The 111,213-nt window shown below is 64.5% G+C and carries 111 protein-coding genes and 3 tRNA genes (1 of these 114 only partly in view); 50 read left to right on the forward strand and 64 right to left on the reverse strand.

Annotation, left to right across the window (positions count from 1 at the left end; genetic code table 11):
* Positions 1-217: transposase (locus IQ35_RS12660; RefSeq protein ID WP_199739955.1), on the reverse strand; the 217-nt coding region annotated here is incomplete at its 3' end.
* A gap of 187 nt (positions 218-404) precedes the next feature.
* Between IQ35_RS12660 and IQ35_RS12665 the strand changes: the two genes are divergently transcribed.
* On the forward strand, positions 405-1,376 hold the full coding sequence (locus IQ35_RS12665) for a hypothetical protein (RefSeq protein ID WP_145073969.1): 972 nt from the start codon (positions 405-407) through the stop codon (positions 1,374-1,376).
* A gap of 144 nt (positions 1,377-1,520) precedes the next feature.
* On the opposite strand, the gene IQ35_RS12670 is transcribed toward IQ35_RS12665, so the two are convergent.
* Positions 1,521-1,594 (reverse strand) — tRNA-Gly (locus tag IQ35_RS12670).
* A gap of 112 nt (positions 1,595-1,706) precedes the next feature.
* Between IQ35_RS12670 and IQ35_RS12675 the strand changes: the two genes are divergently transcribed.
* Positions 1,707-2,624: a LysR family transcriptional regulator gene (locus tag IQ35_RS12675; protein ID WP_145073972.1), complete on the forward strand. Its 918-nt coding sequence runs from the start codon at positions 1,707-1,709 to the stop codon at positions 2,622-2,624.
* Positions 2,625-2,828: 204 nt separating this feature from the next.
* Here IQ35_RS12675 and IQ35_RS12680 read toward each other — a convergent pair whose 3' ends face one another.
* On the reverse strand, positions 2,829-3,884 hold the full coding sequence (locus IQ35_RS12680; RefSeq protein WP_021244521.1) for a ribonucleotide-diphosphate reductase subunit beta: 1,056 nt from the start codon (positions 3,882-3,884) through the stop codon (positions 2,829-2,831).
* Between the two features lie 110 nt (positions 3,885-3,994).
* Here IQ35_RS12680 and IQ35_RS12685 point away from each other — a divergent pair, with 110 nt between their 5' ends.
* On the forward strand, positions 3,995-4,246 hold the full coding sequence (locus IQ35_RS12685; protein WP_021244520.1) for a DUF2171 domain-containing protein: 252 nt from the start codon (positions 3,995-3,997) through the stop codon (positions 4,244-4,246).
* A 79-nt stretch (positions 4,247-4,325) separates the two neighbouring features.
* Here the strand turns inward: IQ35_RS12685 and IQ35_RS12690 are convergent, their stop codons facing one another.
* Positions 4,326-6,263, reverse strand: coding sequence for a ribonucleoside-diphosphate reductase subunit alpha (locus IQ35_RS12690; protein WP_021244519.1), 1,938 nt, complete (start codon positions 6,261-6,263; stop codon positions 4,326-4,328).
* Positions 6,264-6,752: 489 nt separating this feature from the next.
* Between IQ35_RS12690 and IQ35_RS21915 the strand changes: the two genes are divergently transcribed.
* The 4 genes from IQ35_RS21915 to IQ35_RS12705 all read left to right on the forward strand — a co-directional run bounded on the left by IQ35_RS21915 (position 6,753) and on the right by IQ35_RS12705 (position 10,223).
* Positions 6,753-6,848 (forward strand): glutathione S-transferase N-terminal domain-containing protein, encoded by a 96-nt coding sequence (locus tag IQ35_RS21915; protein ID WP_021244518.1) that lies wholly within the window; start codon positions 6,753-6,755, stop codon positions 6,846-6,848.
* Positions 6,849-6,922: 74 nt separating this feature from the next.
* On the forward strand, positions 6,923-7,087 hold the full coding sequence (locus tag IQ35_RS21520) for a glutathione S-transferase family protein (RefSeq protein WP_242003348.1): 165 nt from the start codon (positions 6,923-6,925) through the stop codon (positions 7,085-7,087).
* A gap of 121 nt (positions 7,088-7,208) precedes the next feature.
* On the forward strand, positions 7,209-8,729 hold the full coding sequence (locus IQ35_RS12700; RefSeq protein WP_021244517.1) for a fumarate hydratase: 1,521 nt from the start codon (positions 7,209-7,211) through the stop codon (positions 8,727-8,729).
* A gap of 840 nt (positions 8,730-9,569) precedes the next feature.
* Positions 9,570-10,223, forward strand: coding sequence for a sulfotransferase family protein (locus tag IQ35_RS12705; RefSeq protein WP_260401535.1), 654 nt, complete (start codon positions 9,570-9,572; stop codon positions 10,221-10,223).
* Between the two features lie 22 nt (positions 10,224-10,245).
* Here the strand turns inward: IQ35_RS12705 and IQ35_RS12710 are convergent, their stop codons facing one another.
* Positions 10,246-10,779: a hypothetical protein gene (locus IQ35_RS12710; RefSeq protein ID WP_145073978.1), complete on the reverse strand. Its 534-nt coding sequence runs from the start codon at positions 10,777-10,779 to the stop codon at positions 10,246-10,248.
* Between the two features lie 163 nt (positions 10,780-10,942).
* Here IQ35_RS12710 and IQ35_RS12715 point away from each other — a divergent pair, with 163 nt between their 5' ends.
* The 5 genes from IQ35_RS12715 to IQ35_RS12735 all read left to right on the forward strand — a co-directional run bounded on the left by IQ35_RS12715 (position 10,943) and on the right by IQ35_RS12735 (position 14,530).
* Positions 10,943-12,286 carry a S41 family peptidase gene (locus IQ35_RS12715; protein WP_021244513.1) on the forward strand — a complete coding sequence of 448 codons (1,344 nt, stop codon included), beginning with the start codon at positions 10,943-10,945 and terminating at the stop codon, positions 12,284-12,286.
* A gap of 93 nt (positions 12,287-12,379) precedes the next feature.
* Complete coding sequence (locus tag IQ35_RS12720) at positions 12,380-12,865, forward strand: disulfide bond formation protein B (protein WP_021244512.1); 486 nt, start codon at positions 12,380-12,382, stop codon at positions 12,863-12,865.
* On the forward strand, positions 12,862-13,416 hold the full coding sequence (locus tag IQ35_RS12725) for a demethoxyubiquinone hydroxylase family protein (protein ID WP_145073981.1): 555 nt from the start codon (positions 12,862-12,864) through the stop codon (positions 13,414-13,416). The genes IQ35_RS12720 and IQ35_RS12725 overlap by 4 nt, the downstream gene beginning before the upstream one ends.
* A gap of 12 nt (positions 13,417-13,428) precedes the next feature.
* Entirely contained in the window at positions 13,429-14,007 is a 579-nt protein-coding gene (locus IQ35_RS12730; protein ID WP_145073984.1) for a hypothetical protein, read from the forward strand.
* Between the two features lie 118 nt (positions 14,008-14,125).
* Positions 14,126-14,530: a hypothetical protein gene (locus IQ35_RS12735; protein WP_021244509.1), complete on the forward strand. Its 405-nt coding sequence runs from the start codon at positions 14,126-14,128 to the stop codon at positions 14,528-14,530.
* 231 nt (positions 14,531-14,761) lie between these two features.
* On the opposite strand, the gene IQ35_RS12740 is transcribed toward IQ35_RS12735, so the two are convergent.
* On the reverse strand, positions 14,762-15,274 hold the full coding sequence (locus tag IQ35_RS12740; protein ID WP_145073987.1) for a hypothetical protein: 513 nt from the start codon (positions 15,272-15,274) through the stop codon (positions 14,762-14,764).
* Positions 15,275-15,474: 200 nt separating this feature from the next.
* On the opposite strand from IQ35_RS12740, the gene IQ35_RS12745 reads away from it, so the two are divergent.
* From IQ35_RS12745 to gltB, 7 genes are all read left to right on the forward strand, one after another.
* Entirely contained in the window at positions 15,475-16,008 is a 534-nt protein-coding gene (locus IQ35_RS12745; protein ID WP_145073990.1) for an Mpo1 family 2-hydroxy fatty acid dioxygenase, read from the forward strand.
* Between the two features lie 289 nt (positions 16,009-16,297).
* Positions 16,298-16,873: a TMEM165/GDT1 family protein gene (locus IQ35_RS12750; RefSeq protein WP_145073993.1), complete on the forward strand. Its 576-nt coding sequence runs from the start codon at positions 16,298-16,300 to the stop codon at positions 16,871-16,873.
* A gap of 78 nt (positions 16,874-16,951) precedes the next feature.
* The gene (locus tag IQ35_RS12755) at positions 16,952-17,887 is read left to right on the forward strand and encodes a complex I NDUFA9 subunit family protein (RefSeq protein WP_242003344.1); all 936 of its coding nucleotides are present in this window, start codon (positions 16,952-16,954) and stop codon (positions 17,885-17,887) included.
* 143 nt (positions 17,888-18,030) lie between these two features.
* Positions 18,031-18,840, forward strand: a complete 810-nt coding sequence (locus tag IQ35_RS12760; RefSeq protein WP_145073999.1) for an undecaprenyl-diphosphate phosphatase — start codon at positions 18,031-18,033, stop codon at positions 18,838-18,840.
* Between the two features lie 166 nt (positions 18,841-19,006).
* Positions 19,007-20,458 (forward strand): NAD(P)-dependent oxidoreductase, encoded by a 1,452-nt coding sequence (locus IQ35_RS12765; RefSeq protein WP_145074002.1) that lies wholly within the window; start codon positions 19,007-19,009, stop codon positions 20,456-20,458.
* On the forward strand, positions 20,455-21,195 hold the full coding sequence (locus IQ35_RS12770; RefSeq protein WP_021244503.1) for a DUF2059 domain-containing protein: 741 nt from the start codon (positions 20,455-20,457) through the stop codon (positions 21,193-21,195). The genes IQ35_RS12765 and IQ35_RS12770 overlap by 4 nt, the downstream gene beginning before the upstream one ends.
* A complete protein-coding gene (gene gltB / locus IQ35_RS12775) occupies positions 21,195-25,736 on the forward strand; it encodes a glutamate synthase large subunit (protein WP_021244502.1) in 4,542 nt (1,513 codons plus the stop codon). The genes IQ35_RS12770 and gltB overlap by 1 nt, the downstream gene beginning before the upstream one ends.
* A gap of 13 nt (positions 25,737-25,749) precedes the next feature.
* Here gltB and IQ35_RS12780 read toward each other — a convergent pair whose 3' ends face one another.
* On the reverse strand, positions 25,750-26,196 hold the full coding sequence (locus tag IQ35_RS12780) for a hypothetical protein (RefSeq protein ID WP_021244501.1): 447 nt from the start codon (positions 26,194-26,196) through the stop codon (positions 25,750-25,752).
* Between the two features lie 133 nt (positions 26,197-26,329).
* Between IQ35_RS12780 and IQ35_RS12785 the strand changes: the two genes are divergently transcribed.
* Positions 26,330-26,416: transfer RNA gene (locus IQ35_RS12785), tRNA-Leu, on the forward strand.
* A 587-nt stretch (positions 26,417-27,003) separates the two neighbouring features.
* Here the strand turns inward: IQ35_RS12785 and IQ35_RS21235 are convergent.
* From IQ35_RS21235 to mnmA, 21 genes are all read right to left on the reverse strand, one after another.
* Entirely contained in the window at positions 27,004-27,219 is a 216-nt protein-coding gene (locus IQ35_RS21235) for an Arm DNA-binding domain-containing protein (RefSeq protein ID WP_184204936.1), read from the reverse strand.
* 483 nt (positions 27,220-27,702) lie between these two features.
* Entirely contained in the window at positions 27,703-28,062 is a 360-nt protein-coding gene (locus tag IQ35_RS21805) for a tyrosine-type recombinase/integrase (RefSeq protein WP_311768315.1), read from the reverse strand.
* 27 nt (positions 28,063-28,089) lie between these two features.
* A complete protein-coding gene (locus tag IQ35_RS12800; protein WP_311768316.1) occupies positions 28,090-28,953 on the reverse strand; it encodes a tyrosine-type recombinase/integrase in 864 nt (287 codons plus the stop codon).
* A 194-nt stretch (positions 28,954-29,147) separates the two neighbouring features.
* Positions 29,148-29,223: transfer RNA gene (locus IQ35_RS12805), tRNA-Phe, on the reverse strand.
* Between the two features lie 52 nt (positions 29,224-29,275).
* Complete coding sequence (locus IQ35_RS12810; protein ID WP_021244498.1) at positions 29,276-29,470, reverse strand: DNA gyrase inhibitor YacG; 195 nt, start codon at positions 29,468-29,470, stop codon at positions 29,276-29,278.
* A complete protein-coding gene (locus IQ35_RS12815; protein ID WP_145074005.1) occupies positions 29,460-30,449 on the reverse strand; it encodes a ribonuclease in 990 nt (329 codons plus the stop codon). The genes IQ35_RS12810 and IQ35_RS12815 overlap by 11 nt, the downstream gene beginning before the upstream one ends.
* A gap of 8 nt (positions 30,450-30,457) precedes the next feature.
* Positions 30,458-31,030 (reverse strand): Maf family protein, encoded by a 573-nt coding sequence (locus IQ35_RS12820; RefSeq protein WP_145074008.1) that lies wholly within the window; start codon positions 31,028-31,030, stop codon positions 30,458-30,460.
* A 6-nt stretch (positions 31,031-31,036) separates the two neighbouring features.
* On the reverse strand, positions 31,037-31,255 hold the full coding sequence (gene infA / locus IQ35_RS12825; protein ID WP_003049127.1) for a translation initiation factor IF-1: 219 nt from the start codon (positions 31,253-31,255) through the stop codon (positions 31,037-31,039).
* 57 nt (positions 31,256-31,312) lie between these two features.
* Positions 31,313-32,608, reverse strand: coding sequence for an adenosylmethionine--8-amino-7-oxononanoate transaminase (locus IQ35_RS12830; protein ID WP_145074011.1), 1,296 nt, complete (start codon positions 32,606-32,608; stop codon positions 31,313-31,315).
* Positions 32,609-32,640: 32 nt separating this feature from the next.
* Positions 32,641-33,249 carry an OmpA family protein gene (locus IQ35_RS12835; protein WP_221442081.1) on the reverse strand — a complete coding sequence of 203 codons (609 nt, stop codon included), beginning with the start codon at positions 33,247-33,249 and terminating at the stop codon, positions 32,641-32,643.
* The gene (locus tag IQ35_RS12840) at positions 33,246-35,066 is read right to left on the reverse strand and encodes a cation:proton antiporter (protein WP_236614736.1); all 1,821 of its coding nucleotides are present in this window, start codon (positions 35,064-35,066) and stop codon (positions 33,246-33,248) included. The genes IQ35_RS12835 and IQ35_RS12840 overlap by 4 nt, the downstream gene beginning before the upstream one ends.
* Positions 35,067-35,262: 196 nt before the next feature.
* Complete coding sequence (locus IQ35_RS12845) at positions 35,263-35,679, reverse strand: DUF4168 domain-containing protein (RefSeq protein ID WP_031290875.1); 417 nt, start codon at positions 35,677-35,679, stop codon at positions 35,263-35,265.
* Positions 35,680-35,881: 202 nt separating this feature from the next.
* Positions 35,882-37,906, reverse strand: coding sequence for a M13 family metallopeptidase (locus tag IQ35_RS12850; RefSeq protein ID WP_145074014.1), 2,025 nt, complete (start codon positions 37,904-37,906; stop codon positions 35,882-35,884).
* Positions 37,907-38,025: 119 nt separating this feature from the next.
* Complete coding sequence (gene bioD / locus IQ35_RS12855) at positions 38,026-38,646, reverse strand: dethiobiotin synthase (protein ID WP_021244490.1); 621 nt, start codon at positions 38,644-38,646, stop codon at positions 38,026-38,028.
* A complete protein-coding gene (locus IQ35_RS12860) occupies positions 38,643-39,767 on the reverse strand; it encodes an 8-amino-7-oxononanoate synthase (protein ID WP_021244489.1) in 1,125 nt (374 codons plus the stop codon). The genes bioD and IQ35_RS12860 overlap by 4 nt, the downstream gene beginning before the upstream one ends.
* Before the next feature lie 117 nt (positions 39,768-39,884).
* A complete protein-coding gene (locus tag IQ35_RS12865) occupies positions 39,885-42,008 on the reverse strand; it encodes a sodium-translocating pyrophosphatase (protein ID WP_021244488.1) in 2,124 nt (707 codons plus the stop codon).
* A gap of 238 nt (positions 42,009-42,246) precedes the next feature.
* Positions 42,247-43,161, reverse strand: a complete 915-nt coding sequence (gene thiL, locus IQ35_RS12870; protein WP_059140366.1) for a thiamine-phosphate kinase — start codon at positions 43,159-43,161, stop codon at positions 42,247-42,249.
* Between the two features lie 47 nt (positions 43,162-43,208).
* Positions 43,209-43,655, reverse strand: a complete 447-nt coding sequence (gene nusB, locus IQ35_RS12875; protein ID WP_021244486.1) for a transcription antitermination factor NusB — start codon at positions 43,653-43,655, stop codon at positions 43,209-43,211.
* A gap of 33 nt (positions 43,656-43,688) precedes the next feature.
* A complete protein-coding gene (hisD, locus tag IQ35_RS12880) occupies positions 43,689-44,978 on the reverse strand; it encodes a histidinol dehydrogenase (protein WP_021244485.1) in 1,290 nt (429 codons plus the stop codon).
* Positions 44,968-45,630: an ATP phosphoribosyltransferase gene (hisG, locus tag IQ35_RS12885; RefSeq protein WP_021244484.1), complete on the reverse strand. Its 663-nt coding sequence runs from the start codon at positions 45,628-45,630 to the stop codon at positions 44,968-44,970. Before hisG ends, hisD begins: the two co-directional genes overlap by 11 nt.
* Before the next feature lie 41 nt (positions 45,631-45,671).
* Positions 45,672-46,778, reverse strand: a complete 1,107-nt coding sequence (gene mnmA / locus IQ35_RS12890) for a tRNA 2-thiouridine(34) synthase MnmA (protein ID WP_021244483.1) — start codon at positions 46,776-46,778, stop codon at positions 45,672-45,674.
* Positions 46,779-46,889: 111 nt separating this feature from the next.
* Between mnmA and IQ35_RS12895 the strand changes: the two genes are divergently transcribed.
* The 3 genes from IQ35_RS12895 (at position 46,890) to IQ35_RS12905 (ending at position 48,031) form a co-directional block, all read left to right on the forward strand.
* Positions 46,890-47,225, forward strand: a complete 336-nt coding sequence (locus IQ35_RS12895; protein ID WP_236614735.1) for a hypothetical protein — start codon at positions 46,890-46,892, stop codon at positions 47,223-47,225.
* A 62-nt stretch (positions 47,226-47,287) separates the two neighbouring features.
* Positions 47,288-47,587 carry a CtrA inhibitor SciP gene (gene sciP, locus IQ35_RS12900; protein WP_021244481.1) on the forward strand — a complete coding sequence of 100 codons (300 nt, stop codon included), beginning with the start codon at positions 47,288-47,290 and terminating at the stop codon, positions 47,585-47,587.
* 189 nt (positions 47,588-47,776) lie between these two features.
* Positions 47,777-48,031, forward strand: a complete 255-nt coding sequence (locus IQ35_RS12905; protein WP_021244480.1) for a GlsB/YeaQ/YmgE family stress response membrane protein — start codon at positions 47,777-47,779, stop codon at positions 48,029-48,031.
* 91 nt (positions 48,032-48,122) lie between these two features.
* On the opposite strand, the gene IQ35_RS12910 is transcribed toward IQ35_RS12905, so the two are convergent.
* Entirely contained in the window at positions 48,123-48,371 is a 249-nt protein-coding gene (locus tag IQ35_RS12910) for a GlsB/YeaQ/YmgE family stress response membrane protein (protein ID WP_145074017.1), read from the reverse strand.
* 204 nt (positions 48,372-48,575) lie between these two features.
* Here IQ35_RS12910 and IQ35_RS12915 point away from each other — a divergent pair, with 204 nt between their 5' ends.
* The 8 genes from IQ35_RS12915 to ribH all read left to right on the forward strand — a co-directional run bounded on the left by IQ35_RS12915 (position 48,576) and on the right by ribH (position 58,274).
* The gene (locus IQ35_RS12915; protein WP_145074020.1) at positions 48,576-49,748 is read left to right on the forward strand and encodes an efflux RND transporter periplasmic adaptor subunit; all 1,173 of its coding nucleotides are present in this window, start codon (positions 48,576-48,578) and stop codon (positions 49,746-49,748) included.
* A 64-nt stretch (positions 49,749-49,812) separates the two neighbouring features.
* A complete protein-coding gene (locus tag IQ35_RS12920; protein ID WP_021244477.1) occupies positions 49,813-52,977 on the forward strand; it encodes an efflux RND transporter permease subunit in 3,165 nt (1,054 codons plus the stop codon).
* Positions 52,978-53,034: 57 nt separating this feature from the next.
* Positions 53,035-54,300: a DUF445 domain-containing protein gene (locus IQ35_RS12925; RefSeq protein WP_145074022.1), complete on the forward strand. Its 1,266-nt coding sequence runs from the start codon at positions 53,035-53,037 to the stop codon at positions 54,298-54,300.
* Between the two features lie 58 nt (positions 54,301-54,358).
* A complete protein-coding gene (locus IQ35_RS12930; RefSeq protein ID WP_376699483.1) occupies positions 54,359-54,814 on the forward strand; it encodes a hypothetical protein in 456 nt (151 codons plus the stop codon).
* Positions 54,815-54,822: 8 nt separating this feature from the next.
* Positions 54,823-55,824: a bifunctional diaminohydroxyphosphoribosylaminopyrimidine deaminase/5-amino-6-(5-phosphoribosylamino)uracil reductase RibD gene (ribD, locus tag IQ35_RS12935; protein ID WP_260401536.1), complete on the forward strand. Its 1,002-nt coding sequence runs from the start codon at positions 54,823-54,825 to the stop codon at positions 55,822-55,824.
* A 39-nt stretch (positions 55,825-55,863) separates the two neighbouring features.
* Positions 55,864-56,478 carry a riboflavin synthase gene (locus IQ35_RS12940; RefSeq protein WP_145074028.1) on the forward strand — a complete coding sequence of 205 codons (615 nt, stop codon included), beginning with the start codon at positions 55,864-55,866 and terminating at the stop codon, positions 56,476-56,478.
* A gap of 72 nt (positions 56,479-56,550) precedes the next feature.
* Positions 56,551-57,837, forward strand: a complete 1,287-nt coding sequence (gene ribB, locus IQ35_RS12945; protein ID WP_145074031.1) for a 3,4-dihydroxy-2-butanone-4-phosphate synthase — start codon at positions 56,551-56,553, stop codon at positions 57,835-57,837.
* Between the two features lie 14 nt (positions 57,838-57,851).
* The gene (gene ribH / locus IQ35_RS12950) at positions 57,852-58,274 is read left to right on the forward strand and encodes a 6,7-dimethyl-8-ribityllumazine synthase (RefSeq protein ID WP_021244471.1); all 423 of its coding nucleotides are present in this window, start codon (positions 57,852-57,854) and stop codon (positions 58,272-58,274) included.
* A 34-nt stretch (positions 58,275-58,308) separates the two neighbouring features.
* Here ribH and IQ35_RS12955 read toward each other — a convergent pair whose 3' ends face one another.
* Positions 58,309-59,397, reverse strand: a complete 1,089-nt coding sequence (locus IQ35_RS12955) for a branched-chain amino acid aminotransferase (protein WP_021244470.1) — start codon at positions 59,395-59,397, stop codon at positions 58,309-58,311.
* Between the two features lie 139 nt (positions 59,398-59,536).
* Between IQ35_RS12955 and IQ35_RS12960 the strand changes: the two genes are divergently transcribed.
* Together IQ35_RS12960 and IQ35_RS12965 are read left to right on the forward strand one after the other, a co-directional pair.
* Positions 59,537-60,550 (forward strand): threonine aldolase family protein, encoded by a 1,014-nt coding sequence (locus tag IQ35_RS12960; RefSeq protein WP_021244469.1) that lies wholly within the window; start codon positions 59,537-59,539, stop codon positions 60,548-60,550.
* A complete protein-coding gene (locus IQ35_RS12965; protein ID WP_145074034.1) occupies positions 60,550-61,446 on the forward strand; it encodes a DMT family transporter in 897 nt (298 codons plus the stop codon). The genes IQ35_RS12960 and IQ35_RS12965 overlap by 1 nt, the downstream gene beginning before the upstream one ends.
* Here the strand turns inward: IQ35_RS12965 and IQ35_RS21240 are convergent.
* The 11 genes from IQ35_RS21240 to IQ35_RS13015 all read right to left on the reverse strand — a co-directional run bounded on the left by IQ35_RS21240 (position 61,443) and on the right by IQ35_RS13015 (position 69,523).
* On the reverse strand, positions 61,443-61,598 hold the full coding sequence (locus IQ35_RS21240) for a hypothetical protein (protein ID WP_021244467.1): 156 nt from the start codon (positions 61,596-61,598) through the stop codon (positions 61,443-61,445). The genes IQ35_RS12965 and IQ35_RS21240 overlap by 4 nt on opposite strands.
* Positions 61,599-61,687: 89 nt before the next feature.
* Positions 61,688-62,494 (reverse strand): Rossmann-fold NAD(P)-binding domain-containing protein, encoded by an 807-nt coding sequence (locus IQ35_RS12970; RefSeq protein ID WP_145074037.1) that lies wholly within the window; start codon positions 62,492-62,494, stop codon positions 61,688-61,690.
* A gap of 19 nt (positions 62,495-62,513) precedes the next feature.
* Positions 62,514-62,873: a HesB/IscA family protein gene (locus IQ35_RS12975; RefSeq protein WP_021244465.1), complete on the reverse strand. Its 360-nt coding sequence runs from the start codon at positions 62,871-62,873 to the stop codon at positions 62,514-62,516.
* A complete protein-coding gene (locus IQ35_RS12980) occupies positions 62,873-63,334 on the reverse strand; it encodes an SUF system Fe-S cluster assembly protein (RefSeq protein WP_021244464.1) in 462 nt (153 codons plus the stop codon). The genes IQ35_RS12975 and IQ35_RS12980 overlap by 1 nt, the downstream gene beginning before the upstream one ends.
* Positions 63,331-64,554 (reverse strand): cysteine desulfurase, encoded by a 1,224-nt coding sequence (locus IQ35_RS12985; RefSeq protein WP_145074040.1) that lies wholly within the window; start codon positions 64,552-64,554, stop codon positions 63,331-63,333. The genes IQ35_RS12980 and IQ35_RS12985 overlap by 4 nt, the downstream gene beginning before the upstream one ends.
* Complete coding sequence (locus IQ35_RS12990) at positions 64,551-65,303, reverse strand: SufD family Fe-S cluster assembly protein (RefSeq protein WP_145074043.1); 753 nt, start codon at positions 65,301-65,303, stop codon at positions 64,551-64,553. Before IQ35_RS12990 ends, IQ35_RS12985 begins: the two co-directional genes overlap by 4 nt.
* 37 nt (positions 65,304-65,340) lie before the next feature.
* Positions 65,341-66,084, reverse strand: a complete 744-nt coding sequence (sufC, locus tag IQ35_RS12995) for a Fe-S cluster assembly ATPase SufC (RefSeq protein ID WP_021244461.1) — start codon at positions 66,082-66,084, stop codon at positions 65,341-65,343.
* A gap of 3 nt (positions 66,085-66,087) precedes the next feature.
* On the reverse strand, positions 66,088-66,543 hold the full coding sequence (locus IQ35_RS13000) for a hypothetical protein (protein ID WP_145074046.1): 456 nt from the start codon (positions 66,541-66,543) through the stop codon (positions 66,088-66,090).
* A 42-nt stretch (positions 66,544-66,585) separates the two neighbouring features.
* A complete protein-coding gene (sufB, locus tag IQ35_RS13005; RefSeq protein WP_021244459.1) occupies positions 66,586-68,070 on the reverse strand; it encodes a Fe-S cluster assembly protein SufB in 1,485 nt (494 codons plus the stop codon).
* Positions 68,067-68,477, reverse strand: coding sequence for an RrF2 family transcriptional regulator (locus IQ35_RS13010; RefSeq protein ID WP_021244458.1), 411 nt, complete (start codon positions 68,475-68,477; stop codon positions 68,067-68,069). The genes sufB and IQ35_RS13010 overlap by 4 nt, the downstream gene beginning before the upstream one ends.
* Before the next feature lie 104 nt (positions 68,478-68,581).
* Positions 68,582-69,523, reverse strand: coding sequence for a helix-turn-helix domain-containing protein (locus tag IQ35_RS13015; protein ID WP_145074049.1), 942 nt, complete (start codon positions 69,521-69,523; stop codon positions 68,582-68,584).
* A 352-nt stretch (positions 69,524-69,875) separates the two neighbouring features.
* On the opposite strand from IQ35_RS13015, the gene IQ35_RS13020 reads away from it, so the two are divergent.
* Both IQ35_RS13020 and ggt read left to right on the forward strand, forming a co-directional pair.
* A complete protein-coding gene (locus tag IQ35_RS13020) occupies positions 69,876-70,913 on the forward strand; it encodes a quinone-dependent dihydroorotate dehydrogenase (protein WP_145074052.1) in 1,038 nt (345 codons plus the stop codon).
* A gap of 50 nt (positions 70,914-70,963) precedes the next feature.
* The gene (gene ggt, locus IQ35_RS13025; RefSeq protein ID WP_145074055.1) at positions 70,964-72,664 is read left to right on the forward strand and encodes a gamma-glutamyltransferase; all 1,701 of its coding nucleotides are present in this window, start codon (positions 70,964-70,966) and stop codon (positions 72,662-72,664) included.
* A 3-nt stretch (positions 72,665-72,667) separates the two neighbouring features.
* Here ggt and IQ35_RS13030 read toward each other — a convergent pair whose 3' ends face one another.
* The 8 genes from IQ35_RS13030 to IQ35_RS21245 form a co-directional block, all read right to left on the reverse strand.
* Positions 72,668-73,162, reverse strand: coding sequence for a hypothetical protein (locus IQ35_RS13030; RefSeq protein WP_021244454.1), 495 nt, complete (start codon positions 73,160-73,162; stop codon positions 72,668-72,670).
* A gap of 68 nt (positions 73,163-73,230) precedes the next feature.
* A complete protein-coding gene (locus IQ35_RS13035; protein ID WP_031290866.1) occupies positions 73,231-73,662 on the reverse strand; it encodes a SufE family protein in 432 nt (143 codons plus the stop codon).
* Positions 73,663-73,716: 54 nt separating this feature from the next.
* On the reverse strand, positions 73,717-73,950 hold the full coding sequence (locus tag IQ35_RS13040) for a hypothetical protein (protein WP_145074058.1): 234 nt from the start codon (positions 73,948-73,950) through the stop codon (positions 73,717-73,719).
* Between the two features lie 32 nt (positions 73,951-73,982).
* Positions 73,983-74,234, reverse strand: coding sequence for a hypothetical protein (locus IQ35_RS13045; protein ID WP_021244451.1), 252 nt, complete (start codon positions 74,232-74,234; stop codon positions 73,983-73,985).
* A 107-nt stretch (positions 74,235-74,341) separates the two neighbouring features.
* The gene (pspC, locus tag IQ35_RS13050) at positions 74,342-74,716 is read right to left on the reverse strand and encodes an envelope stress response membrane protein PspC (RefSeq protein ID WP_021244450.1); all 375 of its coding nucleotides are present in this window, start codon (positions 74,714-74,716) and stop codon (positions 74,342-74,344) included.
* Position 74,717: 1 nt separating this feature from the next.
* Positions 74,718-74,987: an envelope stress response membrane protein PspB gene (gene pspB, locus IQ35_RS13055; protein ID WP_021244449.1), complete on the reverse strand. Its 270-nt coding sequence runs from the start codon at positions 74,985-74,987 to the stop codon at positions 74,718-74,720.
* A 4-nt stretch (positions 74,988-74,991) separates the two neighbouring features.
* Positions 74,992-75,669, reverse strand: a complete 678-nt coding sequence (gene pspA, locus IQ35_RS13060) for a phage shock protein PspA (protein ID WP_021244448.1) — start codon at positions 75,667-75,669, stop codon at positions 74,992-74,994.
* 76 nt (positions 75,670-75,745) lie between these two features.
* Complete coding sequence (locus IQ35_RS21245; RefSeq protein ID WP_021244447.1) at positions 75,746-75,919, reverse strand: hypothetical protein; 174 nt, start codon at positions 75,917-75,919, stop codon at positions 75,746-75,748.
* Between the two features lie 174 nt (positions 75,920-76,093).
* Here IQ35_RS21245 and pspF point away from each other — a divergent pair, with 174 nt between their 5' ends.
* Positions 76,094-77,113, forward strand: a complete 1,020-nt coding sequence (gene pspF / locus IQ35_RS13065) for a phage shock protein operon transcriptional activator (RefSeq protein ID WP_145074061.1) — start codon at positions 76,094-76,096, stop codon at positions 77,111-77,113.
* A gap of 6 nt (positions 77,114-77,119) precedes the next feature.
* Here pspF and IQ35_RS13070 read toward each other — a convergent pair whose 3' ends face one another.
* Positions 77,120-77,590 carry an Lrp/AsnC family transcriptional regulator gene (locus tag IQ35_RS13070; protein ID WP_145074063.1) on the reverse strand — a complete coding sequence of 157 codons (471 nt, stop codon included), beginning with the start codon at positions 77,588-77,590 and terminating at the stop codon, positions 77,120-77,122.
* Positions 77,591-77,684: 94 nt separating this feature from the next.
* On the opposite strand from IQ35_RS13070, the gene phhA reads away from it, so the two are divergent.
* Entirely contained in the window at positions 77,685-78,563 is an 879-nt protein-coding gene (phhA, locus tag IQ35_RS13075; RefSeq protein ID WP_145074066.1) for a phenylalanine 4-monooxygenase, read from the forward strand.
* Positions 78,560-79,603: a 4-hydroxyphenylpyruvate dioxygenase gene (gene hppD / locus IQ35_RS13080; protein WP_021244443.1), complete on the forward strand. Its 1,044-nt coding sequence runs from the start codon at positions 78,560-78,562 to the stop codon at positions 79,601-79,603. Before phhA ends, hppD begins: the two co-directional genes overlap by 4 nt.
* A 228-nt stretch (positions 79,604-79,831) precedes the next feature.
* Here hppD and IQ35_RS13085 read toward each other — a convergent pair whose 3' ends face one another.
* Positions 79,832-80,710 (reverse strand): 3-hydroxybutyryl-CoA dehydrogenase, encoded by an 879-nt coding sequence (locus IQ35_RS13085; protein ID WP_145074069.1) that lies wholly within the window; start codon positions 80,708-80,710, stop codon positions 79,832-79,834.
* A 150-nt stretch (positions 80,711-80,860) separates the two neighbouring features.
* Between IQ35_RS13085 and IQ35_RS13090 the strand changes: the two genes are divergently transcribed.
* From IQ35_RS13090 to pal, 6 genes are all read left to right on the forward strand, one after another.
* Positions 80,861-81,346 carry a YbgC/FadM family acyl-CoA thioesterase gene (locus tag IQ35_RS13090; RefSeq protein WP_145074072.1) on the forward strand — a complete coding sequence of 162 codons (486 nt, stop codon included), beginning with the start codon at positions 80,861-80,863 and terminating at the stop codon, positions 81,344-81,346.
* A complete protein-coding gene (gene tolQ / locus IQ35_RS13095) occupies positions 81,343-82,059 on the forward strand; it encodes a protein TolQ (protein WP_021244440.1) in 717 nt (238 codons plus the stop codon). Before IQ35_RS13090 ends, tolQ begins: the two co-directional genes overlap by 4 nt.
* A 40-nt stretch (positions 82,060-82,099) precedes the next feature.
* On the forward strand, positions 82,100-82,576 hold the full coding sequence (tolR, locus tag IQ35_RS13100; protein WP_021244439.1) for a protein TolR: 477 nt from the start codon (positions 82,100-82,102) through the stop codon (positions 82,574-82,576).
* Between the two features lie 18 nt (positions 82,577-82,594).
* Complete coding sequence (locus IQ35_RS13105) at positions 82,595-83,518, forward strand: TonB C-terminal domain-containing protein (RefSeq protein WP_145074075.1); 924 nt, start codon at positions 82,595-82,597, stop codon at positions 83,516-83,518.
* The gene (tolB, locus tag IQ35_RS13110) at positions 83,515-84,849 is read left to right on the forward strand and encodes a Tol-Pal system beta propeller repeat protein TolB (RefSeq protein ID WP_021244437.1); all 1,335 of its coding nucleotides are present in this window, start codon (positions 83,515-83,517) and stop codon (positions 84,847-84,849) included. The genes IQ35_RS13105 and tolB overlap by 4 nt, the downstream gene beginning before the upstream one ends.
* A gap of 106 nt (positions 84,850-84,955) precedes the next feature.
* Positions 84,956-85,465: a peptidoglycan-associated lipoprotein Pal gene (pal, locus tag IQ35_RS13115; protein ID WP_031290856.1), complete on the forward strand. Its 510-nt coding sequence runs from the start codon at positions 84,956-84,958 to the stop codon at positions 85,463-85,465.
* Between the two features lie 182 nt (positions 85,466-85,647).
* Here pal and IQ35_RS13120 read toward each other — a convergent pair whose 3' ends face one another.
* The 7 genes from IQ35_RS13120 to IQ35_RS13150 all read right to left on the reverse strand — a co-directional run bounded on the left by IQ35_RS13120 (position 85,648) and on the right by IQ35_RS13150 (position 93,971).
* Positions 85,648-87,048, reverse strand: coding sequence for an efflux transporter outer membrane subunit (locus IQ35_RS13120; protein WP_021244435.1), 1,401 nt, complete (start codon positions 87,046-87,048; stop codon positions 85,648-85,650).
* Positions 87,041-87,943 carry an efflux RND transporter periplasmic adaptor subunit gene (locus IQ35_RS13125; RefSeq protein WP_021244434.1) on the reverse strand — a complete coding sequence of 301 codons (903 nt, stop codon included), beginning with the start codon at positions 87,941-87,943 and terminating at the stop codon, positions 87,041-87,043. The genes IQ35_RS13120 and IQ35_RS13125 overlap by 8 nt, the downstream gene beginning before the upstream one ends.
* Positions 87,940-88,155 (reverse strand): DUF1656 domain-containing protein, encoded by a 216-nt coding sequence (locus IQ35_RS13130; protein WP_021244433.1) that lies wholly within the window; start codon positions 88,153-88,155, stop codon positions 87,940-87,942. Before IQ35_RS13130 ends, IQ35_RS13125 begins: the two co-directional genes overlap by 4 nt.
* Complete coding sequence (locus IQ35_RS13135) at positions 88,152-90,200, reverse strand: FUSC family protein (protein WP_145074078.1); 2,049 nt, start codon at positions 90,198-90,200, stop codon at positions 88,152-88,154. The genes IQ35_RS13130 and IQ35_RS13135 overlap by 4 nt, the downstream gene beginning before the upstream one ends.
* On the reverse strand, positions 90,197-90,646 hold the full coding sequence (locus tag IQ35_RS13140) for a MarR family transcriptional regulator (RefSeq protein ID WP_021244431.1): 450 nt from the start codon (positions 90,644-90,646) through the stop codon (positions 90,197-90,199). The genes IQ35_RS13135 and IQ35_RS13140 overlap by 4 nt, the downstream gene beginning before the upstream one ends.
* A 130-nt stretch (positions 90,647-90,776) precedes the next feature.
* Positions 90,777-91,079, reverse strand: coding sequence for a hypothetical protein (locus IQ35_RS13145; RefSeq protein ID WP_021244430.1), 303 nt, complete (start codon positions 91,077-91,079; stop codon positions 90,777-90,779).
* A 24-nt stretch (positions 91,080-91,103) separates the two neighbouring features.
* Positions 91,104-93,971: a M16 family metallopeptidase gene (locus tag IQ35_RS13150; RefSeq protein ID WP_145074081.1), complete on the reverse strand. Its 2,868-nt coding sequence runs from the start codon at positions 93,969-93,971 to the stop codon at positions 91,104-91,106.
* A gap of 154 nt (positions 93,972-94,125) precedes the next feature.
* On the opposite strand from IQ35_RS13150, the gene IQ35_RS13155 reads away from it, so the two are divergent.
* Both IQ35_RS13155 and clpB read left to right on the forward strand, forming a co-directional pair.
* Complete coding sequence (locus IQ35_RS13155) at positions 94,126-95,763, forward strand: M28 family metallopeptidase (protein ID WP_145074084.1); 1,638 nt, start codon at positions 94,126-94,128, stop codon at positions 95,761-95,763.
* A 105-nt stretch (positions 95,764-95,868) separates the two neighbouring features.
* Complete coding sequence (clpB, locus tag IQ35_RS13160) at positions 95,869-98,448, forward strand: ATP-dependent chaperone ClpB (protein ID WP_145074086.1); 2,580 nt, start codon at positions 95,869-95,871, stop codon at positions 98,446-98,448.
* Between the two features lie 65 nt (positions 98,449-98,513).
* Here the strand turns inward: clpB and IQ35_RS13165 are convergent, their stop codons facing one another.
* A complete protein-coding gene (locus tag IQ35_RS13165) occupies positions 98,514-101,438 on the reverse strand; it encodes a TonB-dependent receptor plug domain-containing protein (protein ID WP_145074089.1) in 2,925 nt (974 codons plus the stop codon).
* Between the two features lie 443 nt (positions 101,439-101,881).
* Between IQ35_RS13165 and IQ35_RS13170 the strand changes: the two genes are divergently transcribed.
* Positions 101,882-102,601: a 2OG-Fe(II) oxygenase gene (locus tag IQ35_RS13170; protein WP_242003345.1), complete on the forward strand. Its 720-nt coding sequence runs from the start codon at positions 101,882-101,884 to the stop codon at positions 102,599-102,601.
* A 55-nt stretch (positions 102,602-102,656) separates the two neighbouring features.
* Here the strand turns inward: IQ35_RS13170 and IQ35_RS13175 are convergent, their stop codons facing one another.
* A complete protein-coding gene (locus tag IQ35_RS13175) occupies positions 102,657-105,677 on the reverse strand; it encodes a TonB-dependent receptor domain-containing protein (protein ID WP_145074093.1) in 3,021 nt (1,006 codons plus the stop codon).
* 344 nt (positions 105,678-106,021) lie between these two features.
* Between IQ35_RS13175 and IQ35_RS13180 the strand changes: the two genes are divergently transcribed.
* Positions 106,022-106,561 (forward strand): hypothetical protein, encoded by a 540-nt coding sequence (locus tag IQ35_RS13180; RefSeq protein ID WP_021244422.1) that lies wholly within the window; start codon positions 106,022-106,024, stop codon positions 106,559-106,561.
* Positions 106,562-106,567: 6 nt separating this feature from the next.
* Here the strand turns inward: IQ35_RS13180 and IQ35_RS13185 are convergent, their stop codons facing one another.
* The 3 genes from IQ35_RS13185 to xseA are packed head-to-tail and all read right to left on the reverse strand — an operon-like array spanning position 106,568 to position 109,150.
* A complete protein-coding gene (locus IQ35_RS13185) occupies positions 106,568-107,416 on the reverse strand; it encodes a M23 family metallopeptidase (RefSeq protein WP_145074096.1) in 849 nt (282 codons plus the stop codon).
* Positions 107,413-107,625: a DUF2093 domain-containing protein gene (locus IQ35_RS13190; RefSeq protein WP_021244420.1), complete on the reverse strand. Its 213-nt coding sequence runs from the start codon at positions 107,623-107,625 to the stop codon at positions 107,413-107,415. The genes IQ35_RS13185 and IQ35_RS13190 overlap by 4 nt, the downstream gene beginning before the upstream one ends.
* A 31-nt stretch (positions 107,626-107,656) precedes the next feature.
* Positions 107,657-109,150 (reverse strand): exodeoxyribonuclease VII large subunit, encoded by a 1,494-nt coding sequence (xseA, locus tag IQ35_RS13195; protein WP_145074159.1) that lies wholly within the window; start codon positions 109,148-109,150, stop codon positions 107,657-107,659.
* Between the two features lie 7 nt (positions 109,151-109,157).
* On the opposite strand from xseA, the gene purD reads away from it, so the two are divergent.
* Complete coding sequence (gene purD / locus IQ35_RS13200) at positions 109,158-110,441, forward strand: phosphoribosylamine--glycine ligase (protein WP_145074099.1); 1,284 nt, start codon at positions 109,158-109,160, stop codon at positions 110,439-110,441.
* 66 nt (positions 110,442-110,507) lie between these two features.
* Positions 110,508-111,065 (forward strand): hypothetical protein, encoded by a 558-nt coding sequence (locus tag IQ35_RS13205; RefSeq protein WP_021244417.1) that lies wholly within the window; start codon positions 110,508-110,510, stop codon positions 111,063-111,065.
* A 13-nt stretch (positions 111,066-111,078) separates the two neighbouring features.
* Here the strand turns inward: IQ35_RS13205 and IQ35_RS13210 are convergent, their stop codons facing one another.
* Positions 111,079-111,213, reverse strand: partial view of a 3'(2'),5'-bisphosphate nucleotidase CysQ gene (locus IQ35_RS13210; protein ID WP_021244416.1) — the 3' end only. Its footprint extends 666 nt past the window's final position; 135 of the gene's 801 nt are visible here — the last part of the coding sequence; its start codon lies off the right edge, out of view; its stop codon occupies positions 111,079-111,081.

Consider the following 111,213-nt stretch of genomic DNA (forward strand, 5'->3'; position numbering starts at 1 on the left):
GATGGATCACCCGCGCTGGATCGCGCGGATCGGCAATACAAGCCGCCAGGCGCTGGCAAATCCCCATCGCGCGCTCGGCCTGTGCAAGCAGTAGAACACCGCCATCCGAGGTAAGCCGGCCACCGTCGAACGCAGCTGTGATTTTCTTGCGGCCGACTGCTGGGAATCCAAATGAGCTTGCGATATCATCGTTCATGGCGGGTGTGGCCCGTGGCATTTTCTGCCCTGCGGCAGGTTCGGCTTAGACACCCAGTTCCTAATTCAGATCAGAGGCTTACGCCACTCCCGCCAACCCTTCAGGACACTTTTGGTGAATAAGGCGGGCTAAGGGAGAGGCGGAATGGGGGGAGAAATTCTATCTGCTCGCGAGCAGGATTTTTTCCATAAAGAAAAAATATCCTCTGTTGGAAGCAGTCGATCTCATTCGCGCGCGCAACTCCAGGCTACAATTCGCCGATGAGATGGCTGGTTTCAGGGAATGGCGCCGATCCCATCACCCGATCGTCTGGCTTGGCGTCTGCGACCTCAAGCCAAGATGGACATCATCGATAGAGGCCATAAAATTAACTATATCCAAGCTGAAAAACGCCTTTCCTCGCATTGGGTTCGTCTTCGACGGCATGACCGCGCCAGCGGCAGCGAACAATCATAAATTCCGTCAGAAGCATTGCGCCGGAGAATATGAGAAGCTGAACGATATAGTCGATGAAATGAGCCTGGAAACCAGCCATTTTAGCGTGATGGGGTCCCCTGCTTCCACGAAAATTCATATTGCCGCTTATTGTGATTACTTTGTCAGCAACGCAGGGACGGATGCTGTATGGCCTGCGCTTTTTCATAGGAAGCCGGGACTAACGCATTGCGCCAATAAAGGCAGATCCACCGTAAATCGGAGCTATATCCACCCGAAATCCATCCTGATCCCTGAAGACAGGGTACAGGATATCGAACAGGGGAAGGTTTGGCATTGGGCGGACTATCGAATAGATCCGATTTACTTTTCCGACATAGTCCTGTCGGGACTTCGCAACGCCGTGGAGACAGGAGAAAATACGAAGCTCATTTCTCTGGGAGAATGCGGCCGGGATCTTGCAAGATATGCCATCTTGAATGGGCAGGAGGTTTTGGAGAGAGAACTTGAAGCCGGAAAATATATATCAAGACTGGATATATATTCGAAGTCGGATTTATCCTGTGATTTTTCCGCTCATATAAAGGGTGAAGATCACGAAATCCCCTGTACGCGGGATAAGAATGGTGAATTTCTCTTTGAAGTGAAGCGCGATTCTCGTGTCCATTTCGATATAAGGGTTAGATCCGGATTCGATTTCGAATTCCATGGGCTCTCTTTGTGTAAGATCGAGGATGGCGCATAATTACAGCGCTCCCTAAATTTCCGCATTGTCAGGATCGAAGACGGATGCTTCGACACGTCAGCGGCTCGCCGCCGGATGGCCTTCGATCCTCATCGAACGGTTGTGCCGTATCCACAGAACAGGGATCATGCGAGAGATTGACGGTGGAGCGGGTAGCGGGGATCGAACCCGCATCACAAGCTTGGAAGGCTAGTGCTCTACCATTGAGCTATACCCGCCCGTCAGGCAAAGCGCCCTGCCATCATTGAGGGGGCTTCGTCAATATCGCATCGACGCCGCGCTCCAAGTTCCCGCTTAACCCGACGCCTGCTTTGCTCTATCACCCGCTTCATGGCCAAGCCTTCCCTGCGCCAACTGGACATATTCGCGCAGATGGCGGCGGCGGGCAGCATCGCGCGCTGCGCCGGCGATCTGGGCATCGGCGTGGAGGAGGTCGCACGCGACATCACCGCGCTGGAAATGCGGCTCGGCTATAAGCTGTTCGATGATTTGCACGGCACGGCGCGGCTGACGCAAGCGGGCAGGAAAACGGCGCAGGCCATGACATTGCTGGAACAGGACAGTTCCGAGCAGGCGCCGGCCGCGAAGGAATCGCCGCCCGAAAATCTGCGTCCTCCGCTCGCCGGAACGGCGCGCCGATCCGTCACATTGGGCGCGCCGCCACCGGTCTTCGGCCATTTCCAGGAGGCGCTGGCCGCGTTCGAGGAAGCCAATGAGGATGTGGCGATCACGCTGGACCTGCACATATTACTGGCCGCGCAGGCGCGCGAGGCGCTGGGCGAGGGCAAGATCGACATCGCCTATTTCTATGCACTGGGCGACCCCCCCGATCTGCCGTCGCGCTATGGCTGGTCGGAACCGCTGAGCCTCTATGCGGGCAGTACGCATCCGCTGGCCCAGCAGGATATGGTGTCGTTCCGCGAGATCGAGGCCGCGCCGATGCTGGCGATGGAGCCGCGCAACGGGCTGCGCCAGATCAGCGAGGACGCCCTGCAACGCGGCGGCATCACGCCGGGGATGCCCGCGCTGGAATCGGACAATCTGTTCGAGATCATGACGGCGTTGCGGCAGGGGCAGGGCTGGTTCGCAGCTTTCGGTCCCATGGCGCGGGATATGGGTCGGGTCGAAGGGATCAAAAGGCTGGCGCTGGAAGCACCTCTGCCCGCCATCGAAATCCGGCAAGCGGTCGGCCCGCGCGCGGCGGAAACTCCGGCGGTCGAGGCGCTGGCCGACTATCTGTTCCTGTAAGAGGCATAAGCAGTGGCGATCGGCCGCCTCTCATGCCGCTTATCCTGTCCGACGAGGATGGGAACGGCGGTGCAGAGGGTGAGAAGGAACCGGTGGAGGTTAGTCCGCTCCTGGCCGATTACAGCCATTGTTTAGAAAGAGACCCGCGAAGGAAACCCGGAGGACCGCTCCCGCACCGGAGCGGCCCTCGCAGCCTCGCCCTTCCTACTCCGCCGCGATGCCCGCTGCCTTGAACATGTCGGGATCGGCGGCCTCGTCGCTATTGGCCGCGTCGCTGCCCTTGAGCTTCTTGCGGCGGTCGAAGGCGTCCCACACCTCGGTCCACTGGCCGCGGGTCGCGCCCTTCGAATATTCGGTCGCGCGGGTTTCGAAGAAATTCGCGTGCTCCACCCCATTGAGCAGCGGGGCCAGCCAGGGCAACGGATGCTCGTCGATCATGTAGATGGGCTTGAGACCCAACTGCCCCAGCCGCCAATCGGCGATGTAGCGGACATAACGCTTGATGTCCTTGGGCGTCATGCCCGGCACCGGACCCATTTCGAAGACGAGATCGATGAACGCATCCTCGATCCGCACCGTCTTCTGGCACATGTCCAGAATGTCTTCCTTGACCGAGAGGGTCAGGCAGTCGCGTTCCTTCACGAAGGTGTGGAACAGCTTGATAATGCCTTCGCAGTGCAGCGTCTCGTCGCGGACGGACCAGGTGACGATCTGCCCCATGCCCTTCATCTTGTTGAAGCGCGGGAAGTTCATCAGCATCGCGAAGCTGGCGAAAAGCTGTAACCCTTCGGTGAAACCGCCGAACATCGCCAGCGTCTTGGCGATGTCCTCATCCGTGTCGACGCCGAACTGGGACAGATAGTCATGCTTGTCCTTCATCTCCTTATATTGGAGGAAGGCCGAATATTCGGTTTCGGGCATCCCGATCGTGTCGAGCAGGTGCGAATAGGCCGCGATATGGACTGTTTCCATGTTGCTGAACGCGGTCAGCATCATCTTGATTTCGGTCGGCTTGAACACGCGGCCATATTTTTCGTGGTAGCAATCCTGCACCTCCACGTCCGCCTGGGTGAAGAAGCGGAAGATCTGCGTCAGCAGGTTGCGCTCATGGTCGGAGAGCTTCTGCGCCCAGTCGCGGCAATCCTCGCCCAGCGGCACTTCCTCCGGCAGCCAGTGGAGCTGCTGCTGGCGCTTCCAGAATTCATAGGCCCAGGGATATTCGAAGGGCTTGTAGACCTTGCTGGCTTGAAGAAGGGGCATGGCGGTTATCCTTGGGCCTGAAAGAGCGAAGTGTGGGACGGGCGGCGGGCAGGGCCTGCGACCGGATGGCGTTTCATGCGTTGAGACTGGATCAACCCAGGAGAATGACTATGGCTGACCTGTCCCAAGTGAAGGAACATATGAATGTCGTCGGCGCGGACGGCGTGCATCTGGGCACCGTCGATCATGTCGACGGAAGCCGGATCAAGCTGACCAAGGCCGACAGCCCGCAGGGGCCGGACGGCGAAGGGGCGAAGCATCATTATTTCGACGGCGGGCTGATTGCCGAAGTCGAAGGCGATACCGTGCGCCTGTCCGCGACGGCGGCCAATGCGGCGGATCTGTTCGAAACGGCGGAATAGACGCTTTCCACGAGAAGAGGGGCGCAACGCCCCTTCTTCCAACCCTCTCCCCCAAGGGGAGAGGGCTTTGGCGCGCGCCTTATTGGCAGGCAAGGCACTCGTCATAATCGGTGCTCCCGCCGGCCAGTTCGAATTTCGGCGCGTCGATGGTGTTGTCCGCTTCCACCCCGCCCGCGAAACCGGCGCGCTGCACGGATTTGGAACGGAGATAGTAAAGCGACTTGATGCCCAGTTCCCACGCGCGGAAATGGAGCATCAGCAGATCCCACTTTTCCACATCGGCCGGGATGAACAGGTTCAGCGACTGCGCCTGATCGATATAGGGTGTGCGGTCGGCGGCCAGTTCAAGCAGCCAGCGCTGGTCGATCTCGAAGCTGGTCTTGAACGTGTCCTTCTCCTCCTGGGAGAGGAAGTCGAGATGCTGGACCGATCCGCCGCGTTCGAGGATCGTGTTCCAGACGTTTGTGCTGTCCTTCGACTTTTCCCGCAGGATCTTTTCCAGATAGGGGTTCTTGACCACGAAGCTGCCGGACAGCGTCTTGTGGGTGTAGATGTTGGCCGGGATCGGCTCGATGCAGGCCGACGTGCCGCCGCAGATGATGCTGATCGACGCGGTGGGCGCGATCGCCATCTTGCAGGAGAAGCGCTCCATCACGCCCATGTCGGCGGCGTCCGGGCACGGACCGCGCTCGACCGCGAGCTGCATCGAGGCTTCGTTCACCTTCTCGTTGATATGCTTGAAGATGCGCAGGTTCCAGGACTTCGCCATCGCCCCCTCGAAGGGCAGATTGCGCGCCTGCAGGAAGCTGTGGAAACCCATGACGCCCAGCCCCACCGAACGTTCGCGCGACGCGCTATATTTGGCTCGCGCCATCTCGTCCGGCGCACGGTCGATATAGTCCTGCAACACATTGTCGAGGAAGCGCATGACATCCTCGATAAACTGTCTGTCTTCCTTCCACTCATCCCATGTTTCGAGATTGAGGGAAGAAAGACAGCAGACCGCGGTGCGGTCATTGCCGAGATGGTCGCGACCCGTCGGCAAGGTGATTTCCGAACACAGGTTGGAGGTGGAGACTTTGAGGCCCAGATCGCGATGATGCTTGGGCATCGTGCCGTTTACCGTGTCGGAGAAGACGATATAGGGTTCGCCGGTCGCAAGGCGGGTTTCGACCAGCTTCTGGAACAGGGCGCGGGCGTCCACCTTGCCCCGGACCGAGCCGTCCTTGGGCGATTTGAGATTGAATTCCGCGCCGTCGCGCACCGCTTCCATGAACTCGTCGGTCAGCAGCACGCCATGATGGAGGTTGAGCGCCTTGCGGTTGAAATCGCCCGAGGGCTTGCGGATTTCGAGGAACTCCTCGATCTCAGGATGGGAAACGTCGAGATAGCAGGCTGCGGACCCACGGCGCAGCGATCCCTGCGAAATGGCGAGCGTCAGGCTGTCCATCACGCGGACGAAGGGGATGATGCCGCTGGTCTTGCCGTTGAGGCCGACCGGCTCGCCGATGCCGCGCACGCTGCCCCAATAGGTGCCGATGCCGCCGCCGCGCGAGGCGAGCCAGACATTCTCGTTCCAGGTGTTGACGATGCCTTCCAGGCTGTCGTCCACCGAATTGAGGTAGCAACTGATGGGCAGGCCGCGCCCGGTGCCGCCGTTCGACAGCACGGGCGTCGCGGGCATGAACCACAGGCGCGAGATATAGTCATAGACGCGCTGGGCATGGTCCTGATCGTCGGCATAGGCCGCTGCGACGCGGGCGAAGAGGTCCTGATAGCTCTCGCCCGGCAGCAGATAGCGGTCCTTGAGCGTATCCTTGCCGAACTCCGTCAGCAGCGCGTCGCGCGACGGATCGGTCACGATATCGAAGCGGCGGTCCAATATCTTGGACGACGAAATCGCCTCCTTCGCCGGAGCGGGTCCGGACGCCTGCTGCGCCGCCGCCTGCGTTTCCACCAAATCTTCCATCACGGTTGCCACGTCGCCAATACCTTGTGCGCTATCTCGAAAATCCATGCGAGCCCCCGAATGTTCCTGTTCCGTTCGATTCGGTCAAGCCAAGGCCCGGCAAAGCGGGGAGCATAGCATGATCCAAACCGTGGCGGGACGGAAATGGGTCCAGCCGACCGGATCGCAAGGGCAAAAATCGCCCCGACGCTGGAAACCGTCCAGCGAAGCAATCACAATCTGTTGGGTGACCCCCGTTATCCCGATACAAGGGATAGTGCCACAGCCATCGCCACGCGCAAGAGGGTAAATGATGGGTTGAAGACTCGGCTCACCGCCGCCCTGACTCGGTTCGCCGCAGGCCTGGGGCGCTCTATCGGCGCGACGCACGGACTTCCCTTGGCTCCCGAAAAGGCAAGAGGGTTCATGCGGGCATGAAAATAAATTTGGCTTGCCACGAAAATGCGCGCGTCGGGAAAATTGCTTCTCTCAATGGCTTGGACCGGTCGGGCGGCATAATGTGGTAAGGAAGCCGCTGCTGTTCAAAGAGGCCGGATCATGATTCTCTATTACCATCCCCTTTCCTCCTATTGCTGGAAGGTGCTGATCCCCCTTTACGAAAACGACACGCCCTTCGAGCGCCAGGGCTTATGACCTAATCGAGAACAGGATCGCGGGCCGGACCTGGGCGGCGGGGCGAGGATTTCAGCCTGGCCGACTGCGCCGCCCTGCCCTCGCTCTATTTTACCGATTACGTCGTCCCGTTCCGCGAAAGCCACCCGAACCTCGCCGCCTATATCGCGCGGCTGGAGGCGCGGCCCAGCGTCGCCCGCGTGCTGGAGGAGATGCGGCCCTGGTTCCACAACTTCCCCTTCGCCGACGGGAAAGGCTGACAAAATCGGCCTGAGTGCAGGTTCGCGCGGAGACGCGGGGAAGGCCGCGTCCTACTGGACTCGTCCTTTCATTGGCCTATAGGCCAAGGCAAAGGACAAAATTGCCAAGGGACCAGGGTAGATGACCGTCATCAAGACCGCCGATCTGATCGAGAGCGTCGCGGACGCGCTTCAGTTCATCAGCTATTATCATCCGATGGATTATATCCGCGCGCTGGGAAAAGCCTATGACGCCGAAGCCAATCCGGCGGCCAAGGACGCCATCGCCCAGATTCTGACCAACAGCCGCATGTGCGCCGAAGGGCACCGCCCGATCTGTCAGGACACCGGCATCGTCAACATCTTCATCAAATGGGGCATGGACTGCCGCCTCGACGACAACAGCCGCTCCATGCAGGAAGTCGTCGACGAAGGCGTGCGCCGCGCTTACCTGAACCCCGAGAATCGTCTGCGCGCCTCGATCCTGCGCGACCCGGCGTTCAGCCGCCAGAATACGAAGGACAACACGCCCTGCGTGCTGAACGTCGAGATGGTGCCGGGCGGCAAGGTGACGGTGGACGTCGCGGCCAAGGGCGGCGGCAGCGAGAACAAGACCAAGTTCAAGATGATGAACCCCAGCGACAATATCGTCGACTGGGTGCTGGAGATGATCCCGCAGATGGGCGCGGGCTGGTGCCCGCCCGGAATGCTGGGCATCGGCATCGGCGGCACGGCGGAAAAGGCCGTGGCGCTCGCCAAGGAAAGCCTGATGGAACCCATCGACATGGGCGAACTCAAGGCGCGCGGCCCCCGGACCGACATCGAGCGGATGCGGATCGAGATTTTCGACAAGGTGAACGCGCTCGGCATCGGCGCGCAGGGGCTGGGCGGGCTTTCCACCATCCTCGACGTCAAGATCTATGACTATCCCTGCCATGCGGCCGGCAAGCCCGTGGCGATGATCCCCAATTGCGCCGCCACCCGTCACGCCCATTTCACGCTGGACGGCTCCGGCCCGGTCTATCTGGAGGCGCCGAAGATTTCCGAATGGCCGCAGGTCGACTGGAAACCCAGCAAGGAAGCGATCCGCGTCGATCTCGACACGCTGACGCCGGAAGTCGTGCAAAGCTGGAAGCATGGCGACCGCCTGCTGTTGAACGGCAAGATGCTGACCGGTCGCGACGCCGCGCACAAGCGGATCAAGGACATGCTGGCGAAGGGCGAACAACTGCCCGTCGATTTCAAGGGCCGCGTCATCTATTATGTCGGCCCGGTCGATCCGGTGCGCGACGAAGTGGTCGGCCCCGCCGGTCCCACCACCGCGACCCGCATGGACAGCTTCATGGACATGATGCTGGAGCAGGGCCTCGCCGCCTGCGTCGGCAAGGCGGAGCGCGGCCCGGCGGCGACCGACAGCATCGCGAAGCACAAGAGCGCCTATCTGATGGCGGTCGGCGGCGCGGCCTATCTGGTCGCCCGCGCGATCAAGGGTGCGAAGGTCGTGGGCTTTGAAGACCTCGGCATGGAAGCGATCTACGAATTCGACGTGCAGGACATGCCCGTCACCGTCGCGGTCGATAGCGAAGGGCAGAATGTCCACCGCCTCGCGCCCTTGGTGTGGCAGGAAAAGATCAAGAGGGAACATCTGCTCGAAGGAGCATGATTCCAGCGGACGGATCCATCCTCCCGATCGAAACCAACGCGGCGGCTGCGGGCGGAAACCGTTGGCCGCCGCAACGTGGTCAAAAGCTGAGCCGCGGACATGAGAGGGGCCGCCGGGTCGAAACCCGACGGCCCGTCATTGACATGGTCAGCGGCCGGAAGTGCCGCCCAAAGGGTGACGTTGTTCGCGCTTGTCGTCCGGGCGGAGACGGCCTGTGTATCGGCGCTCCAAAGTCCCTGCGGCCCGGAAAGGTCGACGCCGGGGGCGTCTCTCAGCGGCGCGTTCCCCGAATGGACTTGACCGACCCCATTGCTGAACCATGAGACATCGGATCACCTCCTTTCGCTTTGTTGAAGCCCGCGTAGCCGTTTCGGCGCCTGTCCGAAATGGCCACGAGACGATTTGTGAATCAGACGGAGCGAAGGATCAAGGCTTGTAATAATCTTTTTTCGAATCATACTTGTTCGTCCGCGCCGAAAAGTGCGGCCGCTGCGCGAAGGGCGCGAAACCACCGGAAATCAGCGAAAAATCGGCACCGGCCGTTCGAAGGCGATCGGACGGCGCGGATCGCATGCGACGCGGCGCGCCGGACCCCTTCCCAATTTCCCGGCCATGATCCGTTTTCGCCCTTCCACGGGAAATCGGCATTGCACCGAAGGGATTCTTGGCGGGGAAGGCATGTCCATTCTAGCTTTTCCGTGGAGGAAAAGACATGACAGCTTTCGCGTTCGTACCCCACAAGGGATCGAAAGGAAGGAGTAGCCCACTTCATTCCCTATCGCATCCCGTTCCCGAAACCTCCGCCCGCCGCGTGGCGCTACCACGGGAGGCCGGCTTCTCATGAAACAGATCCGCAAGAAAGCAGGGACAGGCCGTTCACTGGTAGGGAGCCGCGGAAAACCGAAGATATTCGGGATCGGATTGAACAAGACGGGAACCACGACGCTGGGGTCCTGCTTCCAAAGGCTGGGCTACAAGCATCTGGGTTATCGCCGGGATCTGCTCCATGCCTATCGCAGCCGGCAGGTCGCGCGGGTCTTCAAGGAGATCGACCGCTTCGAAAGTTTCGAGGACTGGCCCTATCCCCTGATGTATCGCGAGCTGGCCGATCGCTATCCCGACGCGAAATTCGTGCTCACCGTGCGGAAAAGCGCGGAAACCTGGCTCAACAGCCTGTCGCGGCACGCGCGCCAGTCGCGCCCCCTGCGCCACGCCCGCAAGCTCGCCTATGGCTATCATTATCCGGAAAACGCCCCGGACGAGCACATCGCCTTTTATCATGCGCATAATCAGGAAGCGCAGGCATTCCTGGGCGATCGCGTGCGCGTGTTGTGCTGGGAGAAGGGCGATCAGTGGGAACAGCTATGCGATTTCATTGGAGCAGAGGTTCCGGACGCGCCTTTCCCCCATGTCAATGCCGGCAAGACGCCGCCCCTGTCACGCCGCCTCGCCAATTCCGCACTGCGAATGGCGGAGCGATGGAGGGTACTCTAAAGCCGCGAAAACCGGAGAGCGGTTAACGGCAATCCTCGATCACGCGGGATATTTCGGCCCAGTTGGGGAGGATGAGCGAAGGGAGGCCCGCCACCTCCACCGCGAACTTGCCGCGGCTGTAGGCGATCTGGTCGAGCGCCGGATCGCTGGCGGCGCGAGTGGCGGCGGTCTGCGGCGCGGCGCCCGCCGACGCGGTCGCGGGCCAGGCCATCGCGCCATAGCTGGTGCGGATCGTCATCGCGCCCTGCGCCGCGCCGGGCCGCGTGAAGCTGACCCGCTTCGTCGCGATGTCGCAGCGGACGGTGAGCAGCGGGGCGGCCCCGGCGACGCCGTAAAGCGCGACCGTTCCGCCGCCATCAGGGCGATAGCTCCAGTTGCCCGCCGCAACGGGCCGGTCGTGCCATTCCATCGATGCGGGCGGCGGCGCGGGTTCGGGGGCAGGGGCCGGCTGGGGCGGCGGAGGCGAAGGAGCAGGTTGCTGCTGCGGCGGCGCGACGCAGGAGGCCAGCAGGACGAGCGTGGACGCCGCGGCGGCCAGGGAAGGGGTGAGACGCATCGCTGCTTCATGCCCGACGCCACCGGAACGCTCAACCCCCAAGGGCGCATGGGCGGCATTAACCCGACGCTCATCGACTGTGGGCAATATTGGTCGAGCGGAGCTTTGCGTCCCGCCGCGAATCCCTTATGATAGGCCCAAGATGCCAAATCCAAGGACACCCATGAAATCGGCTTTCCTGCAGGGCGCGGTCGCGCTCGGCGCGCTTGCGCTTATTCCCGCCACCACCGCCGCGCTCGCGGACGCCGACGCCAGCAGCTACAAGGCGCTCGACGAATTCATGGACGTGTTCCAGAAAGTCCGCACCGACTATGTCGAGAAGGTCGACGACGAAAAGCTCATCAAGGGCGCGATCGACGGGATGCTCGCCAGCCTCGATCCGCACAGCAGTTTCCTGGACGCGCGGGATTTCGAGAATCTGCGGACGCAGACGGAGGGCAGCTATGGCGGCCTGGGCCTCTCCGTCACGCAGGAGGACGGCGCGGTCAAGGTGATCGCGCCGACACAGGACACCCCCGCCTGGCGCGCGGGGATCAAGGCAGGCGACTATATCACCCATATCGACGGGCAGCTCATCTACGGCGGCACGCTGGACGAGGCGGTGGACAAGATGCGCGGCGCGCCGGGCACGCAGATCAAGCTCTCCATCGTGCGCCCCGGCCGCGACAAGCCCATCGACCTGACGCTGACGCGCGAGATCATTCAGTTGAAGCCGGTCAAATGGGAAGTGAAGAACGGCGTCGGCATCATCAACATCATCAGCTTTTCCGCCAATACCGGCGCGGACGTGCGGCAGGCGATCCGCAGCATCGACACGGCGCTGGGGCGCAAGCCGACAGGCTATATCCTCGATCTGCGCTCCAATCCCGGCGGCTTGCTGGATGAAGCGGTGGCGGTGAGCGACAGCTTCCTGGAGCGCGGAGAGATCGTGTCGCAGCGCGGCCGGGCGAAAAGCGACATCGAACGCTATTACGCCAAGCCCGGCGACGACGCGAAGGGACTGCCGGTGATCGTGCTGGTGGACGCAGGGTCGGCTTCAGCATCGGAGATCGTGGCGGGCGCCTTGCAGGACCAGCATCGCGCGCTGGTCATGGGCGAAAGGAGCTTCGGCAAGGGCAGCGTGCAAACCATGCTGCCGCTGTCGAACACGACCGCGCTCAAGCTGACGACGGCGCGTTACTATACGCCTTCGGGCCGGTCGGTGCAGGAAGGCGGGATCGAGCCGGACATCAAGGTGCCGCAGCTTTCCGACCCCGATTACAAGAACCGGCCCAAATTCCGCGAAAGCGACCTGCGCCGCCACCTCATAAACGAGATCAAGACGGATAACGCCGCGCTGGAAGAGGACAGCAAGGACGATCCCCGCTTCGCCGCGACGGCGGAGGAGCTGAAGAAGAAGGGGATCGACGACTTCCAGCTCGATTATGCGCTCAAGACGATCTCGCGGCTGGCGTCGACGCCGCACGCCGTGATCGCGCAAGCAGGGGAGAGGCCGGCGCGCAAGTAGGCCCACGGAAACCCTTTCCCCACGCGGAAGGGTTTGTTTTTGCCAACGCAAGTTCAGCATGACGAAAGGCGCGGACGGGTTTAAGCGGGCGTTATGAAGACCCTGCCGCTTGCCCGCGCATTGGCGCTGATCGTTCCTCTGGCTCTGCTGGGGGGCGCCTATGTCTCACAATATGGGGGGGGCTTGCCTCCCTGCGAAATGTGCTGGTGGCAGCGTTATCCGCATATGGCGGCGATCGCGCTGGCGCTGGCCGCCTTTGCGGCGAAGGGGCGGCCCTGCCTCAGCGCGGCATTCACGGCGCTGGCGGCGCTGGCCGTCGGGATCAGCGGGGGGATCGGGATTTTCCATGCGGGCGTCGAATATGGCTGGTGGCAGGGGCTGACCGCCTGCTCGACCAGTCCGGGGGGCGGCAGTTCGGCCGATATCCTCGACCGGATCATGGCGACGCCGATCACCCGCTGCGACGTCGCGCCGTGGAGCCTCTTCGGCATTTCGCTCGCCGGCTATAACGGCCTCTTGTCGCTGGGAGCGGCGCTCGCCATCTTGGGGCTGTTGAGCCGCAAGGGAGCGACGGCATGAGCGCAGCGAAGGATTTTCCCCGTCCCGGCCACCGGGTCAGCGACAAGGCGCGCGCTTCCATGCTGCGCGTCGATCAGGCGGGCGAGTTCGGCGCGACGCGCATCTATGCGGGGCAGCTTGCGGTGATGGGGGACCGGCATCCCGATGCGCGCCTGATCGCGGGCATGGCCGCGCAGGAGGAGCGCCACCGCAGGACATTCGACGCGATGATCGCGAAAAGGGGCGTGCGGCCGACGGCGCTGACGCCGATCTGGAGCGTGGCGGGCTTTGCGCTGGGGGCGGTGACGGCGGCTATCGGTCCGCGCGCCGCCATGGCCTGCACTGCCGCAATCGAAACGGAAATCGACCTGCATTATTCCGAGCAGCTCAAGGAACTGGATCGGGACGACCCGGAACTCTCCACGCTCATCGCGGATTTTCAGGCGGAGGAAGTCGAGCATCGCGACGCCGCGCTGGCCCATGGCGCGGAGCAGGCCCCGGCCTATCCCCTCCTGTCGGGCGCCATCCGTCTGGGTTGCCGTGCCGCCATCGCGCTTTCGAAGCGCATCTGAAAGGACGCTATCATGATGAAGACGCCGATGATCGCCGCCGCCCTGCTGATGATGGGGACCGCCCTGCCCGCCATGGCGCAGACCGGCCCCGCCAATCAGGCCGCGCCCGCCGCCGGGCCGGAGAATGAAAAGGTGAACCTCGTCATCGTCTATGGCGACGATCCCTGCCCGCAGAGCGCCGGCAACGACATCGTGGTGTGCGCGCGCAAGGGCGAGGAGGAACGCTACCGCATCCCCGAACCGTTGCGCAGCGACCCGAATCAGCCCAGCCATCAGGCATGGGGCGAACGCGTCCGGTCGATGGAATATGTCGGCCGGAGCGGCACGGAAAGCTGCTCGCCGGTGGGCGGCGGCGGGGCGACCGGCTGCTTCGCGCAGCTTGCAAGGCTGGCCAAGGCGGAGCGGCAGGCGGCGGATAATGCAAGCTGGAAGGATCTGGTTGAAGCCGAGCGCGCACGGCGGCTCTCCACCATCGACGCCGACAGCAAGGCGATCGAGGCGCAGGCCGTGGCCGATGAAAAGGCGCAGGCCGCAGAGCAGCGGCAGCAGCAGGCCGGGGAGCCGACTGGCGGCGCGCCGGATCAGCCTTGATGAACGAAGGGCCTGACGGAACCGTCACGGCTGCGGCGTCTTAAAGGCCGCTTCCCCCATATTGGGCGCATGGGGGATATATATGAGGGATATAGGGGCGAACGGAAGGATTTACGTCATGCGTTTTCGTGCCCTGTTGCCCCTCCTCCTGATGGCGGGAACAGCCGCGCAGGCGGCCCCTGCCCCGCCTCCCGTGCCCGCCGATCCGCCGCAGCGCGTGGCGACGCTGGTGGTCTATGGCGAAGACCCCTGCCCCAAAAGCGAGGGCGACGAGATCGTCGTATGCGCGCGCAAGCCCGAATCCGAACGCTATCGCATCCCCAAGAAGCTGCGCGAAAAACCCGAACCGGCGGGCGGCCCCGGATGGGGCAGCCAGGTCGCGACCATGGAACAGGTCCAGCGGCAGACCCTGCCGGGAAGCTGCTCGGCCATCGGCAGCAACGGCTTCACCGGCTGCACCGCCAAGATGCTGGAACAATGGTTCGCCGAACGGCGGATGCAGGAGTCGAAGGGCGAGCCTTAAGGGGGGGCGGCCAATTGCGCCCCCTCAGATCCTCCCATGAAGGGAAAGGAGACCGTCGCGAAGCGGTGGTGGAGAGATAGCGCCTTCCCGATAGCGTGAGAAGCCTCCGGCTCGCCACCTCCCCTTGCAGGGGAGGATTTATAGGTCTACTCATATGCAATCGACCATGGTTAGAGATTCAGCGATTTTTCCAAATCGTCCAAAAGCAGCCGCAAAATGGAAAAATGACTTTTACTGCCCGGCGAGCGTAAAAGCAGTATCAGGGCTACGAGGAAATCCGATCTGCTCGTCGATCGCTCGGGCATAGGGCAAGCGATAGTCTATCATACCTTCACTTGCTTCTCCGAAAATGGGGTAAGGCAGATTTAGATGCTCGATGGCCGCCCAACTGCCGTTCGCCTCGCTAAGCAGTAATCTGACCTTCTCCTTCCTATGAAAGGAAATCTCACAACCTCCTGCCGGTATTCTCAAAGAGAATGATGACAATCTCGGCCCTTTGAAGACTTTGCTTACCTTCAGGATAACCGGAATCAGCTTTTTTGCCCTGTAATCATATCCGCCAAGTCGAACAATTTTTCCATCCACTATAGCGTCGGCCTGTAGGATGTCCTGCCTCGCCTGTTCAATAATGGGAGGCGCTTTATAATCGGGAGAAGGCAGCGAACATCCCAATACTGCGCTTGCACTGGACGCCGAGACAGCCAAGAAAAATGATTTTGCGCGTTTGAAGGCCATCTTCAACACAATATGTTGCTCCTTGGGAATGGCAAGTCGAATCCCTTTGCTTCTTAACGCTTACAGTCGCCATTCCGCTCCCACCCACCACCCACCCGCGAACAGAGAAAATCGCGAAAATTTCCTTGCGGGGGGACGCGAAGAGGGACAGAATCGGTTTCGGAAAGGACGCGGCGGAAGATCGCGCCCAAGGAGGAGGAGCCGGAGCGATGAGCAAGCTGGTCCACCATTTGACGCTCTATGCGGCCTATCACCGCAATCCCCATAATGTCGCCACCCATATGGTGGGCATTCCGATGATCATGCTGGGCGTCGACATATTGCTGTCACGCCCGATATTGCCCGCCGAGCCGCTGGCGCTGACGCCCGCCATCGCCATTTCCACGCTGGCGGCGATCTATTATCTGCGGCTGGACGCGATGCTGGGCGCGATCATGACGGCGCTGCTGGTCATCGGCTGCTGGGCGGGCATCACCATCGCGCAGATGCCGACGGGCGCATGGCTCGCCATCGGCGGCGCGCTGTTCGTCGCGGGATGGGCCCTGCAACTGATCGGCCATGGCTATGAAGGGCGCAAGCCCGCCTTTCTGGACGATATAAGGGGGCTGCTGATCGGTCCACTGTTCATCGTGGCGGAAATCCTCTTCGCCATGGGCGCGCGCCGGAACATCCGGCAGGCGATAGAGAAAAGACTGACCAAGCCGTCGGAACGCGGCCACCATGGCGGGCACTTGCCTTCCTGAAACGCCTGCCCTAAAGGCTGACCCGTCATCTGGGGAGTAGCCAGCCGTCGCGGGCTTTTTGCGTACCGTGATTTCCGAGCCGGCGGCTGTTCCAGCCGCTTCGAAATCACTCTGCGACGGGCCGTTCGTCAACATATTCGGCCGAGAGGTCGTGGCGGACGGGATGGGCGGGAACGCATGTTCCAGCGCATCGGGCGAGACCAATGGCATCGCATCTTCCAGTCCGGCCGGGCGGGAGGACGCGGTGGCATTGCATCTTCAACCCTTCGCCCGGCCCCGGAAAATCTGAATGGAAGCTCTCCTCACTTCTGCCGCACTGGTCGCGCTCGCCGAAATGGGCGACAAGACGCAGCTGCTCGCCATGCTGCTCGCCACGCGGTTCCGAAAGCCGGTGCCGATCATCCTGGGCATATTGTTCGCGACGCTCGCCAATCATTTCCTGGCCGCGCTGATCGGCCATAGCATCGCGGGCGTGCTGACGCAGGACTGGTTCCGCTATGCCGTGGCGGCGAGCTTCATCGCCATGGCGGCATGGACCCTGATCCCCGACACAATCGACGAGGATGCGCCGCTCAAGGCGCCCTCGAAGGCAGGCGTGTTCCTGACCACGCTGGTCGCCTTCTTCCTGGTGGAGATGGGCGACAAGACGCAGGTGGCGACCGTGGCGCTGGGCGCGCGCTTCGACAATCTGATCGCGGTGACGGCGGGCACGACGCTGGGCATGATGATCGCCAATGTGCCCGCGGTCCTGTTCGGCGACGTGCTGGCGAAGAAGGTGCCGATGCGCGCGCTTCAGGTCGGCGCGGCGCTGCTGTTCCTGGCGTTGGGGCTGTGGATGATCGCCAGCTTGCAGGGCTGGATGTAGCAAAGGCGGTTGTCAGCGGGCAGCGGCTGATGCAAGGGGGAACGCAAGATTCCCCCTACTACAGACATGGGACGCGTGATGAAGGACAGTCTGGTTACCCTGTTCGGCGGCGGCGGCTTTCTGGGCCGGCAAGTGGCGCAGGCGCTGCTGGAGCGCGGCGCGCGGGTGCGCGTGGCCCAGCGCGACCTGGCGGGCGCGATGCGGATCAAGCCGCTGGGCGGCCTGGGCCAGACGCAGTTCGTCTTGGCGGACATCCGCAAGCCCAAAAGCGTCGCGCTGGCCGTCGCGGGCAGCGACATCGTCATCAATCTCGTCGGCATATTGACCGGCGATTTCGACGCGGTGCACCGTCAGGGCGCGGCCAATGTGGCGAAGGCGGCGGCGGACGCAGGCGTCAAGGCGCTGGTCCATGTGTCGGCCATCGGCGCGGACGCGCAAAGCCCGTCCGCCTATGGCCGGTCCAAGGCGGCGGGCGAAGCGGCGGTCAAGGCGGCCTTTCCGAACGCGACCATCATCCGGCCGTCGATCATCTTCGGGCCGGAAGACCAGTTCCTCAACCGCTTCGCCGACCTGATCCGCATGGCTCCCGTGGTGCCGGTGATCGGCGCGGGCACGAAGTTCCAGCCGGTGTTCGTCACCGATGTCGCGGGGGCCATCGCCAATGCGGCGGCGCAGCCGGACGCGCATGGCGGCAAGTCCTATGAACTGGGCGGGCCGCAAGTGCTGAGCATGATGGAGTTGAACGCCTGGATCGCCAAGGCCATCGGGCGCGAACGCAGCCTGGTGGCCGTGCCCGCGCCGCTCGCCTCGCTGATCGCGGCTTTCGGCTTCCTGCCGGGCGCGCCGATCACGCGGGATCAATATGCGATGCTGCAAAAGGACAATGTGGTCGCGCCGGGCGCGGAGGGGCTGGCGGCGCTGGGCATCGCGCCGACGCCGATGGGCGCGGTCGCGGAAGGCTGGCTGGTGCGCTATCGCCGGCATGGCCGCTTCGCCGGACGCGTCAAAGACTGAGCAGGCGTCGATAGGACGAAAGCCGCGCGCGACCGGCCGCCCGCCACACGCTTTGCGGGCGGCGCGCGCTGCGGCAATGTGTGCGGCGCGCAATCCGCGCTCTCTTCCCGCATAGTCATCTCATCCAAGGACCATAGCGCCCCATGGACATGCATTATCTGACGGTCATCCTGCTCGGCATCGTAGAAGGACTGACCGAGTTCCTGCCCGTGTCCTCGACCGGCCACCTCATCCTGGCGAGCGAATTGCTGGGCTACGACGCATCGACATGGGCGATGTTCAATGTCGTCATCCAGTTGGGCGCGATCCTGGCGGTGGTGGTGCTGTATTGGCGCACATTCTGGGCCGTCGCGACGGGACTGCTGCGGCGGGAGCCGGTGAGCTGGCGTTTCCTGCGGAATCTGTTGGTCGCCTTCCTGCCTTCCGCCGTCATCGGGCTGGCGCTGCATAGCTATATCGAAGTGCTGCTGGGCGCGCCGCAGGTCGTGGCCTGGGCGCTGATCGCGGGCGGCATCGCCATACTGCTGATCGAGCGCATGGTGAAGAAGGCGCAATATCACGGCATCGCCGACATTCCCTTGCCGCAGGTGATCGGCGTCGGGTTCATCCAGTGCATCGCGATGATCCCCGGCGTGAGCCGTTCGGGCGCGACGATCATGGGCGCGCTGACGCTTGGGGTCGAGCGGCGGACGGCCGCGGAGTTCAGCTTCTTCCTCGCCATCCCGACCATGCTGGGCGCGAGCACATTGGAACTGCTCAAGAAGGGCGATCAGATCACCGGCGGCTCGGTCGGCTGGGGCAGCATCGCGCTGGGCTTTGCCGTATCCTTCGTCGTCGCGCTGCTGGTCATCAAATGGTTCGTGGGACTCGTGTCGCGGCGCGGCTTCGCGCCCTTCGCCTGGTATCGAATCGTCGCGGGCGCGGCCGCATTGATCTGGCTGGCGGCTAGATAGGACCGTATCGGAACCTTGTTGACGCTTCATCCTGCGATCCATTCGCATTAAAGGCGAATACCGGAGAATTTTAGGACAGTTCTATTGACTTAAATGTCGGAATCCGCGTGACTCGGCCTGTTTTTGAGCCTATGTGAGCGCCTGCAATATTTTCCAGGGGCGACTTATGGGTGACAATCCGATGCTGAAGTTTGTGGGGACGGGCCAGGCCTATCCCGAGAAACGCCCGGCACAGGATCGCGCGGACGATTTCCTTGAGATCAGCCGCAGCTTCATTCTGGACAAGGCGGAGGAGCAGGCGTCGCGCTGCTCGCAATGCGGCGTGCCTTATTGCTCGACCCATTGCCCGCTGCACAACCATATCCCCGACTGGCTGCGCCTGACGGCCGAGGGGCGGCTGCGCGAAGCCTATGAGCTGTCCAACCTCACCAGCACCATGCCGGAAATCTGCGGCCGCATCTGCCCGCAGGATCGCCTGTGCGAAGGCAATTGCGTCATCGAATTTTCCGGCCATGGCGCCGTCACCATCGGCAGCGTCGAAAAATACATCACCGATACGGCGTGGAAGGAAGGCTGGGTCGAACCGCTGGTGCCCGGCAGCCCCACCGGCCAGTCGGTCGGCGTGATCGGCGCGGGCCCGGCGGGCCTGACCACCGCGGAATATCTGCGCGTGGCCGGCTATGAGGTGCATGTCTATGACCGGCACGACCGGGCGGGCGGGCTGCTGACCTATGGCATCCCCGGCTTCAAGCTGGAAAAGGACGTGGTGATGCGCCGCGTCCAGCGGCTGAAGGACGGCGGCATCGTCTTCCACCAGAGCTTCGAGGTGGGGCGCGACGCCACGCTGGAAGAGCTGCGCCAGAAGCACGACGCGGTGCTGATCGCGACCGGCGTCTACAAGCCGCGCGACATCAAGGCGCCGGGCGTGGGCGCGCCGGGCGTGGTGAAGGCGCTGGACTATCTGACCGCTTCCAACAAGGCGGGCTTTGGCGACGCGGTGCCGGAACATGAGGACGGGTCGCTGCTGGCGGCTGGCAAGAATGTCGTCGTCATCGGCGGCGGCGACACCGCGATGGACTGCGTCCGCACCGCCATCCGCCAGGGCGCGAAGTCGGTGAAGTGCCTCTATCGCCGCGACCGGGAAAACATGCCCGGATCGCAGCGCGAAGTCGCCAATGCCGAGGAGGAAGGCGTCGAGTTCGTGTGGCTGACCGCGCCCGTGGCGTTCGAAGGCACGGAGCATGTCACCGGCGTCAAGGTGACGAAGATGCGGCTGGGTTCGCCCGACGCTTCGGGCCGCCGCGCGCCGGAGCCGGACCCCGGCAGCGAGCACACGCTGGAGGCGGACCTCGTCATCAAGGCGCTGGGCTATGACCCGGAAGAACTGCCGCGGCTGTTCGGATCGGAAGATTTGTCGGTCACGCGCTGGGGCACGCTGCGCGTCGATCATCGCACGATGATGACCAGCGTGGACGGCGTGTTCGCGGCGGGCGACATCGTGCGCGGCGCTTCGCTGGTCGTCTGGGCGATCCGCGACGGCCGCGATGTGACCGAGCATATGCACCGCTACCTCAAGGCACAGGCCAAGGCAGCGGCGGGCGAAAGGGTCGCGGCGTGAGGAAGGCGCTGTTCTGGATGGCGGGGGCCGCGCTGGCCCTCTCCGCCCCTGCTCTCGCGCAGAACCAAGCGGCGGCCGATCCCGCGCGGATCGCGGCGGCGAAGCCGGTGGTGGACAAGGTGTTTCCTGTCGGCACCTACCGCCGGATGATGGGCGAAACCATGTCCAAGATGATGGACAGCATGATGGACGGCGTCATGAAGATGCCGCTCGCGCAGCTCGCTCGCATCGGCGGCGTGCCGTCGGAGAAGATCGCGGACCTCAATGACGCATCCATGGCGGAGATCGGCGCGATCCTCGACCCGCATTTCCGCGAGCGGACGAAGAAGGGCATGGACGCGATGATGGCGTCCATGGCGGACCTGATGAACGGGTTCGAGCCGCAGGTGCGCGACGCGCTGACCCGCGCCTATGCCCGCAAGTTCGACGGGCGGCAGCTTGGTGAGCTGAACAGCTTTTTCGCGACGCCGACCGGCGACCTTTATGCCCGCGAATCCATGATGATGTTCATGGACCCGGAAATCATGCGCGAAATGCAGGCTTTCATGCCTGAGATGATGAAGAAGATGCCCGACATCGCGGCAAAGGCGGAGGCGGCGACCAAAGACCTGCCCGCCCCCCGCAAGATTGCCGACCTGTCGCCCGCCGAGCGCGACCGGCTGGCGAAGCTGTTGGGTGTGAAGGCCGGCGACCTCAATGACAACGCCGCCTCGACAAGCGACGAAGGGACCGAATGATGACTGAGCAGACCCCTTTCATGGCCAGCCCCGAAGAGCGCGCACGCATCGCTGCCGAGGGCATGTATCACCCCGAGATGGAAGGCGACGCGTGCGGCGTGGGCCTGGTCGCGGCCACCGATGGCCGTCCCAGCCGCCGCGTGGTGGTGAGCGCCATCGATGCGCTGAAAGCCGTGTGGCATCGCGGCGCGGTGGACGCGGACGGCAAGACCGGCGACGGCGCTGGCATCCATGTCGACCTGCCGGTGCGCTTCTTTGACGACGCCATCGCCGACAGCGGCCACAAGCCCATGCCCAACCGGCTCGCCGTCGGCATGATCTTCCTGCCGCGCACGGATCTGTCGGCACAGGAAACCTGTCGCACCATCGTCGAAAGCGAGATCATCGACGCGGGCTACACCATCTATGGCTGGCGCCAGGTGCCGGTCGACGTGTCGGTCATCGGCGAGAAGGCGCAGCGCACCCGCCCGGAAATCGAGCAGATCATGATCGCCGGGCCGATGCCCGAGGAACGCGATCAGGCCGAGTTCGAAAAAGACCTCTACCTCATCCGCCGCCGGATCGAGAAGAAGGTGATCGCCGCGCAGATCAACGATTTCTACGTCTGTTCGCTGTCCTGCCGCTCGATCATCTACAAGGGGTTGTTCCTGGCGGAATCGCTGTCGGTTTTCTACCCCGACCTTCAGGACGAGCGGTTCGAAAGCCGGGTCGCGATCTTCCACCAGCGTTATTCGACCAACACCTTTCCGCAATGGTGGCTGGCCCAGCCCTTCCGCACGCTGGCGCATAATGGCGAGATCAACACGATCCGCGGCAACCAGAACTGGATGAAGAGCCACGAGATCAAGATGGCCAGCCTCGCATTCGGCGAATATAGCGAGGACATCAAGCCGGTGATCCCGGCGGGCGCTTCGGACACCGCCGCGCTCGACGCCGTGTTCGAGGCAATCTGCCGCGCCGGGCGCGACGCGCCCACGGCCAAGCTGATGCTGGTTCCCGAAGCGTGGCAGAGCGACAAGGCCGACCTGCCCCGCCCCCATGCGGATATGTATGAATATCTCGCCTCCGTGATGGAGCCGTGGGACGGCCCCGCCGCGCTGGCGATGACGGACGGGCGCTGGGTCGTCGCGGGCGTGGACCGCAACGCGCTGCGTCCGCTGCGCTATACGCTGACGGGTGACAATCTGCTGATCGTGGGGTCCGAAACCGGCATGGTCGTGGTGCCCGAAACCACCATCGTCCGCAAAGGCCGCATGGGGCCCGGCCAGATGATCGCCGTCGATCTGCTCGAAGGCGAACTCTATGACGACCGCGCGATCAAGGACAGGATCGCGGGCGAAGCGCCCTATGGCGAACTCATCAAGGACTTCATGTCGGTCGAGGACCTGCCGCAGGCGCCCAGCGCGCTGCCGCAATGGGACAAGGCGGAACTGACGCGCCGCCAGGTCGCGGCCAACATGACGCTGGAGGACATGGAGCTGATCCTCAGTCCCATGGTCGAGGATGCGAAGGAAGCCATCGGCTCCATGGGCGACGATACGCCGCTGGCCGTCATTTCCGATAAGCCGCGCACGGTCAGCCATTTCTTCCGCCAGAATTTCAGCCAGGTCACGAACCCGCCGATCGACAGCTTGCGCGAACGGCATGTGATGAGCCTCAAGACGCGCTTTTCGAACCTCAACAACATTCTGGAAGAAGGCGCGCAGAAGAACAATGTGCTGGTGCTGGATTCGCCGGTGCTGACATCGGCCGAATGGACGCGGCTGAAGGCGCATTTCGGCCATGCGGTCGCGGAAATCGACTGCACCTTCCCGGCCGAGGGCGGGCAGGAGCAGTTGCGCGCCGCAATCACCCGCATCCGCGAGGAAGCGGAACAGGCGGTACGCGAAGGACGCAGCGAAATCTTCCTGACGGACGAGCATGTCAGCGCCGACCGGGTCGCCATCGCGGGCGTGCTGGCGGCGGCGGCGGTGCACACGCACCTCGTCCGCAAGGGGCTGCGTAGCTATGCGTCGATCAACATACGCTGCGCCGAGGCGCTCGACACCCATTATTTCGCGGTGCTGATCGGCGTGGGCGCGACCACGGTGAACGCCTATCTGGCCGAAGCCAGCATCGCCGACCGCCATGCGCGCGGCCTGTTCGGCGACCTGCCGCTGGAGCAGTGCTTCGAGCGTTATCGGGTGGCGATCAACGAGGGCCTGCTCAAGATCATGTCCAAAATGGGCATCGCGGTCATCAGCAGCTATCGCGGCGGCTATAATTTCGAGGCGGTGGGCCTGTCCCGCGCGCTGGTGAACGACCTGTTCCCCGGCATGCCCGCCAAGATTTCGGGCGAAGGCTATCATTCGCTGCATTTCAGCGCGAAGATGCGGCACGACGCCGCTTATGACAGCGCGATCGTGCGCCTGCCGGTGGGCGGCTTCTACCGCCAGCGCAACGGCGGGGAGAGCCATGCCTATTCGGCGCAGCTCATGCACCTGCTGCAAACGGCGGTCGCGACGGACAGCTATTCGACCTATCTGCAATTTTCGCGCGGGGTGCGGGATTTGCCGCCGGTCTATCTGCGCGACCTGCTGGAGTTCAACTTCGCCCGCGAGGCGGTGCCGATCGACGAGGTGGAAGCCACCACGGAAATCCGCAAGCGCTTCGTGACGCCGGGCATGTCGCTGGGCGCGCTCAGCCCCGAGGCGCATGAGACGCTGGCCATCGCCATGAACCGCATCGGCGCGAAGGCCGTGAGCGGCGAAGGCGGCGAGGATGCGAACCGCTTCAAGCCCTATGAGAATGGCGACAACGCGAACAGCGTCATCAAGCAGATCGCGTCGGGCCGTTTCGGCGTCCATGCCGAATATCTGGGGTCGGCCGAAGAGATCGAGATCAAGGTCGCGCAGGGCGCCAAGCCCGGCGAAGGCGGCCAGCTTCCCGGCTTCAAGGTGACCGAGTTCATCGCCAAGCTGCGCCATTCGACGCCCGGCGTGACGCTGATCTCGCCGCCGCCGCACCATGACATCTATTCGATCGAGGATCTGGCGCAGCTCATCTACGACTGCAAGCAGATCAACCCGCGCGCACGGGTGTGCGTGAAGCTCGTCAGCCAGGCGGGCATCGGCACGGTAGCGGCGGGCGTGGCGAAGGCCCATGCCGACGTCATCCTGGTGGCGGGCCATGTCGGCGGCACGGGCGCGTCGCCGCAGACGTCGATCAAATATGCGGGCACGCCCTGGGAAATGGGCCTGTCGGAAGCCAATCAGGTGCTGACGCTCAACGGCCTGCGGCACCGGGTGAAGCTGCGGACGGACGGCGGGCTCAAGACCGGGCGCGACATCGTGATCGCGGCGATCCTGGGCGCGGAGGAATTCGGCATCGGCACGCTGTCGCTGGTGGCCATGGGCTGCATCATGGTGCGTCAGTGCCACAGCAACACCTGCCCGGTGGGCGTGTGCGTGCAGGACGAAAAGCTGCGGCAGAAGTTCACCGGCACGCCCGAGAAGGTCATCAACCTCATGACCTTCATCGCCGAGGAAGTGCGCGAGGTTCTGGCGCGGCTGGGCTTCCGCAGCCTGGATGAGGTGATCGGGCGGACGGAACTGCTGAAGCAGGTCAATCGTGGTGCGGAGCATCTGGACGATCTCGACCTCAATCCCATCCTCGCCAAGGTGGATGCGCCCGACGAGCAGCGGCGCTTCAGCCTCGACGCGTGGCGCAACGAAGTGCCCGATAGCCTCGACGCGCAGATGATGCGCGACGCCAAGGCCGTGTTCGAACGGGGCGAGAAGATGCAGCTCACCTATACGGTGCGTAACACGCATCGCGCGGTGGGCACGCGCCTGTCGGCCGCCGTGACCGAACGGTTCGGCATGTCGGCGCTGGCGGACGGGCATCTGACGGTGCGCCTGCGCGGAAGCGCGGGCCAGTCGCTGGGCGCGTTCCTGTGCAAGGGCATCACGCTGGAAGTCTTTGGCGACGCCAACGACTATGTGGGCAAGGGCCTGTCGGGCGGCACCATCGTGGTCCGCACGACCGTCTCCAGCCCGCTGTCGAGCAAGGACAACACCATCATCGGCAACACCGTCCTGTATGGCGCGACCGCGGGCAGGCTGTTCGCGGCGGGTCAGGCGGGCGAGCGCTTCGCGGTCCGCAATTCGGGCGCGCAGGTGGTGGTCGAAGGCTGCGGCGCGAACGGCTGCGAATATATGACCGGCGGCACGGCGGTGATCCTGGGCAAGACCGGCGCGAATTTCGGTGCGGGCATGACCGGCGGCATGGCCTTCATCCTCGACGAGGACGGCAGCTTCCCGGAACAGGCGAACCCGGAAAGCATCGTCTGGCAACGTCTGGAAAGCGCGCATTGGGAAACGGAACTGAAAGCGCTGATCGCCCAGCATGCGGTCGCCACCGACAGCAAATGGTCGAACACGGTGCTGGACGACTGGGACCGCTGGCGGCGCTACTTCTGGCAGGTCTGTCCGAAGGAGATGGTCAGCCGTCTCGCTTATCCGCTGAGCGATGCGCCGGCAGAGGTGATCGCGGCCGAATAGGACCGCGCCGGCTTCACGGCTGGCCTGCGGCCGGCGGCAGCGTCGGGCGGACCTTGACCGGAGCGGAGTCCGGAATGGCGGCGGGTGAAGGCTCTTCTCCCGCCGCGAATCTTTCCACCGGCGGCGGCGCGGAGGACGCTGCGTCGGGAGTCATATAGTCTTGCGCCACCGGGTCCGCGCTGCCGTGGATCATGCCGTCGGGATCCCAGCCGCCCTGATCCGCCATCATCTGCCGCTCGGCCAGAGTGGGGCCGCATCCTGTGCAGCGAATCGTCTCCGGTCCTTTCTCCGGCGTGGCCGGGACGAAGCTCGCCGGACTGTCCTGCGGCGAATCCATCGTCTCCAGGTCCGCGATAGGCGGGGGTTTTTGCGGCGTGGTGACGAAATGGCCCAGCCCCATGCCCAGCAGGATAGCTGCGCCCGTCGCGCTCCCGCCCGCTATCCAGAAACTTTTTGCCATCGCCGCATCCCTTTCCGATGCCCGCTTCCGCCAATCGTAACGCCTATGCAGATCGGTTGTTGCAAGGGGGCAAAGCCTTTGCTAATGGCCGGCTCCTACCAGGCACCGGCTCCGCCGGTTCCTCTTGAAATGTGCGGTCGTGGCGGAACTGGTAGACGCGCAACGTTGAGGTCGTTGTGGCCGAAAGGCCGTGGAAGTTCGAGTCTTCTCGACCGCACCATATCCTTTGAAACCAAAGGATTTTTCCAAGGCGCTTGGCGCAATTTGGCACGCCGCCATTCCCCGAATATGCTTTGAACCGTCAAAAACGGGATAACCGGGGCAGCCCCGGCCATGATCTGTCACCGGATTTCGCGAGGGCAACCCATGCGCCCCATCGGCGGCGCTACTGGTCTTGGCCCACCGGCGGATAATGCGCTCGAAGCAGCAAAGGAACTTGGCCAACTCCCGCTGGGTCCAAAGCGTATCGTCCTCCATCCGCATCGCTCCTTTGATCGTTTTTGCGCACTGGTTCGCTGGACCTCACCGCCAAATAGCGCGGGGCGGGAAAATTCATGGTCATCTGCGCTGTAAGACCGCCCGCATCGGGAAACGGCAGGGCGGTGAATGCGTAGGCGCAATCGTCGATTTCGACACGCAGATAATCGCGCGGCGGATCGCTGCGGGATTTTTTCTCCCATGCGTCGCCTATTGTCGTTCACTCGGTGGGCACCAGCCTGATCCGGCGCTTTATGGTGAGGGTTTCACTCTCGTCTTCCCATCCACCCTGCTTCGACCGCTTGAACCGGCCGATGACGCGCCGCCGTGTCATGTTCCCGCCTCCGCGTTCTTGCGCGCCTTGGCAAAGGCGCGATCGCTGGCGAGGAAGGATGGAGCATCGCGGGTATCAGGTCCGCGACCGTCGCGGCCTTTGCGCGCATCGCCCAGACTGACCTCGGGATAGGTGCCCAAACCGAGCTTCTTTTCCTCGCCATCGACCCCGTATTTGAGCCGCCAGAGCTTTCCGCCGCTGGCCTCGACCAATAAAAAAGCGCGACGGCATCGCCCATTTTATAGGGCTTGTCCTTGGACTTGGCATTCTGATCGCCATGTCGGCCAACGCCATCGTGGGACCCATTTCCATGTCGTCTGGGGCCATGCCGAAAATAGACCCAATCTGGCCCCCAAATTCTCCGGCTGTCAGAGACTGACGGCGAAAGCCAGCGAAGAAACCGGCGCTGAATATGACGGATTTTCTGGTCCGTCAGCGAATGGTGGCGAACAGAGATATGGTGCCGGGGACGGAGGCGAATTATTAAGATATAACGTTGATATAATTGTATTTTTTCAATGTGGATTTTTAATCCACCCCCAAATGCACCCCCAAACAAAGAAAACGAAGCTTTCATTCGTTACCCACAACCCCATCAATCAAAGCGAAATTACGCTCCGTTGGCATACAGAACACGTTAACGCGGCAAGGAAATGTGGCAAGTATCAGCGAACCTTAACGAACATCCCCGGCATTCAGACACTGGCGGTCTTGGGAAACCTTACTACCTCGCCCCCTTGGCGCAGCATATCCAGATGATCGCTCCACCATTGCGCCATCTGCACCCGCTCAGGCCAATAAATTGACCGATGATAGGCCGCTCGCACCTGATTGGCTTCGCGGTGCGATAAGGCACGCTCGATTGCGTCTGGGTTCCACTTGCCACTTTCGTTCAACAGCGAGCTGGCCGTCGATCGAAAGCCATGAGCGGTCATTTCATCGCCGCTATAGCCAAGCCGCCGCAGCGCCCCATTGATCGTATTTTCCGACATAGGCCGGGACGCGGACCGGATAGACGGGAAAACATACGTGCCGCGTCCGGTCAAAGCCTGCATATCGCGCAGGATCGCAAGCGCCTGCTCCTACAAAGGGACATGATGCGGCTCGCGCATCTTCATGCGGCTGGCCGGGATCGTCCAGACTGCGTTGTCGAAGTCGATTTCCCACCATTCCATCTGGCGCACTTCGCCGGGCCGCTGGAAGATGTGCGGCGTCAGTCGCAAGGCGTAGAGCGTGGCAGGCTGGCCTTGATAGCTGTCCATTGCGCGCAGCAGTTCCCCCAACGCCTTGGGATCGGTGATGGCGGCATGATGCTTCACCTTGGGCGGCACCAGCGCGCCCAGCAGCATGTGCGCCGGGTCATTGCTGGCCCGCGCCGTCGCGACCGCATAGCGAAACACTCGGCTGGCGAAGGAGCGCATCCGCCCAGCCGTCTCGCGCTTGCCAGACTGCTCCACCTTCTTCAACACCGCCAGCAACTCATGCGGCGTCACTTCGGCAACCGGGCGCGCGCCGATGGCAGGAATCAGCAGCGTCGATAGCCAGCGCACCTTGTCCATAGTCGCCTGCGCCCGGCCTTCCTGCTCCATTCGGCTGATATATTCCTCTGCGACCGCCCCGAAGCTGTGAGCCGCGCCCAGCATGGTCGCAATCTTGGCCTCCTTCTTAGCCTGGCCCGGATCAATGCCTTCGGCCAGTTGTCTGCGCGCGTCATCGCGCAGCGCCCGCGCAGCTTTCAAACTAATTTCGGGATAGCTACCCAGCGATAGCAGCTTTTCGATTCGCTTCGGCTGACCCTGATCGTCCGCGCCATCCACCCGATATTTCATACGCCACAGCAGGCCGCCGGAAGGATGCACCAGAAGATGCAGCCCCTTTTCGTCCGTCAGCTTGTAGGGCTTGGCCTTCGGCTTGGCATTCTTGATCGCGGTATCGGTCAGCGCCATTGCGGCTACCCCCAAATCATCGCCGCAATCTGGGGGTATTTCGATTAGCCGGTTTGCCGACCACCCCCAGCGACACCCCCAACAGAGCGTGATTGCTGGCGAACATAGCCGAACAAGCCCGGCCATTTCGTGGGCATTTTTAGCAGTTTTCTGGGGTTTTCTCAATCATTCGCGGGGCTTGGCGAACATGAAAGTGGTGCCCGGGGACGGAGTCGAACCGCCGACACTGCGATTTTCAGTCGCATGCTCTACCAACTGAGCTACCCGGGCACGGGAGGCCGGTTTCATGCGCCGACCATCAGGAGAGGCGTGCCTATAGGCATCAATCGGGGTTGCTGTCCACCCCATAATCACCGCTTTTTTCGTCCGCCTCGGGCGAACGCGCGCCAGGGACGCGGTAGCCTTCGCCCAGCCATTGCAGAAGATCGCGGTCGCGGCAGCGTTCTCCGCAAAAGGGACGGGTTTCGGCGTGCGACGGCTGGCCGCAGATCGGGCAGGAAGAGGCTTTAGGCGACATGGCCCGCCAATATGGAGAGCGCATCGTCCGCGCGCAAGGTGATCGCGCCGCCGCGCCTGCGCGCAAGCTGTTCGATCCAGTGCGACGCCTTGTGCAGCCGGCCGATGACGGCCGGAGCCGCCGTCAGCGTGGCAGGCCCGCCATTGCCGTGCCGCTCCGCCCGCCGCAGCAGCGCGAGCGCCGCCGTTTCGACCGGATCGGCGCGCAAGATCTCCATCAGGCTGGCCCGCTCCCGGCGGCGGATGATCTGGATGAAGCCGAAGCCGTTGACCGCCGTGCGCTCGAACGGCAGCAGCAGATATTTGTCGATCTGGGCAGCGGCAATGGTGCGCTCGTCCTTGTTGTTCATCGTCGGCAGGTCGACGCCGATCGAGCCGGTCAGGCCCATGCGGCGGATCGCCTGCGCCGCCAGCTTCGCGCCCTTGGGACCAAGCTGCGCGGGCGGCAGGCTGCCGTCGACGTCGATCAGCACCATGGCGGGCGTGGGGAAGATTCGCAGGGCGGCTGCCTCGGTGCCGACCTCGCCCGACATGGCTTCCTCCATCAGCTCGCCCCAGCCATGGGCTTCGAGCCGGTCCTCCTCATGCGCCGGGCACGGGATAACGGGCACGCCGGTCTGGCGGATGCGCTGGAGCAGGCCGGCCCCTGGATGCGCCTTGGCGCCGGGCTGGGCGACGCGGCCCTTGGCGAGCTTGGCGCGGCCCTCCTCGGCAATCGCCTCGCGCTGAATGTCGATCAGCACGGCCGCGCCCTCCGCGATCTTGGGCGGGATGGGTTCGATCAGCACGTCCTCGCCCGATACAAGGCGGACGATGCCGCGCTTCTTGGGGATGATCGTGTGGACGAGGCGGCCTTGGGCCACCGCGCCCGCGCGCGCGGCGTCGCCTTCGCGTTCGATCAGCGCCTCGACCAGGCGGCCCTTTTCGATCAGCGCGGCGCGCGCCTCGCCAATGCCTTCTTCATACAGCCATTCAGCCATGGAACACCTCAATCACAGGGATAGCCGCCGGCGCGCAGCAACGCCCGCGTTTCATAGAGGGGAAGCCCCATGATCGCGCTATGGCTTCCCTGGATGGCGCGGATGAGGCCGGCGGCGCGGCCCTGGATCGCATAGCCGCCCGCCTTGCCGCGCCATTCGCCGCTGGCGAGATAGGCGTCGATCTCCGCCCGCTCCAGCCGCTTGAAGATGACGATATTGGTGGAGAGGCGATGCCGCGCCTTGCCGTCCGCGCCGATCAGGGTGATGGCGCTCAGTACGCGATGACGGCGGCCCGACAGCAGGGTGAGGCAGGCGCGGGCATCCTCCTCGCTTTCCGCCTTGGGCAGGATGCGGCGGCCCGCGGCCACGACCGTATCGCCCGAAAGCACCAGCGCGCCGGGATGGCGGGCAGCCACCAATGCGCCCTTTGCCGCCGCGACCCGCGCCGCATAATGGGCAGGCAGTTCCGCCTTGAGCACGGTTTCGTCGATGTCGGCGGGGTCCACCGCATCGGGGACGACGCCGATCTGCTCCAGCAGCGCGAGACGCCGTGGAGAAGCCGAAGCGAGGATGAGCCGCATCGGGCGTTATTTGAAGCGGTAAGTGATCCGACCCTTGGTCAGGTCGTAGGGGGTCAGCTCGACAAGCACCTCGTCGCCGACCAGCACGCGGATGCGGTTCTTGCGCATCTTGCCAGCAGTGTGGCCGAGAATTTCGTGGTCATTCTCAAGCCGGACGCGAAACATGGCGTTGGGGAGAAGCTCCACAACCTGTCCGCGCATTTCAAGCAGTTCTTCTTTGGCCATAATATCCCAATGTCGAAAAATCGCGCCGCCATAGCGCCAAAATGTGGAAAATGAAAGTCAACTCCGCACGCCGAAGCGTTCACCCGCATCGGCGAGCACTGCAAAGACTTGATCGAGCTGATCTGTATCAAGGCAATAGGGCGGCATCAGATAGATGGTGTTGCCCAAAGGCCGCAGCAAGAGGCCGCGCTCCAGGAAGAAAGCGCGCAGACGCGGCGCGAGATCGGAGAGATAGCCTGCGTCGGGCGCGTTGAGGTCGATGGCGGCGATGGCGCCCAGTTGGCGGGCATGGGCGAAGGCGGGCCGATCCGCCAGCCGGGCGAGTCGCGCGGCGATCCCATCGGACAGATTCGCGATGCGGCCCGGCACATCCTCCTCGCGCCAGATGGCGAGATTGGCGGCGGCGGCCGCGCAGGCGATGGCGTTCGCGGTGTAGCTGGACGAATGATAGAAGAGCCGCGCGCGATCCGTCGACTTGTGCGCGTCGAAGATGCGCGCTGTCGCCAGCGTCGCCGCCAGCGGGATCGCGCCGCCGGTGATGCCCTTTGCCACCGCCATGATGTCGGGCACGACTCCCGCCTGCTCGCAGGCGAAGAGGGTGCCCGTGCGGCCCCACCCCGTCATCACCTCATCGACGATGAACAGCACGTCATGCCGCGCGCAGATCGCCGCCATGTCCCGCAGGACATGCGCCGGATAGATCAGCATCCCGCCTGCGCCCAATATCAGCGGCTCGACGATGAAGGCGGCGGGCTTTTCCGGCGCCGCGCAGGCGGCCTCCAGCGAGTCGAGCGTCCGCTGCTCCCGTCCTGGCGCTGGAAAGGGGATGGTGCCCACGTCGAACAGCAGCGGACTCCAGGCCTGATTGTAAACGCCCCGCTCCCCCACCGACATCGTGCCGATGGTGTCGCCATGATAGCCATGTTCCAGGACAAGGATGCGGTGCCGCGGGGGCGCCAATCCGTCGAGCGCCAGATTGTGCCAATAGCCAAGCGCCATCTTGAGCGCCACTTCCACCGCCGTCGAACCGCTGTCGGAATAGAAGACATGGGTGAGCGGATCGCGCCCGGCCGCGCGCGGGGCGAGGTCGATCAGCCCGCGCGCCACCTCTTCCGCCGGTTCATGCGTGTATCCCGCGAAGATGAGCTGGTCGAGCCGCCCCGCCTGCTCCGCGATGGCGGCGGCGATGCGCGGATGGCAATGGCCATGGGTCGTCACCCACCAGCTCGAAATGCCGTCGATCAGCGTGCCGCCATCGGCCAGATGAAGCACGGCCCCCTCCGCCCGCACAACGCGCGGGATCGGCTCGCCAAGGCCATGCTGGTGGAAGGGGTGCCAGATGGGAGAAGTCATGCGCGCGCTTTAGGACAGGCGTGCGGCCGTGGCTATTCCTTCTGCGATTTCTCGTCCTTCGGGATGGTCGGCACCACCGGCGGCGGCGCATCGTCAGGCGGCGGAGCGATGTCGATTTCGACGCGCCGGTTCTTCGCGCGGCCTTCGGGATCGTCGCTGCCGTCTTCGTGCGCGTTGGGCGCGACCGGCCGCGCCTCGCCCAGCGCGACAAGGGTGATGCGGTCCTTCGCCACGCCCTTTTTCACCAGATGATCGCGCACAGCCTCCGCCCGGATGCGCGAAGCGACCCGGTTGTCCCCGTCCGCGCCGCGCGAATCGCTATGACCGCGCAAGGTGATCGCACCGCCCGCCTTCATGGCCGGCGTGTCGAGCAGCGCGTCGATCGCCTTGCGTCCCGCGTCGTCCAGCCTGAGGCTCGACGCGCCGAATCCGATCACCGCATGGACAGGTTCGATCTCCTCTTCCTCCGCCTTCGTGATGACTTCGGGGCGCAGGATCGACCTGGGCGCATGGGCGCCATTATCCGCTTCGTTCGCCATGGCATTGGCCTGCACGACATTCGCCTCTTCCGGCGCGGGACGCTCGCAGGCCGTCGCGGCCAGACAGAGAGCCAATGCGGGCGGCAGGGCGCGGATCGTCATGCTTCCTCTCCTTTTCCATTGTCACGGACACTGCGGGGCGGCGGCACATAGGAGAGGATCGTATCCCCCTGCTGCGGCGTCGGACCCGATGCATGGGTGAAGAAGCGCAACGCCCCGCCCTTGCGGAGCAGCAGCAGCATGTCCGCGCCGTCGGGCAGATCGGCCTTGGCGTCCTCGAAGGCGAATTGTTCGCTGATCCGCGTCTTGCGGAAGGTCCAGCCCTCCGCCTCCCGGTTCAATATGTCCTCGACGCCGAGGCCTGAGGCGAAGAGCGCGCGCCCCCGCAGCGATTCGGGCAAAGCGCGCGGGTCTTCGTCGTCGCTGGCATCGCCCAGTTGATAGACATTGTCGCGCCCCACCTCCGGCGCGAATTCGTTGCAGACAAGGGCGTTATAGGCTTCATTGTCGGACGCGGCGGCCAGCACCTGAAACTGCGTCAGGTCCAGCCGGTCCTCGGTCGCTTCGGCCAGGATTTCGCCATGATAGGTAGGGATGCCCGACTGGCGCGCGGGCGCGAGCCGCTGCCAGCTATTGTCGGCGATCATCACCGGCACCGCCAACTGGCGCAACTGATCGGCGAGGCTGAGGCTGAACGGCGTCGCCCCGACGATCAACAGCCCGCGATCGCTGGCCCCCGTCACCTTGAGCAGGCGCGCGACGGGCCGGATCGAAAAGCCATGCGCCAATATGGTCGCCACCACCACCGCGAAGGACAGGGTGACGAGGATCGACCCGTCCGCATAGCCCAGCCGGTCCAGCCTGAGCGCGAACAGCCCTGAAATCGCGATCGCCACGATGCCGCGCGGCGCGATCCAGGCGACGAACAGCCGTTCGTTCCACGGCACCGGGCTGAAGGCGAGGCTGAGCAGCACCGTCGCCGGCCGCACCAGGAACAGCAGCGCCAGCAGGAACGCCGCGAAGCGCCATTCGAACTGCCGCAGCACCGTAAGGTCGAGCGAGGCCGACAACAGCACGAACACGCCGGATATCAGCAGGACCGTGATATTCTCCTTGAACGGATGGATATCGCGCAGGGAATCGAGCCGCATGTTCGCCAGCGCGATGCCCATTACCGTCACCGCCAGCAGCCCGGTTTCCTGCTGGATGGCGTTGGACAGCACGAACACGCCGATCACGGCGACCAGCAGCACCGGGGCTTTCAGATATTCCGGCACATGCCCGCGCGGAAAGGCCCAGCCCACCGCGCGCGCCGCAAGCCAGCCGATCAGCCCCGCCACCGCCGCCGCCGCGATCAGCGCCGCGACCACGGCGATCAGCGTCCCGCCTGCCTCCGCCCGGCGCAGATATTCATAAGTGACGACGCCCGCCAGCGCGCCCACCGGATCGTTGACGATCGCTTCCCATTTCAGCACGGCGCGCGGACGCGCCGCGACATTGCTCTGGCGCAGCAGCGGGATGACCACCGTGGGACCGGTCACGATCAGGATACCGGCGAACAGCACGGCCACCGGCCACACAAGCCCCGCGATATAATAGCACGCCAGGATGCCCAGCACCCATCCGATCGGCGCGCCCAGCAGGACCAGGCGCGTCACCGCTCCATCGGTCTTCCGCAATTCCCGGAAATTGAGGCTGAGCCCCCCTTCGAACAGGATCAGCGCCACGGCGATGGACACCATCGGCTCCAGCAGTTCGCCGAACGTCTGTTCCGGATTGACGAGGCCCGTGACAGGCCCGCCGATCACGCCCGCCGCCAGCATCAACGCGATGGCGGGCCAGCCGGTGCGCCAGGCGATCCACTGCGCGCCGATCCCCAAAATGCCGATCAGCGCGATGACCAAAGCCTGTGAATGCATGACGGGCAGCATAGACAGGTGAAAGGGACAACGTCACCCCTCTAAATTCAAAGGAAAAATAGGGCACGCAGCAAAAGGGGGCGCTCAAGCGCCCCCTCTTTCTTAGGGAATTATGCAGCTTGCGAACCCCTCGCGCTGGCTGGGGGACTTAGCTGACTGTGGACATCATATGGGTCCCTCCTTCAAACCGCCCGCGTTATTGGGGCGGTTGCGCCGGGGCGGCCGGTTGTGCCGGTGCGGTCTGGGACGATGCGCCCGCCGCGGCCTGGATACGCTGCTGCAAGGCCGGATCGGCGGCGGCCGCCTGACCCATGGCATTGAACTTTTCAGGCGGAATACCCTTGGCTTCCAGGGCCGCCAGCATCTTCGTCTGCTTTTCGCCGGCGGCGATCGAACTGTCCGACTGGATTTTCGTCACTTCGACGGCGGCATCGGCGAACTGCTTGACATCGGCATCGCTGAAATTGCTTGCGCCCGCCGATGGCGCGGCGGGAGCCGGGCTGGCGGGCGCGGAGTCGGCGGGCGCCGTCTGCGCTGCGAGCGGAAAGGCCGTGAACAGGACCGTCGAACTGATAGCTGTCTTCAAAAAAGTCGATCTGCTGAAACCCATCAACGTGCTTCTCCTTCAGTTGCAAAGGATAAAGCTTTGGAGAATCCATCGCCCATGAAAGGCAAAACCGGCGAAGCGTGGGATTTCAGGGAGCGGCCGTTCGCGCTTTACGATTCACCGCATTTCCTGACCGACTGGCGGCAGCCGATATCGTTACCGGCCGACAATGAATGAGGGGCCGGGAACGCCCCGGCCCATGTTCGCCTTACCAGATCTTCACCCGGTCTTTAGGCGCCAGATAGATCTTGCCGTCCGCCGCAGGCTTGAACGCGTCGTACCATGTGTCGAAGTTCCGCACGATGTCCGCGCGATATTGCGACGGCGCATGCGGGTCGGTGACGAGCCGCTGGCGCAGGTTCGCCTCGCGATAGTTGCGCCGCCACACCTGCGCCCAGCCCAGGAAGAAGCGCTGGTCGCCCGTCGTCCCGTCGATCACCGGCGCAGGCTTGCCGCCCAGCGAGGCGTGATAGGCGTCGAGCGCCACCGCAAGACCCGCCAGATCGCCGATATTCTCGCCCAGCGTGAACGCGCCCTTCACATGCGCGCCGGGGAAGGGTTCATAGGCGTCATATTGCGCGACGAGCTTGTCGGTCAGGCCCTTGAAGGAGGCGACGTCCGCGTCCGTCCACCACTGATTGAGCTTGCCGCTTTCATCATATTTCGCGCCCTGGTCGTCGAAATGATGGCTGAGTTCATGGCCGATCACCGCGCCGATCCCGCCATAGTTGACCGCCGGGTCGGCATGGGGATCGAAGAAGGGCGGTTGCAGGATCGCGGCGGGGAAGACGATCTCCACCATGCCGAAATTGGCATAGGCGTTGATCTCCATCGGCGTCATGAACCATTCCTGCCGGTCGACGGGCTTGCCCAGCTTGTTCATCTCATAATCGAAGGCGAACCGGTTCGACCGCTCGGCATTGCCGAACAGGTCGCCGCGCTCGATCGTCAGGCCCGAATAGTCGCGCCACTTGTCGGGATAGCCGATCTTGGGGGTGAAGGCGGCCAGCTTCTTGTGGGCGCGGGCCTTCGCTTCTCCGCTCATCCATGTGAGGCCGTCGATCCGGCGGCCCATGGCGGCGATCACATTCTTGACGAGCGCATCCATCGCCGCCTTGGTTTCCGGCGGGAAATATTGCGCGACATAGACCTTGCCCACTTCCTCGCCCAATGACGCCTTGAGGAAGTCGATACCGCGCTTCCATCGATCCTCCCGTTGCGGCGTGCCGGACAGGGTGGTTCCGTAAAAGGCGAAATCCTCATTGGCCATAGTATCGGGCAGGAAGTCGGCATAGGTGTGCAGGCTCCGCAGCAGCAGCGCGTCCTTGAGCACGCCGACGGGCGTTTTAGCGATCAGCGCCGCCTCGCCGGTGACGGCACTGGGCTGCGACACGATCAGCGTCCGGGGCGTGAGCGTGTTGGCCGCGAGAAAGGCCGCGAAGTCGAAACCGGGCGCGGCCTTCTGCAAATCGGCCGGCGTCATCTTGTTATAGGTCTTTTCCGCGTCGCGGCTGTCGATCTGGCTCCAGTGGACCCTGGCGACCTCCGTTTCGAACGCCATCAGCGCCTGCGCGCGCGCCTTGGCATCGGCTTCCCCGGCAAGCGTCAGCATCTTTTCCAGATGCGCGACATAGGCGGTGCGGATCGCCGCCATCTTGCCATCCTGTTCCAGATAATAGTCGCGATCGGGCAGCCCGATACCGCTCTGGCGGAGGGTCAGGATATAGCTTTCCGGGTCCTTGTCATCCTGCCCCACATAGATGCCGAACGGGCCGTCGATCCCGGCCCGCGCGGCTTTCGCGGCGAGCGCGACATAGCCCGCCTTGTCCTTTACCTTGCCAATTTCGGCCAGCCACGGCTTGATCGGGGCCAAGCCTTTCGCCTCCACGGCGGCGGCGTCCATATAGCTGGCATAGGCCGCGCCGATCTTGCTGGAAGAGTCCGCCTGCGCCGCTTCCAATATGCCGCGCGTGCGTTCGCGCGACAGATCGTCCAGCGTGTTGAACGCGCCATAGTTGGACTTGTCCGCCGGGATCGGCGTATTCTTCGCCCATGTACCGTTGGCGTGGTCGTAGAAGTCGTCACCCGGCTTCACCGACCTGTCCATGCCCGCCGTGTCGAAACCGTAAGTGCCGTAGGTGGGCTTGCCCGCCTGTGGCGCGGGATCGGCCAGCGCCACGGAAGAAGCCAGTGCCAGCGCCGACATCGCCGCACCGAGGAAAAGATGGTTCATGCGTATTTCCCTTGCTTGAGCGGCCGCACCAAGGCGGCCGGCATGCAGGGACTTGAAACGGCGGCGGACGCCTTGTCCATGTCGTTTGTCGAAAAATAGCAGCCGCTTGCGACTTGGGATCACGCGGCGGGCAGCTTGATTCCGGCGGCGAAGGCGTCCGCCAGACCGGCTGGATCGAGCGCCGGAAGATAGGGCAGACGGCCCAGACTCGCGACCTTGCCCAGCACCGGAATGATCCGCTCATTTTCCGCATGAGGATCGCCGATGAAGGCGATGCCCGCGATCGGCACGCCCCGCGCCCGCAGCGCCGCGATACTGAGCAGGCTGTGATTGATGGTGCCAAGTCCCGTGCGCGCGCAGAGGATCACGGGCACTCCCCAATGGGCGAACAGATCGGCCATCAGCAGCGTCTCGCCGACCGGCACGAGCACGCCACCCGCGCCCTCCACCACCAGCGGCCCGTCGACGCGCGGCAGCGCGAGCCGGTCCAGGCTTATCTCCACCCCGTCGATCCGCGCGGCCAGATGAGGGGAGGCGGGCGTGGTCAGGCGATAGGCTTCGGGCAGGATGCGGCCGGGGGCAAGGCCGGACAGCCGCGCCGCCGTTTCGCTGTCCCCTTCCGGGTCGACGCCCGCCTGGATCGGCTTCCAATAATAGCCGCCGAGCGCGCCCGCGAGCGCCGCGGCGAAGACCGTTTTGCCGATGCCCGTATCGGTGCCGGTCACGACAAGCACGCTCATGCCAGGGCCCGCCGCAATGCTTCGCCCAGCGCCGCGACATCGGCGCGCCCGACATTGAGCGTCAGCGACACGCGCAGGCGGCTTGTCCCCGGCGGCACGGTCGGCGGGCGGATGCCGCGCACGTCGAATCCGTCCGCCTGCAAGGCCGCCGCCACCGCCATGGCGCGGACGTCCTTGCCCAATATCACCGGGATGATCTGGCTGCGCGGGGAGGGCAGGCCCAACGGGGCGCAGATCGTTTCCGCCGCGTCCTGCCGCAGGATGGTGAGACGCTGGCGATGGTCGTCGGCGCTTTCCACCCGGTCGAGCGCCGCCGACACCGCCACGGCCATCAAGGGCGAGGGCGCGGTGGAGAAGATGAAGGGACGCGCCCGGTTGATCAGATAGTCGATATAAAGGCGCGGCCCGCAGACCAGCGCGCCCTCCACGCCCATCGCCTTGCCGCAGGTGTGCAGGCTGACGACGTTGTGAAGGCCGTCCAGTCCCGCTGACAGCCCCCTGCCCGCCGGGCCGAAGACGCCCGTGGCATGGGCCTCGTCCAGCAGCAGCATGGCGTCGTGCCGCGCCGCGATCTCCGCAAGGCCGGCGAGCGGCGCGACGTCTCCGTCCATCGAATAGAGCGTTTCCACCGCGATCCACACCCGGCCCTTGCCGCCTTCGGCGCGCCATGCGGCGATCAGGTCGGCGAAGCTCTGCGCGTCATTGTGGCGGGCGAAGACGGCGGCCGCCTTCGACAGGCGGATGCCGTCATGGACGCTGGCATGGATCAACTCGTCCGCGACGATCAGGTCGCCGCGCTGCGGCAGGGCGGACAGCAGCGCCATGTTCGCCAGCAGGCCATTGGCCAGGAACAGGGCGGCCTCGGTGCGGAAGAAAGCGGCGGCCTTCGCCTCCAGCCCTTCATGTTCGGGCGCGTTGCCGCGCAGCAGGCGCGATCCGCCCGATCCCACCGGCACGCCCCGGCCGACGGCGTCCGCCACTGCCTGCCCGATGATGGGATCGGACGACAGGCCAAGATAGTCGTTGGAGGCGAAGTCGCGGCCCGAGCGGGAAACCAGGCGGCGAAGGCGGCCACGCGATTCCAGCGCGGCCAGTTGCGAGCGATGGGGTTCGCTGTTCATGACCGGAGCCTATAGGCGCGGGTCCGGACGGGAGCAAGAATGGCGTGAAGCCGCCAGCAGATCGCAGCAAGGGACCACCGGACCGGAAAGTCCGACGGTCCCTTGTCCGCCCCTATTTCAGACGCCGTGCGCCAGCGCCGCCAGCAGCAGCAGCGCGACGATATTGGTGATCTTGATCATCGGGTTCACGGCGGGGCCGGCCGTGTCCTTATAGGGATCGCCAACCGTATCGCCCGTCACCGCGGCCTTATGGGCTTCGCTGCCCTTGCCGCCATGATGGCCGTCCTCGATATATTTCTTGGCATTGTCCCATGCGCCGCCGCCCGAGGTCATGGATATGGCGACGAACAGGCCGGAGACGATGACGCCCAGCAGCAACGCGCCCAGAGCCGCGAAGCCGTTGGCCGTTCCCGCCACCGCCGCGATCGCGAAATAGACGACGATCGGCGCCAGCACGGGAAGCAGGCTGGGGATAATCATCTCCTTGATCGCGGCGCGCGTGACGAGGTCAACCGTGCGGGCATAGTTGGGCCGCGACGTGCCCTCCATGATGCCCTTGTTGGTGGCGAACTGGTCGCGCACGTCCTTGACCACGTCGCCCGCCGCGCGGCCAACGGCGGTCATCCCCATCGCGCCGAACAGATAGGGCAGCAGCGCGCCCAGCAGCAGGCCGACGATGACATAGGGATTGGACAGGCTGAAATCGACCGGCTCGGTAAGGCCCAGCGCCGTGTTGTAGAACTTCAGATCCTCCGTATAGGCGCCGAACAGCACCAGCGCGGCAAGGCCCGCCGAACCGATGGCATAGCCCTTCGTCACCGCCTTGGTCGTGTTGCCCACGGCATCGAGCGCATCGGTCTTGACCCGGACGCTGTCGTCCATATGCGCCATTTCCGCGATCCCGCCCGCATTGTCCGTCACCGGACCATAAGCGTCGAGCGCGACCACCATCCCGGCAAGCGCCAGCATGGCCGTGGCGGCAAAGGCGATGCCGATCAGGCCCGCCTGGCTGTAGGCGACGATGATGCCGACCACGATCACCAGCGTCGGCAGCGCGGTCGCTTCGAGGGACACGGCAAGGCCCTGGATGACGTTGGTGCCATGGCCGGTTTCCGATGCGCGGGCGATGGAGCGAACCGGGCGGTAATTGGTGCCGGTATAATATTCGGTGATCCACACGATCAGGCCGGTGACGGCCAGACCCACCATCATCGACCAGAACAGCGCCATGCCGGTATAGCCGCCATTGCCGTCCAGATCGGTGCCGAAGGGCGTATGAAGATCGCCCAGCGTATATTGCGTCACGAAATACAGCGCCGGGATCGACAGGATCACCGTAGTCCAGAGTCCCTTGTAGAGCGCGCCCATGATCGACTGGCTGGCGCCCAGCCGCACCATATAGGTGCCGATGATGGAGGTGATGATGCACACGCCGCCCACGATCAACGGCAGGGCCATCAATTTGTGCAGGAAGGCGTTGTCGACGCCGCTCACCAGCAGCGCGGTCAGCACCATGGTCGCCCCGACCGTCACCACATAGGTTTCGAACAGGTCGGCCGCCATGCCCGCGCAATCGCCGACATTGTCGCCGACATTGTCCGCGATGACGGCGGGATTGCGTGGATCATCCTCCGGAATGCCTGCTTCCACCTTGCCGACGAGGTCCGCGCCCACGTCAGCCGCCTTGGTGAAGATGCCGCCGCCCAGACGCGCGAAGATGGAGATCAGCGACGCGCCGAACGCCAGCGCCACCAGGGAGTCGATCACCAGCCGGTCATCGGGCGCATGGCCCGCCGGACCTGTCAGATACCAGTAGAAGACGCTGATCGCGAGCAAGGCGAGGCCCGCCACCAGCATCCCTGTGATGGCTCCCGCCCGGAAGGCGACGGTCAATCCCTGTTGCAGCGTGCCGCGCGCGGCTTCGGCGGTGCGGACATTGGCGCGGACGGAAATGTTCATCCCGATGAACCCCGCCGCGCCCGAAAGGATCGCGCCGATCAGGAAACCCACGGCCGATGTCACGCCCAGAAAGAAGAAGACCAGCGCCGCGACGACGATGCCGACCAGCGCGATGGTCGTATATTGCCGGCCCAGATAGGCTTTCGCGCCTTCCTGGATCGCGCCCGCTATGGCCTGCATGGTTTCATTGCCCGGCGATGCGGCCAATACCTGACGACTGGTGAAAAGGCCGTAGAGCACGGCCAGCAGGCCGCACCCTATGGCGATATAGACAATCTGCATGGATGTTCCTCTCCCCCTATTATGAGATGCATCGGCCGCTCCGCAGGGATGACGGACGGGCGAAGAACGTCAAGGCGGGCGGCCGGAAACAGACATGTCCGGCATCGGGCACCGCATCACTCAGCATCAGGGTCGCGCGCATCAGGCAGTCCAACCGGGCTGAAAACAGGATCGTGCGAAGCTACAGGGCGTAAAGGCTGCGTCAACCCATTATGATGTGACGTGATTCAAGCGAATTTCAGCCATGCTCCCAACCGAGCCTGCCGGGCAGCGGCACCGCCGCGCCGTCGATCATCAGCGTCAGGCCGCTTCCCGCCGAAAAGCGCCCCACGGGAATGGCGCGCACCGGCGGCTTCACCTTGGGCGGCAGGGCGAAGAGCAGCTCATAATCGTCCCCCGCCCGCGCCGCCGCGATCTGGACCGCGGTGCTGCCGCCGCGCACCGCCTCCAACGCGGGCGACAGGGGAATATGGTCGATGGTGACGGCCAGCCCGCTCGCCGCCGCCATGCGCGACGCATCCAGCAGCAGACCGTCCGACACGTCCATCATCGCATGGACGATCGGCGCGAGCAGCGCCCCTTCGGCAAGGCGCGGGCGCGGGCGGCGATAGGCTTCGACCAGCGGCCCGGCGGCCTGTGGGGCCGAGCGGGCAAGCTCCAGCCCGATCCCCGCATCGCCCACCGGGCCGGTCAGGTACAGATGGTCGCCCGCCCGCCCCCCGCTGCGCGCGGGAACCGGGCCGGCCGCCTCGCCGATGGCGGTCAGGCTGTAGCTGCGCGGGGCGCGGGGCGGCAGCTTCACCGTGTCGCCGCCCAGCAGCGGCATGGCATGGCGATTCAGCGCTTCGTTCAAACCCTCCAGAAAGGCCGCGTCCCAGCTTTCGTCGCCCGACAGCGCATAGCCCAGCAGGCAACCGACGGGCCGCGCGCCCTTGGCGGCAAGGTCGGACAGATTCACCGCCGCCAGCTTCCACCCGATATCGGCGGGCGGGTCGGCGGGCAGATAGTGGACGCCCTCCGCCATCGTATCGCTGGTGAGGATGAGCCGCGCGCCGCCGATTTCCAGCACCGCCGCATCGTCGGCCAGGCCGCGCGCGGCGGGGTCGGTCGCCATCGCGCGCAAAAGGGCAAGGAAACGGGATTCAGCGGACATGGCGCGAATCTAGCCTATTTTCCGCGCTTGCGCTCCTCAGGGCGCGCTTATTTCCGCACATCCTTCGCCACCGCGTCCAGCAGGCCGTTGACAAAACCCGCCTCGCGCTTGTCGTAGAAGGCGTGGGCGACGTCGACATATTCGCTGATGACGGTGCCGGTCGCGACATCCTTGCGCGCCAGCAGTTCATAAGCGCCCGCGCGCAGGATCTGGCGCATCGGCTTATCGAGCCGATCGAGGCTCCATCCCTTGCTGAGCCGCGCGGCGACGATGCCGTCGATTTCGTCCCGGCGTTTGTCCACGCCCGATACGATGTCGTCGAAGAACGTCTCCTCCGCCTGCGTGTAGGTCACATCCTCGATGGTCGCGCCCAGGCGGTGCTGGTGGAATTCATGCAGCAGGGAAGCGAGCGGCGTGCCCTCCATCTCCAACTGGTAAAGCGCCTGAACCGCGGCAAGGCGCGCGGCGGAGCGGGATCTGGAGCGTTCGTTCATGTGTCTTTCCATAACCGTTCGGGGGAACGGAAACTATTGCAAACGGAGCGCCACCGAAGCGGCATGGGCGGGAAGCCCCTCCGCCTTCGCCAGCGCGACCGCGGCGGGACCGATGGCGTTGACCGCGCCCTGATCCAGCCCAAGGAAGCTGGTGCGCTTCATGAAATCGAGCACTGAAAGGCCCGACGAGAAACGGGCGCGGCGTCCCGTCGGCAGCACATGGTTCGGCCCCGCGACATAATCGCCCACCGCTTCGGGCGTCATGCGGCCCAGGAAGACGGACCCGGCATGACGCACCTGCGCGAACAGGGCGTCGGGATCGTCCACCGCCAGTTCGAGATGTTCGGGCGCAAGGCGGTCGACCAGCGGCATCGCCTCATCCCAATCGCGGACGAGGATGATCGCGCCGTTGACGGCCCAGCTCGCGGCCGCAACCGCGCCGGTCGAAAGCCGCGGAATCTGCCGCTCGACCGCCGCCGCCGCCGCATCGGCAAAGGCCGCGTCGTCGGTGAAGAGGATCGACTGGCTGGTCGGATCATGTTCCGACTGGCTGAGGAGGTCTGCGGCGATCCATTCGGGATCGTTCTTCGCGTCGGCCACGACCACGATTTCGGACGGCCCGGCCACCATGTCGATGCCGACCACGCCGTAAAGCTGGCGCTTGGCTTCGGCGACCCAGGCATTGCCGGGACCGGTGATGACATCGACCGGCCTGATCCGGTCCGTGCCATAGGCAAGCGCGGCGACGGCCTGCGCCCCGCCCACGCGCCAGATTTCCTCGATCCCGGCGATCTGCGCGGCGGCGAGGACCAGCGGATTGATCTCCCCGCCCGGCGTGGGCGTCACCATGGCGATGCGCGATACGCCCGCGACCTTGGCCGGAATGACGTTCATCAGCAGCGAGCTGGGATAGGCCGCGCGTCCGCCCGGCACATAGAGGCCCGCCGCATCCACCGCGCTCCACCGCGCGCCCAGGCGCACGCCCGCGCCGTCCACGCCGTCGCTGTCCTGCGGCTTCTGCTTTTCGTGATAGGCCGTGATCCGCGCCGCCGCGAGTTGCAGCGCGTCGCGCAGTTCCGTCGGAATGCTCTCCAGCGCCGCGCGGCATTCGGCAGGCGTCACCGCCCAGCCGCTGACGTTCAGGTCATGCCGGTCGAAGCGCGCGGTATAGTCGGCCAGCGCCGCATCGCCCTCCGCGCGGACGCGCCTCAGGATCGCGGTCACGTCGCGCGACACGTCCGCGTCCGCCTCGCGCCGCGCATCGACCAGCGCGGTGAAGGCGGCGGCGAAATCCCCGTCCCGGCTATCCAGTCTAAGCGGCATTGTTCGCCCCCACGGCCTTGCGGAAGGCTTCGACCAGCGGCGCGAGTTCGGCCGAGCGCATCTTGTAGGCCGCCCGGTTGACGATCAGCCGCGCCGACACCTGCATGATGACGTTGGTTTCGACAAGCCCATTCGCCTTGAGCGTCGCGCCCGACGACACGAGGTCGACGATGCGGCGCGACAGGCCGAGCGACGGGGCAAGCTCCATCGCGCCATTGAGCTTCACGCATTCGGCCTGGATGCCCCGCGCCTCATAATAGGTGCGGGTGAGGTGCGGATATTTGGTGGCGACGCGCACATGGCTCATCGCGGCCTCATCCTCATCGGCGAGGCCGGCGGGTTCCGCGACCGACAGGCGGCAATGGCCGATATCGAGGTCGACGGGCGCATAAAGCTCCGAATAATCGAACTCGTCCACCACGTCGGAGCCGACGATGCCGATCTGCGCCGCCCCATGCGCCACGAACGTCGCCACGTCGAAAGCGCGCACGCGGATGATCGACACGTCCGGCCGGTTGGTGGCGAAGCGCAGCGCGCGGCTCTTCTTGTCATGGAACTCCGCCTCCGGCTCGATACCGGCGCGCGCGAGCAGGGGCAGCGCTTCATCGAGGATGCGCCCCTTGGGAATGGCGAAGGTGAGCGGGCGAGTCATGACCGGCGGGCCTTAGCCGCTCGACGCGTAGTAAACAATACTCAGGCCGCCTCAGCCATCGCCGCTTCGGTGGCGGCGATCCAGCCGCCGCCCAGCACCCGCTCGCCCGCATAAAGCACTGCGGCCTGCCCCGGCGCGACACCATATTCGGGCGCGTTGAAGATCAGGCGATCGCCATCGAGCCGCGCGGGCACGGGCTTCGCCATGGAGCGGACCTTGGCGGTGAGGGGTTCCGTAAAATCTCCGCCCAGCCAGTTGATGTCGGACAGCCGCGCCGCGCCCACCGCCAGCGCCGCCTTCGGCCCGACGATCACGCGCCGCCCTTCGGCATCGAGCCGCACGACATAGAGCGGATCGGGCTGACCGCCGATCTCCAGCCCCTTGCGCTGACCGACCGTGTAATGGATCATGCCCTTGTGCCGTCCCAGCACGCGACCGTCGACATGGACGATATCGCCGCCTTCATCCGCATCGGGGCGCAGTTTCCGCACGATCTTCGCATAATCGCCGTCAGGAACGAAGCAAATGTCCTGGCTGTCGGGCTTCAAGGCCACCGACAGGCCGAGTTCCGCCGCGATCTCCCGCACCTGCGGCTTGGGCAGGCCCCCCAGCGGAAAGCGCAGATAATCGAGCTGCGCCTGAGTCGTCGCAAAGAGGAAATAGCTCTGGTCCCGCGCCGGATCGGCGGCGCGATGCAGTTCCGCGCCCTGCGGTCCCTCCACCCGACGGACATAATGGCCGGTCGCCAGGCAGTCCGCGCCCAGGTCGCGCGCGATCTGGAACAGGTCGGTGAACTTCACCCCCATATTGCATTTGACGCAGGGGATGGGCGTGCGGCCAGCCATATATTCATCGGCGAAGTCGGCGATCACCGAATCGCGGAACCGGCTTTCATAATCAAAGACATAGTGCGCTATACCAATCCGGTCGGCGACCGCGCGCGCGTCGCGTATGTCCTGCCCGGCGCAGCAGCTCCCGGTGCGGCCCACCGCCGCGCCATGATCGTAAAGCTGGAGCGTCACGCCAATGGTTTCCGCGCCCGTGCGCGCGGCCAGCGCGGCGACGACGCTCGAATCCACGCCGCCGGACATGGCGACGACGATGCGCCGCGCGTCGAATGGCTCGGACAACTGGAATTCTGGCTGCATGGGCGCGCATATAGTCGCCCTTCCTTTCCGGTTCCAGCGGGAAACATGCGACGAACCGTTGCCGGGTTTACCGAGCTTTATTCTTTTCCCCCTACACCCCTGCTCATGGATTTGGGATTCATTCGAGGCGGCGGGCTGAGTCCCGCCAACGCCAGACCCGTCAGCCTGCCGCATATTCCGGTATGGCCCCTGCTTCGCGCCACATCGGCCGCGGCGCAGGCCGCCAGCCCGACAGCGCAGGCGGTGGCGGGCCTTCTGCGGGGGCAGGAGGGAAGCGAGGACTGGATTCAGGAACTGGCCGAAATCCTCGCGCCGCGTTCCGACGGCATGATCGGGGCCGTTCGCCTTGGGGGCAGCTTCAACCCGCCGGTCGCGAGCCGGTTAGGGAGAGGCAAGGATGATGAAGGAGGTGTTTACCGTGGCGCTTTAGCCGATCTTCAGGGCTGACGCGCATAAGGGAAACCACTTTCCGAAATCGGCAATGCCAGTGCCGCTATTTGAGGGTTAGAATGATTGAAAACCAGAAAATCAGACCTGCACAGGTCGTCGGGCCGCTCGGAGAACCCCTGACTCTGGACAGCCTGCCCCCCGCGAACACAACGCGCTGGGTCGTGCGCCGCAAGGCTGAAGTGGTCGCCGCCGTCAATGGCGGGCTGCTGAGCGTGGACGAGGCGTGCAAACGCTATGACCTGACGCTGGAGGAATTCGCAAGCTGGCAGCGCGCGGTGGACCGTTCGGGCATGCACGGCCTGCGTGTCACCCGCATCCAATATTATAAATCCCTCTACGAACGGCAGCAGCGTTTCTAAGCTGGCGCTTTCCGCAGCGACATAAAAAAGGCCGCGGGCTTGCTTCCGCGGCCTTTTTTATGTCGTGCATCCCCCGGTGCACGGGGATCGTTTTTCAGCCGAAATTTTTCTCAAGGAACGGAAAGCCGCTTTCTCCGTTGAATGCATCAGCCAACCCGCTTGGGGGCGCTGGTGCAAGGAGAGAGAAATATGGGCATTATCTTATGGCTTATCGTCGGCGGCATCGTCGGCTGGCTCGCCAGCATGGTCATGCGGACCGACGCGCAACAGGGCATTCTGCTGAACATCGTGGTCGGAATCGTCGGCGCCTTCATCGGCGGCCTCATCTTCAGCGGCGGTTCGATCAACGAGGGCCTGACCCTCTACAGCTTCCTCGTGTCGCTGGTCGGAGCGATCATCCTGCTCGCGATCGTGAACCTGATACGGCGCGGCTCGGTCCGCTGACGAAAAGCATCCTGTTTGCATCGCAAAAAAGGGCCGCACATCCCCAGCATGAGGGATGGAGCGGCCCTTTTCCCGTCGTTTCCCTGCCCTGTCAGCGGCGCGCCGCGAACAGGCGGTAGACCGCCAATATCACGACCGATCCCACGATGGCGGCAATGAAGCCGGCGGATTCGTCCGGACCATAAAAGCCCGCCAGCCGCCCGACATAGCCCGCCAGCAAGGCGCCCGCGATGCCCAGCAGCATCGTCACGATGCAACCGCCCGGATCGCGTCCCGGCATGATGAGCCGCGCTACGGCGCCTGCCAGCAAGCCGATGAAAATCCATCCCATCAATTCCATGATGCGCCTCCCTCCTCCTCTTCACCAAGCGATTGCGCCGCGGCCGCGGCGTCTTGCAAGGCGCAGGACAATAATCGTTTCGCTGCCGTCGGCAATGGCTTTGCCGACCGCTCTTATCCCGTGATATTGGGGCTTGAGGCTAGTGATATATTCATATAATACAGCGCCCCGGAACAGGCATGGCGCCGGAGAGATGGGATCGGCATGAATTACGAAACTCCGCTGGCGAGCGAGGACGCCGCGCTTGTCGACGATGCGTCGATCCAGCCCGGCCGGCGCCGGTGGCTGCCGATCGCGGCGGGCGCCGCCATCGTGCTGGTCGTGCTGGCGCTGTGGCTGTCCATGCGTGAAAAGCCCGCCGCAGGTGGGGATGCCCCCGTACAGACCATTCCGGCCGTCACGGTCATCAGCCCCGGCTCTTCGGTGGTCGCACGCACCGTCAATGCGACGGGTTCGCTGGCGGCGCGCGTCGAAATGCCGGTGGGCGTGGTGGGCGAGGGCGGCGAGGTGCGGCAGGTTCTGGTGCAGCCGGGCGACTGGGTGCGCGCCGGCCAGACGCTGGCGGTGATCGAACGCTCCGTGCAGACCGAACAGGCGCGTTCGCTGGCCGCGCAGATCGAGGTCGCCCGCGCCGACGCCAAGCTGGCGCAGGCGCAGCTCGACCGTGCCAAGGCGCTGGTGGCGCGCGGCTTCATCAGCCAGGCGGATATCGACCAGCGCACGGCCACTCGCGACGCGGCGCAGGCGCGCGTGAATGTCGCCGTCGCGCAACTGGCCGAGCAGCGCGCCCGCAATGGACGGCTGGACATCCGCGCGCCCGCCGCCGGACTGGTGCTGACGCGCGGCGTCGAACCCGGCCAGATCGTCGGCGCGGGCAGCGGCGTGCTGTTCCGCATGGCCAAGGGCGGGGAGATGGAAATGCTGGCGCAGGTCAGCGAGGACGATCTGGCGACGCTACGGCCGGGCAACAGCGCCATGGTAAAGCCCGTGGGCGGCTCCGAACAGTTCGCCGGACGCGTCTGGCAGGTGTCCCCCGTCATCGATCCACAGACACGGCAGGGCATCGCCCGCATCGCTGTCTCCTACAATGCCGCCATCCGTCCAGGCGGCTTCGCCTCCGCCGCGATCGTCAGCGGATCGGGCCAGTCCGCGGTCCTGCCGGAATCGGCGGTGCAGAGCGACGACAAGGGCAATTATGTCTATATCGTCGACGGCAAAAATCAGGTGGAGCGGCGCGACATCGCCGTCGGTCAGGTGTCCGATGCGGGCGTTTCCGTAAAGAGCGGCCTGACGGGCAATGAACGGATCGTGGAAACGGCGGGCGCTTTCCTGACCCCGGGACAGAAGGTGAAACCGGAGTTCCGCAAGGCGCAATGAGAGAGCGGCAGCGCCCCCGGGGGCGCTGTCCGACAGCAGGATCAGTCCGGCGAGAAAGGCCGTCATGAGTTTTCGCAACATTTCCGCCTGGGCCATCCGCAACCCGACCTCGCCGATGGTGCTGTTCGTGGCGCTGCTGCTGGCGGGTCTCGTCAGTTTCAGCCGCATGGACGTGAACCAGCAGCCCGACATCAGCTTCCCGATGGCCAGCGTCACGGTGCTTCAGCCGGGCGCCGCGCCGACCGAACTGGAAACGCAGGTCACGCAGCGCGTGGAAGCGGCCGTCCGCGCCATCAGCGGGATCGATGAAATCACCTCCGTCGTGTCGGAAGGCCAATCGCTCACCAATGTGCAGTTCGAGATCGGCACGCCGGTGGACCGCGCCGTGAACGACGTGAAGAACGCCGTGGACCAGATCCGCAGCGACCTGCCGGAAGGCATATTGGAGCCGCAGGTCAGGCGCATCGACATCGACGGCGGCCCGATCGCCTATTTCGGGGCGGAAGCCACCGACATGACGCTGGAAGAATTGTCCTGGTATGTCGACAATACCGTGGCGAAGCGGTTGCTGGCCGTGCCGGGCATGGCGGCGGTGACGCGCGGCGGCGGCGTCAGCCGGGAAATCCGGGTCATCGTCGACCCCGCCAAGCTGCAATCGCACGGCGTGACCGCGGCCCAGGTGAACCAGCAATTGCAGCAGGTGAACCTGAACGCCGCAGGCGGGCGCACCGAAATCGCGGGCGCGGAACAGGCCATCCGCGTGATCGGCAACGCGAAGGACGCCTACGCGCTGGGGCAGACGCAGATCGCCATTTCCGGCGGCCGGACGGTGAAGCTGGCCGATCTGGCCGAGGTGCGCGACATGTATGCCGAACAGCGTTCGCTCGCCTTGATGAACGGACGGCAGGTGACGAGCTTCCGCCTGGAAAAGGCCAAGGGGGCGTCCGACGTCACCGTCCATGACGAGGCGATCAAGATTCTCGACACGCTGCAAAAGGAAAATCCCAAGATTCACTTCAAGCAGCTCTACACCAGCGTCGATTACACCAAGAGCCAATATCATTCCGCCATGCAGGCGATGATCGAAGGCGCCGTGCTGGCGGTCGTCATCGTGTTCCTGTTCCTGCGCGACTGGCGCGCGACGATGATATCCGCGCTTGCCATTCCGCTATCGGCGATCCCGGCCTTCTGGTTCATGGACATGATGGGTTTCACGCTGAACAGCATCTCGCTGCTGGCGCTGAGCCTCGTTGCCGGCGTTCTGGTCGACGATGCCATCGTGGAAATCGAGAATATCGTCCGCCACATGCGCATGGGCAAGACCGCCTATCAGGCAGCGATAGACGCGGCGGACGAGATCGGCCTTGCCGTGCTGGCGACGACGATGGCGATCGTGGCGGTATTCCTTCCGGTCGGCCTGATGCCGGGCCTGTCCGGCCAGTTCTTCAAGCAGTTCGGCCTGACCGTCGTGGTCGCGGTTCTGCTCAGCCTTGCCGTGGCGCGTCTGGTCACGCCCATGGTCGCCGCCTATTTCCTGAAGGCCCATGGCGAGAAAAGCCATGGCGAAGGCTGGCTGATGGACCGCTATATGGCCGTGCTGCGCTGGTCGCTGGATCAGCGGCGGGCCATAGCCCATCGCGCGAAGGGCGGCATGGCGCGTCATACCGCATGGCTGCGCGATCATCGCCTCTGGACCGTCGCCATCGGCCTGCTGGCACTGTTGTCCACGATTGTCGCCTTCGGGACGCTGCCCATGTCCTTCCAGCCGACGATGGACACCGACTTCAGCCAGGTGCAGATCGAAACGGTGCCCGGAAGCACCTTGCAGCAGACCACCGTCGTCGCGCGCCGCGTGGCGGACATGCTGGCGGCGGACACGGATGTCGTCGAAGCGGCCTTTGCCAATATCGAGACGACCGAGGCCGAGATTTTCCTCACCCTGCGGAAGGACCGGCCGATGTCGTCGGTCGAATGGGAACGCAAAATCGCGCCCAAATTCCAGCAGATCGCCGACGCCCGCGTCAATTTCCAATCGCAGTCGGGCGGCGGTTTCGGCCGCGACATCATCATCATGATGGGCAGCGATGATCCGCAACTGCTGGAGAGCACCGCCAACAAGCTGGTTGCCGAAATGGCGGGCGTCCGCGAAATCCGCGCGGCCCGTGTGCATGGCGACATGCAGCGGCCCGAAATCGTCATCAAGCCGCGCTTCGACCTGGCCGCCAGCATGGGCGTGACGACCGCCGCGCTCAGCAACACGATCCGGGTCGCCACTATCGGCGAAATCGACCAGAATACGGCCAAATTCTCCCTTTCCGACCGGCAGATCCCGATCCGGGTCGCGGTGCAGGAAGCCAGCCGCAAGGATATGGCCACGATCGCGAACATGCCGGTGCCAACGGTGAACGGCGGCTCGGTGCCGCTCAAGGTGGTGGCCGACATCGAATTCGGCTCCGGCCCGACGCAGATCCGCCGCTACAACCAGATCCGCCGCGTCGTGGTCGGCGCGGACCTGGCTCCGGGCATCGTGACCAGTCAGGCCACGGCGAAGATCAACGCCCTCCCCACCATGAAGGCCGTGCTGGAGGGCAAGATCCAGGGCGTGCAGAAAATCAACGCGGGCGACAGCAAGTTCGAAGCGGAAATGCTCGTGAATTTCGTCATCGCGGTGGTGTCGGGCATTCTCCTGGTGCTGGCGGTGCTGGTGCTGCTCTACAAGCGGATCATGCCGCCCTTCGTCAATCTGGGGTCGCTGCTGCTGGCGCCTCTGGGCGGCGCGCTGGCGTTGCATCTGACGGGCAATCCCTTGTCCATGCCGGTCTTCATCGGTCTGCTGATGCTGCTGGGGATCGTGGCGAAGAACTCGATCCTCGTCATCGACTTCGCGCTGGAGGAAATGGAAAAGGGCGTGCCCAAGTTCGAGGCGATCGTGGACGCGGGGCACAAGCGCGCCCAGCCGATCGTGATGACCACCGTGGCGATGGTGGCGGGCATGGTGCCCACCGCCCTGTCGCTGGGCGGCGACGGCGCATGGCGCGCGCCGATGGGCATCACCGTGATCGGCGGCCTGCTGCTCTCGACGCTGCTGACGCTGGTGATCGTGCCCGCGACGTTCAGCCTGGCGCTGGGCGTCGAACAATGGATCGGCCCGCGCCTGAGCCGGCGGCTGCTGACCTATAAATCGGGCGATGACAAGGCCCATGCCGGCCAGACGCAGCCTGCGGAGTGACAGCGGACAAAAAGAAGGCTTGCCTGAACGAAACGGTGGCGTAACCGTTGGAGAGCCATGAAGCTGCTCCGCGTGACCCGGCCCCTGAGCGACGTCCCAGCCCATCCGGCCCGCAACATGCGGCTGGTCGCGACGGGCATGTTGCTGCTGATGGCGGCCCTGTTCCTCGCCGCCCGCGCCACCGTCCACCTGCATCCCGCCATCGGCTTCGTCCAGGCGTTCGCCGAAGCGGCCATGGTGGGCGGCCTTGCCGACTGGTTCGCGGTGACGGCGCTGTTCCGCCATCCGCTGGGGCTGCCGATCCCGCACACCGCGATCATCCCCCGCAACAAGGACCGGATCGGCGACACGCTGGCCTTGTTCCTGCGCGACAATTTCCTGACCCCCGCCGTCGTCGCCCGGCGAATGCGGGGGCTGGACGTGGCGGCCGCGGCCGGGCGCTTCCTTTCCAGCCCCTCCGGCGGGGACGGGCGGCTGCGCGAAGGCGCGTCGCGGCTGGCGGCCGAGATATTGGAGACGCTGGACCAGGAACGGCTGGGCGGCATGGTCAAGGGCGCGATCGGCCAGCGGCTGCGCGCGATCAACGTCGCGCCCCTGATCGGGCAGGCGCTGGAAGCCGCGATGCGCGACGGGCGACATGCGCCGGTGATGGACGGCATCATCCGATGGGCCGACCGGACGCTGGAGGGCAATGAACATCTCATCCGCCAGATGGTGCATGAACGCGCGGGCAAGATCATGCGCTGGACCGGACTGGACGAGAATCTGGCCAATGCGATCCTGAACGGCCTGCGCAAGCTGCTGGCCGACATGGCGGACGATCCCGGCCACGGCCTGCGCCTGAAGGCGGAGGAGGGAATGGTCAAGCTGGCTTCCGACTTGCAATTCGATATCGGGATGCAGGCGAAGGTCGCCCGCATCCGCGATGAGATTTTGGACAATCCGGCCATGCAGCGCTGGATCGACGGCATGTGGGAGCAGGCGCGCGCCGGGATGCTGCGGGCGGTGCGCGATCCCGGCAAGGCGATGGCCGGGCGGCTGGGCGAGGCGCTGAAACAGCTTGGCGAGACGCTTCAGAGCGAAGAGCGGCTGCGGCGGCCGATCAACCGCTTCGTCCGGCGCGCAGCGGTGGGCGCAACCGCCAGCTACGGCGATTCGATCGTCAAGCTGGTGAGCGAAACGGTGCGCGGCTGGGACGCCGGGACCGTTACGAACCGCCTGGAAAATGCGGTGGGTCGCGACCTGCAATATATCCGCGTCAACGGCACGTTGGTCGGCGGGCTGGTGGGGCTTGCGATCCACGCAGTCGATACGCTGTTCTGAAAGGCCCGCCCGCGCTTCGCCTTTTGCATCCGGGCCGCTCCTGCCCTATATGAGCGCGATGGCGATTTTCCCCCGTCCGGCTTCTCCCAGGAGCGCGCTCCACGACCTGTGGAGCTATTTCCGCGCGCAACGTCCGCATAAATGGCCGATATTAGGCCTGTCCGTCGCGATCACCTGGCTGATCGTGTGGGTGTTCGTGCTGGACGCGAACACCAACACCATGCCGACGCGCAACCAGATCATCTATGTCCAGAACTGGGACGCGAGCCGGTCGGACGCCGCGATCATCCTTCAGCAGAAGATCGATCTCGCCAAGCACGAAGCCGCGCTGGAAAAGAAGCAGAAGGAAATGCAGCACGTCGCCGACATGTTCGGCATCGACTGGCGCGAGGATGAGGCGCGCAACCGCGCCCGCCGCCAGGAAGCGTTGAAGCAGATCAACGCCCAGCTCGATTCGCGTCTCGCCAGGGCGGAGGCGGCCGGAAAGCCCGTCACGGGACCGGCCCAGCCCTGACCGCCGCGATGCCGCCCGCCGACCCGATGACCGACCCGGCCGAAGACCGGCGCTTCATGGCGGCCGCCATCGCCCTGTCGGAACGTGGGCGGGGCCTTTCCACCCCCAATCCCAATGTCGGCTGCCTGATCGTCAGGGACGGGCGCGTCGTGGGACGCGGCTGGACGCAGAAGGGCGGGCGTCCCCATGCCGAAGCGCAGGCGCTGGAGCAGGCGATGGACCGGGCGCACGGCGCGACCGCCTATGTGACGCTGGAACCCTGTTTTCACCTGTCGCCGCGCGGGCCGCGCTGCGCCGACCTGCTGGCGCGCGCGGGCATCCGGCGCGCGGTCATCGCGTTGCGCGATCCCGATCCGCGCACCAACGGCCAGGGCGCGGCATGGCTGCGCGACCATGGCGTCGCGGTCGAAATGGGGCTGATGGAAACGCAAGCCCGTGCCGCGATGGCCGGTTTCGTGCTGCGGCAGACCAGGGGACGGCCCGCCGTCACCTTGAAGCTGGGCCTGTCGCTCGACGGCCGCATCGCCCTGCCCGATGGATCGAGCCGCTGGATCACCGGGCCGGACGCGCGCGCGCACGCCCATCTGGAGCGGGCGCGGCATGACGCCATCTTGGTCGGCGGCGGCACATTGCGCTGCGATGCGCCGCGGCTCGATGTGCGGTTGCCGGGGATGGAAAGCCGCTCGCCCCGCCGCATCCTGCTCAGCCGGGGCGAAGCGCCTTCGGGCTGGGAGCGGATCAAGCGGCCGGAGGATATTGCCGCGCTGGACCGGGTCGATCATCTGCTGGTGGAGGGCGGCGCGCAGACGGCGGCGGCTTTTTTGCGGGCCGGGCTGGTCGACCGGCTGCTGCTCTACCGCGCGCCGATCCTGATCGGCGAAGGATTGCCCGGCATCGGCGACATCGGCCTTGCCGACCTGGCTCAAGCGCATGGGCGTTGGGCGCTGGCGGACGAAAGACATTTGGGCGTGGACCGGCTGGAGGTTTACGCGGCGGCGCGCAGCGCCTAAGCCGCTGGGAAATCTTTCGACGTTCAGGACCATCGACCCATGTTCACCGGCATCATCACCGACATCGGCACCATAAGCTCCATCGAGCAGCACGGCGACCTGCGGCTGGTCATCGGTTGCGGTTATGACATGGAAAGCGTCGCGATCGGCGCTTCCATCGCCTGTTCGGGCGCTTGCCTGACGGTGGTGGAAAAAGGCGCGGACTGGTTCGCCGTCGACATGTCCGCCGAAACGGTTGCGCGCACCGCGCCGGGCCTGTGGCGGCAGGGCGGCAAGCTCAATCTGGAACGCGCGCTCAAGGTGGGCGACGAACTGGGCGGGCATATCGTGACGGGCCATGTGGACGGCGTGGGCATTTTGGTGTCGGCCACCCCGGAAGGGGATTCCATCCGCCTCGTCATCCGCGCGCCTGCCGAGCTTGCGCCATCGCTCGCGGCCAAGGGCTCGATCACGGTCGACGGCATTTCGCTGACCGTGAACGGTGTGGAGGACCAGCCTGACGGCTCGGTGCATTTCGGCCTCAACATCATACCGCATACGGCGGCGGCAACCACGCTGGGAACATTGCCCGCAAATCGTTCCTTCAATCTGGAGATCGACGTGCTGGCGCGTTATCTCGACCGGATGCAGTCGCTTCGCGCGCGCACAATGTGACTTCCTCTTGCAATCATCACATCGCAATGTGATATGATCCCGATGTCCGTTCCGGACGAGGAGTCGCTTTCCATGTCTGCCGCGCTTATCGACACGCTCCGCTCCCTTGTGACCGAAGGGGGCATGTCCCGTTCCGGCTTGGCCCGCGCCGCCGGGCTTCACGCCAACAGCCTCCGCCGTTTGGGTGAGGCGGACTGGAATCCGACCGCGGAAACGCTGGGCAAGCTGGAAAATTACCTCCAGCGGCGCGAAGGCGGCACCGCCCTCGCCAGCCCGGAAGAGATTATCAACGAAGCCCGCAACGGCCGCATGTTCATCCTGGTCGATGACGAGGACCGGGAGAATGAAGGCGATCTGGTCATTCCCGCGCAGATGGCGACGCCCGATGCGATCAACTTCATGGCGACGCATGGCCGCGGCCTCATCTGCCTGGCGCTGACCAAAAGCCGGGTGGACGAGCTGGGCCTGGACCTCATGAGCCGCAATAACGGCACGCGGCATGAAACCGCCTTCACCGTGTCGATCGAGGCGCGCGAGGGCGTCACCACCGGCATCAGCGCCGCCGACCGCGCCCGCACCATTTCCGTCGCCATCGACGGTTCGAAAAGCCGCGACGACATCGTGACGCCGGGGCATGTCTTTCCGCTGGTCGCCAAGGATGGCGGCGTTCTGGTCCGCACGGGCCACACCGAAGCGGCGGTCGACGTGGCCCGGCTCGCCGGTCTCAATCCTTCAGGCGTCATCTGCGAAGTGATGAAGGATGATGGGAGCATGGCGCGCCTCGACGACCTCATCCCCTTCGCGCAGAAGCACGGGATGAAGATCGGCACGATCCGCGACCTCATCGCCTATCGCCGCCGCCACGATCACATGGTCGAACGGCGCGCGGAAACGACCTTCACCAGCAAATGGGGCGGCGATTGGAAAGCGATCAGCTTCTACAACAAGGCGACCCAGACCGATCAGCTCGTGCTGCAAAAAGGGCATATCGTGCCGGATCAGCCCACGCTGGTCCGTATGCACCAGATGTCGATCCTGGACGACATCTATGGCGCGACTGGGCCGCGCGGCGAGCTGTTGTCACGCTCGATGGAAATCATCGGCGAGGAAGGCGCGGGCATCATCGTCGCCCTCACCATCCGGGGCAGCACGTCGGAATTCATCACGCGCTTCCTGGAGCATCATGCGGGCAAGACCAGTGCGGGCATGGACGAGCTGCGCGACTATGGCGTGGGCGCGCAGATCCTTGCCGAACTGGGCGTGCATGACATGATCCTGCTCACCAACAGCAACCACAGCCTCGTTGCGCTGGACGGTTACGACCTGGCCGTCGTCGGCCAGCACCCCATCGATCTTTAGAAAGGAAAGCAGGCATGGCGAAGTTCCTGATCGTCGAAGCGCGCTTCTACGACCATCTCAACGACCTGCTGATCGAAGGCGCGGGCGCCGCGCTGGAGGAAGCCGGGCACAAATATGACGTGATCACCGTGCCCGGCGCGCTGGAGATTCCCGGCGCGATCGCACTGGCGGCGGAAAGCGGGCGCTATGACGGCTTCGTCGGCATCGGCGTGGTGATCCGCGGCGAGACCTATCATTTCGAAATCGTGTCGAACGAAAGCGCGCGCGGCCTGATGGCGCTCAGCATGGACGGCATCGCGATCGGCAACGGCATCCTGACGGTCGAGAACGAAGCGCAGGCGCTGACCCGCGCCCGCCGCGCCGAAAAGGACAAGGGTGGCGAGGCGGCCAGGGCCGCCATCGCCATGCTCAAATTGCGGGAGCAGTTCGGGGGCTGAACCTCCGGACGATGGAAGGAAAGGGGCGGAGACCTTACAGCCTGTGCACCCAGTTGGCCGGGTCCGCCACCGTGCCGCGCTGGATGCCGGTAAGGTCGACGCGCAGCGATTCGGTCACCATGCCGCCGTCGCCATTGCCGATGGTGAAATCGCCCTCGACGCTCTTCACCGTGCCGATAGGGGTCACGACCGCCGCCGTGCCGCAGGCGAAGGCTTCGCGCAGCCTGCCGCTGGCCGCGTCCGCGCGCCACTGGGCGAAGCTGTAGGGTTCCTCGCGCACGTCATGGCCCTTGGCGCGGGCCAGCGTCATGATGCTGTCGCGGGTGATGCCGGGCAGGATCGTGCCGAGCGGCGGGGTGACGATCGCCCCGTCCTCCATCACGAAGAAGATGTTCATGCCGCCCAGTTCCTCGACCCACTTATGCTCCGCGGCGTCGAGGAAGACGACCTGATCGCAGCCATGCTTGCTGGCTTCGGCCTGCGCGATAAGGGAAGCGGCATAGTTGCCGCCGCACTTGGCCGCGCCCGTGCCGCCGGGTGCGGCGCGGGTATAATGTTCCGATACCCAGAGGCTGACCGCTTTCTTGCCGCCCTTGAAATAGGCGCCGGCGGGCGAGGCGATGACGCAGAAGATATACTCGTTCGCCGGACGCACGCCGAGAAAGGCTTCGCTCGCGAACATGAAGGGGCGCATGTAGAGGCTTCCCTCGCCGCCCGGTATCCAGCCCGCGTCGATCTTCGCCAGTTGTTCGACCGCTTCCAGGAACAGGTCTTCGGGAATGGGGGGCATCGCCATGCGATGCGCCGATTCGTTGAAGCGGCGGGCATTTTCCTCCGGCCGGAACATGGCGATGCTGCCGTCGGCGAGGCGATAGGCCTTCATCCCTTCGAATATCTCCTGCGCGTAATGCAGCACGGCGCAGGCGGGATCGAGCAGGAACGGTTCGCGCGGGCCGAGCGCGGCGCTGTGCCAGCCCTGTCCCTCTGTATAGCGGATCGTCACCATATGATCGGTGTGGATGCGGCCGAAGCCGGGGTCTTCCAGCAATACGGCGCGCTGGTCAGCCGCCACAGCCCTGCTGTTCCGAGTGACGGTGAAGCGCGATGTCTGCTGGACGTCCATAATAGTTACTCCTTCGGCCTGGACGCGCGCCCTATGTCACAAAGCAGGCCGCGAAACAATGTTGCGCAAAGGATTTGAGGCCTTTGGATGACGAATGGACCGCTTGCGCTTTGGTGGAGGGCGGCTATCCCGCTCTCCCATGCACTTCTTTTCCGACAACGCCACGCCCGTCTGTCCGCCCGTGATGGCCGCCATCGCCGCCGCCGATCGCGCGGATCACGGCTATGACGGGGACGGCTGGAGCGCGCGGCTGGACGGAGCCTTTTCCGACCTGTTCGGCGTGCCGGTGAAAGCCATGTGGGTGGCGAGCGGCACGGCGGCGAACAGCATCGCGCTTGCCTGCCTCTGCCCGCCCTATGGCGGCATCATCGCGCATGAGGAGGCTCATGTCGCGGTGGACGAATGCGGCGCGCCGGGGTTCTTCACCCATGGCGCAAGCCTGATGACGCTGCCGGGCGAAGGCGCGAAGCTGTCGCCTGACGCGGTGCGGGAACGGCTGAGGGCGATCCGCCCGGACGTGCACCAGATCCCCGCGCGGGCGATCAGCATCACCAATGCGACCGAATATGGGCTGGTCTACACGCCCGATGAAGTCGCGGCGCTGGGCGATGTGGCGAAGGATCACGGGCTGGGCCTGCATATGGATGGGGCGCGATTCGCCAATGCGGTGGCGCATCTGGGTTGCCATCCGAGCGATGTCACAGGACGCGCGGGCGTCGATGTGCTGAGTTTCGGCTGCGTCAAGAATGGCGGCATGGTGGGTGAGGCGCTGGTCTTCTTCGGCGCGCAGGCGGAGGCGCGGGCGGCGGAAGCGGCCCGCTGGCGCAAGCGGTCGGGGCATCTCCTTTCCAAGGGGCGCTATCTGGCCGCGCAAATTCTCGCGCTGCTGGAGGATGACCTGTGGCTGGCCAATGCGCGTGCGGCCAATGCCGCGGCGCAGGCACTGGCGGCGGGCGCGGGGACAAGGCTCATGCAGCCGGTAGAGGCCAATGAGCTGTTCCTGCGGCTGACGGCAGAGGAAGCAGCCAGCCTGCGCGCGCAAGGCTTCGACTTCCACGACTGGGGCGAAGGGGCGGCGCGGATCGTCACCAACTGGTCGCAGGATGCGGCCGGCGTCGCGCCGCTTGCCGATGCGCTGCGGAAGCTTGGCTGATGGCGCAACAGGCAAGGGGCGGAGTCGTCCTGCCCTTCATCCTCGTCACGCTGATCTGGAGTTCGACCTGGATCGTGATTCGCGATCAGCTTTCGGCGGTGCCGCCAAGCTGGTCGGTCTGCTACCGCTTTCTGGTCGCCGGGGCCGCTATGGCACTGTTCGCGACGGTGCGCAGGGTGCCGCTGCGCCTGCCGCCTGAGGGGATCGCCTTTGCCGCGATGCTGGGGCTGGCGCAGTTCGTGCTCAATTTCAACTTCGTCTATCGCGCGGAACATTATCTGACCTCCGGCGTGGTCGCGACCGTCTATGCGATGCTGCTGATCCCCAACAGCATCCTTGCGTGGATCGCCTTCCGCCAGCCGGTGAGCCGCGCCTTCATGGTCGGATCGGCCATAGCCATCGCGGGGATCGTGCTGCTGCTGGTGAAGGAATATCGCGCGGCGGAGATTGCGCCCGGCGCGGTGGTGCTGGGTGTGGCGCTCAGCATCGCGGGGCTGTTCAGCGCGTCGGCGGCCAATGTCATGCAGGGGATGCGGGTCGCCCGCCGCCTGCCGATGGTAGCGGTGCTGGCCTGGGCGATGCTGATCGGCGGCGCGATGGACGCTGCCTATGCCTGGATCACGGCGGGTCCGCCGGTGATGGAATGGCGCGCGGCCTATGTGCTCGGCATAGCCTGGCTGGCAATCGCGGGATCGGTGGTTTCCTTCCCGCTCTATTTCCAGTTGATCCAGCGTATCGGCGCGGCGCGCGCGGCCTATAGCGGCGTGCTGATCCCGGTGATCGCGATGCTGATCTCCACGGCGGCGGAGGGCTATCGCTGGACCGCGCTGTCCATTGCCGGAGCGGTGCTGGCGGTCGTCGGCATGACCATCGCGCTGCGGGCGAAGGAGGGTTAGCGGCGCGCGTCGGGCACATAGCCCCGCTTTGCCGCATCCACGCGGGCGAGCAGGCTGGCGATGGGTTCGGGCTTGCGCGGCGCACGGACGGGCATGGAGAGGCGGCTCATGCGGTGGCTGAGCGCGGCGAAAGCAGTTTCGATTGAGTCCATCTGTCCGATCCCGTGGCGGTGAGGCCCACGCTTTCGGGCCGCCATGGTTAAGGAAGAGTAACCATAAGGGCGCCGATGCGGCGAGCCGTTCAGCTTTCCTCCGCGAGGCAGGCGGTCAGTCCCTCGCAATAGGTCGGATAGCGCGGTTTCCAGCCCAGCAGGCGCCTGGCCCGCCCGTTCGCGACGCGGCGGTTTTCGGCGTAGAAAGCGCGGGCCATGGGGGAGAGGTTCGCCTCCCCCAGCGTCAGCAGCGGCGGCAGGGGCTTGTCGAGCAATGCGCAGGCTGCCTCTATCACGGCATTGTGCGGCGCGGGCAGGTCGTCGGCCAGATTATAGACGCCCGGCGGCCTATCGAAGGAGGCGATGACGCCCGCCACGATATCATCCACATGCACGCGGCTGAAAACCTGTCCGGGCAGGTCGATGCGGTGCGCCTCCCCTCGCCCTACCCGGTCCAGCGCACTGCGGCCGGGACCATAGATGCCGGGCAGGCGGAAGCGGCGCATGTCGGCGCGAAGCGCGCCCCATGCCAGATCGGCCTCCGTGCGGGCTGTGCGGCGGCCCTGGCCCATGGGGCTGGCTTCGTCGACCCATGCGCCGCCCGTGTCGCCATAGACGCCGGTGGAGGAGAGATAACCGGCCCAGAGCGCGGGTGCTGCGGCGATGGCCGCGCCGTAACGGGCGAGGACCGGATCGCCTTCCCCATCCGGGGGGACGGAGGAAAGGATATGCGTTGTGCCGGCGATGGCGGCATGGACGGCGGCTTCATCGGCAAAGGCGAGCGCTTCGGGACCAGCCGTGCGGCGCACCCCCGTGACCTGCCAGCCCTGTGCGCGCAGCCGTCCGGCCAGGCGCGCGGCGGTATAGCCCAGCCCCAGGATCAGCATATGCGGCATGACCCGGGCCTGCCGGGGCTTAAACCGTAAAGCTCTCGCCGCAGCCGCAACTGCCCTTGGCATTGGGGTTGTTGAAGACGAATCCGGCGGTGAAGTCGTCCTCCACCCAGTCCATCGTCGATCCGACCAGATAGAGCACCGACGCGCCGTCGATATAAAAGGCGCCGCCGGGCGTTTCGATCTTCTCGTCGAACCTGGCCTCCTCGGTCACATAGTCGACCGAATAAGCAAGCCCCGAACAGCCGCGCCGGGGCGTGGACAGCTTGACGCCGATCGCCCCTTCGGGCGCCTGGGCCATCAGGTCGGCGATGCGCCGCTCCGCATTCGGCGTCAGGATGACGGCGGCGGGACGCGCGCGGGATTTGGTTTCAATCGTCATCAGAGCATTCCCAGTTCCAGCTTCGCTTCGTCCGACATCTTGCCGGGGTCCCATGGCGGGTCCCAGACGAGGTTCACCTCCACATCGCCCACGCCCGGCACCGCGCCGACGCGCAGTTCGACTTCGCCCGGCATGGATTCGGCGACCGGGCAATGCGGCGTCGTCAGCGTCATGGTGACGACGGCATGGCCGCCTTCCGTCACGTCCACGCCATAGACCAGCCCCAGATCATAGATGTTCACCGGGATTTCCGGGTCGAAGATTTCCTTGAGCGCGTCGATGATCGCGTCATACAGGTCGCCGCCCGGCTCGCCCGCCGGCGGCGCGGCAGGCTTCTGCGACAGAAAGCCTTCCAGATAATCGCGCTGGCGCGGCTGCGCGGTCCCGGCATCGTCCAGGCGCGCCTTGGGCGGCGCGTCCACGCTTTCCACTTCCTCGACCATAATCTTCCGCTCGGTCATCCGAAGATCTTCCTCACTCGTTCGATACCCTTGACCAGCGCGTCCACGTCGCCCTCGTCGCTGTAGAGGCCGAAGCTCGCCCGCGCCGTCGCCTCGACGCCCAGATGGCGCATCAACGGCTGGGCGCAATGATGCCCGGCGCGGATCGCGACACCCGTTTCATCCAATATGGTGCCGACATCGTGCGGATGCACCCCCTCCACCTCGAAGGACAGGATGCCCGCCGAATCCTCCGGCCCGAAGACGCGCACGCTGTTCAGCTTCTCCAGCGCCGACCGCGCCTTGCCCGCCAGCGCGCATTCATGGGCGTGGATGGCGTCCAGCCCGATCGCCTGCACATAGTCGATCGCGGCGGACAGCCCCACCACGCCGACGATATGCGGGGTCCCGGCCTCGAACCGCGTGGGCGCGGGGGCGTAGGTCGTCCTTTCGAACGTCACCTTGTCGATCATCGACCCGCCGCCCTGATAGGGGGGCATGGCGTCGAGCAGTTCCTGGCGCGCCCACAGCACCCCGATGCCGGTCGGCCCATAAAGCTTGTGCGCGGAAAAGACGTAGAAGTCGCAGTCCAGCCCCTGCACGTCGACGGCAAGGCGCGGCACGGCCTGGCACCCATCGATCAGGATTTTCGCACCCACCGAATGGGCGATGTCGGCGGCGCGGCGCACGTCCAGCACGCTGCCCAGCACGTTCGACACATGGGCAAGTGCCACCATTTTATGCTGCGGCGTAATCATCGCGGCCATGGCGTCGAGGTCGATCTTGCCATCCGCCGTCAGCGGCACGACATCGACCTGCGCGCCCGCCTTCTCGGCCACCATCTGCCACGGCACGATATTGCTGTGATGCTCCAGCATGGAAAGCAGGATGCGGTCTCCCGCCTTCAACTGCTCGCCAGCCCAGCACTGCGCGACGAGATTGATGCCCTCGGTCGCGCCGCGGACATAGACGATCTCGCTGTCGCTCGCCGCGCCGATGAAATGCGCGACCGTCCGCCGCGCCGCCTCGTAGGCCAGCGTCATATTCGCGGACCGCTCATAGACGCCCCGATGCACCGTGGCATAGTCCACGCCATAGGCTCGGGCGATGGCGTCGATCACCGCTTGCGGTTTCTGCGCGGTGGCGGCGCTGTCGAGATAATGCCAGTCGACCCCATTTCCATCCAGAAGGCCGGGGAAATCATGACGCAGATCGAGGCGGTCGAAGGTGCCGACAGTCATACCAGCGCCTCCAGCTTGGCGATCGCCGCCGCTTCCAGTGTCTCCTTCACCGCTTCGTCGGCCATATCGTCGAACACGCCCGCGACAAAGGCTTTCAAAAGCAGCGTCTTGGCCGTCGCCGGGTCCATGCCGCGCGAAGCCATGTAGAACAGCGCCTGCTTGTCCAGTTCGCCCACGGTCGCGCCATGGGCGCATTTCACGTCGTCGGCGTAGATTTCCAGCTCCGGCTTGGCGTTCGCGGTCGCCGTGCGGTCCAGCAGCATGGCCTTCACCGACTGGAAGGCGTCCGTCCGCTGCGCGCCGCGCGCGACGTTGATGCTCCCCAGATAGCTGCCGGTGGCGTGCTGGCCCAGGACCGACCGGATCGTCTGCCCGCTGGTCCCGTCCGGCTGCGCATGAGTGACGGCGGTGACGATCTCCAGCGTCTGCTTCCCTCCGCCGATGATCGCGCCGTTGAGTTCGAAATGCGCGCCCTTCCCCAGCGTGACGTTCAGCGTCACCCGCCCGAACCGGCCGCCGATATTCAGCACATGGAAATCGCAGCGCCCCCCGTCCGCAATGGCGATGGCATAGTCATGCACCACCGCCACGCCTTCGCCCGCGTCCTGCAACAGATGATGATGCGCGCTTTCACCGGCCGCCACGTCGATGCGAACCGGCGCGGGCAGCGGCCATAGGGAGGCGACAGCCTCCAGATCGCTATAGCGCCATTCTTCCTGGCGCCGGGTCGGCAGGGCGACCGTGGTCATATGCGCGCATCCTCCGCAAAAGAGACGCCTGCGACGCTCATGCCATCACCTCGGCATAGCCTTCGCGTTCCAGTTCCAGCGCGAGTTCGGGACCGCCCGACTTCACGATCCGCCCGCCCGCCAGCACATGCACGAAGTCGGGCTTCACATAGTCGAGCAGCCGCTGATAATGGGTGATGAGCAGCACCGCCTTGTCGGGGCGCCGCATGATCGCGTTGATCCCGGCGCCCACGGTCTTGAGCGCGTCGATGTCGAGGCCGCTGTCCGTCTCGTCCAGGATCGCCAGCTTCGGGTCGAGTATGCCCATCTGCACCATTTCGGCGCGCTTCTTCTCGCCGCCTGAAAAGCCGACATTCACCGGGCGCTTGAGCATTTCCATGTCGAGGCCCAGCAGCGCGGCCTTCTCCTTGGCGAGCTTGATGAACTCACCGCCGTTCAGTTCCTTCTCGCCCCGCGCGCGGCGCTGCGAATTGAGGCTTTCGCGCAGGAATTGCAGGTTGGAAACGCCCGGAATCTCGACCGGATATTGAAAGCCCAGGAACAGCCCGGCGGCGGCGCGCTCATGCGGCTCCATTTCGAACAGGTCCTTTCCCAGGAAGGTCGCGCCGCCGCCCGTCACCGCGTAACCGGGGCGGCCGCCCAGCGTATAGGCCAGCGTCGACTTGCCCGCGCCGTTCGGTCCCATGATCGCATGGACTTCGCCCGCATTGATGGAAAGCGACAGCCCCTTGAGGATCGCCTTGCCGTCAATCTCGTTCGAGAGGTTTTCGATGGTCAGCATTATTTATCCCTTATGCGCGCGCTGGAGCGTCCGCGCGGTCCAGAAGGCCATGTCCCGCACGTCGCCGGGCGCGGGGAACAGCGTGTCGATATGGCGCTTGATCGGCATATAGGGCCACCAGTCGGCATCCGGCTCGGGCGCGCCCTTTTCCAGCAGCGCGACGACGAATTCGCTGACCGGCCCCATGCGGGCGAGGTTGGGCGCCTTGGCCTTGTGGAACGCCTTGTCGGTCCGCAGGCGCTCGGTCATCGCCTTGTCGCCTGCTTCCAGCGCGGCGCGGCATTCGGCCTGCCAAGCATCGAGATCGCCAAAATCCTTGACGGCGCGCGCCTGAAGCTCGCCCTCTTCCAGTTCATAATCCTCGGTCAGGATACGGATCGCGGCGGTCCATGCCTGCCCGTTGCCGACATCCTCCGCGAAATCGGCGAGGGCATCCTGAATATCGTCTTCGTCGCTCAAAATTCTTGGTCCTCTAAAAGCCCAAGGGTTGCCCCTTGTCGATCACCCCACGCTTCCCTCAAGCGAAATGCCGAGCAGCTTCTGCGCCTCGACCGCGAACTCCATCGGCAACTGCTGCAACACCTCCCGCGCAAAGCCGTTCACGATCAGCGACACCGCGCTTTCCTGATCCAGCCCGCGCTGCATCGCGTAGAAAAGCTGGTCGTCGCTGATCTTGCTCGTGGTCGCCTCATGCTCGATCTGGGCGCTGGGGTTCCTCACCTCGATATAAGGCACGGTATGCGCGCCGCACTGGTCGCCCAGCAGCAGGCTGTCGCATTGGGTGAAGTTGCGCACGCCCTCCGCGCCCGGCGCGACGCGCACCAGCCCGCGATAGGTGTTGTTGCTGCGGCCCGCGCTGATGCCCTTGGACACGATGGTCGATCGCGACCCCTTGCCGTTGTGGATCATCTTCGTGCCGGTGTCGGCCTGCTGCATATTGTTGGTCAGCGCCACCGAGTAGAACTCGCCGACGCTGTTCTCGCCGTTCAGCACGCAACTGGGATATTTCCAGGTGATCGCGGAGCCGGTTTCCACCTGCGTCCAGCTCACCTTGCTGTTGCGGCCCTGGCAGAGCGCCCGCTTCGTCACGAAATTATAGATGCCGCCCTTACCCTGCTCGTCGCCGGGATACCAGTTCTGGACGGTCGAATATTTGATCTCGGCATCGTCCAGCGCGACCAGTTCGACCACGGCGGCATGAAGCTGGTTCTCGTCGCGCATCGGCGCGGTGCAGCCTTCCAGATAGCTGACATAGCTGCCCTCGTCCGCCACGATCAGCGTGCGCTCGAACTGCCCCGTATTCTCCGCATTGATGCGGAAATAGGTGCTGAGTTCCATCGGGCAGCGCACACCCTTGGGCACATAGACGAAGGTGCCGTCCGAAAAGACCGCGCAATTGAGCGTCGCGAAATAATTGTCGTGCATCGGCACGACCTTGCCGAGCCACTTCTTCACCAGCTCGGGATATTCGCGCACCGCTTCGGAAATGGAGCGGAAGATGACGCCCGCTTCCTCCAGTTCCTTGCGGAAGGTTGTGGCGACGGACACGCTGTCGAACACCGCGTCGACCGCGACCTTGCGGCTGCCCTTGACCCCGGCCAGCACTTCCTGCTCGGCGATGGGGATGCCCAGCTTCTGATAGGTGGCCAGGATTTCCGGATCGACTTCATCGAGCGACTCAAGCTCCGCCTTCTTCTTCGGCTCGGCGTAATAATAGGCGTCCTGATAGTCGATCGGCGGGATGTTGAGCTTGGCCCAATCGGGCGCTTCCATCTTCCGCCATAGGGCGAACGCCTTCAGCCGCCATTCCAGCAGCCATTCCGGCTCCTTCTTCTTGGCGGAGATGAAGCGGACCGTATCCTCGCTCAGCCCCTTGGGCGCGAAGTCCTGCTCGATGGCCGACGACCAGCCATGCTCATAGGTGGAGGCGCGCTCGGCGGCCTCATGCGCTTCGAGATTGCGGATAGTGGTGCTTTCCTCGGTCATGCCATTTCTCGTGTCAAACTCGCGATCGTCACCCCGGCAAGCGCGGACCGGATCGCATTGTTCGCCGCGTTCATATGCGGACGGACGCGGCAGTCCTGCTCCAATGTGCAGTCATGCGCGCCATGTTCGGCGCAGGCCGTCATGGCGATGGGGCCTTCCACCGCCTCCACCACATCGGCCAGCGTGATCGCGGCGGGAGGCCGCGCCAGCCGGACGCCGCCGCCGGTGCCGCGGCTCGATTCGAGCAAGCCCGCGGCCGACAAACGGCTCACCAGCTTCTGCGCCGTGGGCAGGGGAATGCCGGTTTCGGCGCTGAGCGTCGTCGCATTCATCTTGACGGCGCCGCAATGGCGCGCGGCGGCGGACATCAGCACCACGGCATAGTCAGCGAAGCTCGACAGTCTCATTGCGCGTCCAGTTGCGAACCATTCTCAAATCGGATCGAATCAATCCGATTAGGCATGTGGTCGCGCGAGGGCGGATTATCAAGGCTTTTCTTGCATGAGCGCGTTCAACTCATGCGATTGATGACCGCCACGTCGCCGCCCAGCGACCGGCGCAACAGCGTCAGCTGCGCGACGGCGGACGGCTCGTTCTGCAACTGCTGCGGGGTCAGGCCGATGAAATGCTTGATCTCGCGAATGAAGTGGGACTGGTCGTAAAAGCCGCCATCCTCGCACAGCACCTGCCAGCTTTCCCGGTCCAGCGCGATCCGCGCGCTGCATCGCAATGCCCGGTATTTGCGCGCCAGCAGCTTGGGCGGCGCGCCATAATAGCGGTTGGTGAGCCGCGCGAGCTGCCGGGCCGAAAGCCCCGTGCGTTCGACCAGCGTTTCGATTCGCGGCGATCCTTCGTCCATCAGCCAGCCGTCCACCGCCTCCAGCATGCGCCAGGTCGAATCGGCGAACGGCCTGATCCGCTCTCCCAGAAACGACCAGCACAAGGACGCCATCGCATCCGCATCGTCCATGGACCGCAACTTTTGCAGCAACAGCCCATAGTCGGCATCGCATGCCGCCATGTCGAAGGCGCTGTCGGCCATCGCGCTGGCATCGTCACCGTACAGCGCGACCCAGCCGGCAGGCAGCAGGGATGTGCCCAGCACGCGCGCCGGCTGGTCCAGCTCGAAGCGTGTCGCGCCGAATGTCGGTCCCAACAGGCACACATCCGGCGGGGACAACACCATGCCATCCTGAAAGATATAATTGCCGCCCTGGCCTTCCAGCCGGAAACGGAGTTGCGGCACATCCGCGCGCGTCACGTCCGCATAGCCGGAAGAGGTAACGCTGAAGATGTAGAGCGAACCGAAATAGGCGCATAACGACTCGGGCGGAGCGAAATAGCGCAGGCTTACCGGACCATGCTCCGCTTCCACCCTATAGGAAAGCGGCGTCTCCTGATCGGCGGTAACCGACCCCGCCCCCTCAGGCGTGTGTCGAGGATATGACCCCATATATTATGACCCCCGCTATCCAATATCTCCCTTCGCGCTAGCGGCGCAAGAAAATTGGTTAAAATCGGGAAACAATTCAGTGTCGCAGGCAAGACACAGGCATAAAAATGGCCCGGCAATTTCCATCGCCGGGCCAGGAAAAGGTCTCGTCGGCCATATGGCCTTGGAGCCTTCGGGTCGCGGACCTGCTTTACGCTGGAATAGGGGAAAGTATATTGGATGGATCGGACATTCCAGCTTGGAAAATGCCCTAAAATGAGGCGATTTCCCCTGAAAAATTTGATCCAGATCATCTGTTGCCGAATCGCAACAGCGACTCGACGAACGCGCCCGGCGCTGGCATAGCGCCGCCATGGCCTACCGCTGGATCCGCCCCTTGTTCTTCGCCCTCGATGCCGAGCGCGCGCATCATCTGTCCATCGCCCTGCTGCGGATGATGCCTACGCGGCCCGCGCTGCAATCCGATCCGATGCTGACGCAGACGGTCGCGGGCATCGCCTTCCCCAATCCCGTGGGCCTGGCGGCGGGCTATGACAAGGAAGGGCTGGTCGCGCACAAGATGCATGGGCTGGGCTTCGGCTTTGCCGAGCTGGGGACGCTCACTCCCCTGCCCCAGCCGGGCAATCCCCTGCCGCGCCTCTTCCGGCTGGAGGCGGACCGGGCGGTGATCAACCGCATGGGCTTCAACAATGGCGGTCTGGCGGCGGCGGCGGAACGGATCGCGAAGCGGCGGCGGAACGGCGGCGGCGTCATCGGCATCAATATCGGCGCGAACAAGGACGCGGCGGACCGCATCGCGGATTATGCCACGGGCATCGCCTGCATGGCGCCGTTGGCCGATTATCTGACGGTCAACATATCCTCCCCCAACACGCCGGGCCTGCGCGCGCTTCAGGACCGGGCGGCGCTCGACCAGTTGCTGGGCGCGGTGATGGCGGCGCGGGGGGCGGACCGGACGCCCATTTTCCTGAAAGTCGCCCCCGACCTCGAACCGGCGGATGTGGAGGACATCGCCGCCGCCTGCCTCCACCACCGCATCGACGCGCTGATCGTGTCCAACACCACCATTTCGCGCCCGCCCTTGCGTTCGGCCCATGCGGGCGAGACAGGCGGGCTGTCGGGCGCGCCGCTGCACGACCTTTCGCTGGAGAGGTTGCGCGATTTCCGCCGCCTGCTGGGCGCGCGCCTGCCGCTGATCGGCGTGGGCGGCATATCCAGCGCCGAACAGGCCTATGCCCGTATCCGCGCCGGGGCGAGCCTGATCCAGCTCTACAGCGCGCTGGTCTATGAAGGGCCGTATCTGGCGAAGCGCATCAATGCCGGATTGAAGGCCCTGCTGCAACGCGACGGCTTACGGACGATCGGTCAGGCCGTCGGGATCGACGCCTGATCCGGACAGGCGGGCTTGCAGCCAGCGGTGCGGGCGATAGGGTGGCCGCCATGACATTCCGCTTCCTTGCCCTGCTGGCGCCCCTCGCCCTCGTCGCCCTGTCCCCCGCCCCGCTATCGGCGCGCGAGCCGGTTGCGCTCAACGCCACGGTGTCCGCCGCCGATCCGCGCGCGGCGCAGGCGGGTCAGGACATCCTGCGCAAGGGCGGCAGCGCCACCGACGCCGCCATCGCCATGATGCTGGCCTTGAACGTGGTCGAACCGCACAATAGCGGCATCGGCGGTGGCGGCTTCCTGATGCATCATGACGGCGCGACCGGCGTGCTCGAATCCATCGACGGCCGCGAAACCGCCCCTGCCGCTGCAAAGCCCGACCGCTTCATGGGACCGGACGGCCAGCCGCTTTCCTTCCGCGATGCATGGCCGGGCGGCTATTCGGTCGGCGTGCCGGGCAATGTGCGCCTGGCATGGGACGCGCATCGCAAATGGGGCAAGCTGCCCTGGGCCGACCTGTTCCAGCCCGCCATCCATCTGGCCGAGGACGGGTTCGAAGTGCGCCAAAGGCTCGACACCGCGATGAACGCCGTCGCGCCGATCTGGGCCGATTTCCCGGAAATCCGCCAATATTTCTGGATCGACGGCAAGCCCGCGCCGATCGGCACCATCCTCCAGAATCCGCCGCTCGCCGCCCTGTTCAGGCGCATCGCGGCCGAAGGACCGGACGCCTTCTATCTGGGCGGCACTGCAAAGGCGATCGCGGACGCCGTCACCAACGCGCCGAAAAATCCGGTGCCGATGACGCAGGCCGACCTTGCCGCCTATCAGGCGAAACCCCGCAAGCCCGTCTGCGGCACATATCGCGTCTATACCGTGTGCGGCATGGGACCGGCCTCTTCCGGCGGCGTCACGGTGCTCCAGATCCTGGGCATGGTCGAACGCTTCCCGCTGGGCCAGTGGGGCAAGGACGATGTGCGATCCTGGCATGTCATCGGCGAAGCGATGCAGCTTGCCTATGCCGATCGCGACACATGGCTGGGCGACCCCGACTTCGTGGCCGTGCCGCTGGCGGGCCTGATCGACCCGGCCTATCTGAAACGGCGTTCCGCCCTCATCTCGCTCCGCAAGGCCCGCAACGACTACCAGCCGGGCCAGCCGCAGGGCGCGCAGCCGCGCACCGCATCCCGGCCCCAGCCCGAATCGGGCACCAGCCATTTCGTCGCCGTGGACCGCAATGGCGATATCGCCGCCTGGACCTCCACCATCGAAAGCTTCTTCGGCAGCCAGCTTGTCGCCAATGGCGTCATCCTGAACAATGAACTGACGGACTTCAGCTTCACGCCGGAAAAGAACGGCGCGCCCGTCGCCAACCGGGTGGAGCCGGGCAAGCGCCCGCTTTCCTCCATGTCGCCCACCATCGTCTATGACGCGGCGGGCACGCCGATCTTCACCGTGGGCGCGGCGGGCGGCAAGACGATCATCATGCAGGTCGCCAAGGCGCTGATCGCCCATTTCGACTGGGGCCTGTCCGCGCAGGATTCCATCGCGCTGGGCCTGGAATTCTTCAACGGCGACGGCCTCGTGCTGGAACAGGGCACATCGCTCGAAGCCATGAAGGCGCCGCTGGAAAGGCTGGGCCACCGCGTCGCCATCTCCCGCCTCGGCCTTAAGGCCAATGCCGCCGAGCGCCTGCCCGACGGCCATTGGGTGGGGGCCGCCGATCCGCGCAGCCCCGGCGTGTCCTTGCAGGAATGACGATCAGCTTTTCAAATCCAGCCCCTCCACATTGAACTGGAACGGGAAGGTCCGGTCATCCTTGCCCACGGCCAGATTGACCTTCACCATTTTCGCCTTGGCAATCGCCTCATAGGCATTTTGCGAAGGCATGATCTCGATCCCGTCATTGGTGTCGGCCATGCGGCCCTTCCAGCGATGTTCCTTGCCGTCGTCCGTCACCGCCGTCACCGCGCAGTCGGACAGGTCGCAACGGAACGGCGCGCCGACCAGCTTGACGGTCACGTCCTTCTCGCCATTGGCCATCGGCTGCACCAGCATCACGGAAAAGGTGTCGGGCGCGGTGATCGTCTGCACCGTGTTGGCGCTGCCGATATAGGCGACCTTCGCCTTGCCGCCGGTCCCGCCGCCTTCATATTTCCACGTCTGCCCGATCTGCTCGCGCTGGGTCATGTCCTTCTCGCCCGATGAACAGGCCGCGATCAGCCCAAGGGCCGTCAAAGTCAGGATGGCGCGCATCGCCTCTCTCCTTCCATATATCATGTTACGGAAGGACAACGTCCGTGCGGAAACAGCGGTTGCGCGGGTCAGCCGCCGTAGCGACGAGCCGTTTCGCGGATAAGGGCAATCATGTTCGGAATCCCCTGCGTCCGATTGGAACTGAGCTGATTGCGCAGGTCGAACGGCGCCAGCGCCCCTTCTATATCCGCCGCGCCGATCTCCTCGGGCGTCCGGTCCTGCACGGTCAGCAGCACCAGCGCGATGATCCCCTTGGTGATCGCGGCATTGCTGTCGGCCAGGAAATGCAGCCGCTGCCCATGACCGGAATCGGCATCCAGCACCGTGGGATAGACCCACACCGCCGCCGAACAGCCGCGCACCAATGTCGCGTCGGTCTTGAGCGCGTCGGGCATCGGCTCCAGTTCGCGGCCCAGATCGATCAACAGCCGGTAGCGATCGTCGGCGTCGAGAAACGCATATTCTTCGTGAAGATCGGCAATGGCGCGCATCTGTGTCATGCCCGCCCATATAGGGGGAAAAGCGGGCGGCGAAACCCGCTTTTCCCATCGGCTTTACAGATCGACGCCCGCCGCTATGGCTTCCAGCTTGCGGATGCGTTCCTTGAGGTCGGCGACCTCGATCCGCGTGGCGGCGGACGGCGGGGCGGCTTCCCCGGCCCCGCGCGCCAGTTCCGCGCGCTTGAGTTCCAGCCAGCCGTTCCAGCCGCGCAGCGCCGTCACCGCGACGATCACCAGTCCTGAAAGGCCGGCCACGGCCATGGTCAGATAGAAAAGGGGGTCCTGCATATTGTCCTCCCTGTGGTTCGTCCGGGCCGCTTTCAGTCGCGGTCCTTCAATTTATCGAATTCGCGCTCCAGCGCGGTGGAGCTGTCGGTCGCAAGCCGTTCCAGCACGGCGACCCGCTCCTTCAACGCCTTCACCTCCGCGCGCAGCCTTTCGGCTTCCGGGTCCGGCCCGCGATGGGCGAAGGCTTCGCCCTTGTCGCGGCGCAGGACGCCGTATTTCGCGCGGATGACGCTGGCGATGGCGGTGATCGCGACGATGGCGACGACCATTTCAAATGGATTCATGGCTTTTCCCCTTGCCTGTCAGGACGGCGCGCTATCGCCATTTCCTTCCCTTGGCCCGCGCGCGGCCGATTTTTCGACCGGCGGCATCCGCCGTTCGATGAACGGTATCAGCGCAGGCTCTCGATCTCATCCGCCAGACGCGTGTTGCGGCTGGTATAATAGGTTTCGATATCGGCAAGGCGCCGGTCGATGTCGCGGAACTTGGAGCGCACATCGCGGGTGGAGCGCGCCGGATTGGCGCGCACGCCCTGCCAGAATTTCGCGTCGTCGCGATCTGCATAAAGGCCGATCGGCTTGTTTTCGGCGATGAAGCCGATCAGGAAATAACCCAGCAGCGTCCAACCGATGATGAAGAAGGACAGGACCATGGCAACCCGGACCCAGACGACGTCGATGCCCGTATAGTCGGCGATGCCGGAGCAGACGCCCATGAACTTGCCATTTTGCTTGTCGAGATAGAATTTGGTGCGGCGGGCGGTCATCTCAGTTCCTCCGGTCGAATGCATAATCGCCATCGTCCTGCGAAGGACGGGCGGGGCGGAAATCGGGATTGTCGGCGGCGACGATCCGTTCGACCGTCTGCAACCGTTCCTCCAGCCGCCGGGCGAGCAGGTGAAGCTCGTCCAGCAGCTTCTCGTCCTCGTCAGTGATCTTGGGCGCCTGCTTCCACTTGGTCACATAGTGAAAGATCAGCCAGGGCATCCCGATGAACAGCATCCCGACGATGGCGATGGGGACAAGGATGTCTTCCATGGCGTCACTCCCCGGTCTTGCCAGCGTTCATCGACGCCTTGAGCGCGGCGAGTTCGGCGTCCACCTTGTCGGCGGACTTGAGTTCGGCGATCTCTTCCTCCAGCGTCTTGGGCTGCTGGCCCAGCGCCATGGCGTCGGCGCGGCCTTCGGCCATGTCCACGCGGCGTTCCAGCATGTCGAAGCGGGCAAAGGCTTCGTTCACCTTCTCGCCGGCATAGGCTTCGCGGACGCGCAGGCGGTTTTCGGCGCTCTGCATCCGGGTGACGAGGCTGTTCTGGCGGGCGCGGGCCTCGCGCAGCTTGGCCTGCAACTTGGCGATGTCCTCCTCCGAAGCCCGCAGCGCCTCATCCAGCGTCTCGATCTCATGGGCCATCTGCTCGGCCATGTCGGTGGCCTTCTGCTTTTCGACCAGCGCGGCCTTGGCCAGGTCCTCGCGATCCTTGCTGAGCGCCAGTTGCGCCTTTTCGGTCCAGCTTTCCTGAAGCGCGTTCAGCTTGCCGATATGGCGGCGCATCTCCTTCTGGTCGGCGATGGTCCGGGCGGCCGACGCGCGCACCTCGACCAGCGTCTCCTCCATTTCGAGGATAATCATGCGGATCATCTTCGCCGGGTCTTCCGCCTTGTCGAGCAAGTCGGTGACATTGGCGGCGATGATGTCGCGGGTGCGGGAGAAAATACCCATTTGAACGTCACTCCTGGTCAAAACTTTGCCGGGGCGGGCGAGGGGGGCTTCCCGCCCCGGCCGGGGCTTGCGATCCTTACGCCAGATAGCGCAGGGCCGCGGGGGTATCCTGTGTCGCGAGCATCGGGGCTTCGCTGGCGCGGGCCGGGCCGACGGCGGAAAGGATCAGGGTCGATCCAAACAGCACGGCGGCGATGGCGACGGACAGCAATTGGCCGATTTCGCGGACTGGGTTGCTCTTCTCTTGCATTGTCTTACTCCCTGAACTCTGGCCTTCAAAGGTGCCGTCGGCTTGTGCGGCGGCTTCCTCCCTGCCTTTGCAGAAGCCGTGCCAATTTGCCGAAATGGCGGAAAAGCACGGCTTTGGACGGCCCGCGTCAAAATCCTCTTGCGAAAAGTTGGGAAATTTTCCCATAAGTTGGGAATGGAGAAGAATACGCAGTTCGTCGGCCAGTCGCTGGCCTTTCTCGACGCGGTCGAACTGGCCGGGCGCGCCGCCGAACTCAACCGCCCGGTGCTGGTGATCGGCGAACGCGGCACCGGCAAGGAACTGGTCGCCGAACGCCTCCATCACCTCTCCCGCCGCTGGGGCGAGCCGCTGATCGTCATGAACTGCGCGGCGCTCCCCGAAACGCTGATCGAAGCGGAACTGTTCGGCCACGAACAGGGCGCCTTCACCGGCGCGACCCGCGCCCGCCCCGGCCGGTTCGAGGAAGCGGACGGCGGCACCCTCTTCCTCGATGAACTCGGCACCCTCTCCATGGCGGCGCAGGAAAGGCTGCTGCGCGTCATCGAATATGGCGAAGTCACCCGCATCGGCGCGTCCCGCCCGATCACCATCGACGTCCGCATCGTCGCCGCCACCAACGAAGACCTGCCCGCCGCTGCCGAGGCAGGCCGTTTCCGCCCCGACCTGCTCGACCGGCTGAGTTTCGAGGTCATCACCCTGCCGCCGCTGCGCGCGCGCGAAGGCGATATTCCCGTCCTCGCCGATCATTTCGGGCGGCGCATGGCGGCAGAGCTGGAATGGCCGCAATGGCCGGGCTTTTCCGCCGCCTGCATGGCCGAACTGGAAGCGCATGGCTGGCCCGGCAATGTCCGCGAACTGCGCAATGTGGTGGAGCGCGCCGTCTACCGCTGGGACGACCCGGCGCGGCCGGTGAGCAGCATCACCTTCGACCCCTTCGCTTCCCCGTGGAAGCCGCAGCCGCTGATGCCCCCGCCCGCCGCGCGCAGCGACACGCAACCCGCGCCATCCGTTCCCGCGCCCGGCTTCGAAGCCGTCACCGACCTCAAGGCCGCCGTGGAAGCCCATGAAGCCGCCATCGTCCGCGCCGCGCTGGACCGCTACCGCTACAACCAGCGCGCCACCGCCAAGGGTCTGGGCCTCAGCTACGACCAGCTACGGCATTGCATGAAGAAGCACGGACTGTCGGCAGGTTAACGCCGTTCATACCGGCAAGGCCGTCGTATATTTCGTCATCGACAGCGCGAAATGCGAAGCAGCCCCCTGCACGGAAGGGTGCGAGAGCACCACATTCATCAGCAGATCATTATAATCCGCCACGTCCGCGACCACGATGCGCAGCAGATAATCCCATTCTCCGGACATGGAGAAGCATTCCACGATTTCCGCCCGCCCGTCGACAAATGCCTCGAATGAGGCCCGCGCATCCCGCGCATGGCTGCGCATCCGGATGTTGCAGAGCACATTCACCTGCCGCTCGACGCTCGCCGGATCGACCAGCCGCACGGCCTTGAGCAGCACCCCTGCCTGCTCCAGCGCCTTGATCCGCCGCCAGCAGGACGCGCTGGACGCGCCCACCTTCTCGGCCAGTTCCGCATGGCTGATCGACGCATCGGTCTGCAACAGTTCCACGATGCGGCGGTCGACCGCATCAAGATGACGATCCTGTTTCATGATGTAACTATATCGGAAATCATATTTCACGATAAGCGTTTTTCTTATGAAGATTGAAACGTCTTTCAGGCAAAATCGTGGAATAATCTTCATCATGACCCACATCCATGAGCGCCCGCCCGAAGGCGCCGCCGCAGACTGGACGATCCCGCAGGACTGGAGCGCCTACACGCCCCGGGACCATGCGATGTGGGATCGTCTGTTCGCGCGGCAGGCGGCGATGCTCCCCGGCCGCGCGGTGCCGGAGTTCATGGAGGGCCTCGACATCCTGCGCATGACGAAGCCCGGCATCCCGGACTTCACCGAACTGTCCGACCGCCTGATGCAGCGCACCGGCTGGCAGGTCGTCGCCGTCCCCGGCCTCGTCCCCGACCGCCTGTTCTTCGAGCATCTCGCCAACCGCCGCTTCGTCGCGGGCCGCTTCATCCGCACGCCGGAGCAGCTCGACTATCTGGAGGAACCGGACGTCTTCCACGACGTGTTCGGCCATGTGCCCCTGCTCGCCCATCCGGTTTTCGCCGACTATATGCAGGCCTATGGCGAAGGCGGCCTGCGCGCCGAGCGCATGGGCGCCATCGACCGCCTTGCCCGCCTCTACTGGTATACGGTCGAGTTCGGCCTGATCCGGCAGGGCGACGACCTGCGCCTTTACGGCGCGGGCATCGTGTCTTCCCATGGCGAGTCGATCTTCGCGCTGGACGACCCTTCGCCCAATCGCCTGGGCTTCGATCTCAAGCGTCTGATGCGGACCAAATATCGCATCGACGACTATCAGCAGAGCTACTTCGTGATCGACAGCTTCGAGGATCTGCTGCGCCAGACGGTCGAGACGGACTTCGCGCCCCTCTACCACGCGCTGGAGGGCGCCCCCGATCTGGAGGTCGACACCATCCTCCCCGAAGATCGCATCTACACCCTCGGCACGCAGGCCTATGCCCGTGGCCGCTTCACAAAAGAGGACCGCCTCCCATGACCGCAACGCCGGACAATCCCTTGGGTCTCAACGGCTTCGAATTCGTCGAGTTCACCTCGCCCGATCCGCAAGCCATGGCGGCGCAGTTCGAACAGCTCGGCTTCACCCCCACCCACCGCCACCCGGTCAAGAACATCACCCGCTACAAGCAGGGCGGCATCAACCTGATGCTCAATCGCGACGATGCCGGGCGCGTGGCGGCCTTCCGGGGCGAGCATGGTCCTTCGGCCAGCGCCATGGCCTTCCGCGTCGCCGACCCGCAAGCCGCGATGCAATGGGCGCTCGACCATGGCGCGAAACCCACCGACGAGGACGACACCGTCATCCAGGGCATCGGCGGTTCCTACCTCTATTTCATCGCAGACGGCACGGACCTCTATGCCGATTGGGCCGAATTTCCCGACTGGCGCGAGGCGGAGGCGGCGAACGGCGTCGGCCTCGACCTGCTCGACCACCTCACCCACAATGTCCGGCGCGGCCAGATGCGCGTGTGGAGCGAATTCTACCGCACCCTCTTCAATTTCGAGGAGCAGAAATATTTCGACATCAAGGGGCAGGCGACCGGCCTTTTCAGCCAGGCGATGATCGCCCCCGACCGCGCGATCCGCATCCCCCTCAATGAAAGCCAGGACGACAAGAGCCAGATCGAGGAATTCATCCGCGACTATCATGGCGAAGGCATCCAGCACCTCGCCCTCACCACCAGCGACATCTACGCCACGGTGGAGCGGCTGCGCGCGCGCGGCGTGCGCCTTCAGGACACCATCGAAACCTATTACGAACTGGTCGACAAGCGCGTCCCCGGCCATGGCGAGGATCTAGAGCGGCTCCGCGGAAACCGCATCCTGATCGACGGCAGCGCGGAAACGGGCGAGGGCATCCTGCTCCAGATCTTCACCGAGCCGATGTTCGGCCCGATCTTCTTCGAGATCATCCAGCGCAAGGGCAATGAGGGCTTTGGCAACGGCAATTTCCAGGCGCTGTTCGAAAGCATCGAACTCGACCAGATCCGGCGCGGCGTCATCGACGTGGACGCCTGAGCGCCGCGACCCATGCGGCATGGCTCCCCCTCACGCCGCATGGGTCATACTCCTATTTCCCACATCCTTTCGTCCTGAGCGTGTCGAAGGACGCGGGCCACGTTTACCCAACCTGTTTCAACTCTGTCGATTGCGGGCAAGGAGCCAGGCAATGGGTCCGCGCGGAGCGGTATGACTTCCGCCCAACCCATCTGATGCTGGGCCAACCGACTTTCGAGATGATGACCGTCACCGCGTAGGAACCGGCTCCGCGCCCGAATAATCGTAAAATCCCTTGCCGGTCTTGCGGCCATACCATCCCGCCTCGACATATTTGACCAGCATCGGCGCGGGGCGGAACTTGGGATCGCCGGTCGTCGAATGCAGCACCTTGCAGATCTCAAGGCAGGTATCCAGCCCCACGAAATCCGCCAGCGTCAGCGGCCCCATCGGGTGATTAAGGCCCAACTGGATCGCCGTGTCGATATCCTTCACATTGGCGACGCCCTCGCCCAGCGCGAAGCAGGCTTCGTTCAGCATCGGCAGCAGGATACGATTGACGATGAAGCCCGGCGCGTCGAACGCATGGACGACCTGCTTGCCGAGCTTCACGGCATAGGCCTCGATCGCCGCCACGGTCTCGGGCGCGGTGGCAAGGCCGCGGATGATCTCGATCAGGGCCATGACCGGCACGGGGTTGAAGAAATGCACGCCCACGAAGCGCGAAGCATCCGGCGCCGCCTGCGCCAGCCGCGTGATCGGGATGGACGATGTGTTGGACGCCAGGATCGCGTCCGCGCCCAGCAGCGGCCCCACATTGCCGAAGATCGTGCGCTTGATGTCCTCGCGCTCGGTCGCCGCCTCGATCACCAGTTGCGCGTCGGCCAGCGGCGCGACATCGCCCGCCGGCCTGATCCGGGCGAGCGCCGCGTCGGCGTCGGCCTGTTCGATCTTGCCCTTCTCCACGCCCTTGGCCAGCAGCTTGGCGATCCCCGCCAGCCCCTTTTCCGCGCGGGTCTGGTCGATGTCGGACAGGATCACGTCATAGCCCGCCTGCGCCGAAACCTGCGCGATGCCCGCGCCCATCTGCCCGGCCCCAATCACGCCCACGGTGCGAATATCAGTCATATAGCCCAAGTCCTTCCGCATGAATCAGCTCGCTTGCGTCCCCCTAGCGCGAAGGAAGCGGGACGGACAGCCCCATGGCGCGGGCAGGACGGTTCCGGCGGCGTCATTTCCCGCTTTGCGCCGCCCGCCGATGATGGTTAAAGGCTTGCCATGGCCCTTTCCGACGCGACCTCAGAGCCTTTCCTGCCTGCACCTGCGTCCGGCCGTTTCGCCGCCGGGGAGCATCGCTTCCCCCTGCGCGTCTATTTCGAGGATACCGACCTGTCCGGCCTCGTCTACCACGCCAATTATCTGCGCTATATGGAGCGCGCCCGGTCGGATATGCTGCGCATCGCGGGCATCGGCCAGCGGGAGGCGCTGGAAGAGGGCAAGGGCGTCTATGCCGTCACCGATCTCCATATCCGCTACCGCCGCCCCGCCCGCCTGGACGACGACCTGATGGTGGTAAGCCGCGTCGCGCAGGTCGGCGCCGCGACCTGCGCCATTCATCAGACAGTCATGCGCGGGGACGCCATATTGACGCAGGGCGACATAACCGTCGCCTTCCTGACGCCCCAGGGCCGGCCCCGAAGGCAGCCCAAGCCCTGGATCGACATTTTCAGCCGCCTGATGAGAGGGGAAGACATCCACCCATGAGCCTTGCCATGCCCGCCGTCGGCGCGATGGGCGCCGTCACCGCCAACGCCGCCATATCGCCGCTCCATTTGTTCCTCCAGGCCGACATCGTCGTGAAGGGCGTGATGATCGGCCTGCTGCTGGCCAGCATCTGGACCTGGGCGATGATCATCGGCTTCAGCTTCACCTTGCGGAAAGCGAGCAAGCAGAGCAGCGCCTTTGAGGGCGACTTCTGGAAGGCGGAGGATATCGACCGCTTCTATGAAGCGCGCGGCAAGGCGGAGTTTCCCGCCGCCAAGGTTATGGCCGCGGGCGTGTCCGAATGGCGCCGCTCCACCGCGCAGAAGGTGATCGACCGCGACGGCACGCGCGACCGCCTCCATACCGCGATGAACAGCACCATCGCATCGGAGGTGGACCGATTGTCCGACCGGCTCAACATCCTCGCCACCATCGGTTCGGTCGCGCCCTTCGTCGGGTTGTTCGGCACGGTATGGGGCATCATGCGCGCCTTCACCGCCATCGCGGCCGAGCAGCAGAGCAGTCTCGCCGTCGTCGCGCCGGGCATTGCGGAGGCTCTGTTCGCCACCGCCATCGGCCTGTTCGCGGCGATCCCGGCGGTCATCGCCTATAACCGCTTCAGCCACGGCATCAACCGCCTCGAAACCCGCCTGTCGCGCTTCGCCGACGGCTTCTATTCGACGCTGAGCCGCGAACTGGAAGCCCAGCGATGAGAAGGCGGCTCTCCACCTTCGTCAGGGAAGGAGCGCGATAATGGCCATGTCCGGACCTTCGGGCCGCCGGGGCCGCGGCCGCGCGCCGATGGCGGACATCAACGTGACGCCGCTGGTGGACGTCATGCTGGTGCTGCTCATCATCTTCATGGTGACGGCCCCCCTGCTGGTGACGGGCGTGCCGGTGAACCTGCCCGAAACCCGCGCCAAGGGGCTTGATCAGGACGCCAAGCCCACCGTGGTGTCCATCGACCGCGATGGCGGCCTCTATATCGACGAGGAACAGATCGGCGATGCCGACCTGCCCGGCCGCCTGGCCGAGATCATGTCGGCCCATGCAGGCCAGCCCGAGCCGCCGCAGATATTCCTGCGCGCCGACACCGCGCTCGATTACGGCCGGGTGATGCGGGTGATGGGCGAACTCAACCGCGCGGGCCTCAACAAGGTCGCGCTGGTCAGCACCGGCGCGGAAAATGGCGATGCCGCCGCCAGCGACGTCAGCGATAGTTCAGAATAAGGTTCATAGGTTCAGGGGATGGAGCGCGCGGAAAAGATCGGCCTGGGCGTCGCGACGGCAGGACATGTCCTGCTGTTCGGCTTGCTGTCCGCCGGATTCCTGGCCACGCCCAATCCCTTGAAGCTCAATTCCCCGCCCATGGACGTGAGCCTGGTGGACGAGGTGGCGCTGAAATCCGCCGCGCCGCGCATCTCGGCCGAGCCGCCTCCGCCCAGCGAAGCGCCGGAAGAAGGCCCGACGCAGGACGCCGCCCCTGCCCCCGCGCCGGAGCCGGAGCCTGCCCCGGCGCCGGAACCCGCGCCCGCACCGCCCAAGCCCAAGCCGGCGCCCCCCAAGAAAGACGTGCCCAAGGCCGCGCCGAAGCCAAAGCCCGCACCCGAAAAACCCGCGCCGCCCAAGGCGAAACCCGCGCCGGAAAAACCGAACAAGCCCGCCGCCGCCGCGCCCGCGCCGAAGAAGGACGCGCCCAAGCCCAAAAAGGATGCCCCGGCGCGCGCCTCCGGCAGCGGCAAGGCGGACAAGCCCAAAGGCTCGCTGCTGGGCAAGGATTTCCTCAAGGGCATCGACACGGAGGCTGACGCGCCCCGCAAGCCCGCCGCCCCCGCCGCTTCCAGCATGGGGCCGCAGCAAAAGGCCGCGCTCGATGCGGAACTGCGCCGCCAGTTGAAGCCATATTGGCGTCCCCCCTCCGGCGCGGACGCGGACCAGCTCGTCACCCTGCTTGAAGTGCGGCTGGACAAGAACGGCCGGGTGATCGGCCAACCGGAGGTGATCGACCAGCTCGGCGTCACCGCCAGCAACCGCCCGCAGGCGCAGCTTCACGCCGAACGCGCCATTCAGGCGGTGAAGCTCGCTTCCCCCTTCACGAATCTGCCGCCCCAATATTACGAACAGTGGAAGTGGCTGCGGCCGCTCCGCTTTGACGCGAGGCTCAACCGATGATGACGACCCTGATGCGCCGCCTGAGTATGGCGGCGGCCATGCTGATCGCTTTCACCGCCGCGCCCGCGCTGGCGCAGCTTTCGGTCGACGTGACCGGCGAGATCGAAAGCAATCTCAAGATCGCCGTGCCCACCCTTCCCGCCCAGCAGGAAGTATCCACGCCCGCCGGTTCCTCCAGCGAACTGGGCCGCAAGATCGCGGAGGTGATCGCGTCCGACCTCAAAGGCTCCGGCCTGTTCGATCCGTCCGGTCCGGGCGGCCTGCCCCCGGTCGGCTTTTCCGAAGTCACCTTCCCCCGATATGAGAAATGGGGGGCGTGGCAGGCGCTGGTGCAGGGCTTCGTCCGCACCACGGGCGGGGAAGCGGACATCACCGTGGGCTGCTATCTCTACGATGTCGCGCTGAAGCAGGAACTCACCCGTCAGGGTTATGTCGTCGCGCCCCGCGACTGGCGCCGCGCCGCGCATAAATGCGCCGACGCCATCTATGCGCGCCTGTCGGGCGAAAGCCCCTTCTTCGACAGCCGCATCGCCTATATCGCCGAAAGCGGTCCCAAGGGGAACCGCACCAAGCGGCTCGCCATCATGGATTCGGACGGCGCCAATCACCGCTTTATCACCAACGGCCAGTCGATCGCGCTGACGCCGCGCTTCTCGCCCGATTACAAGTCGATCGTCTATGTGAGCTATCTGGGCAGCCGGGTGCGCATCTACATCTACGACATCGGCACGGGCAAGCAGCGGCTGGTGACGGAAAGCAGCAACCCGACCTTCGCCCCGCGCTGGTCGCCCGATGGCCGCAACATCCTCTTTTCCATGGCCGTGGCCGGGAACACCGACATCTATCGCGTGGCGGCGGGCGGCGGGACGCCGGTGCGCCTCACCAACACGCCCGGCATCGATGTCGGCGGCAGCTATTCGCCCGACGGCCGCCAGATCGTGTTCGAAAGCGACCGTTCGGGCGGACAGCAGATCTATGTCATGAACGCCGACGGATCGGGCCAGCGCCGGATCAGCCATGGCGGCGGCCGCTATGCGACGCCCGAATGGAGCCCGCGCGGCGACCTCATCGCCTTCACCAAGCTGTCGGGCGGCTTCAAGATCGCGGTGATGACTCCGGCCGGCGACAATGAGCGTATCCTGACGAACGGCTGGCAGGACGAGCAGCCCACCTGGTCGCCCAATGGCCGCGTGCTGCAATTCTTCCGCACCACGGCGGGACGGGAAGGCGCCAGCCAAGTGTGGCAGGTGGACCTTACCGGCGTCAACGAACGCCGCATCCCGACACCGCTCAGCGGGTCCGATCCGGCTTGGGGGCCTTTGCTCCCCTGAGCATTTTTCTGTGGATAACGGAACCCAATCGTCTTGACAGCGTAACGATCTTCACGAACCATATCGCCTGACTTCACGGGCGGCAAAAACGACCAAGGAGACCCCGATGAAACTATCCCGGCCCCTTTTGATGGCGACAGCCGTCATAGCGCTTGCGGCCTGCTCCAAGAAGCCGCCGGCTGAACTGCCTCCCGCTCCCGGCGGCGACGTGGGCGCGGAAACGGGCGCCGCCGCGCCGGGCGGGACGGTCAAGGGCAGCCAGGAGGATTTCGTCGCCTCCGTATCCTCCGACCGTATATTCTTCGGCCTCGATCAATATGATGTGGATGCGGAAGATCAGGCGACGCTGCAAAGCCAGGCCGCCTGGCTGCAACAGAATCCCAATGTCCGCGTGACGATCGAGGGGCATTGCGACGAGCGCGGCACCCGCGATTACAACATCGCGCTGGGCGAACGCCGCGCCAATGCGGCGAAGAATTACCTTGCTTCGCTGGGCATCGATCCCGGCCGCATCACGACGGTCAGCTACGGCAAGGAACGCCCGGCCGCGCTGGGATCGGACGAATCGGCATGGGCGCAGAACCGCCGGGCGGTCACGGTCACCGTGCAATATTGAAGCCTTTGGGTCGCACCTGAGCTTTCAGCCCGCCTGTCCTGGGACCGGCGGGCTTTTTCTTTGGGCCGGGGCAGCGATTTGCTGATGACGGTTATGGATGGGGAGCGGGCGTCGCGCAGAGCCTTTCTACCGTCATCCCAGCATTGAATGGCGGAAAACGGCCGCACGCGTCCCGCACCCGCTCACTCCCAACCGCCGCCCAGGGCCAGGAAGATCGCCACCTGATCCAGCGCCAGTTGCGACCGCGCCGCCGCAGCCGCGGCTTCCGCGCTCGCCAGACTGCGCTGCGCGTCCAGCAAGGACAGGAAATCCCCCCGCCCGAAGCGGAACAACCGCTGCGCCTGTCCCGCCGACACCGCCGCGCTATCCCGCGCCGCGTCCAGCGCCGCCGCCCGCTCCGCATCCCGGCGATAGGTTTCCAGCGCCGTCTCCGCCTGCCGCAGCGCCTCCAGCACCGTCCCGTCGAAGCGGGCGAGGTCCGCCCTTACCTGCGCGTCGGCCTGATCGATCCGCGCCCGCACCACGGGCCGGTTGGGGAAGCTCCACGACAGCAGCGGCCCCACGCTCATGCCGAAGGCCGTACCGCCGCCAAAGTCCTTGAGCGGCCCCGACAGCCCCAGCGACCCGCCAATGCTGACATGCGGATAAAGGTCCGCCATCGCCACGCCCAGCCGCGCCGTATCGCCCGCAATGGCCCGCTCCGCCTGCCGGATGTCCGGCCGCCGCCGGATCAGCGCGGCCCCGTCCCCGGCCGGCAGGGGTTGCCCCAGCACCGGCAAGGCCGCGCAGCCTTCCACCTCCGCCGGATAATCGGCCGGCGACCGTCCCAGCAGGGTCGCCAGCAGGTAAAGTCCATTCTGCCGCTGCGCGTCGAACGCGGGAAGCCCCGCCGCGCTGCTCTCCACCGCCGATTCGGCCCGGCTCACGTCAAAGGCGGTGCCCCGCCCGCCCCGGAACAGCCGCCGCGTCGCGTCCGCCGTATCGCGCTGCAACGCCACGACGCGCTGGTTGACACGCAGCGAATAATTGGCCGCGCACACCTGAACATAGGCCCGCGCCACCGCCGCCGCGACGCTCATCCGTACATAATCCCGTGCGGCGGCGCTCGCTTCCACATCGGCGCCGCTCGCCTCGATCGCGCGCCGCACCCGGCCATTGAGGTCCAGCGTATAGGAGGCGCTCAGCCCCAGATCATAGCCGACCACGCCCGGCAAGCTCTCGCCCGTCCCCGAAGGGCGCGTCAGGCTCGCGCCGCCTTCGGCCGTGGTGCCGATGGTCCGCCCCGCCTGCGCCTCGCGCAGCACGGCCTGCGCCCGCGTCAAATTGGCGTCGGCCGCGCGCAGGTCGGCATTGGCGGCCAGCGCCTGCTCGATCAGCGCATCCAGCGTGGGATCGTCATAGAGCCGCCACCAATGGCCGGGCGGCGGCGCATTGCTCGCCATGCCGCCTTGCGCCGCATGGAACGCGCCCTGCGCGGAGGGCGCGGACGCCGCCGATGTTTCAGGCGGCCGATAATCCGCCCCCGCCGTCGCGCAGGCCGCCAGCCCCAGCGCAAGCAAAGGCGCGAACACAATCTTACGCATGACGGCACGTCCCCTGCTTTGCGTCCTTCGCCTTCGGCTCCACCGTCACGGTCGCGGTCCGCCCGGTGATGAGGCTGATATCGGCGGGCACCCTGGTCAGCTTCACCCGCACCGGAATCCGCTGCGCCAGCCGCACCCAGGAAAAGGTCGGCTGCACATTGGGCAGCAGATTGCCCGAATCCGACCGGGTGGAATCATTGATGCCGAAAGCGACGCTCTCGACCCGCCCATGCAGGTCGTGCTCCTCGCCCATCATCCGCACCGTCACCGGCGCGCCCAGACAGATCAGCGGCAGCTTCGTCTCCTCGAAATAGCCCTCGACCCGCAGGCTGTCCTTGTCCACCAGCGCCATCGCCTGCCTGCCTGCCGCCACATAGTCACCCTGATGCAGGTCCAGATTGGTGACGGTGCCGTTGACCGAGGCCAGCACCCGCGTCCGCTTCAGGTCCAGCGCCGCCCCGTCCCGCGCGGTGATCGCTTCCGCCAGCGCCGCCTGCGCCGTCGCCACGCGCGCGACATTCTGCTCATGCGCTTCGGCCGCGACCAGATCGCCCAGCGCCTGGTCGCGGCGCGCCTCCCGCCGGGCCTGCGCCAGCGTCGCCTGCGCGCTTTCGACCCGCGCCGCCGCCTGTTTCAGCGCCAGTTCGTAGCGGGGCCGGTCGATCACGAACAACAGGTCGCCTTCCTTGACCTGCTGGTTGTCGCGCACCGCCACCGACGTCACGAGGCCGCCGATATCCGGCGTCACCCGCACCACATCGGCCCGCACCCGCCCGTCGCGGGTCCAGGGGCTGCGCTCATAATGGTTCCACATCCAGATCGCGATCAGGATGGCGGCGATCACGATGACGATCGTGGCGGCACTCCGCGCCAAGGGAGCAAGGTAGCGGTTCATAGGCGGATTCCAAGCATGGGAACGAGAATCGAAAGCAGCCCCAGCAGCAGGATGAAGATGCTGAGGTCGACCAGCGCGCGATAGGCGATGAAGCGGTAAAGGCCCAAAGCGTGGATAAGGCGCGTGACGCCCCAGCTCAGGATCAGGGCGAAGATCGCCAGCAACAGCAGCGTGGGCACATAGACGCCCCCCAATGCGACTTCTCCGGTCATGCGGCGGCTTTCCGGTAAATGGCGCCGTCGGCGAACAGGTTCCGGCGCAGGGCGATCAGCGCCAGTATCGCGCTGCGCCGCACGCCGGGATCGGGATTGGCGGAAAGCTCCGTGATCGCGCGATCCATATCGTGCAGCAGCGCGGGCTGCGCCGGGGCGGGCGCGTCGGGATCAAGCGCGCGATAATAGTCGCCCACCCCCTGCAACACCCGCGTCAGCGAAGCGCTGTCTCCCGGCGGCAGTTCCAGCCGCAATGCGCGCAGCTCGCCGATGCCGATGCCGGTCCGCAGGTCGCGCAATGCGTCGTAAAGCTGCCCCTTGTCCGCGCCGAGCGCCGCCAGCCGGGGGGCCAGCAGGGCGATCCGGTCCAGCATCCGGTTGATCCAGCCGCGCACATCGGGCCGCCCCGCTACATTGGCGCGGTTGGCTATATCGCGCCATCCCGCGCGGATGATGCGGCGGATCGCATATTGCAGACCGGCCGGCTGCAACAAGCCGGCCATGACCGCCGCGAACCAGATGCCGGTAAGCTGGGCCAGGTTGCCGTTCACGAAGGTCGGAAATTCGTTCTGATAGCTTGCCGCCAGCAGGGCCGGGCTGCCCAGCCCCAGCAGCGTGGGCATGACATAGCCCGCCAGCGAGGGCGACGCCATTGCCGACCCCAGCAGGATGAGCGCGGGAGCGAAGGCCGCCATCAGCATGACGAAGCCGTCGAGCCGCGGCATGATCGCATAGCCATAAAGCGCGCCCAGCAGCGACGCGAGAATCGTGCCGATCATCCACCCTTTAAGCGGCGCTTTCGGATTGTCCTGCGACGAATAGATCGCGAGGAAGATACCCGCCAGCATCGTCGCGCTCGCGCCGTCCTTCCACCCGCTGCCGATCCACAGCGCGCATCCGGCGACCAGCGTGACGAAGGCATTGAACGCGCCCTGCCGCGCCCCTTCATAATCGCGATGCACTTCGCGGAAGCGCCGCCCTTCCAGCAGCTCGCCGACGCGCGCGTTGACCGGCGTGCGGCTGTAGCTCGTCATCTGGTCATAGAGGTCGCGGCAGTCGCGATGCGCCGCGATCAGGCTGGCGAGACGCGAAAACAGGCTGAGCCGCATCATGTCCGCCCATTCCATGCCGGGCCGGGCCGGCGGCTCCAGCGCGGCGCAGCGTTCGATCAGGGCGTCGGCGCTGGCCGACCGCTGCTCCAGATCCTTTTCGGGATTCTCGACCCAGTGCTGGACGTCCGCGATCAACGCCCCGACTTCGGGCGGCACGTCGCCGCCGCGCGCGGCCTTCAACATCTGCAACCGGTCGTCCACCGCCGCGCCCAGGGGCAGCAGCAGCGATAGCTGGTCCTGCAACGCCCGCACCGTCCGCACGCGCGGCACCCGGCGCGACAGGTCATAGGGCAGATGCGTGGAAAGCTGGTGCAGTTCGGTCACGTCCTGCGCCAGACGGCGGCGCTCGGCGGCCAGCCCTTCCACCGGCTCTATGGCGATGGCGTCGCGGGTCCACCGTTCCGCGTCGCGCAGGATCGCCGCGACCCGGTTCAGCACCATCGACGCGACCGATCCGGGCAGGATGGCGGCGTGAACCAGGCTGCCCGACAGGATGCCGATGGTGATTTCCTGCACGCGGGAGGAAGCGAGGTCGAAGATAGTCTGCGGCGTTTCGAAACTGGGAAAGGCGATGAGGCAGGCGCTATAACCCGCCAGCACGAACATATAGGATCGCGGCGTGCCGTCGAGCTGCGATACGAACACGCAGAAAGCCAGCCATCCCGCCATCGCCAGCGTCAGCAGTTCGGGCGCGTTGACCAAGGGCGGCACGATCGCCACGGCGACGACCGCGCCGACCAGCGTGCCCATCACGCGGTAGACCGCCTTGGAGATGACCGCGCCCGCCATGGGCTGCGCCACGATGAAGGAGGTGACGAACGCCCAATAGGGCCGCTCCAGCCCGATACTGAACGAGATATAGAGCGCCAGCGTGGCGGCAAGGAAGCATTTAAGCCCGAACAGGGCCGCGGGCCAGCCGAAACGCTCTTTCATGGCTCCGCGCGCAGCTCCGCTATGCGTCGTCCCAACAGTTCCATCAACCGGACGCTCGTATCCATGTCGGCGTCGGACATGCCTTCCATCAGCGCATTGCGCAATATGTCGAGTCGATCCTGAATGGCGCCCACCAGCTCCTGTCCCGCCGGGGTCAGGGCCAGCCGGTTGGACCGCCGGTCGTCGGGATGGGGCGACCGCTCCACCAGCCGGGCCGCCTCCAGTTGATGCAATGTGCGGACGAGCGAGGGCTGGGTGATTTCCAGCGCCTCGGCCAGATCGATCTGACGCGCTTCCGATCCCAGCCTGTCAAGGTGAAGCAGGCACCAGCCCGCCGAATTGGATAGCCCGATCTCCGCCAGCGTCCGGTCCGCCAGGCTGCGCCATCCGCGCGCCACGGGCGAAAAGGTGCGCGAAAGCGCGCGCTGGCGTTCAAGGGTCGGCATGGGCAGATAGTTAGATAGCTAACTAATCCTCTTTGTCAAGAAAACGCTTTTCCCTCTTCATCTCACTCTTGATCTTACTCTTGCATTTGCGATGGCCCGGCACCCGCCGGGCCATCCTTTTCCCCTCGCCTCAGCCCCGCCGCGTGCCCGAAAAGCCCGCCGCGCCGAACGCGCCAAGCTGCATCGTGCCGGTGATGCTGTCCCCGCTCACCTCCGCCTCGCATTCCAGCGTCATCGGCATGGGCAGCGTCATGTCCATCTTCCACGTCAGCGTGTTGCCCTCGACCTTGCCGTCCTTGACGTCCAGCGATCCCATCATCCCCGCGAAGGTGCCGTTGAAGCGATCCCCCGCGCTGATGACGGTGAAGACGCCATTCTGGTCGCCCATCGGCGTCTTCGCCACGCAATCATAGGCGCCGTCCACTGCTGCCATGTCCCTGTCTCCCTTGTGCAGCCGTCAATCGGCCAATGTGCCCATCTCCACCGGCAGGCCGACCGCGTCAAGCTGCGGCCGCACCAGTTTCGCATCGCCCACGACGACCCAGATCAGCCGGTCGGCGTTGATCGCCTCCCGCGCCGCCTTGTCCATGTCCGCCGCCTTCATGGCGCGATAGGTGGCGGGCAGCGTCTCGTAATAATTGTCCGGCCGCCCCAGCAAGTCGTTCCGCATCATCGCGCCCAGCAGATCGGTCGATGTTTCGAAACTGCCCGGCAGGGAGAGAATCTGGCTGTTGATGGTCTGGTTCCGCTCAGCTTCCGTGATGCCCTTGGCGGTCAGGAAGTCGCCGATGTCCTTGCGCGCGGCGATGATCGACTCGCCGGTCTTGTCGGTCTGCACCGGGGCATAGACCAGCAGCGGGATCGTCTCCTTGACGCCGGGCAGCGCGGTCCCGGCATAATAGGCCCAGCCCTTCGTTTCGCGCAGGTCCATGATGAGGCGGGATGTCGTGCTGCCGCCCAGCACTTCATTGGCAGTGATGAGGTCGACCGGATTGTCCATGCCCTGCTTGTTGGTAAGCACGCCGGCCAGGATCATCGATTGCGGGCTCTGCGGCTTGTCGACCAATATGATTCGCGCCGGACGGGCCATGCGATCCATGCGGAACAGCTTCGTCCCCTTTTGCGCGGCAGGCGCCTTCCAGTCGCCGAAGCGCTTTTCCAGCAGCGGCATGATCTCCGCCAGCGTCGTATCGCCGGTGACGAAGATCGTCGCATTGTCGGGCCGCAGCCATGTGTCATGGAAGGCGGTCAGATCCTGCCGCACTACCGCCTTCACGCCGCTTTCCGTGCCGGAGCCGGTGAAGGGAATGCCATAGGGATGCGCCTGCCCGTAAAGCAGCGGCGGCAGCAGGCGCTGCGCAATAGGCATCGGCTCGGTCTTTTCCGCCGCGATCCGCGTCAGAAGCTGGCCGCGCAGCCGCTCCACCTCCTTGGGATCGAAGGCCGGGTTGCGGACGATATCGGACAGCAGGCCCAGCGACGCGTCCAGATTGGGCTTGAGCGCATAGAGTCCGACCGTGGTGCTATCCATGCCGTTCTTCGCGCCGATGGAGGCGCCCAGCCGTTCCTGCTCCTCAGCGATCTGCACGGAACTGCGCGTCTTGGTGCCTTCATCCAGCAGCGCGGTCGTCAGCGCCGCCGTGCCCAGCTTCGCCTTGTCGTCCGCCGCGTTGCCCGCGTCGAAGGAGACGGACACACGCACCACCGGCACCGTCGCGCGGCGGGCGAAGACGATGGGGATGCCATTCTTGAGCTTGGCATGTTCGACCTTCGGGAAGACGAGGTCGGCGACCGGCTCGATCGGCGGCTCGGCGATCCTGGTCGGCGCGGGCGGCTGCGCGGCGACGGGCGCGGGCGCCTTGGGATCGCGGAAATAAGCGGGCTTGTGCGTCGCGTTGCCGGCCAGCGCATTATCCTCCGCCGACCGCTCGCCGGGCGCGACCGTCAGGCGGAAGACGGGACGGCTCAGCCACTTGCGCGCGGCTTCGCTCACCGATTGCGGCGTGGCGGCGGCATAGGCGGCGAGGTCTTTCTTATATTTGCCCGGATCGCCCGAATAGACCGCGCCTTCGGCCAGCGTCACCGCCTTGCCGCTGAAACCGCCGACCTTCTCCAGCCCCGAAATCGTGCCCGACACCTGCTGCGTCGCGGCGCGGAGCACTTCGTCGTTGCTCGGCCCCTTGGCGAGATAGTCGGCGAGAAGCTGGTCCAGCCGCTTGCCGACCGCGACCGGGTCCGCGCCCGGCTTCACGTCCACGGTGATCTCGGCAATGCTGAGCTTCTCGAAAGGCTGGATGCTGGCCTTGACCGCGACGGCGACCTTCTCCTCCTTCACCAGGATATTGTCGAGCCGCGAAGACCCCAGCCCGCCAAAGACCGACATCGCCAGATCGAGTTGCTGCAGGTCGGGCGAATTGACCCCCGGCACGATCCAGTTCCGGTAAAGGCGCGTGGCGGCGACATTATCGTGCATCACCTTCTCGACATCCTGCCCCAGCGTCGGGACGGTTGCGTCGACATCCTGCGGCGCGGGACCGGCGGCGACGTTGCCGAACCATTTTTCGGCCTTCGCCTTCGCGGTCGCCACATCGATGTCGCCTGCCAGCACCAGCACGGCATTATTCGGACCGTAATGCGTCTTGAACCAGTTCTGCACGTCGCCAAGGCTGGCCGCGTTCAGGTCCGCCATCGAGCCGATGGTGGAATGGCGATAGGGATGCCCTTCAGGCAGCATCGCTGCAAGCTGGGCATATTCGACGAGGCCATAAGGCTCATTCTCGCCCATGCGCTTTTCGTTCTGGACGACACCGCGTTGGGTATCGAGCTTTACCTGCGTCACCGCGCCCAGCAGATGCCCCATCCGGTCGGATTCCAGGAACAGCGCCCGGTCGAGCGCGCCAGTCGGCACCGTTTCGAAATAGTTGGTGCGGTCGAACCAGGTCGTGCCGTTCCAGTCGGTCGCGCCGATATCCTCCAGCCGCCCGAAGAAGGGGCCGTCCGCATTTTCCGAGCCATAGAACATGAGATGCTCGAACAGATGGGCAAAGCCGGTCTTGCCCGCCGGTTCGAAACGCGATCCGACATGATACCAAACGGATATGGCCACGACCGGCGCCTTGCGATCGGTATGGACGATGACGCGCAGGCCGTTCCTGAGCGTGAACTGCTCATAGGGAATGTCGACCTTCGCCACGAGGCTGGAGAGCGGCGCGGGCGCGGCGGCGGCGGTCGAGGGCGCGGCCATGGCGGCGGCGGGCATAACGAACGCGAGCGAAGACAAGCCGAGCATCCATGCTGCACGACGCGACGAGGAGAAAAGGATCATGAGCGCCTCATGGGGATCAGTGGATCATATGGCCGGGAAAGGACCGGTCTTTCCGCAGCATAGCGGGGCGTTCTATCGACGCAATACGCTTTCCGCTGGACAGCGGAGATGCGCCGGATAGGTTCGGCGGCCCAACCATGAAGCAGAGTTCCCCATGGCCCTTCGCACCGCCCTTCTTGCCACCGTTCTTGCCCTTGCCGTCCCCGGAATGGCGGCGGGGCAGGACAAGCCCGCCTTTTCCGCCGATGCGATCCGCGCGGATGTGAGCTTTCTGGCGGACGACCTGCTGGAAGGGCGCGATGGCGGCACGCGGGGCTATGACATTGCGGCGCGCTATGTCGCGGCGCGCTTCACCGCATTGGGGCTGGAGCAGGCCGTGCCCGATAGCTGGTATCAGCCGGTGACGCTGGCCGTGGCGACGCTAGACAAGGACAGCGCCGCCACGCTCACCATCGGCGGCAGGCGGTTCGACAATGGCGGCGATGTCGTCATGGGCGCGTCCGGGCGGGAACCTGTGCAGGATCTGGAGGCGGACGCGGTCTTCGTCGGCTACGGCCTCCGGTCGGATCGGGAGAAGATCGACGATTATGCGGGTCTCGACCTCCGGGACAAATGGGCCGTGGCGCTGTCCGGCGCTCCCGTGGGAATGCCGAGCGAGATCGGCGCGCATCTGGCCGCCGAAAAGGCGATGGCGGCGCAGAAGGCGGGGGCCATCGGCCTGATCACCATTCCAAGCCCCGGCCTGCTGGCGCGAACGCCATGGGACAGGCTGAAGGAGCGGGCGAACGATCCCAGCGTGGGATGGATGCAGCCCGATGGGCGGCTCTACGTCCGCACGCCGGGAATAAGAGGATCGGCCTATGCCCATGACGGGGCAGCAGAGGCTTTGCTCGCCGGGTCCGGGCGGACGCTGGCGGCGATCCGGGCGGAAGCGGGGAAGAAAGGCTGGCGGCCCAGGGGCTTCGCGCTGAAACCGCTGGTCCGCATCGAGCGCAGGAGCAGCGTGGCGACAGCGCCCAGCAGCAACGTGCTGGCGGTGCTGCCCGGCTCCGATCCGGCGCTGGCGGGGGAATATGTGCTGCTGATGGCGCATCTCGACCATGTCGGGGTAAAGCCGGATACGCCGGGCAAGGACAAGATCTACAACGGCGCGATGGACAATGCGTCGGGCATCGCGACCATGCTGGCGGTGGCGAAAGCCTTTGCGGAGAGTGGGGCACGGCCGAAACGCTCCATCCTCTTCGCGGCGGTGACGGCGGAAGAGGACGGGCTGCTGGGGTCGCAATATCTGGCGAAGCATCCTGTCCTGCCTGCGGGCGGAAAGCTGGTGGGCGTGGTCAATCTGGACATGCCGATCCTGACCTACGACTTTCAGGATCTGGTGGCTTTCGGCGCGGAACATTCGACGCTGGGACCGATCGTGGAGAAGGCGGCGAAATCCGAAGGCATCGCCCTGTCGCCCGATCCTCTGCCTGCGGAAGGATTGTTCACGCGTTCGGACCATTACCGCTTCGTCGAGGAGGGCGTGCCTTCGGTGTTCCTGATGACGGGCTTTGCCGGGCCGGGAAAGGCGGCGTTCGAGCATTTCCTCAAGACCGACTACCACAAGCCGTCCGACCAGATCGACCTGCCCTTCCACTGGGAGGCGGCGGCGAAGTTCGCGCGGGTGAACTATGCTATTGCGCGGGAGATCGCCGATGCGGCGGAGGCGCCGCGCTGGTATAAGGACGACTTCTTCGGCGACGCCTTCGCGGCGGATCAGCCCAAGGTGGCGAAACCATCAATGAAATAGCGAAGGGATGCGTTTTTTTCGGTTCCGACAGGATAATATCCTAACGCCTCTTGTGTTGCCTTTTAGCAACACTACATCGCGAACAGCTTTTACGAAGGGGATGACATGAACCTCGAGAAATTCACTGATCGCGCCAAGGGCTTCCTTCAGTCGGCGCAGACCGTCGCGATCCGCATGAACCATCAGCGGATCAGCCCGGAACATCTGCTCAAGGCGCTGCTGGAGGACCAGCAGGGCATGGCGGCGGGGCTTATCAAGGCCGCCGGCGGATCGCCCGAGATCGCGGTGCGCGATACCGATGCGGCGCTGGCGAAGATTCCCGCTGTTTCCGGCAGCGGCGCGCAGCAGACGCCGGGCCTCGACAATGATGCCGTGCGCGTGCTCGACAGCGCGGAGCAGGTGGCCCAGAAAGCGGGCGACAGCTTCGTCACCGTCGAGCGGCTGCTGCTGGCGCTGACGCTCGCCTCCACCACGGCGGCGGGCAAGGCGCTGGCCGCCGCGGGCGTGAAGGCCGAGGCGCTCAACGCCGCGATCAACGATCTGCGCGGAGGCCGCACCGCCGATACGGCCAGCGCCGAGGACCGCTATGACGCGCTCAAGAAATTCGCCCGCGACCTGACCGAAGCGGCGCGGGAAGGCAAGCTGGACCCGGTGATCGGGCGCGACGAGGAAATCCGGCGGACGATCCAGATCCTGGCGCGGCGGACCAAGAACAACCCCGTCCTGATCGGCGATCCCGGCGTCGGCAAGACCGCCATCGCCGAAGGGCTGGCGTTGCGTATCGCCAATGGCGATGTGCCCGATACGTTGAAAGACCGCACGCTGATGGCGCTCGACATGGGGAGCCTGATCGCGGGCGCCAAATATCGCGGCGAGTTCGAGGAGCGCCTGAAAGGCGTGCTCGATGAGGTGAAGGGCGCCGAAGGACAGATCGTGCTGTTCATCGACGAGATGCACACGCTGATCGGCGCGGGCAAGTCCGAAGGCGCGATGGATGCGGGCAATCTGCTCAAGCCCGCCCTTGCACGCGGCGAACTGCACTGCATCGGCGCGACGACGCTGGATGAATATCGCAAATATGTGGAGAAGGACCCCGCGCTCCAGCGGCGGTTCCAGCCGGTATTCGTAGGCGAACCGACGGTGGAGGACACCATCTCCATCCTGCGCGGCCTGAAAGAGAAATATGAGCTGCACCATGGCGTGCGGATCACCGACGGCGCGCTGGTGTCGGCAGCGACGCTCTCCAACCGCTACATCACCGACCGTTTCCTGCCCGACAAGGCCATCGACCTGATGGACGAGGCGGCGTCGCGCCTGCGGATGGAGGTGGAGTCCAAGCCCGAGGAGATCGAAAATCTCGACCGGCGGATCATCCAGCTCAAGATCGAGCGGGAGGCGCTGAAGAAGGAGACGGACAAGGCGTCGGCGGACCGGCTGACGGCGCTGGAAGAGGATCTTGCGAACCTCGAACAGCAGTCGGCGGAACTGACGCAGCGCTGGCAGGCGGAAAAGGACAAGATCGCGGGCGAAAGCAAGCTCAAGGAACAGCTCGATGCCGCGCGGCTGGAACTGGAGCAGGCGCAGCGCGGCGGCGACCTCGCGAAAGCGGGGGAACTGGCCTATGGGCGCATCCCCGAACTGGAGCGCAAGCTGGAAGAGGCGCAGAACGTCACGCAGGGCGCGATGCTGCGCGAGGAGGTGACGAGCGAGGATATCGCCTCGGTCGTGTCGCGCTGGACCGGCATCCCCGTCGACCGGATGATGGAGGGCGAGCGCGAGAAGCTGCTCGCCATGGAAGCGGAACTGGGCAAGCGCGTCATCGGGCAGCAGGAGGCGGTGAAGGCCGTGGCGACCGCCGTGCGCCGTTCGCGCGCGGGATTGCAGGACCCGAACCGGCCACTGGGATCGTTCCTGTTCCTGGGCCCCACGGGCGTCGGCAAGACGGAGTTGACCAAGGCGCTCGCGGGCTTCCTGTTCGACGACGACAACGCGATGGTGCGGATCGACATGAGCGAGTTCATGGAGAAGCACAGCGTCGCGCGGCTGATCGGCGCGCCTCCGGGCTATGTCGGCTATGAGGAAGGCGGCGTGCTGACCGAAGCGGTGCGGCGGCGGCCCTATCAGGTGGTGCTGTTCGATGAGGTGGAGAAGGCGCATGGCGACGTGTTCAACGTGCTGTTGCAGGTGCTGGACGACGGGCGCCTGACCGATGGGCAGGGGCGCACGGTGGACTTCACCAACACGATCATCGTGCTGACGTCCAATCTGGGCAGCCAGTATCTGACTAATCTGGCGGACGGCCAGAGCGTCGAAGATGTCGAGCCGCAGGTGATGGAGGTCGTGCGAAGCCACTTCAGGCCGGAGTTCCTCAATCGCCTGGACGACATCATCCTGTTCCACCGCCTGGGCGCGGACCATATGGCGCCGATCGTGGATATTCAGGTCGGGCGGGTGCAGAAGCTGCTCAAGGACCGCAAGGTGGTGCTGGACCTGACGGACGGCGCGCGGGCTTGGCTGGGGCGGGTCGGTTACGATCCGGTCTATGGCGCGCGGCCATTGAAGCGGGCGGTGCAGCGTTACCTGCAAGACCCGCTCGCCGACCTGATCCTGCGCGGCGAAGTGCCGGATGGGTCGACGGTGAAGGTCGAGGAAGGCGATGGCGGGTTGGTGTTGAGGGTGGTTTGATCCCACCCTTTAGCGAAAAAAGGGGGGCATATGCCCCCCTTTTCTTTTGATACTGAAAACTGTGCTCAAAACAACTTGCCGGTTTGCAGCTTCACACCTGCATAAAGGAAGCGGCCTACACCGGAAATCGGATAGCTGAGTTCTCCCAGGTCCGGCGTCTGATCCGTGAAATTGTTGATCCCCGCATAAACCTGGAACCTGTCATCGACTTCATAGGCGAAGCGGATGTCATGTTGCTGAAGCTCCTTGTACCAGACATATTTAGGATCGACGAGATCGGGATTGCCGGTCAATTCCTCCGTCAGATAGCGGCGGGTCTTGCTGGAATAGGTGAAAGTATAGTTGGCGGTGAACTTGTTCAGTTTCCACACCAGGTCCAATGTACCGCGCCACCGGGGATTGTAAGCCTCCAAAATGTCATTATCGATCTCAGCACCGATGGAAGGAACTTCCGTCTTCCTGTCCAGATAGCCACCGATCAGGTTGATATTGAAGGTGCCGAGATTGTCGCTGGGCGAAAACACGTAGCGGATGGAGAAATCCGCGCCAGCCGTCCGCAGTGCAGCCACATTCTGCGGTCGCACATTGAAACCGATGCGACGCTGGATATCGTTGCCGTCACCCAGGACGAAGCCCGTTGCCGGATCACGGAATATATTCTCGCAGAACACATTTTCGGCGGTGGGCTGATCCACGCAAAGCCGCGCCAATTCGGTCGGCGTGGGCGTATTGACGGCATTTTTGATCTTAATGTCGTACCAGTCGAAAGTGAGTGTCAGACCGGGAATGAACCGGGGTTGCAACACGAGGCCCGCCGTCCACGACTTAGCCGTTTCCTCCGTCAGCAACGGATTGCCGCCGGTCGTTCCGCGCCGGGTCGTATTGACCGAGGGAACGGTGGAAGGCGTGAAATTGGCAATCTCGTCCGGGGTCAGGCCAAGGCCGGACAAAATGGTGGCGCAATTCGCGCGGCGATATTGCGTGCCCTCATCCAGTCGCCTGAAATCGCAGGGGTCCTGAACCTGAAGGAACGTGCCCGTCGCGGGCTGAAACAGTTCGCCGATATTGGGCGCGCGCACCGCCTGCGAATAGGACCCACGGAACCGCAGATCGGGGATCGGCGCATAAATGCCGTCCACCTTCCATGTGGTCGTCTTGCCTACGGTGCTATAGTCCGAAAAACGTATCGCACCTCCGACCGAGAGCAGATGGGCGAAACGCATATTGGACAGGATCGGCGCGTTCACCTCGCCGAAAAATTCCTTCACGTTGAAACGCCCGCCGCTGATAGGTAGCGCAGCGAAGTCACGGAATTCGCCGTTCTGAATCAGCGCATCAGGCGTCTCGCGGCTCTTTTCGCGACGATATTCGCCTCCCAGCGCGAAACCGAAGGAACCGCCGCCGGGGAAGGTGAAAACCGAATCCAGGTTGCCCGAAACAGACCCGGTCACCACTTCCTGCGAAATCTTGGAGCGGCTGACATTGTCGGCCAGCACGAAGGCGAGCGCTTCAGGATCGGCCACGCCATTACCCAAAACATTGAGCGGACGACAGGCGCTACCCGCGCCCGGCGTGAAGGTTGTGGCAGGACCGCCAAAATTATCCGGATCGATGACACCGCCATAGGCAAGCGTCGATCGGCAGACGATATCCCCCGTCACAGGATCACGCACCGCATCCAGCGCCGCATAGTAGCGGTCGCCGATCAGATTGGCGGTCTGACGGTTACGGACCTTGGTTTCGCCATAGATATAGGAAACATCATAGTTGAGATTGTCGGTAATTGCGCCGTCAAAGCCGAGCACGATACGCTTGGTCTTGCGCTTTACGGTTTCGCCGCGAATGCCGAAGTCGTAATTGTCACGCGATACCAAGGCACCGTCCGGCGCGGCGCCTGCACCAAACCGTTCGGCCAGATAAGCATTGTCCGGCTGAAGATAAGTGAAGAAATCGAAGCTGGGCTGAGCCACGGAATAGGCTTTGGTCTCGACATATTTGCCCTCTGCATAGAAGCGGATGGCGGGGGAGAATTCATAGCTGGCCAGCATATTAAACATGTGCCGGTTCTGCGATGGTTGAAGATCGCCGAAATAGCCGGCAACCGGCGTGTTCGATCCGCCGACCGCACGCGCATTACCGCCGATCAGGATTTGCCCTCGATCATAAGGAAGACCGCTGCCGGTAAAATCGGGGATGCCGTCGAGATCGAGATCCACGGCACCATCGGGCGAACTGTCGGCCCAGGTCAGATTGCTATAGGGAATCCGATCAGGAACGTTGGGATCATCATCCAAGTCATCCTGATTCTGGAGAATTTCCCTATATTTCGCCGGATTTCCCGAAAATCCGCGCGCAATGGGGCTAAGACGATCGGACTTATTATATTCATATGCAACCGCAATGTTGCCGCGCCCTTCCGCGAAATTCTTGCCTGCCGTCACGCTGAAATAGCGATTGGCTGCGTCACCCTTGGACGAAATGCCGGATTGGGCGCGCGCGGTCAGTCCTTCGAAATTGCGCTTGAGCACGAAATTGACCACGCCCGACACGCCATCCGCGCCGTAAATCGCCGATGCGCCACCCGTTAGAACATCAACCCGTTCGATCAGATCTTCGGGAATAGTGTTGATATCCACAGCCGCCGAATTGGCGATGCCGGCGACGTGGCGCTTGCCGTTCACCAGAACGAGTGTCCGCTCCTCCCCCAGATTGCGGAGATTGAGCAGGTTGACGCCCGTTTCACCAAAGCCCGCGTCCGCGCCTCCGGACAGCGAACTGCCGGTGGAAGCCGAAAGTGCGGGATTACGCAAAAGAATATCGGTCAGGTTGGTCCGGCCTGTCTGCTCGATCTGTTCGGCAGAAACCGCCACGATGGGATTGGCGACGTCCAGTTCCGGTCGCGCAATACGCGAACCCGTAACGACAATTATCGGTTCATCTTCCCGTTGGGTCGATTCCTGCGCCATGGCATAGGATGAAATCAAAGCCATGCCGATAGCGATCGACCCAGCACTGTTCCGCAAACTTGCTGTTTTCGATATGATTTTCACTGTCCAGTCCCTTGCTCTGGAGTTCGAGAGAATGTTCTGCTCTCTCAACAATCACGCGATAGGGATTTATGTCCGACAGCATCCCGCGCATGAGTGGCTTTGAAACTGCGGATGGTGAAAGGAACTGTAAAGACAGAGAAAATGACTCAAGTTGATTATGCTGCAAACTGTAGCAAATCTATCACAGTGTTTCTGCTTAGCGCTAATTAGAAATTATATTATAACGATAAAATAAAAATAGAAATTATATGATGTTTGATTTGTCATAGTAATAATTTTATAAAATGATTTATTTAAAATATACATAGCTCAAATAATATAGACTATATTTCTATATATTATGTTATTTATATTGATAAAATACAATATAGGTAAGATTATTTATGAATATATCCTATAAGATAAATTCAAATCTTAATTTAGAGATAATAAAAGACACCTATATGTCAGCTGGACGAGTTAGAATTTCCGATTTCCTTGATCCTTCTTTTGCTGGCGCATTATTATCTGCCCTCGCGCAACGCGCCGACTGGATGCAAGTCATCAATTCCGGTGACAGGATATTTGAACTGTCCCGAGAATTGAGGCGATCCTTTGACGACGATAGAAACAAAAATCTCGAGGAAGCAATCAATAATAGCGCCCGATACGGGTTCCAATATCGCTATGAAACCATCCGTGTTCCTGATGATATAGGTCAAAGAAACCCGGACGATATCCTCCATTTTTTCGTCAATTTCATGAATTCCCGGCCTGTTATCGAATTCATGCGCGAAATCACGGGCGATGAAGAGGTTGACTTTGTGGATGCACAAGCCACGGCTTATGGATCAGGCGATTTCCTGTCGCGTCATAACGACGCCATCGACGGCAAGCATAGACGCGCGGCCTATGTTCTTGGTCTCACTCAATCATGGCGATTTGAATGGGGCGGCCTGCTCATGTTTCATGAAGGAGAAACCGCCTCCGCCTGGCTGCCGACCTTCAACGGCCTGAGTCTGTTTGCCGTTCCTCAAGATCACAGTGTAAGTCTGGTGACACCCTTTGCCGATCAACGCCGCTATTCAGTCACCGGCTGGCTAAGGTCGTTCCACAAGAAATAGATAAGGGGCAGAGTTCCCACTCCGCCCCTTATCCCCAATATAGACTAGACGCGGATCAGAAGCGAAGCTTCGCCGAGATCGAGAGATAGCGTCCCAGAACATCATAAGTGCTCGGCAGCGTGTTGGACTGCTCGCCGTTACCGCCGGTCTGCTGGCTGATAACGAAGGGCGGACGCTTGTCGAACAGGTTCGACACAGTGCCGGTGAGGCTGAAATTATCCGTGATGTCGGCCGCGAGGGCCAAATCGAAATAATTGAAAGCCTTGATCTTTTCCACCGCATAGGTGGTGTTCGGATCATCATCGCGCACGCCGCCCGTGTAACGCCATTGCACCGAAGTCGTTATCTTACCGAAGTCGAGAGTAGTGCGGAGAGAATGGCGCCACTTCGGAATCGGCTGGCCCGACGGCACCGAAGTGCTGCACGCCACGCCGAACTTGCCGACGCATTCATTGACGATCGGCACGCCCACGACGGGCGTGAAGTCATATTTGAAAACGCGCGTGCCGTTGAAGTTCAGCGACAGTTTCGGTTCATCGCCGGCAATCGTGAACGGCAGCGGCGTGGTGTAGCCCAACGAGATATCCAGACCGTCGGTCTTGAGACCACCCGAATTCTGGTTCTGGTCGACGATCCGTTCCACCTGACCGAGCGAGTTACGCGAAACTAGGTCACAGAAGGACTGAATGCCCTGGTCAAAACAGCCCGCAAAGATATTGCCTTGGCCATAAGGGCTGATGAAACCCGTGATCTTGATCTTGTAATAGTCGATCGTCGCGCTGAAGCCGGGCAACAGGCCAGGCGTCAGGACCGCACCGATGGTGAAAGTCTTCGACTTTTCTTCGCGCAGGTTCGCATTACCCGACTGGAACGAAGGCGGATTCACCAGGTTCGAGTCGTTGATATTGTTAAGTGCGTCTGCTTGCTGATTCGCAGGCAGGGCACGGATCGCGTCATAAACCGACTGTGGCACACCATTAGCTACACAGGCACCTTCCAAGCTGCTTCCGAGCACACCGGCATTGCCGCACGGGTCGCTCTGGCCGTCAAAGCTGACGGTCTGCCCCAGATACAGCTCGTTGACGCTGGGACCACGGATCGCGCGCTGGAACTGGCCACGGAAGCCAATGCCCTTGACAACTTCAAGCTGCGCGCCTGCCGCCCAGGTGAACACATTGCCCGGCGCGTTCGAATAATGCGTGAAACGCGCCGCGCCGTTGACTTCGAACCGCTTCACGAAGGTATCGGCCAGAAGCGGGATGTTCACTTCGCCGAAAAATTCGCGAACGCTGTAGCCGCCCGAGGTAGGTGCGCCGGGGTTGAACCCGCCGACATTACCCGATGCCAGGAAGGTGTCGGGCGTGGTGCTGCCCCGTTCCGAACGCCATTCCGCGCCGAGCGCGACGCCGACGCCGCCCGCGCCGAGATCGAACAGGCTGGAGTTGGTGAAGGCGACGCTGGCGACCTGGGTGGTATATTCCTCCAGATTGGTCGCGCCAATGCCCAGATAGGCGGCCGCGTCGGAGGAAAGATTACCCGTGCCGAAGAGATTCGCCGGAGCGCAGCCCGCCTGACGCGCATCGGCCGAAGAGCAGACAAGCGTGCCGCCATTGGGTTCACCCGCGAACGGGAAGGGCGAGATGTTACCGGCCGAATCCTGGAAAGCGGTACGAGTCGCAGCCAGGAAATTGGTCAGAGCAACATTGCCCGTCTGACGCTGGGAATTCTTGGTCCGGGCATACATGTAGTAGCCGTCATAGGACCAGCCCGCTCCCAGGTCGCCTTCCGCACCGACGACGATCCGGAAAGCGCTGCGATCATCCTGATTGAGGCGGCCGCCCAGGCCCAAGGTGCGGAAACCATAGGCCGGGACGCTGACATAGCCATCGCCATCCGTATCAAGACCGTTCAATGCAGCCTGAAGTTCAGGCGAGAAGTAGGGCGAATTCGCCTGGATGTCGAAAGCGCCCAGCGACCCTGCGTTCACGCCGGTGCCAAAGGGGGTGGAGTTGCCCAGCGGCGTCGCGGCAAGCAGGTTGTCAACGCGATTGTTGACATATTGCGCTTCCATATAGGGCTTGAAGATGCTGCTCACCTCATATTGCGCGCGCGCGGAGATGAGGAAGCGTTCCTGCGGAACCTGCAGATAGTTCGCGGGATTGGTGTTATAGGCGTTGGCCGATGAGTCATATGCACTCGGGCTGCCATCCGGGTTGAAGAAGATTGCACTGTTCGGAAGTCCCAGCGCGGCATTCAGGCCGGGAACCTGGATACGACCCTCAGGGATCGAACCGGAACCGCCGGGGCTGAAAGTGCCGTCCTGGTTATCGTTGAAACTGTCACGCGACCAGCTACGTTTGCTGGCGAAGATCGCCTTGCGCTTGTAATAATCGAGCGAAAGCGTGACGTTACCGCGGTTGTCATCGAAATTGGCGCCGATGGTGCCATTGATGTCCCAACGCGCGCCATCGCCACGGCTGCTGAGCTCGTATGTCGAATTGAGTTCGATGCCTTCAAAGTCGCGCTTCAGGACGAAGTTGACGACACCGGCGATCGCGTCCGACCCGTAAACAGCCGAGCGGCCACCCGTCACCACGTCCACGCGCTCAATCAGCGCCTGCGGAATGGTGTTGAGGTCGACGACCTGATTGACGTCATAGGACATGTAGCGGCGGCCATTGACCAGCACCAGCGTACGCGAAGTGCCAAGGCCGCGAAGGTCGACGGTCGCGATGCCGCCGCCGGGATTGTTCGACGTGCCCGTCGACGAACCCATGACCTGCGGCAGATCGTTGAGGACGCTCTCGACATTGGTCTGGCCCTTAAGCGCAAACTGCTCGGCCGACACCACCGCGATGGGGCTAGCCTGGTCGAGGTCCGGCCGCGCGATACGCGAACCGGTAACGATGATGGTAGCTTCGCCTTCGTCGGCGGCCCCGCCCTGTGCAAATGCAGCAGCAGGAAGCATCGCGCCCACAATAAATGGCGCAACACCGGCGCGCAGAAGCGCGGTTTTCGAAAGTTTCTTCACGGTCCAGTCCCTTGCTCTGGAGTGAAAGCAGTTTCCTGCCCCCATTATGGTCCTAAGGAGAGATATGCCCGACAGCGTTCCCCTTGTGGATTGGCGGAAATTGCGCGGGACTGGGGTCATCTGTAAAGCGCGCTCACAGCGCGCGCACTGCTTTTACAGCGGGCTGTATCATAAATGCAACAAACTGGCGCCGGGGGGCAAAAATCGGAGAAAGCAATATTATTACAACGTTCCCGGGTGACCATATTCATTGCTGCGGACGACGGAGTTTTGCTTGACCGATTATGCCATTTCCATGGTTTTTCGGGCTCTTTGACACCTCTCTTGACGCAGGGAGCTTCGGGTGCTTGCTAGCTCCGGCATTTGCCGGGAAGCGATGGAGAAAGCCGTTGACCAAAACATCACACGTCCTTGTTCTTGCCATCGCCTTCGGCCTGGCGTTGCAAAATGCACGCGCTGCGCCCCCTCAACAGCCTCGTCCCGAAATCTTCACCGATCTGCTGAAATGCCGCGACATTGCAATGGATTCACAACGACTCGCTTGTTTTGATCGGCAGGTCGCCGATATGCAGGCGGCATCGGATCGCGATGAAGTCGTGATTTTGGACAAGGCTGAATTGCACAAAACGCGGCGGACGCTTTTTGGTTTTTCCTTTCCAAAACTGCCTTTCCTTGACGGCGACGATGATGCGAAAAAGGAAGAAGAAGGGTTTTCCCGTATCCAGACCACCATCGCCTCGGTCAAAAATCTTGGTTATGGGAAATGGCAGATCCAGTTGGAGGACGGCGCACAATGGATGACGACGGAACCCATCATCCGCCGCACTCCGAAAGCGGGCATGACGATAGAAATCCGCCGCGCCAGCATGGGCAGCTTCATGGGCAAGATCGAAGATGATCGCGCCGTGCGGATGAAGCGCGTCGGCTGAGTCGTTTCATTCTGCCGACGGCATCGCCCCCGCCAGCAACAGCGGGTCGATCCGGGCGTCGTTCCACTTCATGCTCCAGTGGAGATGCGGACCGGTGGCGCGGCCGGTCGCGCCGATGGCGCCGATCATCTGACCCTGACGCACCTTGTCGCCTGCCTTCACGTCGATCCGCGACAGGTGCAGGAAGGCGCTGTTGAGGCCGTGGCCGTGGTCGATCATCAGCAGATTGCCCTCCAGCGTGAAGGGCCTGTCCGCCGCGAGGATCACCACGCCGCCGGCCGGGGCGACGACAGGCTCCCCCGTCGCGCCCGCCACGTCCACGCCGCTGTGATAGGCGGCCGGCGTGCCCTGATAGATGCGCTGCGCACCGAACAGGCCGGAGATGCGGCCCCGGCGCGGCCAGATGAACGTCTGCCGCCAGCCCTGCGCGTCCGTGATCGTGGCGCGGGCGGCGGCGATGCGGTCGAGTTCGGGCTTGCGGATCGCCATGAAGGCTTCCGTGTTTTTCGTGGGACGCATGGGGGCGTTGATGCGCTCCAGACGCCAGGCGCGCGGCGCGATGGTGAGCGGGCGCTCCATGACGCGGCCATCGGCGAGGCGCGCGGTGAGGCGTGCCTGCGGGCCTGCGTCGCGGTCGAAGGCGATGAGGAAGCGGCCATCCGATTCGACCGGGACGGGCCGACCATCGAGGCGCAGGTCCACCGTTCCGGGCGGCGCGGTGCCCCGCAGCGCGCCGCCCTGCGTCATTTCACCCGACAGGCGGAAATCGGAGGCGGCGGCGGGAAGCGGCGGCGCGGATGGCGCTGCGGTCGCGGCCAATGCCAGGATGGCGGCGGCCGCCAGGAAGAACTTCATCCTTCGCCGCGGGCTTTCAGCTCGGCGCGGGCGGAGATTTCGGCGCTGGCATAGGGTTCCTGCCGCGATATGCTCCAGTAACGCAGATTATCGAGCGCGATCTTCTGCCCGGTCACGGCGCAGACGACATGATCGCCCGCCTGCAACACGCGGAAGCTGTAGGGCATATAATGCAGCCGGGCGGCGCGGTCGCGGTTGGACATCAGCATTTCAGGCGGCCTCTTACACGGGTCGGGGGCGTCAGGAAAACAGATCCTGTTGCCGGATTTCCTCTTCGCTACGCGGTTTGCGGGGCGGGGGGGACGGAGTCGATATAGCCGCAGGGGCGGGCTTCTCAAGAGGCGGCGCGCCATCGACGGCGGCGTCCACCTCTCCATCGCGGAAATGGAGCGTGACCTGCCCGGCGGCGCGGGCGGCGGTCGTGTCGCGGATCAGGTGGCCGCCCGCCATGACACGCGCGAACCCGCGCTGGAGCGGCCGGTCGGGATCGAGCGAGACGAACAGGCGCGAGAGGCGATCGAAAGCGGTGGAACGGTCCGCCAGCGCGCGGGCGAGATAGTCGGGACGCAGCTTCAGCCTGTCCACCCGTTCCCTGGCGCGGCTCACATATTGCTGGAGCAGCGCGGGGCGAAGCGCCCCGCCTGCCTGGCTGAGATGCGTCCGGGCATCGGCAAGGCGGTGGCGCAGGCCGCTGGCAAGCGCGTCGGAAAGCTGGTCGAGCCGCTGCCGCTGGGGCGCGAGCAGCGTGTCGGGCGTGGGCATGAGCCGCGCCTGCATCTCCAACCGCTCGCGCGCCTGCGCCGCACCGCGCCGGACGGCCCGGTCCATGCGGAGGCCCTGTTCGCGCAGCATGGCCAGCAGCTCGGCGCGGACCGGCACGGCCATTTCGGCAGCGGCGGTAGGCGTGGGCGCGCGCATGTCGGCGGCGTAATCGCAGAGCGTAGTGTCCGTTTCATGGCCCACGGCGGAGATGGTGGGAATGGTGCATTCCGCCACGGCGCGGACGACGATTTCCTCGTTGAAGCTCCACAGATCCTCTATGGAGCCGCCGCCGCGCGCGACGATGACGAGGTCGGGGCGGGGCAGCGGGCCGCCCGCAGGCATGGCGGAGAAACCCCGCACGGCGCGGGCCACCTGCGCCGCCGCGCCTTCGCCCTGCACCAGCACGGGCCAGAGCAGCACATCGGTCGGGCAGCGGTCCGACAGGCGGTGGAGGATGTCGCGAATCACCGCGCCGGTGGGCGAGGTCACGACGCCGATGGTGCGGGGCAGGAAGGGCAAGGGGCGCTTACGGTCGCGGTCGAACAGGCCCTCTCCCGCCAGCTTCGCCTTCAGCTTTTCGAGGAGCGCCATCAGCGCGCCCTCCCCGGCCAGTTCCATCCGGTCGATGACGATCTGATATTTGGAGCGGCCGGGATAGGTGGTGAGCTTGCCGGTGGCGATCACCTCCACCCCGTCCTGCGCGGCGAAGGCCAGGCGGGCGGCGCTGCCCTTCCACATCACCCCGTCGATGACGGCATTGTCGTCCTTGAGGCAGAGATAGAGGTGGCCGGACGCCGCACGCTTGAAACCGGAAATTTCGCCGCGCAGGCGGACATGGCCGAAACGGTCCTCCACCGTGCGCTTGAGCAGCGAGGACAATTCGCTCACGGACAGCGGCGGCGCGTTGTCCCCCGCCCGTTCCTCCGCTAACAGGCGACCCGAACTGTCATAGGCATCGAAATCCGGGGACATGGGCGACATGAATATCCTTCTGCTTGGCGGCGGCGGCCGCGAACATGCGCTGGCGTGGAAGCTGGCGCAATCGCCGCGCCTCAAAACGCTTTATGCCGCGCCGGGCAATCCGGGCATAGCGCAGCATGCGACGCTGGTCGACCTCGACGCGAAGGATCATCGCGCGGTCGTCGATTTCTGCATCCGCCATTCCATCGGGCTGGTGGTGATCGGGCCGGAAGCGCCGCTGGTCGACGGCCTCGCCGACAATCTGCGCGCGACGGGGACGCCGGTGTTCGGGCCGGGCAAGAAGGCGGCACAGCTGGAAGGGTCGAAGGGCTTCACCAAGGATCTGTGCAAGCGCGCGAATATCCCCACCGCCGCCTATGAACGCGTGACCAGCAAGGACGGCGCGATCGCGGCACTGGACGATTTCGCGCTGCCGGTGGTCATCAAGGCCGACGGGCTGGCGGCGGGCAAGGGCGTCATCATCGCGGAGACGCGGGAGGAGGCGCTGGCGGCGCTGGATACCATGTTTTCCGGTGCGTTCGGCGCGGCGGGCGAGGAAGTGGTGCTGGAGGAGTATATGCGTGGGGAGGAAGCGAGCTTCTTTGCGTTGACGGACGGGAGCGCGATCCTGCCCTTCGGCTCCGCACAGGATCACAAGCGCGTGGGCGACGGCGACACCGGGCCGAATACGGGCGGCATGGGCGCCTACAGCCCGGCGCGGGTGCTGACGGCGGAGCTGGAGCAGCAGGTGATGGAGCGGATCATCCAGCCGACCGTGGAGACGCTGGCCGCCGAGGGGACGCCTTATTCGGGCGTGCTCTATGCGGGGCTGATGCTGACGGACGAAGGGCCGAAGCTGATCGAATATAATGCCCGGTTCGGCGATCCGGAATGTCAGGTGCTGATGATGCGGTTCGACGGCGATCTGGTGGAATTGCTGCTGGCGGCCGCGGACGGGAGGCTGGCCGATCAGGGGCCGGTGGAACTGGCGGATCGCACCGCGCTCACCATCGTCATGGCGGCGAACGGCTATCCGGGGACGCCGGAAAAGGGCGGCGTCATCACCGGGATCGACGCGGCGCAGGCAGGCGGCGCGCGGGTTTTCCATGCGGGCACGACGGAAAAGGACGGCGCGATCATCGCGACGGGCGGCCGCGTGCTGAACGTCACGGCGACGGGGCAAAGCGTGCGCGAGGCGCAGAAAGCAGCCTATAAGGCGGTGGACGCGATCGGCTTTCCGACCGGCTTTTGCCGCCGCGATATCGGCTGGCGGGAGGTCGCGCGCGAGGAAAGCGTGGCCTGATTGCCCTTGTCCCACGGGTCAAGCTGCTCTTAAATAGGGTAAAGGGTAGAATGGGAGACGGAAGGGATGCAGGAATTCTTCATTGACTATGGCCTGTGGCTGCTGATCGCGCTGCTGGTCATCATCGGGATCGTTTTCCTGCTGTCGGGCAGGCAGAAGGCGGATCAGGCGGACGATGCCGCATCCGCCGCGCCGGTCGAGCGGAAACCGGCGTCGCTGGCTTCGCCTTCCGCGCCCAAGCCCGTCGCCGAGCCGATGCCGGTTGTGCCGGTGGATGTCGAAGCCATCGTCCCGCCAGCGCCGGACACCAAGCCCGAACCCGTCGCCGCGCCGGTGGAAACGCCGCCCATCCCGGTGTCGCCCGCCGTCACCGCGCCCTCTGAAGGACCGGACGATCTGCTGAAACTCAAGGGCGTGGGGCCGAAGCTCAACATGCTGCTGATCGAACTGGGGGTCACGCGCTTTGCCCAGATCGCGGCGTGGACCGACGCCGATCTCGCCGCCATCGACGCGAAGCTCGGCAATTTCAGGGGACGGCCGGTGCGCGATCAGTGGATCGATCAGGCGAAATATCTCGCCGCCGGGGATGTTGCCGGATTCGAGGCCAAATACGGCAAGATCTAACGCATCGCGCGCGCTAGGGTTTGCTACCCAAAATCTCCCGCGCGCGCGGCGTCAGGCGCTCTGTCGCCGCCGCGTGGATGCCGGGCGCGGTGCACAGCAGGCCGAAGGCGGCGGGCCGGGGCTGGTTATAGGATAAAGGCGCGCCCAG

The sequence above is a fragment of the Sphingobium wenxiniae genome (assembly GCF_007830065.1).
Classification (GTDB): domain Bacteria; phylum Pseudomonadota; class Alphaproteobacteria; order Sphingomonadales; family Sphingomonadaceae; genus Sphingobium; species Sphingobium wenxiniae.

Excerpts from the sequence above, each read along its gene's own strand:
- ggt (WP_145074055.1), top strand. The coding sequence starts at position 70,964 with ATGACATTCCGCTTCCTTGCCCTGCTGGCGCCCCTCGCCCTCGTCGCC.
- IQ35_RS13155 (WP_145074084.1), top strand. The coding sequence starts at position 94,126 with ATGGCCCTTCGCACCGCCCTTCTTGCCACCGTTCTTGCCCTTGCCGTC.
- IQ35_RS12780 (WP_021244501.1), bottom strand. The coding sequence starts at position 26,196 with ATGGCAAAAAGTTTCTGGATAGCGGGCGGGAGCGCGACGGGCGCAGCT.
- IQ35_RS12930 (WP_376699483.1), top strand. The coding sequence starts at position 54,359 with ATGGCGATTTTCCCCCGTCCGGCTTCTCCCAGGAGCGCGCTCCACGAC.
- IQ35_RS12915 (WP_145074020.1), top strand. The coding sequence starts at position 48,576 with ATGAATTACGAAACTCCGCTGGCGAGCGAGGACGCCGCGCTTGTCGAC.
- IQ35_RS13170 (WP_242003345.1), top strand. The coding sequence starts at position 101,882 with ATGAATATATCCTATAAGATAAATTCAAATCTTAATTTAGAGATAATA.
- tolB (WP_021244437.1), top strand. The coding sequence starts at position 83,515 with ATGATGACGACCCTGATGCGCCGCCTGAGTATGGCGGCGGCCATGCTG.
- gltB (WP_021244502.1), top strand. The coding sequence starts at position 21,195 with ATGACTGAGCAGACCCCTTTCATGGCCAGCCCCGAAGAGCGCGCACGC.
- IQ35_RS12765 (WP_145074002.1), top strand. The coding sequence starts at position 19,007 with ATGGGTGACAATCCGATGCTGAAGTTTGTGGGGACGGGCCAGGCCTAT.
- IQ35_RS12990 (WP_145074043.1), bottom strand. The coding sequence starts at position 65,303 with ATGACCACGGTCGCCCTGCCGACCCGGCGCCAGGAAGAATGGCGCTAT.
- IQ35_RS13020 (WP_145074052.1), top strand. The coding sequence starts at position 69,876 with ATGGCCTACCGCTGGATCCGCCCCTTGTTCTTCGCCCTCGATGCCGAG.
- IQ35_RS12835 (WP_221442081.1), bottom strand. The coding sequence starts at position 33,249 with ATGACGATCCGCGCCCTGCCGCCCGCATTGGCTCTCTGTCTGGCCGCG.
- IQ35_RS13120 (WP_021244435.1), bottom strand. The coding sequence starts at position 87,048 with ATGCGTAAGATTGTGTTCGCGCCTTTGCTTGCGCTGGGGCTGGCGGCC.
- IQ35_RS12705 (WP_260401535.1), top strand. The coding sequence starts at position 9,570 with ATGAAACAGATCCGCAAGAAAGCAGGGACAGGCCGTTCACTGGTAGGG.
- IQ35_RS21915 (WP_021244518.1), top strand. The coding sequence starts at position 6,753 with ATGATTCTCTATTACCATCCCCTTTCCTCCTATTGCTGGAAGGTGCTG.
- hisD (WP_021244485.1), bottom strand. The coding sequence starts at position 44,978 with ATGCCGCTTAGACTGGATAGCCGGGACGGGGATTTCGCCGCCGCCTTC.
- IQ35_RS13145 (WP_021244430.1), bottom strand. The coding sequence starts at position 91,079 with ATGGCAGCAGTGGACGGCGCCTATGATTGCGTGGCGAAGACGCCGATG.
- pspA (WP_021244448.1), bottom strand. The coding sequence starts at position 75,669 with ATGGGTATTTTCTCCCGCACCCGCGACATCATCGCCGCCAATGTCACC.
- IQ35_RS12680 (WP_021244521.1), bottom strand. The coding sequence starts at position 3,884 with ATGCCCCTTCTTCAAGCCAGCAAGGTCTACAAGCCCTTCGAATATCCC.
- IQ35_RS13010 (WP_021244458.1), bottom strand. The coding sequence starts at position 68,477 with ATGAGACTGTCGAGCTTCGCTGACTATGCCGTGGTGCTGATGTCCGCC.
- IQ35_RS12830 (WP_145074011.1), bottom strand. The coding sequence starts at position 32,608 with ATGACTTCTCCCATCTGGCACCCCTTCCACCAGCATGGCCTTGGCGAG.
- ribH (WP_021244471.1), top strand. The coding sequence starts at position 57,852 with ATGGCGAAGTTCCTGATCGTCGAAGCGCGCTTCTACGACCATCTCAAC.
- IQ35_RS13045 (WP_021244451.1), bottom strand. The coding sequence starts at position 74,234 with ATGAATCCATTTGAAATGGTCGTCGCCATCGTCGCGATCACCGCCATC.
- IQ35_RS13205 (WP_021244417.1), top strand. The coding sequence starts at position 110,508 with ATGCAGGAATTCTTCATTGACTATGGCCTGTGGCTGCTGATCGCGCTG.
- clpB (WP_145074086.1), top strand. The coding sequence starts at position 95,869 with ATGAACCTCGAGAAATTCACTGATCGCGCCAAGGGCTTCCTTCAGTCG.
- phhA (WP_145074066.1), top strand. The coding sequence starts at position 77,685 with ATGACCCACATCCATGAGCGCCCGCCCGAAGGCGCCGCCGCAGACTGG.
- infA (WP_003049127.1), bottom strand. The coding sequence starts at position 31,255 with ATGGCCAAAGAAGAACTGCTTGAAATGCGCGGACAGGTTGTGGAGCTT.
- IQ35_RS12755 (WP_242003344.1), top strand. The coding sequence starts at position 16,952 with ATGAAGGACAGTCTGGTTACCCTGTTCGGCGGCGGCGGCTTTCTGGGC.
- IQ35_RS12955 (WP_021244470.1), bottom strand. The coding sequence starts at position 59,397 with ATGGACGTCCAGCAGACATCGCGCTTCACCGTCACTCGGAACAGCAGG.
- pal (WP_031290856.1), top strand. The coding sequence starts at position 84,956 with ATGAAACTATCCCGGCCCCTTTTGATGGCGACAGCCGTCATAGCGCTT.
- ribB (WP_145074031.1), top strand. The coding sequence starts at position 56,551 with ATGTCTGCCGCGCTTATCGACACGCTCCGCTCCCTTGTGACCGAAGGG.
- pspB (WP_021244449.1), bottom strand. The coding sequence starts at position 74,987 with ATGGAAGACATCCTTGTCCCCATCGCCATCGTCGGGATGCTGTTCATC.
- IQ35_RS12745 (WP_145073990.1), top strand. The coding sequence starts at position 15,475 with ATGAGCAAGCTGGTCCACCATTTGACGCTCTATGCGGCCTATCACCGC.
- IQ35_RS13165 (WP_145074089.1), bottom strand. The coding sequence starts at position 101,438 with ATGGCTTTGATTTCATCCTATGCCATGGCGCAGGAATCGACCCAACGG.
- hppD (WP_021244443.1), top strand. The coding sequence starts at position 78,560 with ATGACCGCAACGCCGGACAATCCCTTGGGTCTCAACGGCTTCGAATTC.
- IQ35_RS13040 (WP_145074058.1), bottom strand. The coding sequence starts at position 73,950 with ATGCAGGACCCCCTTTTCTATCTGACCATGGCCGTGGCCGGCCTTTCA.
- IQ35_RS13085 (WP_145074069.1), bottom strand. The coding sequence starts at position 80,710 with ATGACTGATATTCGCACCGTGGGCGTGATTGGGGCCGGGCAGATGGGC.
- IQ35_RS12910 (WP_145074017.1), bottom strand. The coding sequence starts at position 48,371 with ATGGAATTGATGGGATGGATTTTCATCGGCTTGCTGGCAGGCGCCGTA.
- IQ35_RS12760 (WP_145073999.1), top strand. The coding sequence starts at position 18,031 with ATGGACATGCATTATCTGACGGTCATCCTGCTCGGCATCGTAGAAGGA.
- IQ35_RS12985 (WP_145074040.1), bottom strand. The coding sequence starts at position 64,554 with ATGACTGTCGGCACCTTCGACCGCCTCGATCTGCGTCATGATTTCCCC.
- IQ35_RS13070 (WP_145074063.1), bottom strand. The coding sequence starts at position 77,590 with ATGAAACAGGATCGTCATCTTGATGCGGTCGACCGCCGCATCGTGGAA.
- ribD (WP_260401536.1), top strand. The coding sequence starts at position 54,823 with ATGCCGCCCGCCGACCCGATGACCGACCCGGCCGAAGACCGGCGCTTC.
- IQ35_RS12940 (WP_145074028.1), top strand. The coding sequence starts at position 55,864 with ATGTTCACCGGCATCATCACCGACATCGGCACCATAAGCTCCATCGAG.
- IQ35_RS12720 (WP_021244512.1), top strand. The coding sequence starts at position 12,380 with ATGAAGACCCTGCCGCTTGCCCGCGCATTGGCGCTGATCGTTCCTCTG.
- IQ35_RS12965 (WP_145074034.1), top strand. The coding sequence starts at position 60,550 with ATGGCGCAACAGGCAAGGGGCGGAGTCGTCCTGCCCTTCATCCTCGTC.
- sciP (WP_021244481.1), top strand. The coding sequence starts at position 47,288 with ATGATTGAAAACCAGAAAATCAGACCTGCACAGGTCGTCGGGCCGCTC.
- IQ35_RS12730 (WP_145073984.1), top strand. The coding sequence starts at position 13,429 with ATGATGAAGACGCCGATGATCGCCGCCGCCCTGCTGATGATGGGGACC.
- pspF (WP_145074061.1), top strand. The coding sequence starts at position 76,094 with ATGGAGAAGAATACGCAGTTCGTCGGCCAGTCGCTGGCCTTTCTCGAC.
- IQ35_RS21245 (WP_021244447.1), bottom strand. The coding sequence starts at position 75,919 with ATGCAAGAGAAGAGCAACCCAGTCCGCGAAATCGGCCAATTGCTGTCC.
- IQ35_RS21240 (WP_021244467.1), bottom strand. The coding sequence starts at position 61,598 with ATGGACTCAATCGAAACTGCTTTCGCCGCGCTCAGCCACCGCATGAGC.
- IQ35_RS12685 (WP_021244520.1), top strand. The coding sequence starts at position 3,995 with ATGGCTGACCTGTCCCAAGTGAAGGAACATATGAATGTCGTCGGCGCG.
- IQ35_RS13150 (WP_145074081.1), bottom strand. The coding sequence starts at position 93,971 with ATGATCCTTTTCTCCTCGTCGCGTCGTGCAGCATGGATGCTCGGCTTG.
- xseA (WP_145074159.1), bottom strand. The coding sequence starts at position 109,150 with ATGTCCCCGGATTTCGATGCCTATGACAGTTCGGGTCGCCTGTTAGCG.
- IQ35_RS13175 (WP_145074093.1), bottom strand. The coding sequence starts at position 105,677 with ATGGGGGCAGGAAACTGCTTTCACTCCAGAGCAAGGGACTGGACCGTG.
- IQ35_RS12865 (WP_021244488.1), bottom strand. The coding sequence starts at position 42,008 with ATGCAGATTGTCTATATCGCCATAGGGTGCGGCCTGCTGGCCGTGCTC.
- IQ35_RS12750 (WP_145073993.1), top strand. The coding sequence starts at position 16,298 with ATGGAAGCTCTCCTCACTTCTGCCGCACTGGTCGCGCTCGCCGAAATG.
- IQ35_RS12725 (WP_145073981.1), top strand. The coding sequence starts at position 12,862 with ATGAGCGCAGCGAAGGATTTTCCCCGTCCCGGCCACCGGGTCAGCGAC.
- IQ35_RS12970 (WP_145074037.1), bottom strand. The coding sequence starts at position 62,494 with ATGCCGCATATGCTGATCCTGGGGCTGGGCTATACCGCCGCGCGCCTG.
- mnmA (WP_021244483.1), bottom strand. The coding sequence starts at position 46,778 with ATGCAGCCAGAATTCCAGTTGTCCGAGCCATTCGACGCGCGGCGCATC.
- IQ35_RS13140 (WP_021244431.1), bottom strand. The coding sequence starts at position 90,646 with ATGCCGACCCTTGAACGCCAGCGCGCGCTTTCGCGCACCTTTTCGCCC.
- IQ35_RS12710 (WP_145073978.1), bottom strand. The coding sequence starts at position 10,779 with ATGCGTCTCACCCCTTCCCTGGCCGCCGCGGCGTCCACGCTCGTCCTG.
- IQ35_RS13125 (WP_021244434.1), bottom strand. The coding sequence starts at position 87,943 with ATGAACCGCTACCTTGCTCCCTTGGCGCGGAGTGCCGCCACGATCGTC.
- IQ35_RS13185 (WP_145074096.1), bottom strand. The coding sequence starts at position 107,416 with ATGAAGTTCTTCCTGGCGGCCGCCGCCATCCTGGCATTGGCCGCGACC.
- IQ35_RS12700 (WP_021244517.1), top strand. The coding sequence starts at position 7,209 with ATGACCGTCATCAAGACCGCCGATCTGATCGAGAGCGTCGCGGACGCG.
- IQ35_RS13035 (WP_031290866.1), bottom strand. The coding sequence starts at position 73,662 with ATGACACAGATGCGCGCCATTGCCGATCTTCACGAAGAATATGCGTTT.
- tolR (WP_021244439.1), top strand. The coding sequence starts at position 82,100 with ATGGCCATGTCCGGACCTTCGGGCCGCCGGGGCCGCGGCCGCGCGCCG.
- nusB (WP_021244486.1), bottom strand. The coding sequence starts at position 43,655 with ATGAACGAACGCTCCAGATCCCGCTCCGCCGCGCGCCTTGCCGCGGTT.
- IQ35_RS13190 (WP_021244420.1), bottom strand. The coding sequence starts at position 107,625 with ATGCTGATGTCCAACCGCGACCGCGCCGCCCGGCTGCATTATATGCCC.
- IQ35_RS13130 (WP_021244433.1), bottom strand. The coding sequence starts at position 88,155 with ATGACCGGAGAAGTCGCATTGGGGGGCGTCTATGTGCCCACGCTGCTG.
- IQ35_RS13030 (WP_021244454.1), bottom strand. The coding sequence starts at position 73,162 with ATGCGCGCCATCCTGACTTTGACGGCCCTTGGGCTGATCGCGGCCTGT.
- IQ35_RS21805 (WP_311768315.1), bottom strand. The coding sequence starts at position 28,062 with ATGCAGGCTTTGACCGGACGCGGCACGTATGTTTTCCCGTCTATCCGG.
- tolQ (WP_021244440.1), top strand. The coding sequence starts at position 81,343 with ATGAGCCTTGCCATGCCCGCCGTCGGCGCGATGGGCGCCGTCACCGCC.
- sufC (WP_021244461.1), bottom strand. The coding sequence starts at position 66,084 with ATGCTGACCATCGAAAACCTCTCGAACGAGATTGACGGCAAGGCGATC.
- IQ35_RS12925 (WP_145074022.1), top strand. The coding sequence starts at position 53,035 with ATGAAGCTGCTCCGCGTGACCCGGCCCCTGAGCGACGTCCCAGCCCAT.
- IQ35_RS12675 (WP_145073972.1), top strand. The coding sequence starts at position 1,707 with ATGGCCAAGCCTTCCCTGCGCCAACTGGACATATTCGCGCAGATGGCG.
- sufB (WP_021244459.1), bottom strand. The coding sequence starts at position 68,070 with ATGACCGAGGAAAGCACCACTATCCGCAATCTCGAAGCGCATGAGGCC.
- bioD (WP_021244490.1), bottom strand. The coding sequence starts at position 38,646 with ATGAGCGTGCTTGTCGTGACCGGCACCGATACGGGCATCGGCAAAACG.
- thiL (WP_059140366.1), bottom strand. The coding sequence starts at position 43,161 with ATGTCCGCTGAATCCCGTTTCCTTGCCCTTTTGCGCGCGATGGCGACC.
- pspC (WP_021244450.1), bottom strand. The coding sequence starts at position 74,716 with ATGACCGCCCGCCGCACCAAATTCTATCTCGACAAGCAAAATGGCAAG.
- IQ35_RS12815 (WP_145074005.1), bottom strand. The coding sequence starts at position 30,449 with ATGGCTGAATGGCTGTATGAAGAAGGCATTGGCGAGGCGCGCGCCGCG.
- IQ35_RS12850 (WP_145074014.1), bottom strand. The coding sequence starts at position 37,906 with ATGAACCATCTTTTCCTCGGTGCGGCGATGTCGGCGCTGGCACTGGCT.
- purD (WP_145074099.1), top strand. The coding sequence starts at position 109,158 with ATGAATATCCTTCTGCTTGGCGGCGGCGGCCGCGAACATGCGCTGGCG.
- IQ35_RS12820 (WP_145074008.1), bottom strand. The coding sequence starts at position 31,030 with ATGCGGCTCATCCTCGCTTCGGCTTCTCCACGGCGTCTCGCGCTGCTG.
- hisG (WP_021244484.1), bottom strand. The coding sequence starts at position 45,630 with ATGACTCGCCCGCTCACCTTCGCCATTCCCAAGGGGCGCATCCTCGAT.
- IQ35_RS12810 (WP_021244498.1), bottom strand. The coding sequence starts at position 29,470 with ATGTCGCCTAAAGCCTCTTCCTGCCCGATCTGCGGCCAGCCGTCGCAC.
- IQ35_RS13090 (WP_145074072.1), top strand. The coding sequence starts at position 80,861 with ATGGCCCTTTCCGACGCGACCTCAGAGCCTTTCCTGCCTGCACCTGCG.
- IQ35_RS12975 (WP_021244465.1), bottom strand. The coding sequence starts at position 62,873 with ATGACGATTGAAACCAAATCCCGCGCGCGTCCCGCCGCCGTCATCCTG.
- IQ35_RS13135 (WP_145074078.1), bottom strand. The coding sequence starts at position 90,200 with ATGAAAGAGCGTTTCGGCTGGCCCGCGGCCCTGTTCGGGCTTAAATGC.
- IQ35_RS12715 (WP_021244513.1), top strand. The coding sequence starts at position 10,943 with ATGAAATCGGCTTTCCTGCAGGGCGCGGTCGCGCTCGGCGCGCTTGCG.
- IQ35_RS12840 (WP_236614736.1), bottom strand. The coding sequence starts at position 35,066 with ATGCATTCACAGGCTTTGGTCATCGCGCTGATCGGCATTTTGGGGATC.
- IQ35_RS13105 (WP_145074075.1), top strand. The coding sequence starts at position 82,595 with ATGGAGCGCGCGGAAAAGATCGGCCTGGGCGTCGCGACGGCAGGACAT.
- IQ35_RS12800 (WP_311768316.1), bottom strand. The coding sequence starts at position 28,953 with ATGGCGCTGACCGATACCGCGATCAAGAATGCCAAGCCGAAGGCCAAG.
- IQ35_RS12960 (WP_021244469.1), top strand. The coding sequence starts at position 59,537 with ATGCACTTCTTTTCCGACAACGCCACGCCCGTCTGTCCGCCCGTGATG.
- IQ35_RS12735 (WP_021244509.1), top strand. The coding sequence starts at position 14,126 with ATGCGTTTTCGTGCCCTGTTGCCCCTCCTCCTGATGGCGGGAACAGCC.
- IQ35_RS12905 (WP_021244480.1), top strand. The coding sequence starts at position 47,777 with ATGGGCATTATCTTATGGCTTATCGTCGGCGGCATCGTCGGCTGGCTC.
- IQ35_RS12980 (WP_021244464.1), bottom strand. The coding sequence starts at position 63,334 with ATGACCGAGCGGAAGATTATGGTCGAGGAAGTGGAAAGCGTGGACGCG.
- IQ35_RS12690 (WP_021244519.1), bottom strand. The coding sequence starts at position 6,263 with ATGGATTTTCGAGATAGCGCACAAGGTATTGGCGACGTGGCAACCGTG.
- IQ35_RS12860 (WP_021244489.1), bottom strand. The coding sequence starts at position 39,767 with ATGAACAGCGAACCCCATCGCTCGCAACTGGCCGCGCTGGAATCGCGT.
- IQ35_RS13015 (WP_145074049.1), bottom strand. The coding sequence starts at position 69,523 with ATGGGGTCATATCCTCGACACACGCCTGAGGGGGCGGGGTCGGTTACC.
- IQ35_RS12920 (WP_021244477.1), top strand. The coding sequence starts at position 49,813 with ATGAGTTTTCGCAACATTTCCGCCTGGGCCATCCGCAACCCGACCTCG.